The sequence below is a fragment of the Pseudoduganella sp. GW821-FHT11H04 genome (assembly GCF_058807935.1).
Genome location: NZ_JBXARE010000005.1, coordinates 206,492 through 321,834 on the forward strand (window position 1 = coordinate 206,492; position 115,343 = coordinate 321,834).

At 61.1% G+C, this 115,343-nt stretch carries 95 protein-coding genes and 1 tRNA gene (2 of these 96 running past the window's edge); 34 read left to right on the forward strand and 62 right to left on the reverse strand.

The features are described 5' to 3' along the window. From AC1RTP_RS13985 to typA, 7 genes are all read right to left on the reverse strand, one after another. Positions 1–67: the beginning of an energy transducer TonB gene (locus AC1RTP_RS13985; protein ID WP_498608376.1), read on the reverse strand. It extends 266 nt beyond the left edge of the window; 67 of the gene's 333 nt are visible here — the first part of the coding sequence; its start codon is at positions 65–67; its stop codon lies beyond the left edge, outside the window. Between the two features lie 36 nt (positions 68–103). Beyond that, on the reverse strand, positions 104–436 hold the full coding sequence (locus AC1RTP_RS13990; RefSeq protein WP_498608232.1) for an energy transducer TonB: 333 nt from the start codon (positions 434–436) through the stop codon (positions 104–106). A gap of 39 nt (positions 437–475) precedes the next feature. After that, entirely contained in the window at positions 476–2,215 is a 1,740-nt protein-coding gene (locus tag AC1RTP_RS13995; protein WP_498608233.1) for a methyl-accepting chemotaxis protein, read from the reverse strand. A 338-nt stretch (positions 2,216–2,553) separates the two neighbouring features. After that, positions 2,554–3,549, reverse strand: a complete 996-nt coding sequence (dusA, locus tag AC1RTP_RS14000; protein ID WP_498608234.1) for a tRNA dihydrouridine(20/20a) synthase DusA — start codon at positions 3,547–3,549, stop codon at positions 2,554–2,556. Positions 3,550–3,677: 128 nt separating this feature from the next. Next, entirely contained in the window at positions 3,678–5,825 is a 2,148-nt protein-coding gene (locus AC1RTP_RS14005) for a DUF3141 domain-containing protein (RefSeq protein WP_498608235.1), read from the reverse strand. Between the two features lie 67 nt (positions 5,826–5,892). Beyond that, the gene (locus AC1RTP_RS14010) at positions 5,893–6,486 is read right to left on the reverse strand and encodes a 3-keto-disaccharide hydrolase (RefSeq protein WP_498608236.1); all 594 of its coding nucleotides are present in this window, start codon (positions 6,484–6,486) and stop codon (positions 5,893–5,895) included. Between the two features lie 48 nt (positions 6,487–6,534). Beyond that, positions 6,535–8,370 (reverse strand): translational GTPase TypA, encoded by a 1,836-nt coding sequence (typA, locus tag AC1RTP_RS14015; protein WP_498608237.1) that lies wholly within the window; start codon positions 8,368–8,370, stop codon positions 6,535–6,537. A gap of 148 nt (positions 8,371–8,518) precedes the next feature. Here typA and AC1RTP_RS14020 point away from each other — a divergent pair, with 148 nt between their 5' ends. Together AC1RTP_RS14020 and AC1RTP_RS14025 are read left to right on the forward strand one after the other, a co-directional pair. Further along, a complete protein-coding gene (locus AC1RTP_RS14020; protein ID WP_498608238.1) occupies positions 8,519–10,108 on the forward strand; it encodes a polysaccharide deacetylase family protein in 1,590 nt (529 codons plus the stop codon). Between the two features lie 116 nt (positions 10,109–10,224). Beyond that, complete coding sequence (locus AC1RTP_RS14025; RefSeq protein ID WP_498608239.1) at positions 10,225–10,740, forward strand: DUF6622 family protein; 516 nt, start codon at positions 10,225–10,227, stop codon at positions 10,738–10,740. Here the strand turns inward: AC1RTP_RS14025 and truB are convergent. The 13 genes from truB to AC1RTP_RS14090 form a co-directional block, all read right to left on the reverse strand. Then, positions 10,737–11,669: a tRNA pseudouridine(55) synthase TruB gene (gene truB / locus AC1RTP_RS14030; protein WP_498608240.1), complete on the reverse strand. Its 933-nt coding sequence runs from the start codon at positions 11,667–11,669 to the stop codon at positions 10,737–10,739. The genes AC1RTP_RS14025 and truB overlap by 4 nt on opposite strands. Continuing rightward, positions 11,666–12,067: a 30S ribosome-binding factor RbfA gene (gene rbfA, locus AC1RTP_RS14035; protein ID WP_498608241.1), complete on the reverse strand. Its 402-nt coding sequence runs from the start codon at positions 12,065–12,067 to the stop codon at positions 11,666–11,668. The genes truB and rbfA overlap by 4 nt, the downstream gene beginning before the upstream one ends. A 145-nt stretch (positions 12,068–12,212) precedes the next feature. Beyond that, on the reverse strand, positions 12,213–15,101 hold the full coding sequence (gene infB / locus AC1RTP_RS14040; RefSeq protein WP_498608242.1) for a translation initiation factor IF-2: 2,889 nt from the start codon (positions 15,099–15,101) through the stop codon (positions 12,213–12,215). A 51-nt stretch (positions 15,102–15,152) separates the two neighbouring features. After that, positions 15,153–16,718 carry a transcription termination factor NusA gene (gene nusA / locus AC1RTP_RS14045; RefSeq protein ID WP_498608243.1) on the reverse strand — a complete coding sequence of 522 codons (1,566 nt, stop codon included), beginning with the start codon at positions 16,716–16,718 and terminating at the stop codon, positions 15,153–15,155. After that, positions 16,715–17,203, reverse strand: a complete 489-nt coding sequence (gene rimP, locus AC1RTP_RS14050) for a ribosome maturation factor RimP (RefSeq protein ID WP_498608244.1) — start codon at positions 17,201–17,203, stop codon at positions 16,715–16,717. The genes nusA and rimP overlap by 4 nt, the downstream gene beginning before the upstream one ends. Before the next feature lie 272 nt (positions 17,204–17,475). Continuing rightward, positions 17,476–19,473 carry a 23S rRNA pseudouridine(2605) synthase RluB gene (rluB, locus tag AC1RTP_RS14055; protein WP_498608245.1) on the reverse strand — a complete coding sequence of 666 codons (1,998 nt, stop codon included), beginning with the start codon at positions 19,471–19,473 and terminating at the stop codon, positions 17,476–17,478. Continuing rightward, positions 19,460–20,194, reverse strand: a complete 735-nt coding sequence (gene scpB / locus AC1RTP_RS14060; RefSeq protein ID WP_498608246.1) for an SMC-Scp complex subunit ScpB — start codon at positions 20,192–20,194, stop codon at positions 19,460–19,462. The genes rluB and scpB overlap by 14 nt, the downstream gene beginning before the upstream one ends. A gap of 169 nt (positions 20,195–20,363) precedes the next feature. Then, a complete protein-coding gene (locus AC1RTP_RS14065; RefSeq protein WP_498608247.1) occupies positions 20,364–21,374 on the reverse strand; it encodes a glucokinase in 1,011 nt (336 codons plus the stop codon). A gap of 239 nt (positions 21,375–21,613) precedes the next feature. After that, complete coding sequence (locus AC1RTP_RS14070; protein ID WP_498608248.1) at positions 21,614–22,576, reverse strand: VTT domain-containing protein; 963 nt, start codon at positions 22,574–22,576, stop codon at positions 21,614–21,616. 29 nt (positions 22,577–22,605) lie between these two features. Beyond that, positions 22,606–24,822, reverse strand: a complete 2,217-nt coding sequence (locus AC1RTP_RS14075) for an ATP-binding response regulator (protein WP_498608249.1) — start codon at positions 24,820–24,822, stop codon at positions 22,606–22,608. Between the two features lie 58 nt (positions 24,823–24,880). Further along, on the reverse strand, positions 24,881–26,554 hold the full coding sequence (locus AC1RTP_RS14080; protein WP_498608250.1) for an ABC transporter ATP-binding protein: 1,674 nt from the start codon (positions 26,552–26,554) through the stop codon (positions 24,881–24,883). A 1-nt stretch (position 26,555) separates the two neighbouring features. Next, entirely contained in the window at positions 26,556–27,575 is a 1,020-nt protein-coding gene (locus tag AC1RTP_RS14085; RefSeq protein WP_498608251.1) for an ABC transporter permease, read from the reverse strand. 8 nt (positions 27,576–27,583) lie between these two features. Further along, positions 27,584–28,519, reverse strand: a complete 936-nt coding sequence (locus tag AC1RTP_RS14090) for an ABC transporter permease (RefSeq protein ID WP_498608252.1) — start codon at positions 28,517–28,519, stop codon at positions 27,584–27,586. 246 nt (positions 28,520–28,765) lie between these two features. Between AC1RTP_RS14090 and AC1RTP_RS14095 the strand changes: the two genes are divergently transcribed. From AC1RTP_RS14095 to AC1RTP_RS14105, 3 genes are all read left to right on the forward strand, one after another. After that, complete coding sequence (locus AC1RTP_RS14095; protein WP_498608253.1) at positions 28,766–31,549, forward strand: TonB-dependent receptor; 2,784 nt, start codon at positions 28,766–28,768, stop codon at positions 31,547–31,549. A gap of 354 nt (positions 31,550–31,903) precedes the next feature. Next, positions 31,904–34,798 (forward strand): TonB-dependent receptor, encoded by a 2,895-nt coding sequence (locus AC1RTP_RS14100; protein WP_498608254.1) that lies wholly within the window; start codon positions 31,904–31,906, stop codon positions 34,796–34,798. A 293-nt stretch (positions 34,799–35,091) separates the two neighbouring features. Further along, on the forward strand, positions 35,092–37,866 hold the full coding sequence (locus tag AC1RTP_RS14105; protein ID WP_498608255.1) for a TonB-dependent receptor: 2,775 nt from the start codon (positions 35,092–35,094) through the stop codon (positions 37,864–37,866). A 67-nt stretch (positions 37,867–37,933) separates the two neighbouring features. Here the strand turns inward: AC1RTP_RS14105 and aroG are convergent, their stop codons facing one another. The 5 genes from aroG to AC1RTP_RS14130 all read right to left on the reverse strand — a co-directional run bounded on the left by aroG (position 37,934) and on the right by AC1RTP_RS14130 (position 46,377). After that, complete coding sequence (gene aroG, locus AC1RTP_RS14110; protein ID WP_498608256.1) at positions 37,934–38,992, reverse strand: 3-deoxy-7-phosphoheptulonate synthase AroG; 1,059 nt, start codon at positions 38,990–38,992, stop codon at positions 37,934–37,936. A gap of 247 nt (positions 38,993–39,239) precedes the next feature. Next, positions 39,240–39,875 (reverse strand): uridine kinase, encoded by a 636-nt coding sequence (udk, locus tag AC1RTP_RS14115; protein ID WP_498608257.1) that lies wholly within the window; start codon positions 39,873–39,875, stop codon positions 39,240–39,242. Between the two features lie 61 nt (positions 39,876–39,936). After that, positions 39,937–41,397, reverse strand: coding sequence for a metalloprotease TldD (gene tldD / locus AC1RTP_RS14120; protein ID WP_498608258.1), 1,461 nt, complete (start codon positions 41,395–41,397; stop codon positions 39,937–39,939). A 37-nt stretch (positions 41,398–41,434) separates the two neighbouring features. Then, positions 41,435–42,232, reverse strand: coding sequence for a carbon-nitrogen hydrolase family protein (locus tag AC1RTP_RS14125; protein WP_498608259.1), 798 nt, complete (start codon positions 42,230–42,232; stop codon positions 41,435–41,437). Further along, positions 42,229–46,377 carry a YhdP family protein gene (locus AC1RTP_RS14130; protein ID WP_498608260.1) on the reverse strand — a complete coding sequence of 1,383 codons (4,149 nt, stop codon included), beginning with the start codon at positions 46,375–46,377 and terminating at the stop codon, positions 42,229–42,231. Before AC1RTP_RS14130 ends, AC1RTP_RS14125 begins: the two co-directional genes overlap by 4 nt. Positions 46,378–46,478: 101 nt before the next feature. Between AC1RTP_RS14130 and glnE the strand changes: the two genes are divergently transcribed. Next, complete coding sequence (glnE, locus tag AC1RTP_RS14135; RefSeq protein WP_498608261.1) at positions 46,479–49,205, forward strand: bifunctional [glutamate--ammonia ligase]-adenylyl-L-tyrosine phosphorylase/[glutamate--ammonia-ligase] adenylyltransferase; 2,727 nt, start codon at positions 46,479–46,481, stop codon at positions 49,203–49,205. Positions 49,206–49,297: 92 nt separating this feature from the next. Here glnE and AC1RTP_RS14140 read toward each other — a convergent pair whose 3' ends face one another. Continuing rightward, on the reverse strand, positions 49,298–49,876 hold the full coding sequence (locus tag AC1RTP_RS14140; RefSeq protein ID WP_498608262.1) for a glutathione S-transferase family protein: 579 nt from the start codon (positions 49,874–49,876) through the stop codon (positions 49,298–49,300). Positions 49,877–49,964: 88 nt separating this feature from the next. On the opposite strand from AC1RTP_RS14140, the gene AC1RTP_RS14145 reads away from it, so the two are divergent. Beyond that, positions 49,965–50,933 (forward strand): helix-turn-helix transcriptional regulator, encoded by a 969-nt coding sequence (locus tag AC1RTP_RS14145; protein ID WP_498608263.1) that lies wholly within the window; start codon positions 49,965–49,967, stop codon positions 50,931–50,933. A 9-nt stretch (positions 50,934–50,942) separates the two neighbouring features. Here AC1RTP_RS14145 and AC1RTP_RS14150 read toward each other — a convergent pair whose 3' ends face one another. The 4 genes from AC1RTP_RS14150 to tkt all read right to left on the reverse strand — a co-directional run bounded on the left by AC1RTP_RS14150 (position 50,943) and on the right by tkt (position 54,567). Continuing rightward, positions 50,943–51,134, reverse strand: coding sequence for a hypothetical protein (locus tag AC1RTP_RS14150; RefSeq protein ID WP_498608264.1), 192 nt, complete (start codon positions 51,132–51,134; stop codon positions 50,943–50,945). Between the two features lie 35 nt (positions 51,135–51,169). Then, positions 51,170–51,355: a hypothetical protein gene (locus AC1RTP_RS14155; RefSeq protein ID WP_498608265.1), complete on the reverse strand. Its 186-nt coding sequence runs from the start codon at positions 51,353–51,355 to the stop codon at positions 51,170–51,172. Between the two features lie 185 nt (positions 51,356–51,540). After that, a complete protein-coding gene (gene gap, locus AC1RTP_RS14160) occupies positions 51,541–52,551 on the reverse strand; it encodes a type I glyceraldehyde-3-phosphate dehydrogenase (RefSeq protein WP_057261749.1) in 1,011 nt (336 codons plus the stop codon). A gap of 24 nt (positions 52,552–52,575) precedes the next feature. After that, positions 52,576–54,567, reverse strand: coding sequence for a transketolase (gene tkt / locus AC1RTP_RS14165; protein WP_498608266.1), 1,992 nt, complete (start codon positions 54,565–54,567; stop codon positions 52,576–52,578). A gap of 125 nt (positions 54,568–54,692) precedes the next feature. Between tkt and AC1RTP_RS14170 the strand changes: the two genes are divergently transcribed. Continuing rightward, positions 54,693–55,418 (forward strand): 16S rRNA (uracil(1498)-N(3))-methyltransferase, encoded by a 726-nt coding sequence (locus AC1RTP_RS14170; protein WP_498608267.1) that lies wholly within the window; start codon positions 54,693–54,695, stop codon positions 55,416–55,418. Between the two features lie 57 nt (positions 55,419–55,475). Here AC1RTP_RS14170 and AC1RTP_RS14175 read toward each other — a convergent pair whose 3' ends face one another. Together AC1RTP_RS14175 and AC1RTP_RS14180 are read right to left on the reverse strand one after the other, a co-directional pair. Continuing rightward, entirely contained in the window at positions 55,476–56,264 is a 789-nt protein-coding gene (locus AC1RTP_RS14175) for a tetratricopeptide repeat protein (RefSeq protein ID WP_498608268.1), read from the reverse strand. A 63-nt stretch (positions 56,265–56,327) separates the two neighbouring features. Continuing rightward, entirely contained in the window at positions 56,328–59,510 is a 3,183-nt protein-coding gene (locus AC1RTP_RS14180) for a TonB-dependent receptor (RefSeq protein WP_498608269.1), read from the reverse strand. A 613-nt stretch (positions 59,511–60,123) separates the two neighbouring features. Here AC1RTP_RS14180 and AC1RTP_RS14185 point away from each other — a divergent pair. Then, complete coding sequence (locus AC1RTP_RS14185; RefSeq protein WP_498608270.1) at positions 60,124–61,758, forward strand: NAD(P)/FAD-dependent oxidoreductase; 1,635 nt, start codon at positions 60,124–60,126, stop codon at positions 61,756–61,758. Between the two features lie 47 nt (positions 61,759–61,805). Here the strand turns inward: AC1RTP_RS14185 and AC1RTP_RS14190 are convergent, their stop codons facing one another. The 8 genes from AC1RTP_RS14190 to glnA all read right to left on the reverse strand — a co-directional run bounded on the left by AC1RTP_RS14190 (position 61,806) and on the right by glnA (position 73,630). Then, positions 61,806–64,736: a TonB-dependent receptor gene (locus tag AC1RTP_RS14190; RefSeq protein WP_498608271.1), complete on the reverse strand. Its 2,931-nt coding sequence runs from the start codon at positions 64,734–64,736 to the stop codon at positions 61,806–61,808. Positions 64,737–64,993: 257 nt separating this feature from the next. Next, positions 64,994–66,337, reverse strand: coding sequence for a sensor histidine kinase (locus tag AC1RTP_RS14195; RefSeq protein WP_498608272.1), 1,344 nt, complete (start codon positions 66,335–66,337; stop codon positions 64,994–64,996). 9 nt (positions 66,338–66,346) lie between these two features. Beyond that, complete coding sequence (locus tag AC1RTP_RS14200) at positions 66,347–67,888, reverse strand: HD domain-containing phosphohydrolase (RefSeq protein ID WP_498608273.1); 1,542 nt, start codon at positions 67,886–67,888, stop codon at positions 66,347–66,349. A gap of 42 nt (positions 67,889–67,930) precedes the next feature. Then, complete coding sequence (corA, locus tag AC1RTP_RS14205) at positions 67,931–68,896, reverse strand: magnesium/cobalt transporter CorA (RefSeq protein ID WP_498608274.1); 966 nt, start codon at positions 68,894–68,896, stop codon at positions 67,931–67,933. Between the two features lie 140 nt (positions 68,897–69,036). Next, entirely contained in the window at positions 69,037–70,533 is a 1,497-nt protein-coding gene (gene ntrC / locus AC1RTP_RS14210) for a nitrogen regulation protein NR(I) (RefSeq protein ID WP_498608275.1), read from the reverse strand. Between the two features lie 9 nt (positions 70,534–70,542). Beyond that, complete coding sequence (gene glnL, locus AC1RTP_RS14215) at positions 70,543–71,634, reverse strand: nitrogen regulation protein NR(II) (RefSeq protein WP_498608276.1); 1,092 nt, start codon at positions 71,632–71,634, stop codon at positions 70,543–70,545. After that, complete coding sequence (locus tag AC1RTP_RS14220; RefSeq protein WP_498608277.1) at positions 71,631–72,116, reverse strand: DUF4124 domain-containing protein; 486 nt, start codon at positions 72,114–72,116, stop codon at positions 71,631–71,633. Before AC1RTP_RS14220 ends, glnL begins: the two co-directional genes overlap by 4 nt. A gap of 98 nt (positions 72,117–72,214) precedes the next feature. Then, on the reverse strand, positions 72,215–73,630 hold the full coding sequence (gene glnA, locus AC1RTP_RS14225; protein ID WP_498608278.1) for a type I glutamate--ammonia ligase: 1,416 nt from the start codon (positions 73,628–73,630) through the stop codon (positions 72,215–72,217). Positions 73,631–73,848: 218 nt separating this feature from the next. On the opposite strand from glnA, the gene AC1RTP_RS14230 reads away from it, so the two are divergent. Next, the gene (locus tag AC1RTP_RS14230; protein WP_498608279.1) at positions 73,849–74,310 is read left to right on the forward strand and encodes a rhodanese-like domain-containing protein; all 462 of its coding nucleotides are present in this window, start codon (positions 73,849–73,851) and stop codon (positions 74,308–74,310) included. A 49-nt stretch (positions 74,311–74,359) separates the two neighbouring features. On the opposite strand, the gene AC1RTP_RS14235 is transcribed toward AC1RTP_RS14230, so the two are convergent. The 8 genes from AC1RTP_RS14235 to AC1RTP_RS14270 form a co-directional block, all read right to left on the reverse strand. Further along, a complete protein-coding gene (locus AC1RTP_RS14235; protein WP_498608280.1) occupies positions 74,360–76,831 on the reverse strand; it encodes a TonB-dependent receptor plug domain-containing protein in 2,472 nt (823 codons plus the stop codon). Positions 76,832–76,929: 98 nt separating this feature from the next. Next, positions 76,930–78,225, reverse strand: a complete 1,296-nt coding sequence (locus AC1RTP_RS14240; RefSeq protein WP_498608281.1) for a TAXI family TRAP transporter solute-binding subunit — start codon at positions 78,223–78,225, stop codon at positions 76,930–76,932. A gap of 115 nt (positions 78,226–78,340) precedes the next feature. After that, the gene (locus AC1RTP_RS14245; protein WP_498608282.1) at positions 78,341–81,541 is read right to left on the reverse strand and encodes a transglycosylase domain-containing protein; all 3,201 of its coding nucleotides are present in this window, start codon (positions 81,539–81,541) and stop codon (positions 78,341–78,343) included. 312 nt (positions 81,542–81,853) lie between these two features. Beyond that, on the reverse strand, positions 81,854–82,639 hold the full coding sequence (locus tag AC1RTP_RS14250; RefSeq protein ID WP_498608283.1) for a competence/damage-inducible protein A: 786 nt from the start codon (positions 82,637–82,639) through the stop codon (positions 81,854–81,856). Next, complete coding sequence (locus AC1RTP_RS14255) at positions 82,624–83,451, reverse strand: EI24 domain-containing protein (protein ID WP_498608284.1); 828 nt, start codon at positions 83,449–83,451, stop codon at positions 82,624–82,626. Before AC1RTP_RS14255 ends, AC1RTP_RS14250 begins: the two co-directional genes overlap by 16 nt. Positions 83,452–83,454: 3 nt before the next feature. Then, a complete protein-coding gene (locus AC1RTP_RS14260) occupies positions 83,455–84,420 on the reverse strand; it encodes a sterol desaturase family protein (protein ID WP_498608285.1) in 966 nt (321 codons plus the stop codon). After that, positions 84,417–85,211, reverse strand: coding sequence for a polysaccharide deacetylase family protein (locus AC1RTP_RS14265; RefSeq protein ID WP_498608286.1), 795 nt, complete (start codon positions 85,209–85,211; stop codon positions 84,417–84,419). The genes AC1RTP_RS14260 and AC1RTP_RS14265 overlap by 4 nt, the downstream gene beginning before the upstream one ends. Beyond that, positions 85,211–86,179, reverse strand: a complete 969-nt coding sequence (locus tag AC1RTP_RS14270; protein WP_498608287.1) for a YVTN family beta-propeller repeat protein — start codon at positions 86,177–86,179, stop codon at positions 85,211–85,213. The genes AC1RTP_RS14265 and AC1RTP_RS14270 overlap by 1 nt, the downstream gene beginning before the upstream one ends. 141 nt (positions 86,180–86,320) lie before the next feature. Here AC1RTP_RS14270 and AC1RTP_RS14275 point away from each other — a divergent pair, with 141 nt between their 5' ends. After that, positions 86,321–86,677 carry an FKBP-type peptidyl-prolyl cis-trans isomerase gene (locus AC1RTP_RS14275; protein ID WP_155456440.1) on the forward strand — a complete coding sequence of 119 codons (357 nt, stop codon included), beginning with the start codon at positions 86,321–86,323 and terminating at the stop codon, positions 86,675–86,677. A 20-nt stretch (positions 86,678–86,697) separates the two neighbouring features. Here AC1RTP_RS14275 and AC1RTP_RS14280 read toward each other — a convergent pair whose 3' ends face one another. Beyond that, a complete protein-coding gene (locus tag AC1RTP_RS14280) occupies positions 86,698–87,456 on the reverse strand; it encodes an anti-sigma factor family protein (protein WP_498608288.1) in 759 nt (252 codons plus the stop codon). After that, entirely contained in the window at positions 87,453–87,953 is a 501-nt protein-coding gene (locus tag AC1RTP_RS14285) for an RNA polymerase sigma factor (protein WP_498608289.1), read from the reverse strand. The genes AC1RTP_RS14280 and AC1RTP_RS14285 overlap by 4 nt, the downstream gene beginning before the upstream one ends. A 98-nt stretch (positions 87,954–88,051) precedes the next feature. Between AC1RTP_RS14285 and AC1RTP_RS14290 the strand changes: the two genes are divergently transcribed. From AC1RTP_RS14290 to AC1RTP_RS14335, 10 genes are all read left to right on the forward strand, one after another. After that, complete coding sequence (locus AC1RTP_RS14290) at positions 88,052–89,398, forward strand: S8 family serine peptidase (protein ID WP_498608290.1); 1,347 nt, start codon at positions 88,052–88,054, stop codon at positions 89,396–89,398. 104 nt (positions 89,399–89,502) lie between these two features. Beyond that, positions 89,503–90,762: a hypothetical protein gene (locus tag AC1RTP_RS14295; protein WP_498608291.1), complete on the forward strand. Its 1,260-nt coding sequence runs from the start codon at positions 89,503–89,505 to the stop codon at positions 90,760–90,762. 173 nt (positions 90,763–90,935) lie between these two features. Further along, complete coding sequence (locus AC1RTP_RS14300; RefSeq protein ID WP_028100727.1) at positions 90,936–91,223, forward strand: HU family DNA-binding protein; 288 nt, start codon at positions 90,936–90,938, stop codon at positions 91,221–91,223. 172 nt (positions 91,224–91,395) lie between these two features. After that, complete coding sequence (locus tag AC1RTP_RS14305; protein ID WP_028100729.1) at positions 91,396–91,647, forward strand: acyl-CoA-binding protein; 252 nt, start codon at positions 91,396–91,398, stop codon at positions 91,645–91,647. An 82-nt stretch (positions 91,648–91,729) separates the two neighbouring features. Continuing rightward, complete coding sequence (locus AC1RTP_RS14310) at positions 91,730–92,074, forward strand: hypothetical protein (protein WP_498608292.1); 345 nt, start codon at positions 91,730–91,732, stop codon at positions 92,072–92,074. Beyond that, the gene (locus AC1RTP_RS14315; RefSeq protein WP_498608293.1) at positions 92,053–92,565 is read left to right on the forward strand and encodes a DUF2867 domain-containing protein; all 513 of its coding nucleotides are present in this window, start codon (positions 92,053–92,055) and stop codon (positions 92,563–92,565) included. The genes AC1RTP_RS14310 and AC1RTP_RS14315 overlap by 22 nt, the downstream gene beginning before the upstream one ends. Positions 92,566–92,632: 67 nt before the next feature. Beyond that, complete coding sequence (locus AC1RTP_RS14320) at positions 92,633–93,379, forward strand: CPBP family intramembrane glutamic endopeptidase (RefSeq protein ID WP_498608294.1); 747 nt, start codon at positions 92,633–92,635, stop codon at positions 93,377–93,379. Next, the gene (locus tag AC1RTP_RS14325) at positions 93,376–94,293 is read left to right on the forward strand and encodes a GNAT family N-acetyltransferase (protein ID WP_498608295.1); all 918 of its coding nucleotides are present in this window, start codon (positions 93,376–93,378) and stop codon (positions 94,291–94,293) included. The genes AC1RTP_RS14320 and AC1RTP_RS14325 overlap by 4 nt, the downstream gene beginning before the upstream one ends. Continuing rightward, a complete protein-coding gene (locus tag AC1RTP_RS14330; RefSeq protein ID WP_498608296.1) occupies positions 94,290–94,868 on the forward strand; it encodes a hypothetical protein in 579 nt (192 codons plus the stop codon). The genes AC1RTP_RS14325 and AC1RTP_RS14330 overlap by 4 nt, the downstream gene beginning before the upstream one ends. After that, a complete protein-coding gene (locus tag AC1RTP_RS14335) occupies positions 94,865–95,251 on the forward strand; it encodes a DUF1801 domain-containing protein (protein ID WP_498608297.1) in 387 nt (128 codons plus the stop codon). The genes AC1RTP_RS14330 and AC1RTP_RS14335 overlap by 4 nt, the downstream gene beginning before the upstream one ends. On the opposite strand, the gene AC1RTP_RS14340 is transcribed toward AC1RTP_RS14335, so the two are convergent. After that, a complete protein-coding gene (locus AC1RTP_RS14340; protein ID WP_498608298.1) occupies positions 95,248–95,529 on the reverse strand; it encodes a polyhydroxyalkanoic acid system family protein in 282 nt (93 codons plus the stop codon). The two genes, AC1RTP_RS14335 and AC1RTP_RS14340, sit on opposite strands and share 4 nt — an antisense overlap. 129 nt (positions 95,530–95,658) lie before the next feature. Between AC1RTP_RS14340 and AC1RTP_RS14345 the strand changes: the two genes are divergently transcribed. The 8 genes from AC1RTP_RS14345 to AC1RTP_RS14380 all read left to right on the forward strand — a co-directional run bounded on the left by AC1RTP_RS14345 (position 95,659) and on the right by AC1RTP_RS14380 (position 101,636). After that, positions 95,659–97,068, forward strand: a complete 1,410-nt coding sequence (locus AC1RTP_RS14345; protein ID WP_498608299.1) for a hypothetical protein — start codon at positions 95,659–95,661, stop codon at positions 97,066–97,068. After that, a complete protein-coding gene (locus AC1RTP_RS14350; RefSeq protein WP_498608300.1) occupies positions 97,065–97,343 on the forward strand; it encodes a protealysin inhibitor emfourin in 279 nt (92 codons plus the stop codon). The genes AC1RTP_RS14345 and AC1RTP_RS14350 overlap by 4 nt, the downstream gene beginning before the upstream one ends. 139 nt (positions 97,344–97,482) lie before the next feature. Beyond that, on the forward strand, positions 97,483–97,806 hold the full coding sequence (fdxA, locus tag AC1RTP_RS14355; protein WP_028100735.1) for a ferredoxin FdxA: 324 nt from the start codon (positions 97,483–97,485) through the stop codon (positions 97,804–97,806). A gap of 94 nt (positions 97,807–97,900) precedes the next feature. Beyond that, positions 97,901–98,968, forward strand: coding sequence for an NAD(P)/FAD-dependent oxidoreductase (locus tag AC1RTP_RS14360; protein ID WP_057261782.1), 1,068 nt, complete (start codon positions 97,901–97,903; stop codon positions 98,966–98,968). A gap of 209 nt (positions 98,969–99,177) precedes the next feature. Next, entirely contained in the window at positions 99,178–100,413 is a 1,236-nt protein-coding gene (locus AC1RTP_RS14365) for a polyhydroxyalkanoate depolymerase (RefSeq protein WP_498608301.1), read from the forward strand. A gap of 76 nt (positions 100,414–100,489) precedes the next feature. Then, the gene (locus tag AC1RTP_RS14370; protein ID WP_498608302.1) at positions 100,490–100,795 is read left to right on the forward strand and encodes a metalloregulator ArsR/SmtB family transcription factor; all 306 of its coding nucleotides are present in this window, start codon (positions 100,490–100,492) and stop codon (positions 100,793–100,795) included. A 5-nt stretch (positions 100,796–100,800) separates the two neighbouring features. Beyond that, positions 100,801–101,214: a YeeE/YedE family protein gene (locus AC1RTP_RS14375; RefSeq protein ID WP_498608303.1), complete on the forward strand. Its 414-nt coding sequence runs from the start codon at positions 100,801–100,803 to the stop codon at positions 101,212–101,214. Further along, complete coding sequence (locus AC1RTP_RS14380; protein WP_498608304.1) at positions 101,211–101,636, forward strand: DUF6691 family protein; 426 nt, start codon at positions 101,211–101,213, stop codon at positions 101,634–101,636. Before AC1RTP_RS14375 ends, AC1RTP_RS14380 begins: the two co-directional genes overlap by 4 nt. Here AC1RTP_RS14380 and AC1RTP_RS14385 read toward each other — a convergent pair. Then, positions 101,633–102,409, reverse strand: a complete 777-nt coding sequence (locus tag AC1RTP_RS14385; RefSeq protein ID WP_498608305.1) for a substrate-binding periplasmic protein — start codon at positions 102,407–102,409, stop codon at positions 101,633–101,635. The two genes, AC1RTP_RS14380 and AC1RTP_RS14385, sit on opposite strands and share 4 nt — an antisense overlap. A gap of 115 nt (positions 102,410–102,524) precedes the next feature. Between AC1RTP_RS14385 and rsxB the strand changes: the two genes are divergently transcribed. Both rsxB and nth read left to right on the forward strand, forming a co-directional pair. Then, positions 102,525–103,202, forward strand: a complete 678-nt coding sequence (rsxB, locus tag AC1RTP_RS14390) for an electron transport complex subunit RsxB (RefSeq protein WP_498608306.1) — start codon at positions 102,525–102,527, stop codon at positions 103,200–103,202. Beyond that, complete coding sequence (nth, locus tag AC1RTP_RS14395) at positions 103,199–103,846, forward strand: endonuclease III (RefSeq protein WP_498608307.1); 648 nt, start codon at positions 103,199–103,201, stop codon at positions 103,844–103,846. The genes rsxB and nth overlap by 4 nt, the downstream gene beginning before the upstream one ends. A 108-nt stretch (positions 103,847–103,954) precedes the next feature. On the opposite strand, the gene proB is transcribed toward nth, so the two are convergent. From proB to rplU, 4 genes are all read right to left on the reverse strand, one after another. Then, complete coding sequence (gene proB / locus AC1RTP_RS14400; RefSeq protein WP_498608308.1) at positions 103,955–105,073, reverse strand: glutamate 5-kinase; 1,119 nt, start codon at positions 105,071–105,073, stop codon at positions 103,955–103,957. A 138-nt stretch (positions 105,074–105,211) separates the two neighbouring features. Beyond that, a complete protein-coding gene (gene obgE, locus AC1RTP_RS14405; RefSeq protein ID WP_090437351.1) occupies positions 105,212–106,321 on the reverse strand; it encodes a GTPase ObgE in 1,110 nt (369 codons plus the stop codon). Positions 106,322–106,412: 91 nt separating this feature from the next. Next, positions 106,413–106,673: a 50S ribosomal protein L27 gene (rpmA, locus tag AC1RTP_RS14410; protein ID WP_055933040.1), complete on the reverse strand. Its 261-nt coding sequence runs from the start codon at positions 106,671–106,673 to the stop codon at positions 106,413–106,415. Between the two features lie 43 nt (positions 106,674–106,716). Further along, positions 106,717–107,028, reverse strand: a complete 312-nt coding sequence (gene rplU / locus AC1RTP_RS14415; protein WP_055933037.1) for a 50S ribosomal protein L21 — start codon at positions 107,026–107,028, stop codon at positions 106,717–106,719. A gap of 201 nt (positions 107,029–107,229) precedes the next feature. On the opposite strand from rplU, the gene ispB reads away from it, so the two are divergent. Next, entirely contained in the window at positions 107,230–108,207 is a 978-nt protein-coding gene (ispB, locus tag AC1RTP_RS14420; RefSeq protein WP_498608309.1) for an octaprenyl diphosphate synthase, read from the forward strand. Between the two features lie 39 nt (positions 108,208–108,246). Here ispB and AC1RTP_RS14425 read toward each other — a convergent pair whose 3' ends face one another. Both AC1RTP_RS14425 and arsC read right to left on the reverse strand, forming a co-directional pair. Next, positions 108,247–109,062 carry a hypothetical protein gene (locus AC1RTP_RS14425; protein ID WP_498608310.1) on the reverse strand — a complete coding sequence of 272 codons (816 nt, stop codon included), beginning with the start codon at positions 109,060–109,062 and terminating at the stop codon, positions 108,247–108,249. Next, positions 109,063–109,410, reverse strand: a complete 348-nt coding sequence (arsC, locus tag AC1RTP_RS14430; protein ID WP_498608311.1) for an arsenate reductase (glutaredoxin) — start codon at positions 109,408–109,410, stop codon at positions 109,063–109,065. 94 nt (positions 109,411–109,504) lie between these two features. Here arsC and AC1RTP_RS14435 point away from each other — a divergent pair. Further along, positions 109,505–109,581 (forward strand) — tRNA-Pro (locus tag AC1RTP_RS14435). A gap of 114 nt (positions 109,582–109,695) precedes the next feature. After that, a complete protein-coding gene (locus tag AC1RTP_RS14440; RefSeq protein WP_498608312.1) occupies positions 109,696–109,905 on the forward strand; it encodes a hypothetical protein in 210 nt (69 codons plus the stop codon). Positions 109,906–109,911: 6 nt separating this feature from the next. On the opposite strand, the gene AC1RTP_RS14445 is transcribed toward AC1RTP_RS14440, so the two are convergent. The 4 genes from AC1RTP_RS14445 to AC1RTP_RS14460 form a co-directional block, all read right to left on the reverse strand. Further along, positions 109,912–110,898 (reverse strand): LacI family DNA-binding transcriptional regulator, encoded by a 987-nt coding sequence (locus AC1RTP_RS14445; RefSeq protein WP_498608313.1) that lies wholly within the window; start codon positions 110,896–110,898, stop codon positions 109,912–109,914. Between the two features lie 78 nt (positions 110,899–110,976). After that, positions 110,977–113,610 carry a beta-mannosidase gene (locus tag AC1RTP_RS14450; RefSeq protein ID WP_498608314.1) on the reverse strand — a complete coding sequence of 878 codons (2,634 nt, stop codon included), beginning with the start codon at positions 113,608–113,610 and terminating at the stop codon, positions 110,977–110,979. Then, positions 113,607–115,127, reverse strand: a complete 1,521-nt coding sequence (locus AC1RTP_RS14455; protein WP_498608315.1) for a tryptophan halogenase family protein — start codon at positions 115,125–115,127, stop codon at positions 113,607–113,609. The genes AC1RTP_RS14450 and AC1RTP_RS14455 overlap by 4 nt, the downstream gene beginning before the upstream one ends. Before the next feature lie 82 nt (positions 115,128–115,209). Then, on the reverse strand, positions 115,210–115,343 hold the final stretch of the coding sequence (locus AC1RTP_RS14460; protein WP_498608316.1) for a TonB-dependent receptor. 2,911 nt of this gene lie beyond the right edge of the window; 134 of the gene's 3,045 nt are visible here — the last part of the coding sequence; its start codon lies beyond the right edge, outside the window — the gene reads right to left on this strand; the stop codon is at positions 115,210–115,212.

Below are 115,343 nucleotides of genomic sequence, written 5' to 3' on the forward strand. Positions count from 1 at the left end.
GTACTTCGGCAGCGAATGCCGATGCGCCCATAGTCAGGGCTACTGCCAGAACACTCAACTTCGTCATCATGATTCTTCCCCTACTGAATGAGAATGAAATGGATTACAGCGACCAGACGTAGTCGACTTTGGTCCAGGTTTGGGCTACGGCGCCGTCCTTGGTGCCTGGCTTGAACTTGCAAGCGCTGATAGCTTTGACTGCAGCCTTGTCCAGGTTTTTGAAACCGCTGGACTTATCCACTTTGGAATCCATCACTTCACCGGCAGCCGAGATCAGGAAAGCCATGGAAACAGTGCCCTGCTCTTCGTTCATGAGGGAGGCTTTAGGGTATTCGGCCTTGCAGTTCTTGGCATCGAATACTGCTGGAGACTCGCCCGCGAAAGCCGACACGGAAACGATGGATGCTGCGACAAAACCAATCAAACGCTTGTTCATTTCTATCCCAATCAAATTTTATTAAACAGATCTTTTTACTTAGAATTCTTCCCACTCGTCGCTGCCGGCGGTGGCGGCGACCACTTTCTTAGGCGCTGCGGCGGCGGAAGCCGGCTTCGCTGCCTTGGCGGCTGGACGCTTGGCCGGAGCCTTCGGCACCACGGCAACTGCGGTCTGGGTCACAACTGGCTTCGCAGCGGTGAGGGCATATTCGGTTTCAGCATCCAGCTTGAAGATCGACACCACGCGCGACAATTCGCCAGCCTGGTCTTGCAGCGACTGCGCAGCGGCGGCAGCTTCTTCAACCAGCGCAGCATTCTGCTGGGTCATGGAATCCATCTCGATGATGGATTTGTTCACCTGTTCGATACCGGCGCTCTGTTCCTGCGACGCGCTGGCAATCTCGCTCATGATGTCGGTCACGCGGCGGACGGAGGCAACCACTTCGTCCATCGTCACGCCTGCCTGGCCCACCAGTTTCGAACCACGTTCCACTTTCTCGACGGAGTCGCCGATCAGGGACTTGATTTCTTTCGCGGCACCAGCGGAACGCTGCGCCAGGTTACGCACTTCGGATGCCACCACGGCGAAGCCGCGGCCCTGCTCACCGGCACGCGCTGCTTCAACAGCGGCGTTCAACGCCAGGATGTTGGTTTGGAAGGCGATACCATCGATCACGCCGATAATGTCTACAATCTTGTTGGCCGATTCGTTGATCGAGCTCATGGTGTCAACCACCTGCGAAACAACCTGGCCGCCCTTCAGCGCCACGTCGGAAGCGGATGCTGCCAACTGGTTGGCTTCACGCGCATTGTCGGCGTTCTGCTTAACGGTGGAGGTCAGTTCTTCCATGGCGGAAGCGGTCTTCTCCAGCGAGGAAGCCTGCATTTCGGTACGCGAAGACAGGTCGATGTTACCGGCCGCGATCTCGCGGGAAGCGGTGCCGATGGTCTCGGTACCCTGGCGCACCTGGCCAACGATTTCCACCAGGCTGTCGCGCATTTCCTTGATTTCGACCAGCAGCGAATCCTTGTCGTTGGACGAGGTGTCGATGCTTACCGACAGGTCGCCGTTGGCGATGGCGCCAGCGATCGAAGCGGTGTAGTCAGGCTCGCCACCCAGCTGCTTCAGCAGGCCGCGGGTGATTACCCATGCCGCGAAGATCGACACGACCACAGCGGCCAGGCCGGCAATGATCATGAACAGGCGCGCGGAGGAGAAGCCTTCAGCAGCTTCCACCTTCATCGAATCATTCAGCTTATCTTCCAGCGCAGCCAGTTGGGTCAGCGCTTCCATCCACTTCTTCTGCGCCGGCTTGATTTCTTTCAGGTAGGTCTTGGTTGCGGCCAGGGCATCGTTAGCCAGCCACAGTTCGGAGGCTTTCTTCACGGCCGGCAGCACTACGGATTCTTGCGCCTTCACTTGCTGCAGCAGCGCTTTTTCTTCAGCGGTGGCGTCGTTGACGTACAAGGCGCTCAGCTTGGCGTCGGCAGCTTCATAGTCTTTCAGCTGCTTGTTGATGCGCGCGAGTTCCGGCTCCATGTCCGCAGGTTCGGACATCAGGGTCAGGATTTTCAGGTCGCTGACGTTTTCAACGTTATTGCGCATGTCGATCACCAGGCGGGTGGCAACCGAATTCACACTTACCACATGATCCAGGCGGTCCTGAATCTGAGCCATACGCCAGATGCCGACGATGGTGATAATGACGAGGAACGCCAGTACCAGTGCGAAACCGAGGCCAAGACGTGCCCCTACCTTCATTTTGCTCAAATTCATTTCGGCTCTTATTTAGAAAGATGTTCGATTGCCTGAAGGATGCCGTAAATAAATATTTACCTCATCCACTGACCCTTGCTGCTACGCAAGTATCGACAGTAGCAAACTATGACTGCGAATGCAAAGACCGTTATCGCCGCGGGATGAAACCTGTCGTATTTCATCCCTAAAAACACATGCGGATGTCTCCGATTGCATGTGTGTATCAGGAAAATTATAGCCCTGTAGTTTCCACACAGCAAGCAAATTTTGCCCAAAATGTGGGCAAACGAACTTTCTATGGGGAAACAGCTCAGCTACGGCGGGAAACGGAAGTGAATGCGGAGGATAAGTTTTGTTTACGCGGTATGGCTGTATGCTTCAAGCAAAACGCGTGGATCGCCGGCTGCCAGCTTCTTGGCATCGGATAAAGTCTGGCGATATTGGCGGGCGCCCTTCAGGCCCTGGGCCAGGCCCAGCATGTGGCGGGTGATGGTGTTGATCTTCAAGCCACGGCCGCCCTCTTTCGCCAGCTGCTCTTCAATATAAGGCATCATCGCCTCCAGCACTTGCTCGCGGGTGCGCGGCTGCTCGCTGGCGCCGTAGTAGCGCTGGTCGAAGGCGGCCATCAGGTAAGGGTTGTGATATGCCTCGCGTCCCAGCATGACGCCGTCCACGTGCGCCAGGTGCAGGTCGATCTCTTCCAGCGTTTTGATACCGCCGTTGATCAGGATCTCGTATTGCGGGAAGTCCTTCTTCAGCTGGTAGGCGTACTCGTACTTCAGCGGTGGGATTTCGCGGTTTTCCTTCGGCGACAGGCCCTTCAGGATAGCGTTACGGGCATGCACCACGAAGGTCGTGCAGCCGGCTTCCGCCACGGCGCCGACGAAATCGCGCACGAAGTCGTAGCTCTCCTCATAGTCGATGCCGATACGGTGCTTGACCGTGACCTCGACCTGGACCGCATCCTTCATCGCCTTCACGCAATCGCGCACCAGTTCAGGCTCGGTCATCAGGCAGGCACCGAATGCGCCCTTCTGCACGCGCGGCGACGGGCAGCCGCAATTGAGGTTGATCTCATCGTAGCCCCACTTCTCGCCGAGCTTGGCCGCGATGGCCAAGTCCTTCGGATCGGAGCCGCCCAGCTGCAGCGCGACCGGATGCTCCTCCTCATTGAAGCGCAGGTGGCGCTCCACATCGCCATACACCAGAGCACCAGTCGTCACCATCTCCGTGTACAGCCAGGTGTACTGCGAGATCAGGCGATGGAAATGGCGGCAATGGCGGTCGGTCCAATCCATCATCGGCGCCACGGAAAGGCGGCGGGAAGGCTTGGGGGCGATCGAGGTGGTCATAGTGCAAACATCTACAAAAGGGCTGCACATTATACAGGCAGAAATGTCCACCTTGGGGTCAGGAAGAAAAGTGGACAGAGCACTACCCTGTCCACTTTTCTTCCTGACCCCAAGGTGGACATTTCTGCTCAGCCGTTGAAGAGTTCCTCGACACGGGACATGCGGCGGGCGGCTTCGCCGGTTAGCGCGCCGGAGGCGGTCATGATCTGGCGCACGCCTTCCAGCGCGCGCTTGCGGTCTTCGGTTTCCGTCAGCAGCTTAGGCAGGGCCGACATGGCGCGTTCTTCGTCCAGTTGCAGGATCATGTTCTGCTCCTGAACCACTTCCTTGAAGCGGGCCAGCGATACGCGTTCCTTGGCCGGCAAATGCGTGCGCAGTTCGCGCAGGACGCCAAACGCTCGTTCGTCGGCTACCCGCATTTCGGGGCTGCGGGCGATGTAGAGGATTGAGCGTATCACCGCTTCGCGCTCTCCTCCGCTGGCCAGGCGCTTGGCAGCTTCGGTGCGGCGAGCGGCGACCACCGACTCACGGGCGATATCGCGTCCGATCCGGCGCCGGATATTGGCCGAATCGGCGCGCAGTCCCACCAGCGTCTGCAACAGCGGCTGGCCATAGGTGGAGAGGAAGAACTGCTCCACCGCCTGGTCGCGCAGCAGCTGGTACTGGTCCAGCGCTGCTTCGATCTGTTCGGAAGCCGCTTCCTGCATCTTGAGGAAAGGGTTGTCCGGCGACGCTGGCCGGCGCTGCTCGCGCACCTGCTCGGCCAGGGTGCTGATCCCTTTCAGGAAGGGATTCATGTCGGAGAACAGTTCGTAGCGCATGCGGTAAGGGTGCATATTCCGCATCCATTCCGCCGACTGTTCGCTGGTCATCGCCCGCACATAGGGACTGACGAAGGTGCGGTACAAGCCCTGGTTGATTTCCGACAGCCGCGCCACGGTGGCGAAACGTCGTTCGTCTTCATCGTCATTGCCGCCCAGCGCGCGCAGTTCGTTCAGGTCGCGCCGTTCGAAGCGAACCACGTAATTGCCGTCGGCCAGCTCAGGGCTATGCACGCCCTCCCCTGCTTTGTCGATGAAAACTGCTTCGTACAGGCCTGGCGGCAGCACGTCGATCAGATCCATCGAGCGCGTAAATTCGTCGTGCTCTTTGTTGGCGACCGAGGCGGACACGAAGATGCCCAGGTGCCCGATCGATTCGTGCAGCGTGTAGACCACGGTCTGCCCGCCCGCTACCAGCGCGGCATCGTTCTCATACAGGTCGAGCAGCCAGCCCAGCGCCTGTTGCGGCGGCGTAATGTCATCGCCCCACGAACAGAACACCACGATCGGCGAGCGGATATTGCGCAAGTCGATGCGGCGGCCGTCCGTGTCGTGAATCGTGCCGTTGCTCAGGCGATTGCCGACGAACAGGTTATCGGTGATGAACTGGATTTCTTCGGCGTTCAGCAGCACCGGGTTGCCCCACCAGCGTTCGAATTCGAGAAAGCGTTTTTCTTCGGTGTCGACGTTGGCGTACACGTGGTAACCCTTCTTCCAATATGTATTAGAAGGATTCATGTTTTCGAAGTTGCTGACCAGGTGGGCGCCGTCGAATTTGCCGTTGCCAAGGTCGCCCGCCAGGGACGTCATCCAGGTGCCGCCGGTCAGGCCGCCCAGGTAGCGCAAGGGGTTCTTGCCGCGCACACCCGCCCAGTACGATAGCGGCGCTCCCGCCAGCACCAGCGGGCCGGCCAGCTCGGGATGCAGTGCTGCCGTCATCATGATCTGCCAGCCGGCCTGGCAATTGCCGATCAGGGCCGGCTTGCCTTCCGCCTCCGGGTGCAGGTAAGCCACTTGTTCGATGAACTGCGCTTCGGCGTGGCAAACGTCTTCGATGGTCTGGCCAGGCACCGGCGTTGGCAGGAAGCTGATGAAGTAGCAGGGATTGCCGGCATTGAGGACCACGCCGATTTCGCTGTCTTGCTTCATGCCGCCGATGCCGGGGCCGTGGCCGGCGCGCGGATCTACCACGATGAAGGGGCGCTTGCTTTCATCGATCTCGACGCCGTCCGGCGGGATGATGCGCATCAGCGAATAATTCACCGGCCGCGCAAGCGTGCGGCCGTCGATGATTGTTTCGGATTCGAAGTTGAGGACGTGGGGCGCGGTCTCGCGTTCGCGCGCATTGCGCTCGGTGCCGCGGCGGTACAGCACGTCCATGAAGAGGATCGAGCGCTGCCAGGCGTCGGTCCAATATTCCACGGCCTGGGCGGCCAGGTTGCTAGTTTCGGCCATGCTGGTTCTCCTCGTCGTTGCCGGCTTGGGCATACAGGTTACCACGGCGCTGCGGTGCGCGCCGCCGTCACTCCAGCGGCGTCAGCTCCACCTGCCGCAGTTCGTACGGCGTGCCTTCGAGCTGGAAGCCGATGCGTCCCTCGCTCGGCGTGGCAGCCGTGACGCGGTTTTGCAGCACGCCGTTCACCGTCACTTCGACCGCACCATCGCGCGCTACGATATCGGCGCTGTTCCACTCGCCGGCCGCGCGTTCGGAGTCGGCGGCGATGTGCGCCTTGACCGCAGGCTTATCGCCGGTCAGCGGCTCGGCAAACTTCGCACCCGCCATCGGCAACAGGTCGCCCACGTTGCCAAACTTGGTCTGCACTTGTACGCTCAAGGGCCAGACGCGGTCCATCGGTCCTTCGCTGATATGCAGCAGCACGCCGCCGTTGCCCGCCTTGCCCGGCCAGCGCCACTCGACGTGCAACCGGTAATTGCGGTAGCTCGCCGTGGTCGCCACGAAGCCCGATGGCACGCCGGCCACCGCAACTACGCCGTCCGCACGCACGGTGAGCGCACCGGGGTCCGCCGCAGTGTTCAATTCCTTGAGCAAGTCCACCGCCGATGCGCTGCCTGCCGCCGCAAGACAGGCCGCCGCGAGGAGAATATGTTTGATCATGAAAATTCCGGATAAAAAAAACCCGCCTCGCGGCGGGTTCTGCGTGAATTACGCGTTTTCTTTGCTGGCACGCTTACGCTCGTGCTCTTTCAGGTGGCGCTTGCGCAGGCGGATCGATTTCGGGGTGACTTCCACCAGTTCGTCGTCATCGATGAATTCCACTGCGTATTCCAGCGACATCTGGATCGGCGGCACCAGGCGCACCGCTTCGTCGGTACCGGACGAACGCACGTTAGTCAGCTGCTTGCCCTTGATCGGGTTCACAACCAGGTCATTGTCGCGCGAGTGGATACCGATGATCATGCCTTCGTACACCGGGTCGTTGTGGACCACGAACATACGGCCGCGATCCTGCAGCTTCCAGATCGCGTAGGCTACGGCGGCGCCGTCGTCCTGCGAGATCAGCACGCCGTTACGACGGCCACCCAGTTCGCCCTTGGAGCTGTCGACCGGAGCGTAAGCGTCGAACACGTGCGACATCAGGCCGGTACCGCGGGTCAGGGTCATGAATTCGCCCTGGAAGCCGATCAGGCCACGCGCTGGAATACGGTACTCCAGGCGCACGCGGCCCTTGCCGTCCGATTCCATGTTCTGCAGGTCGCCACGGCGGCGGCCCAGTTCTTCCATCACGCCACCCTGGTTGGCTTCTTCCACGTCAACCGACAGGTTTTCGTATGGCTCATGGCGCACGCCGTCAACCATCTTGAACACCACGCGTGGGCGGGACACGGCCATTTCGAAACCTTCGCGGCGCATGTTTTCGATCAGGATGGTCAGGTGCAGCTCGCCGCGGCCCGATACTTCGAAGACGGTGTCGTCGTCGGTCGGAGCAACGCGCAGCGCAACGTTGGCCTTCAGTTCCTTATCCAGGCGATCGCGCAGCTGGCGCGAAGTCACGAACTTGCCTTCGCGGCCGGCCAGTGGCGAGTTGTTGACCATGAAGTTCATGGTCAGGGTTGGTTCGTCGACGGTCAGCATTGGCAGCGCGTCCGGGGTGTCCGGTGCGCACACGGTGGAGCCGATGCCGATTTCTTCGATACCGTTGATCAGGATAATGTCGCCGGCAACTGCTTCGTCCACCAGCACGCGCTCCAGGCCTTTGAAGTTCAGCACCTGGTTGATGCGGCCCTTGACCGGGGTCGAATCAGGACCGTTCAGGACGATCACGTCCTGGCCGGTCTTGACGCGGCCACGGGAAACACGGCCGATACCGATCTTGCCGACGTAGGACGAGTAGTCCAGCGAGGTGATTTGCATCTGCAGCGGGCCGTCCGGATTGTCGTCACGCACCGGCACGTATTTCAGGATGGCTTCGAACAGCGGCTTCATGTCGCCGTCACGCACGGATTCGTCCAGGCCGGCGTAGCCGTTCAGGCCCGAGGCGTACACAATCGGGAAGTCCAACTGTTCATCGGTTGCGCCCAACTTGTCGAACAGTTCGAAAGTCTGGTTGATCGCCCAGTCAGCGCGCGCGCCCGGACGGTCGATCTTGTTCACCACCACGATCGGCTTCAGGCCCAGGGCCAGTGCCTTACGGGTCACGAAACGGGTCTGCGGCATCGGGCCTTCTTGCGCATCGATCAGCAGCAGCACGGAGTCGACCATCGACAGCACGCGCTCCACTTCGCCGCCGAAGTCGGCGTGGCCTGGGGTGTCGACGATGTTGATGTGGGTGCCTTCGTACTCAACGGCGCAGTTCTTCGACAGAATGGTAATGCCGCGTTCTTTCTCCAGGTCGTTGGAGTCCATGACGCGGGTATCAACCTGCTGGTTCTCGCGGAAGGTGCCAGACTGGCGCAGCAGCTGGTCCACGAGGGTGGTTTTGCCATGGTCAACGTGGGCGATGATGGCGATGTTGCGAATTGCGCGTTTAGTATTAGACATGATTTGTGTATGGACAGGAATTCTGCAAGTGCGGGAGCACTGAACCCACTAGTATAGCATGTTGCGGCGCAACGAACCAACCGCTCGCCACCAGTTCGACTTTAAGTTATGATTTTTGTAATTAACTATAAGTCACTGGGGAATCCTGATGGCAAGTATGCGGATTGCGGTATTCACCGGGAATTTGGCATTCTCGGTCCGGAAAGGCATTGCGGAGATCGACAAAACCATACCCGGCCTGCAATGGCTGGTGGTCGAGCATTCGCCACCGCGCCGCCCGGCGCAGTTGCTGAAGAACCAGTGGCGCAATTTCAAGCGCAATGGCTGGCGATGGATTCCCTACCAGGCCGGCGATATCTTGCAGCGCCTGGCGCCCGGGTCCAAAGAATTTGTACCCGCCACGCCACGGCCGGGCGCGGAGTTTGGCAGCGCAGCCCTGCGTTCCCGTCCTAATTTCACCTTCTTGCGGGTCGGCGACATCCACGCCGAATCCACGCTGGAAGCGGTGCGCAAGTTTGTTCCCGACCTTGGCCTGTCGCTGGCCGCGCCTATCCTGCGTCCCTCGCTATTCGAGCTGCCGCGCCACGGCACGCTGAACCTGCATAAGGGCAGCGTGCCCGACTACCGCGGCATGCCGCCGGCGTTCTGGGAATTGTGGAACGGCGAGGACAGCGTCGGCTGCACCGTGCATTGGGTGGCCGAAAAACTCGACGCGGGCGATGTCGCCGGCGAGGCCGTTATACAGCGTGCGCCTTACTCCACCTTGCGCGGCCTGCAGCTGAAACTCGATGAAACCGGCGTCGACCTGATGCGCGAAGCTGTGCAGCAGGTCGTGGCGCAGCAGCGCCCCGCACGTCCCCAGCCAGCTGGAGGCGCCACTTACCGCAAGCCGACGCTGTCGCAGGTAGCGCAGTTGGAGCGCAAGATGCGCGATCGCCAGCCGCCACCGCCGCCGCTGACCAAACGCCTCGCCAAGACCGCCATCACCGCCGGCGGCTTCCGGGCATGGCAACTGGGCATGTCGCAAATGCTGGCGCCGCGCATCACGGTGCTGCTGTACCACCGGGTCACCGACGATGTCCGCGATAACCTGAGCGTTGGCATCGAACAGTTCGACCGCCAGTTGGCCCTCTTGTCGCGCCACTGCCAAATGCTGACCATCGATGAAGTCCTTGATTCCAGCAAGGTGAAGGCCAGCGGCAAGCCGCAGGTCTGCATCACCTTCGACGACGGCTATCTGGATAATTACACCCATGCCGCGCAGATCCTGCTGCGGCACCAGTTGCCGGCCGCTTTCTTCGTCGCCACTGGCATGATCGGCAGCGAGCAGCGCTTCCCGCACGATACGCGGCGGGGCAACGACTTCATTCCCCTGATGGATTGGGACCAGGTGCGCCGCATGCACGACTATGGCTTCACCATCGGCTCGCACACGGTCAGCCATATCGATTGCGCCGGCGAGCCGGAAGACGTGGTGCTGCGCGAACTGGCGGAGTCGCGCGACACGCTGCGGGAGCGCCTGGATCTGCGCGACCCGATCCTGGCCTACCCTTATGGAAAACGCAGCAATATGACGCCGCAGCGGCTGGAGATGGTCAAGCAGGCGGGCTATCGCGGCTGCCTGTCGGCGTATGGCGGCGCCAATATTGGCGGCGTTGACCGTTTCAACGTCCTGCGCCGGGGCATCCACTGGGAATTCTCTGACGAGGCCTTCCTGTTTGCAGCGCTGGGGCTTTGATCCCGCCTGGGCAGGTTTGGCGCCTGCCCGCCCCTGTTTCGTCGCAAAGTGATTTCGGCGCAGCGAGTACGGGCGCAAAGTGTGTCCATCGAAACCCACTTTGCGAGGAAATCCAAATGCTGCAGCAAATCCTTAGCCACACTCCAACCTACGTCTGGGGCATCCTGGGCTTTCTCGTGTATCGCGGCGTGGCCGCTTCGCGCGATCGTTGCCTGACTACGCGTCAGGTCTTCATCCTGCCAGCCGTCATGTTGGTCCTGGGCTTGCAAAGCACGGCGAATGGATTTGGCCTGGCGTCGCCAGCAGGCACTGCTTGGCTGTTTGGCCTGGCCTCTGGCATTGCGATGATGTGGCGTAGCGCTGGCCAAGGCATGGTGCTCGACCGCGCCGCTGGCAAGGTGCAGCTGCGCGGCAGCTGGTTGCCGATGGCGCTCATGATGGCGATCTTTGTCGGGAAATTTGCGATGGCCGTAGCGCTGGCGTCTGCACCGGCCCTGCGGGGCAACCTGGCCTTCGCCCTGCCTGCTTGCGCCGCATTTGGCGCGCTCTCAGGCGCCTTCATGGCCCGCCCATTGCGCGTAGCGGCTGCGCTGCGCACCACGCCCGCCGCAGCAGGCGTGGCAGCAGCTTAAGCCTGGGCTGCTGCGATCAGGCGCTCAGGCGCCAGGATCGAATACTCGCCAAAGATGCCGGTGCCCAGCAGGCGGCCGGCTTCATCGTAGATGCGCACGCGGCCTTCATATGGCGTTGGCACGGCAATCGAAGGCTCCTTGCCGAGCGGCAGGCGCTGGCCGTGCAGGAAGCGCTTCGCCAGGTCGGCGTTCAGCACGATGCGCGGGAAAGACGACAGCAGCGCGTCCACTGGCGCCAGCAGGTCGCGCGGAGCCGTGTGCGCCGCCAATTCTTCCAGCGTGATCATCTTATCCGTCGTGAGCGCGCCAACCTGCGTGCGGCGCAGGGCGTTCAGATGGGCGCCGCAACCGAGCGCTGCGCCGATGTCTTCGCCCAGCACGCGGATGTAGGTGCCTTTGCTGCAGGTGACTTCAATCTTCAGGAAAGGCGCTTCCCACGACACCAGTTCCAGCTTGTGGATCACCACGTCGCGCGCTTCGCGTTCCAGGGTGATGCCTTCGCGGGCGTATTCGTACAGCGGCTTGCCGTCGCGCTTCAATGCGGAGTACATCGGCGGCACTTGCTTGATCGGGCCGCGGAAACGGGCCATCACGGCCTCGATTTCGGCTTGCGTGCAGGTGACGTCGCGCGTTTCCAGCACCTGGCCTTCGGTGTCGCCTGTATCTGTACGCTGGCCCATGTGCACGGTCGCGAGGTAGGTCTTGTCGGCTTCCAGCAGATCTTGCGAGAACTTGGTCGCTTCGCCGAAGCACAGCGGCAGCAGGCCGGTGGCGAATGGGTCGAGCGTGCCGGTGTGGCCGGCTTTTTTCGCGTTCATGAAGCGCTTTGCCTTGATCAGGGCGTCGTTGCTGGACAGGCCAACCGGCTTGTCCAGCAACAGCACTCCGTCAACGGCATCGCGCACGCGCTTTACACGTGCTTCGGTCATTCTTCGTCTGCATTCTCGTCGAAATCGGCGGCGCGAGTGGCGTTGGCCTTGTCGATCAAGGCCGACATCGCCATGCCGCGCGAGGCGGACATGTCGTGCAGGAAGTGCAGCTGCGGCAGTGTGTGGATATGCAGGCGCTTGCCCAGCTGGTTGCGCAGGTAGCCGGCGGCGGCGGCGAGGCCGGCCAGGGTGTTCTTGATCGACTCCGGGTCGTCCTTCAGGGTGGTGAAGAAGACCTTGGCGTGCGCGTAGTCCGGGGTCAGCTGCACTTCGGACAGGGTGATCATGCCGACGCGCGGATCCTTCACTTCGAAGGCGATCAGCTCGGACAGGTCTTTCTGGATTTGATCCGCCACGCGCAGGCCGCGCTGGGGGATCGATTTGCTGTGTTTTGCCATTTTCTTTCCTTTAAAACCGGTACCCCGGTGTCTGACCCGCAGGGTCAGACACCGGTTTGCCGGTTTTCATAAAACTAAAAGGCGGGTGCCCTGCCCCGCTCTCGCGAGGCGGGATGCACCCGCCGTGTATCGCGCCGTCCTGCTATTACAGGGTACGGGCGATCTCCTGCACTTCGAACACTTCGAGGACGTCGCCCACGACGATGTCGTTGTAGCCCTTCAGGTTCAGACCGCACTCCAGGCCGGCGCGAACTTCCTTCGCATCGTCCTTGAAGCGCTTGAGCGAGTCGATCTCGCCAGTCCACACCACGATGTTGTTGCGCAGCAGGCGGACGGAAGACGAACGCTTGACCACGCCGTCGGTAACCAGACAGCCCGCAATCGCGCCGACCTTGGAGACCAGGATAACCTGGCGAATCTCGACCTGGCCGGTAACGTGTTCGCGCTTCTCCGGAGCCAGCATGCCCGACAACGCCGCTTTGACCTCTTCGATCGCATCGTAAATGATGTTGTAGTAGCGGATGTCGACGCCGTTGGTTTCCGCCAGCTTGCGCGCCTGTGCATCGGCACGGGCGTTGAAGCCGATGATGACTGCCTTGGAAGCGGTCGCCAGGTTGACGTCCGATTCTGTGATGCCGCCCACCGCTGCGTGCACGATCTGTACCCGCACTTCGGAGGTCGACAGCTTCTGCAGCGAGCCAACCAGCGCTTCCTGCGAACCCTGCACGTCGGTCTTGACGATCAGCGGCAGGTTCTTCACTTCGCCTTCGGCCATCTGGTCGAACATGTTCTCCAGCTTGGCCGCCTGCTGCTTGGCCAGCTTCACATCGCGGAACTTACCTTGGCGGAACAGGCCGATCTCACGGGCTTTACGCTCGTCAGCCATGACCATTGCTTCTTCACCAGCGGCCGGCACTTCGGTCAGGCCCTGGATCTCTACCGGGATCGAAGGACCGGCTTCGGCGATCGACTTGCCGTTTTCGTCCAGCATCGCACGGACGCGGCCGAAGGACGAACCTGCCAGCACCACGTCGCCGCGACGCAGGGTACCGGATTGCACCAGGATCGTTGCCACAGGACCGCGGCCCTTGTCCAGGCGGGCTTCCACCACCAGGCCGCGCGCAGGCGCTTCGACCGGGGCTTTCAGTTCCAGCACTTCGGCTTGCAGCAGCACTTGCTCCAGCAGGTCGTCGATGCCCTGGCCGGTCTTCGCCGACACCGGCACGAATGGCGAATCGCCACCGTATTCTTCCGGCACCACTTGTTCTGCCACCAGCTCCTGGGTCACGCGGTCGACGTTGCCGCCTGGTTTGTCGATCTTGTTGATCGCCACGACCAGCGGTACGCCTGCAGCTTTCGCGTGGGCGATCGCTTCCTTCGTCTGCGGCATCACGCCGTCGTCGGCCGCCACCACCAGGATGACGATGTCGGTTGCTTTCGCACCGCGGGCACGCATTGCCGTGAAGGCCTCGTGACCCGGGGTATCCAGGAAGGTGATGATGCCGCGCGGGGTATCCACGTGGTACGCACCGATGTGCTGGGTAATGCCGCCGGCTTCGCCCGACGCGACTTTGGCGCGGCGGATGTAGTCCAGCAGGGAGGTTTTACCGTGGTCGACGTGGCCCATCACGGTCACCACTGGTGCACGCGGGGTTGCTTCGTACTCGGCGTGCTCGCCTTGGTCGGCCAGCAGTGCTTCCGGATCATCGACGGCGGCAGCGAAGGCTTTGTGGCCCATCTCTTCCACCACGATCATCGCGGTTTCCTGGTCCAGCACCTGGTTGATGGTGCACATCTGGCCCAGCTTCATCAGCTGCTTGATGACTTCCGATGCTTTAACGGCCATCTTGTGCGCCAGTTCGGCCACGGTGATGGTTTCCGGTACGTGCACTTCATGCACGATCGCTTCGGTCGGCTGCTGGAAGTTGGTTTCACGGTCGTCATGGTGACCGCCGCGGCGACCACCCTTGCCGCCTGCGCGCCAGCCGTCACGGCCGCCGCCAGCGTTGGAGCCAGCACCACCACGGCCTTTGCCCGCGCCAGCGCCACCGCCAGGTGCGCCACGGCGCTTTTCATCCTGCCAGGTCGAGGCCACGTTGGCCGACTTGATCGATTTTTTGTCGCCCGGCTTCGCGTCTTTCTTGTCGCCGGCAGGAGCGGCTGCGGTCGTCGCAGGCTTCTTGTCGGCTGGCTTGTGCAGGGTGCCTTCCGCGACTTTCGGCTTGACGGCGGCAGGTGCCGGCTCAGGAGCCTTCATCACGCGGCGCGGCTGGCTCATCATCAGCTTGATCTGGGCCACTTCGTCTGCAACGGCTTTACGGGCACGTTCGGTCGCTTCGGCACGCTCGGCGGCTTCCTTGGCGGCGACTTCGTGCTTGCGTTTGGATTCTTCGGCGTCAGCCAAGCGCTTCTTTTCTTCTTCTTCGGCGGCGGCTTTCTGCGCGACGCCGGCAGCGGCGGCGGATGCTGCCTTTTCAGCGGCGGCCTTGTCGGCGGCGGCTTTCTTGGCTTGCTCTTCCGCTACGCGCTTGGCTTCCTCTTCGGCGGCTTTAGCTTGGGCAGCCTTTTCCTCGTCCAGCTTGGCCAGGCGTTCCTGCTTTTCTTTCAGCTCCGCTTCCTGGCGAGCGATCAGCTCGGCCTGGCGGCGTACTTCTTCTTCACGGCGCGCCTGCTCGGCAGCGTCGATCACCGGCGCAGCCGGCTTGGCGGCGGCGGTGGTCACCACGTCGTCGCGCTGGACGAAGGTGCGCTTCTTGCGCACTTCGACCTGGATGGTGCGGGCTTTGCCGGAGGCGTCAGCCTGCTTGATCTCCGTGGTCTCTTTACGAGTCAGGGTGATCTTTTTCTTTTCGCCCGGCTCGGAGCCTGCACCGTGGGTACGGCGCAGGTGCTCCAGCAGCTTGTCCTTATCATCTTTTGACAATGGATCTGACGCCGAACTCTTGTCGACGCCAGCAGAACGCAGCTGCGACAGCAGCAAATCTGCAGGCATCTTCAGTTCGGTGGCAAATTGGGCTACGTTGTTACTCGCCATTCAGTCCTCTTTTCTATGTGTCTCGATGATAATTAAAGCTGCTTCTACTTCTTAGGCCTTGGCGGCTTCGGACGATGCCCAAGCCTTGGCTTGCAGGGCCTTGGCGCGATCATCGTACTTACCGTCGACCAGCTTCATTTCATCGTCGGTCACATTCTCAAACTCATTCGAAATCAATTCACGTGCGCGCTCCGACGACAGGGCCAGGATGGCGCCGAACTCGTCGTAGGCCAGACCGGCAAATGCTGCCAGGGTCTTGATGCCTGCGAGGCCCAGCTTGCCCGCGGTGACGCGGTCCATGCCTTCCAGGCCAACCAGCTGTTCTTCCATGCCTTCCAGGCCCTCTTCCGAAGCGATTGCCTCGGTTACCAGGGCGTCGCGGGCGCGGGTACGCAGCTCGTTGACGGTGTCTTCGTCGAACGCTTCGATGTCCAGCATCTCGGAGATCGGCACGTAAGCGATTTCTTCCAGGCTGCTGAAGCCTTCTTCCACGAGGATGTCGGCCACTTCCTGGTCCACATCCAGTTTTTCCATGAACAGTGCGCGCACGGAGGCGGTTTCGGCGGCCAGCTTGTCGGCCGATTCTTCCGCGGTCATGATGTTGATCTTCCAGCCGGTCAGCTCGGAAGCCAGGCGCACGTTCTGGCCGGAGCGACCGATGGCGATTGCCAGGTTTTCTTCGTCAACCACCACGTCCATGGCGTGCTTGTCTTCGTCAACCATGATCGAGGACACGTTGGCAGGGGCCAGCGCGCCGATCACGAATTGCGCAGGATCTTCCGACCACAGCACGATGTCCACGCGCTCGCCGCCCAGTTCACCGGTCACGGCCTGCACGCGCGAACCGCGCATGCCGACGCAGGTACCGATCGGGTCGATGCGCTTGTCGTTGGTGTGCACAGCGATCTTGGCGCGCACGCCGGCGTCACGTGCAGCGGATTTAATCTCCAGCATGCCTTGTTCGATTTCCGGCACTTCCAGTTCGAACAGCTTCATGATGAATTCCGGCGCGGTGCGCGACAGGATCACTTGCGGGCCGCGCATATTGCGGTCAACGCGCAGGATGTAAGCACGTACGCGGTCGCCGATACGCAGGTTCTCTTTCGGGATCATCTGGTCGCGTGGCAGGCGGGCTTCGATCTTGCCGGATTCGACGATCGCATCGCCGCGTTCCATACGCTTGATGGTGCCGGTAACCAGCGCGTCGCCGCGTTCCAGGAAGTCTTGCAGGATCTGCTCGCGTTCTGCATCGCGCACGCGCTGCAGGACCACTTGCTTGGTGTCCTGGGCGAAGCGGCGGCCGAATTCAACGGATTCGATCGGCTCTTCGATGTATTCATCGACTTCGATATCAGGGATCTGTTCTTTCGCTTCGAACAGCAGCACTTCCTGGTCAGGCAGCTGCAGGCCGGCTTCGTCAGGCACCACGTGCCAACGGCGGAAGGACTCGAACTCGCCGCTTTCACGGTCGATCGAAACGCGAATATCCACTTCGCCTTCATAGCGCTTCTTCGTGGCTTGCGCCAGTGCGAATTCAAGCGCACCGAACACGACTTCCTTGTCGACGTTCTTTTCGCGCGCCAGCGCATCAACCAATAACAATACTTCGCGACTCATGCTTTGCGGCTCCCAAAATTCACCTGCGGCACCAAGCGTGCCTTATCAATGTCCGCGAGCGTGAAATTCAGCACCGCCGGACCTTCTTTACCTTCAAATTCAATACCCAGTTGCTCGCCCTCAGGCTCCGTCAGGATGCCCTGGTAGGACTTGCGGTTCGCAGTGCCAGGAATGGCCATGCGCAGCTTGACGATGGCTTCGCAGCCGGCAAAGCGGACGAAGTCGGCAAACTTGCGCAGCGGACGGTCCAGGCCAGGCGACGAAATTTCGAGACGTTCGTAAGGAATATTCTCGACCGTCAGCAAGTGCGACAGCTGATGGCTCACCGTGGCGCAGTCTTCAACCGTGATCGGGCCTTTTTCTTCTGCATCTTCCGCCGTGAAGTCGATATAAACACGCAGCAGTCCGCGTTCGGCCCGTTCGAAATCGACCAGGTCGTAGCCGAGGCCAGCGACGGTTTTTTCAATCAATTCAGGCAGTTGCAAAGAAAATCTCCAGATACTTAAAACGATTCAACCAAAAAAAAATGGGCAACTGCCCATCTTTCGTTACTGCAGCCAGATGAAAGCACTCTCAGCAAAATAAACTGCGAAGGACTTTAACTAGGCCGCTCATTATAGCGTGATATTGGTATCGCTGCAATGCCGCATACCACATCAGACTGGGGCGTAACAATAGCAAGGTGCTTAAAATCCAACACCTTAAACCCGGCAATGGGAGGGTCAGACCCTCGGGTCTGACCCAGGTTTACCGGGTTTTAGCCCTTACGGCGGCGCGGCATGCCGTGATCGGACGCCCCGCCGCGCGGCTGGTGGCCGCCGCGGCGCTGCTGCCCCTGGCCGTGGCCATGCCCCTGGCCAGCGAAGCCAAAAGTGGTCATCAGCGGATCCGGCTGGCGAGGAGCACCCTTGCCCTGCCCCTGCCCCTGTCCCTGCCCCTTCCCCTGGCCGGCGCCCTTACCCTTACCCTTGCCGCCGGCAGCGCCACGGCCATAGCCGCCCGGCTGCTGATCACCAAAGCCGGCGCCGCCATGACGCGGTGCACCAAAGAACCCGCCCTGGCCTTGCCCACGGCCGCCGCGCGGCGCCTGCGGGAACGGGTCCGCGTTCTTGTTGCTCACATCCATGCGATTGCCATTCGGCTCGCGCTCACGTTCGCGCTTACCCTGGCCACCCTGAGGCTTGGCACCGTCACCAGCGCCAGCGCCACCTTCTTTCTTGAAGCCCACCGCCGTCAGCAAATCGCGCACAGTGTTCTCTTCCATCTCTTCCCAACGGCCGCGCTTCAGGTTCGGAGGCAGGGTCAGCGCACCGTAACGGGTACGGATCAGACGCGACACGGTCAGGCCGATCGCCTCGAACATACGACGCACCTCACGGTTACGGCCTTCGCCGATCACCACGCGGTACCACTTGTTGACGCCTTCGCCGCCGCCATCAGCGATCTTGGTGAACTGCGCCATGCCGTCTTCCAGCTCAACACCGGCCAGCAGCTTCTGGCGCATGCCTTCTTCCAGCTCGCCCAGCGTACGCACCGCGTATTCGCGATCAATGTTGTAACGCGGGTGCATCAGTCGATTAGCCAGGTCACCGGATGTGGTGAACAGCAGCAGGCCTTCGGTATTGAAGTCCAGGCGGCCAACGGCCAGCCATTTACCGGTCTTCATGGTCGGCAGGCGGTCGAACACCGATGGACGGCCATCCGGGTCGTCGTGCGACACGATTTCGCCGGCCGGCTTGTGGTAGACCAGCACGCGCGGCGGCTTCTTGGAAACCTTGCGCTGCACCAGCTTGCCGTTGATGCGAACCGCATCGGTTGGCAGGATGCGCTGGCCGATGTGGGCCGGCTCGCCATTCACCGACACGCGGCCGGCGATGATCAGCTCTTCCATATCGCGGCGCGAGCCCATGCCCGCTTCCGCCAGCACCTTGTGCAGCTTCGGTGCATCGTCTTCCGCCGTCAGGTCGCGGCGCGCCTTCAAAGGCTTGCCGGAACCGCCCTCGTCGCGGTCAAACGCGTCGGAGGTCACAAAGGAGAACACCGCATCAGCTTCGGACGACTTGTCCTTGGCCTTCATCTTGTTGCCGAAGGCGCCGTGTACGCGCGGCTTCTGGCCCTGGCCAGCTTCGCCGGCTTGCGCGCCCTGGCTCTCGCCATGCGCAGGCTTGCCATGCTTGCCTTTCTTGCCTTTATGCTTGCCGTGCTTGTCGTGGCGCTTTTCAGCCGGGACAGCGGCTGGCCAAGGGCTCGCGCCCTCGCCACCCTCGGCGCCCGCAGCAGCCGAACTTTCAGCTGGCTCACCAGCCGATTCGGCAGTGGTAGCCGCCACCACTGCTGCTTTTTCAGCCTGGCGCTGCGCGCGCTGTTCGCGCATCTGGCGCGGACCGCGCGGCGCACGGCCGCGATCCTTACCCTCAACACCTTCGCCGCCCTGCTCAGCTTCCGCAGGAGCAGGCCGAGCTACGGCGGCAACCGGCGCAGCTTCCATTGCCGGTGCAGATTCCGCCGCGACAACCTTCTTGGCGCGCGGCTTCTTCACTGGAGCGGCTTCCGCGCTTGCAGCAGGCTGCTCGCCCGCCACTGCCTCGGCTGCGACAGCAGCTTTGGTTCGGCGCTTAGGCTTTGGAGTCTCGCCGGCTGCCAGTGCGGCAGCATTATCGGCCTCAATCTGGGCCTTGGTACGGCGTTTTGGCTTCGCAGCGGTAGCGTCAGCCAGCGGAGCGCCGGTCTCGGTGGTGTTATCAGGCTTGTTCATTATTCGTTTCTGCTAAGGGCTCGACGTTTTCGGGCGCCGGGTCGTCTATTACCGACGGCGCCTCGTCCGGCGTCGCCTCTTTCTCTTCTTCTGCTGCTTGTGCTTCGTGTGCCGCCTTCTCGAAGTTCTCTGTCAGGCGAGCTTCCAGCACTTCCAGCGGATTTTCATTCTGCGGATCGCTGATTTCCTGCAGTGGCGGCAGTTGCGACAGCGATTCCAGTCCCAGGTCGTCCAGGAACTGCTTGGTCGTGCCCAGCAAAGCCGGGCGGCCCAGTACATCGCGGTAGCCGACAGTGTCGACCCAGCCGCGGTCTTCCAGCATCTTGATCGTCTGCGAATTCACCGCGACGCCGCGGATTTCCTCGATATCGCCACGGGTTACCGGCTGGCGGTACGCGATGATCGCCAGCGTTTCCAGCGTAGCGCGCGAATACTTCTGCGGTTTTTCCGGATTCAGGCGATCCAGGTACATCTTCATATCAGGCCGGCTCTGGAAGCGCCAGCCGCTCGACAGGCTGACCACCTCAATGCCGCGCCCCTGCCAATCCTGGCGCAACTCTTCCAACAATTCCTTGATCGTATCGCCGCCAACGCCGACACCGAGCGAATTGCCCTGGTCGTCGGTTTCGACGTACAGCTTTTTCAGGCTGTGGATCGATAAGGGTTCACGGGCGCATAGCAGCGCAGCTTCGAGGACTTTCTTAGCCTCTGCATTATCCATACACTACATTTGGTTGTGAAACTATGTAAGAAGGCGCCGGACCGCTACGCGCCGGGGCGAGAGTCTCAGTGGAGTGCGTTTTCAGGGCGAAAACAAGGCGGGCGACAGGCGCCGCTTCATCCAACTATGGCAATTGTACCTGATAAAACCGGCTAGAAGTGTTTTTTACTTATGCAGCCAGGCGCTCGGCCAGGATTGCCGAAACACCAACAAAGGCCGGGTACTCGGCCGTGATCACATAGGTCGGGATCGCCGCCAGGTAGTTATGGAAGCGTCCTTTTTCCTCAAAACGGGCACGGAAACCGGAACGATCGAAGCGCTCACCCAAGCGCGGCACGATGCCACCGCCAATATAAATACCGCCCGTCGCACCCAAGGTCACACCCAGGTTGCCGGCGATGGTTCCAAGCATGGTGCAGAAGTGTTCGATCACATCGTCGCACAGTGGGCACTCACCGGCCAGGGCACGGCGCGCGATTTCCGGCGCCGCCAGCACCGGCTCCTCATGACCACGCTGGGCCACCAGGGCGCGATAAATCAATTCAATGCCCACGCCGGACAGCAGGCGCTCGGCCGACACGTGCGGAAACTCGGTCCACGCATATTGCAGGATAGCCACTTCATCCGGATTCATCGGCGGGAAGCTGACGTGCCCGCCCTCGCTCAGCAGCGCAGTCCAACCCGAAGCAGAAGGAATCAGCCCCGACACGCCCAGGCCGGTACCAGCGCCAATCAAGCCCAGCGGCGCACCGGCTTGCGGCACACCGCCGCCAACCTGGTGCTTCTGGTCAGCCGCCAGCAAAGGCAGGGAACGCGCCAGCGCAGTGAAATCATTCGCCACCACCAGCACCTCGAAGCCGACTGCCAGGCGCAGCGCCTCGATCGAAAACTCCCAATGATGGTTAGTCATTTTCACGAAATCGCCATTGACCGGATTCGCAATCGCAATTGCACCGTGACGGATACCCAGGCCAGCAGCAGCCACCACATCCGGCAGCGCCAGGTAAGCCTGCAGCGCATCAGCCAGCGTCGCATACGCAGCCCCGGCCAGCACATGGATGCACTCAATCCGGCCAGGCGCCAGCTCCAGCGCAAACCGCGCATTAGTACCACCCACATCCGCCAGCAGGCGCGGGCTCGAATAGGCGGCGATCGATGCGGAGTGAGTCTGAGCAGTCATGGGCACTAACGGTTAAGTTGAGCCCTAATGCTAAGGGATATGTTAGCCGAGACGCAAGGATTTCTTTGTAGTTTGAGTACAAGAACCGCAAAAATTAGCTTCAAATACTACATTGCGGGATATCTCGGCAGTAGTATGACTACTCATGCTTGCGCAAAAAAAGTCGGGGTCAGCTCCGGCAATCGGACATGCGCGAAGCGCAAAGCTCCCCGATAAGCCGGAGCTGACCCCGACTTTAATTAGTGATGGGACTCGACGACGATCGTGGTGGCGGTGGATTCGCTTTCGCTGCGGAATGCGGTGTTCCAGGCGTCCAGGCCGCCGTGCAGGGGCTTGGCGCGTTTGTAGCCGTGGGAGTGCAGTTGCTTGGCGACCTTGGCGGCGGTGACGTCGTTCGGGCAGCTGCAGTAGACGATGATGTGGCGGTCTTTCGGCAGCGATTTGATCACCGACACGGGATCGCTGGAGCCAACCAGCAATGCGCCCGGCACCGGCGGGTCGAGCAGCTGGGCGGTGGCGCTGCGGGCGTCGATCATGACCGGGTCGTGGCCGCCATCGAGCAGTTCTTTCAGCTCATCAATGCTGATGCGCTCGGTTTGCATGGCTTTCTGGAAGCGGCGACGTTCGATGAACTTGGCCAGCACGAACAAGCCCAGCAAAATCGCCAGCACAGTCAGCGCGGTCGAGCCCATGGTCGACAGCACGTCGAGGACTTTATCGACATCCGAATGGAAATAGGCGCCAATCGCCAGGCCGGTGGCGCTCCACAGCAGGCCGCCGAGCAGGCTGAAGCCGAGGAAAACCGGCACCGTGGTACCCAGCGCGCCGGCCATTGGCGGCGCAATCGTGTTGAAACCGGGGATGAACTTGGCCACCACCATCGATTTCGGTCCCCATTTGCGGAAATTGTCTTCCGTCTGGCTGACGCAGTAGTCCGGCGACAGGGAAATCTTGCACAGCAGCTTGAGGATGCGCTTGCCGAAGTGGCGTCCGGCGCGGAACCAGAAATAATCGCTGATCAGGCAGGCCAGCATGGCGATGCCCAGCACCACCGGGAAGGGCGTGCCGCCATCAACCGCCAGCGCGCCGGCGACAATCAGGATCGGATAGGCAGGAATTGGCAACCCCATCTGTTCGACCAGCACCACGGCAAAGACGATCAGGACACCATACTGCTGCAACAAGGTAATTAGGTTAGCCATAGTTCGTCTATGGTAGCGCAAAACGACGCCTAAGGCAGGACCCCTTCCACGTATTGCAGCCCCAGTTGCTGTTGCAGCAGGTGGAACAGCTTGCACTGCTCCACCGGCTTGCCGAGGACGTCGTCGGCGCCGGCGGCCAGCGCTTGCTGGCGTTCGTCGCCGAAAGCGGGCGATGCCATCAAGATGACCCGCGGCTGTGGCAGGCTGGAGTCAGCCCGCAGGCGGCGCGTCGTTTCCAAGCCGTCGACACCCGCCGTGCGCCAGTCCAGCAGCACGAGCTCGGGCTGCAGCTGGGCGATAGAGTCAAGCGCTGCCGCGCCATCGGAAGCTTCGTGTACCTCGAATCCAGCGGGCACCAGCATGCTGCGCAGCAGGTGCCGGCTATCGACGCCGTCATCCACTACCAGCAGGCACCGTCCCTGGTCGCGCGGCGCCAGGCGCGGCAGGCTGGCCGGCACTTCGCCCGCTTCGGCCTCCGCCGCTTCGATCGTGAAGTGGAATTGGGTGCCGCGGCCGGGCATGGCTTCCACTTCCAGTTCGCCGCCCATGATGCGCACGTATTGGCGCGAAATCGCCAGTCCCAGGCCTTGGGTTTCGGCCGCGCTGTCCGGCGCCATGCGCACCGCAAACGCCAGGACATGGCGGCCGCCCGGCAAGGGCGTGCTGCGCAGCGCCAGCGTGACGCTGCCCACGCGTTCGGTCTTCAGGGCGTTGGCAGCGAGGTTGAGCAGCACCTGGCGCAGCTTGGCGCCGTCGAGCATCATGGCGCGCGGCGGTGCAAAGCATTCGAGCTTGATGGCAACGCCGGCCTTGGCGGCGCGTCCGTCGACCATGTCGCCGACATCGCGCAGCAACTGCGCCGCGTCGACTGCCTCTCGGTGCAGGGCGACTTCGCCGGCTTCGATCCGGGACAGCTCGAGGATGTCGTTGATCAGGGTAAGCAGCTGCTGGCCGGAGCCGTGGATGATGGCCATATTGCGCCGCTCATCCTGCGTCATGGTGGCGGAATGGGCCATCAAGCGCGAGAAGCCGATCACGGAATTGAGCGGTGCGTGCAGCTCGTGGCTCATGGCGGACAGGAAGACGCTCTTGGCGCGGCTGGCCGATTGCGCTTCGGCCACGGCCACCGACAGCGCCTCGGTGCGCTCGGCCACCAGTTCTTCCAGGTGGCTGCGGTGGCGCCGCAATTCCTGCTCGGTCTCGGTGGCTTCGGTCACGTCGATGCTGACGCCAACCATGCGCACGACCTTGCCCTGTTCGTCGCGGAAGGAGCGCGCCATCGAACGCAGGTGCCGCACCGCGCCATCCCGCCGGCGTATGCAGAATTGCAGCGAGAAGTCGCGCTCTCCCTTGAGCGCCGCCGCGACTTCGGCGCGCGCCCGTTCGCGGTCCGCGGGTACCACGTGCTCCAGCCAGGCCTTGTAGTTGCCGCCGCCCAGCCGGGTTTTCAGGCCGTACTGGCGCATGATTTCATCGTCCTGCGCCAGTTCATCATGCTGTACGTCCCAGTCCCAGATGCCGATGCTGGCGGCGCGCGTGGCCACGCTCAGGCGCTCTTCGCTTTCGCGCATGGCGCGGTAGCGGCTATCGAGCAGCGCCCACATTTTGTGGATCGATTCCTTGAGGGTGCGCAGCTCGCCGAAGAACCAGGCCCTTTGCGGCGTGTCGCCGGTGACGTACTGGCCCACGGCCTTCAGCGGACGCAGGATCAGGAACCACAGCAAACCATACACGCTGGCCACCAGAACCACCGCCAGCAGCAGGATGGCCAGCATGTCGTCGCGGCGCTGCTCGCGCAGCTCCTGCTGGAGATAGGCCGGCGTAACGAATACCTTGATGGTGCCGATGCTCGTGCCGTCGATCGTGATCGGTCGCTGGGCGACCAGCATATCGGGCGCGGTTTCCAGGGGGCGGCCAGTTTCCAGCTTGTCGCCGGCGCCGCGCTGCACCACGTAGGCGCGTTTGCTGCCGCTGGCGTACATCACAATGGCGTGCAGGTCGCGCTGGTTCATGCTGGCCCGCATGATGGACAGCACCTGGTTTTCATCCAGGTTCCAGGCGGGCAGCGCCACGCCCAGCGCCAACTGGTCGGCGCTGATATTCAGCACGCGCTGCAGCTCCTGCCAGCGCTTGTCGCTCTCGGTGGAATAAGAATAGGCGGCGAATACCATCAGCACGGCGCTGACGATGGCCGTCAGCGCCACGCTTACGAGTAATGCGATGGAGGCAACCTTGTTTGAACGCAAAGACCTGCTCCAGTCGGAGAGCCGCGGTATGCGGCGTTGGGAACTCAGTTTGCCACGATCACGCGGCCTTGGGAATGGCCGCCAGCAGCGAGCGGGTATAGGGGTGTTGCGGATTGCGGTAAAGCGCGTCCGAATCGGCCATTTCCACCACTTCGCCCTTGTGCATGACCATCACCTGGTCGGAGATGTACTTCACCACCGACAGGTCGTGCGAAATGAAGATATAGGACAGGCCGAATTCATCCTGCAGGTCCTGCAGCAGATTCAGTACCTGCGCCTGCACCGAGACGTCCAGCGCCGACACCGATTCGTCGCACACCAGGATTTCAGGCTTCATGGTCAGGCAGCGGGCGATGGCGATGCGTTGCCGCTGGCCGCCGGAAAATTCATGCGGGTAGCGATGATAGGCCTGCTGCGGCAGCCCTACCCGCTCCAGCAGCGCCAGCGCCAGCTCCATGCGCTCAGCGTCATTGGCGCCGATACGGTGCAGGCGCATGGGTTCCAGCAGGATCTGGCCGACCGTGAAGCGCGGATTCAGCGAGGCATAAGGATTCTGGAAAATGATCTGGATGCGGCGCTTGAAGGGCTGGAATTCCTTCGCGCTCATGGCCAGCAGGTCGCGTCCTTCGAACAGGGCGCTGCCGCCGCTGGCCTGGTGCAGACGCAGCAAAGTCAGGCCGACAGTGGACTTGCCGCTGCCCGATTCGCCCACCACGCCCAGCGTTTTGCCGCGCGCCAGTTTGAAGGAGACGCCTTTGACAGCCTGGAACTCGCGCTTGCCGAACAGGCCCTCGCGCAGCCAGAAACTTTTTTTCAGGCCCTGCACGTCGAGCACGATCTCGTCGCCGGGCGCGGTGCCGCGTGTACGCTGCGGCAGCTGTTCACCGCCGCCGAAGCGCCCTTCCATATAGTCCTTGATCACCGGCAGGCGCACCGGCCGCGCTTCGAGCGATGGCCGGCAGTGCAACAGCGCGCGGGTGTACAGGTCTTTCGGCTCTGCGAACACGGTGCGGGCGTCGCCGGCCTCGCGCACTTCACCGTGGCGCATGACGATCACTTCGTCGGCGATTTCCGCCACCAGCCCCAGGTCGTGGGTGATGAACAGCACCGACATGCGGTGCTTCTTCTGGAGGCTGGCGATCAGCTCCATGATCTGCTTCTGGATCGTGACGTCCAGCGCGGTGGTCGGCTCATCCGCGATCAGGAGCTTGGGCTTGCAGGCAATCGCCATGGCGATCATCACGCGTTGCTGCTGACCGCCCGACATCTGGCTCGGGTAGGCGTCGATTTTCGCTGCCGGATCGGGAATGCCGACTTCTTCCAGCAGTTCGAGCGTGCGCGCTCGTGCAGCACGCGCGTCCATGCCCATATGCTGGCGCAGCACTTCGCCGATCTGGAAACCGACCGTGAACACGGGGTTCAGCGAAGACATGGGTTCCTGGAAAATCATCGCGATATCCTTGCCGCACATGGCGCGCCGCCGGGCGCTGGACTGGCGCAGCACTTCCCTGCCCTCGAACAGCACGCTGCTTTGCGGGTCGATGATCGTGCTCTGCTGCGGCAGCAGGCCCATGACCGCCAGCGAGCTGACGGACTTGCCGCTGCCCGACTCGCCGACCAGGGCCACCGTGCGCTCTTGCGGGATGTCGAAAGAAATGCCTTTCACCGCTTCGAAGGTGTTCTTCTTGTCGGTGCGGAAGCTGATGCGCAAATTGCGGACCTGGAGCAGCATGTCATTTCACCTTAGGGTCGAGCGCGTCGCGCAATGCGTCGGCAAAGAGAGAGAAGGCGGTCACCAGCAAGGCCATAGCGCTGGCGGCGGCGGTCAGCTGCCACCATTTGCCCAGGATCAGTTCATTCTGGGCTTCGTTCAGCATCGAGCCCCAGCTCAGCACGCCGACCGGCACGCCGAAGCCGAGGAAGGACAGGATCACTTCGGCCTTGATGAAACCGACTACCAGGATCGAAACCTGCACCAGCGCCACGTGGCTCACATTGGGGAAGATATGCTTGAACATCTTGCTCCAGGCGGAGGCGCCGATAGCGTCGGCCGCCATCACGTATTCACGCGCCTTGTGCTTGATGTATTCGGCGCGGATCAGGCGATAGGGGCCGGTCCAGCCGGTCAGGCCGAGGATCAGGACAATGGTCGACACGCCCTTCTGCTGCAGCACGGCGGCTACCGTCAGGATCATCAGGATCGAGGGGATCGAGGTAAAGACGTTGTAGAACCAGTTGAAGAAGTCGTCCACCAGGCCGCCGTGGAAGCCGGAGACGGCGCCGAACAGCGTGCCCAGGCCGACAGCCAGCGCAGCAGCAGCCAGTCCAACCACGATCGAGGTCTCGCCGCCTTTGATGGTTTTCTTGATGACGTCGTGGCCCCATTTGTCGGCGCCAAACAACAAGCTTGGCGCCCGCACGGCCGTCGGCTCGGCAACGGCCTTGCCCAGCGTCGCGCGCAGCTCGCGCAAATCGCCCGCCAGCGGGTCGAACTCGTTGGCCGGGGGCGTCCCGGCGCTGACTGCCTCCGGCGCACTCGCCGCGCTGGGCACGGCAGTCGCGGCGAAAGCCGGCGGCGCATAGTTCGCGGCAACCTCCTCTTCCCAGTCGGCGGCAACGAGGCCGCTGGCCGATGCGGCAAGCAGCAGCAGGAATGCGCCCACCACAGCCAGCGCCGCCATCGCGACACGGTCAGCCTTCAGCCGGCGCCAGGCCAGCGTCCACAAGCCGGCCGAATCATGAATTGCGTGCATGCGCTTCCTTATTTGAGCTGTACGCGCGGATCGACAGCCTGGTACAGCAAATCGGTCAGCAGGTTAAACACCATGGTGGCCACGGCAACGTAGACGGTGATTGCCTTGATGACAGGGAAATCGGAACGCTCCACCGCCAGGATCACCTCGCGCCCAATACCCGGAATGCCAAAAAAGCGTTCGAGCAGGAAAGCGCCGATCAGCATCGCCGGCAAATTCGCCATCACATAAGTAATGATCGGGATCGCGGCATTGCGCAGCACATGCACCCACATCACACGGCGCTCCGGCAAGCCCTTGGCGCGCGCCGTGCGCACATAGTCCTGCCCCACCTCATCGAGCACAAAGCTGCGGAACAGCCGCAAAGTCGGCGCCAGCGAAACAGCAAGGCCGATCAGGATAGGCAGCGCGGCAAAGCGCAAATTCTCCAGCAAGCCCGAGCCCCAACCCTGGACCGGGAACCAGCCCGCCTTATAGGCCAGCCAATACTGGAACACGATGATGTAGACCAGGATCGAAATCGACATGCCCACCGTGCACACCACCATCAACATGCGGTCCGTCGGCGAGCCGCGCACAAAGGCCACGGCCAGCGCCAGCGCAATGCCCAGCACCGTTTCCAGCACGGTCAACGGCAGCAGCACGGTGAGTGAAGGCCCCAGGCGTGTCTTGATGATGTCCGACACGGCTTCGCCGGTGGCCCAGCTCTGGCCGAAATCAAAAGTAGCGATCTGCTTCAAAAAGATGCCAAGTTGCACAAACCAAGGCTGATCCACGCCCAACTGACGGCGAATGTTCTCGATGCTGGCTGCGTCCGACATCTTGCCGGCCAAGATAAAAGCCGGATCGCCGCCAACCCAATTAAACAGCACAAATACCAGCGCAACGACGCCCAGCATCGTCGGCAGCATTTGTACTACGCGGCGCAACATGTATAAAACCATCGTTCACCTTTTAACAACTACATTTGACATCAAATAATAAGCGATTCACTTAAATTTGTTTCGTAAATGAGACGGATCTTCCTAATTTTGTATCGAATACCAATTTTTATTTGACGCAATCTTAGCCCGAATGATCTCATCTTTGCCGGAAGGAATCATAGGGAAATGGTTCCTCTATTGGGAGCACCAAGAAGCAGTATTAATAGCTGTCGCTCGTTTTTTATTCCAACTTTTGGAGATAGCAACATGATGGAAAAAGTCATGGCCCGTTCCGTTCGCATCATCTGCGCTAGCGGTATGGTCGCCACCCTGGCCGCACCAGCGTTCGCGCAAGAAGCACAACAACCAATGCAGCGCGTGGAAGTTACCGGTTCGAGCATCAAGCGCGCAACCCAGGAAACCGCATCGCCAATCCAGGTCATCAGCAAAGAAGACCTGATGAAGTCCGGCAAAGCAACCGTTGCTGAATACCTGCAAACCCTGACCGTCGACGGCGCTGGCTCTCTGCCAACCGGCTTCGGTAACGGCTTCGCCGCCGGCTCAACCGCCATTTCGCTGCGCGGCCTGGGCGCCACCTCCACCCTGGTGCTGCTGAACGGCCGCCGCATGGCGCCATTCGCCCGTGCTGACGACGGCCAGAAGAGCTTCACCGACCTGTCCACCGTACCGATGCAAATCGTTGAACGCATCGAAATCCTGAAAGACGGCGCATCCTCCACCTACGGTGCAGACGCTATCGCAGGCGTGGTCAACATCATCCTGCGCAAGGACTTCGAAGGCCTGCAAGTCAAGGGCGATACCGGCTGGTCCAAATACGACGACGGCAAGCAAAACAAAGCTTCCATCACCTACGGCGTAGGCAACCTGGACGAAGACAAGTTCAACTGGGTGATCAATGCCGAGTTCATGGACTCCGACCGTATCAAGAACAAGGATCGTGCTGACCGCGGCCACATCGGCCATGGCGACCTGCGTCCGTACGGCTTCCCAGTAGGCACCCAGTTCGCAGGCGGTTACATCGCCGGCAACAACAACGCTTCGGCCGGCCCAGCTGGCGCGATCCGTAACCCAACCACCCTGGATTACGTCGGCCTGCCAGGCTGCTCGACCCTGTCCACCACCAAGGACCAGACCGGCGCGAACGGCGGCTGCCTGTGGCACCAGGACCAGTTCCGCGACATGCAGCCGGACATCACGTCCAAGAACCTGTACACCCGCGGTACCTGGCAAGTCAACGGCGACACCCAGGTGTACGCTGAAGCCGGCTACTCCCAGCGTGACACTTCGTTCACCCTGACCCCACCGTCGGTGACCCCAACCGTGGCCTTCCCACCGAACGCCACCAACCCACTGGGCTTCGTGAACTACGGCGCGCTGGCTCTGATGGGCGCAACCCACCCGCAGAACCCGTTCGGCAAAGCGACCCGCATCCGCTACACCGCGTTTGACGTGGGCCCGAGCACCCGTTCGGCCAACAACGAGTTCACCCGCTTCGTCGTGGGCGTCAAGGGCTCGCTGGCAGGCTGGGATTACGATGGCGGCCTGACCCACTCCAAGTCCAAGCTGCACCTGGACTACAGCAATATGCTGCGTTTGAACGTGCTGAAGGCAGCACTGGGCGATCCAACTTCCCAGTACTTCCCATACTACATCGGCGCAGAAGCTTCCAAGAACCCGGCTTCCCTGTACGCTGCCATGGTCACCAACGCGACCTCGGATTCGACCACCAAGCTGGACGTGATCGACTTCCACGCTTCGCGTGAACTGATGGCCCTGCCAGGCGGCAACCTGGGTCTGGCAATTGGCGCGGAACACCGCCGCGAAAAGCTGTCCAACCCATCGCTGTCTGGCTCTGAAGACGGTTCGATCAACTCCTCCTACGTGGCTGCCTTCGGCGACACCAAGGTATCGGCAGTCTTCGCCGAATTGATCGCTCCAGTGTTGAAAGGCGTGGAATTGAGCGCTGCCGTACGTTACGACAAGTACGACAACTTCAAGTCCACCACCCCGAAAGCCGGCTTCAAGTGGACCCCGATCAAGTCCTTCGCTTTCCGTGGTACTTACACCGAAGGCTTCCGTGCTCCAGGCCCAGCTGAAGGTTCGCCACTGTCGCAGTCGACCGGCACCTCCACCGTGCGTGACCCAATCCGTTGCCCAGGCGGCACTCCTGCAGCCGGCGGCGCGACTTCTACCGACTGCGCGATCCCTGTTGCAGCTGTGAAGGTCGGCAGCGCTTCCCTGCGCCCAGAAACCTCCAAGGGCTCGACCCTGGGTATCGTTTGGGATCCGTTCGATGGCACCAGCATGGCGCTGGATGCATGGAAGATCAAGCGTAGCGATGAGATCAACCCACTGCCATACAACGAAGCGGCTGCCCTGCCAACCGCAATCCGTAACGACAACAACCTGGTCGTGGGCGGTGTAGTTGTTCCTAACTCCGGCACCCTGATCCTGACCCAGGCTCCATACCGCAACTCCAGCTTCACCGAAGTCAGCGGCATCGACCTGGACGTTAAGCAGCGCGTACGCCTGGGCGACTACGGCCGCCTGAACCTGGGCATGGTGTGGACCCACACCGCGTCCTGGAAGCGTCACGAGTCCGCAACCACCGTGTACCAATTCAACGGTACCCACGGCAACTGCGACACTTCGAACTGCGCTGGTACGCCTAAGAACAAGATCAACGTGAACGCGTCTTGGGACTACGGCAACTGGAACGTTGCGGGCATGGTCAACTACCGCAGCAAGATGGACAACGTGCTGTTCGCAGGCGACCTGTGCGCTTCCAAGCTGGCTAACGGCCAGCCTGGCACCACCGATTGCAAGATCGCATCGTTCACCACCACCGACCTGTCTACCCGTTACAACTGGAGCAAGCAGCTGACCCTGTTCGCTTCGATCAACAACGTGTTCGACAAAGTCGCACCGCTGGATCCGCTGACCTACGGTGGCATGAGCTACAACCCGATGGACGCTTCCGGCGCGATCGGCCGCTACTTCAAACTGGGCGCTTCTTACAAGTTCTTCTGATCTCGTAAGTTAATTCCCTAAAAAACGGCACTTCGGTGCCGTTTTTTTTCGTCCCGACTCAGCCGCTTGTCTACACAAACCAACAGATGCAAACAGCCACAAGCGAAAGATACATTGCCGAATATCTTTCGCTTTATCGCTCATCCGACACGCTACCGCATGCAAACTTCTCGCAAAATGCAGGCATCTTGCAGCATTTCGCTTTACGTTCATTTTTGAAGTTTTGTAAGAATTTGTGACTTGTTATTTCTAGTGTATTGCGTGCTAGCCACTCTTGCCAGACAGTACCTACAACCTGATGCCAAGGTTTTACCAGATTGAATGCTGTCATTTTTCGGGAGAGATAACAGGATCATGATGAAAGAAAACACCTTATCCAGCGCAGTTCGCTTACTTTGCGCAAGTGGCCTGCTGGCAGCCGGCGTCGTAGCGCCGGCCTTCGCCCAGCAAGCCGATCAAGCCATCCAGCGCGTTGAAATTACCGGTTCCTCCATCAAGCGAATCGCCCAGGAAGGCTCGCTGCCAATCCAGACCCTGAGCCACAAAGACATCGAACAGACCGGCGTGCAAAACGTGGCCGACTTGGTGGCCTTGCTGCCTTCGATGCAGGGCATGATCACCTCATCCGCCTCGATCAACGGCGGCGGCGGCGGCGTGCAGAGCGCATCAGTGCACTCGATCGGCACCTCGTACACCCTGGTACTGTTGAACGGCAAGCGCATGGCGCCCTACGGCACCGGCAGCGCGGTCAACCTGGCGTCGATTCCACTGGCAGCGGTCGACCGCGTCGAAATCCTGACTGACGGCGCCTCCACCCTGTACGGTTCGGACGCTATCGCCGGCGTGGTCAACTTCATCCTGAAAAAGAACCAGACCGACCTGAGCATCGACGCCACCTACAACCGTCCGCAGCACAAGGGCGGGCAGAGCGCCAACGTGTCGATCACCAAGGGCTTCGGCAATCTGGACACAGACGGTTTCAACGTGATGGTGTCCTACAGCCATGACCAGAGCAAGTCGCTGAACGCGGACCAGCGCGAGTTCGCGAACTCCGGCGTGCGCAAGTTCACCCTGAACGGCAAACAATTCGCTACCTGGCAGAACTCCATCAATTCGATCCCAGCCAATGCCGAAGTGGTCGACACCGCCGGCAACGACGTCGCCTTCTCGCCTGATCTGGTCAACAACGGCAAGTGCAGCGGCCCGAACACCTTCGCGCGCGGCGGCGTCTGCCGCTACGACTATGCCGCCACCGTAGAACTGCTGCCGGAGCTCAAGCGCGACAGCCTGTTCACCACCGGCCAGCTGAAGATCAACGAGACGACCCGCCTGACCGGCGAGTTCGTCTACTCCAAGTTCACCAGCACCGCGCGCTACGCGGCGCCGGCACAGCCGCTCACCACCATGAGCACCGATCCGGAAACCGGCGTGAAGACCGTCAGCCCGGTCTACATCGTGCCGTACAAGGCATCGGTTGAACCGCTGCTGGCTGGCCAAGGCATCGACCCGACCCAGGTCACCGATGCCTGGCTGTACTACCGCGCTCTCGATGCAGGGGGCCGCGCCGACGACTGGGGCACCAAGGCCCTGCACTTCTCGGTTGGACTGGACACCGAAGTCGCCGACTGGTCGCTGAACGCAACCTATACCCACTCCGAAAACAAGCAGACCGACAAGGCCGTCAGCGGCTACATGAGCGGCGACAAGTTCGAGTCCCTGGTACAGGCCGGCACCTACAACCCTTACATCATCAACCCGAATGCCGCCTCTATCCTGGCGCCGGCCGTGCTGCATGAAAACCTGGAAACCATCAAGTCGAAGATCGACGTGATGAGCGCCCACGCGTCGCGCGAGCTGTGGGCCATGGGTGGCGGCAATGCTGCACTGGGCTTGGGCGCCGACTACACCATCCAGCACTACAAGGACGACCCAAGCAAGATCCTGATGGGCCCTGGCCCAGGCAACCCAGGCTGGACCGACACCGTGATCGGCGGCGGCACCGGCTCGCAGCCACTGGATGCGAAGCGCAATAACTGGGGCGCCTTCGCCGAACTGGAAATGCCTGTCATCAAAAACCTGTCGGTGACCGCATCGACCCGTTACGATAGCTACCAGGCAGTCGACAAGAGCAACACCAGCTACGACGTGAATGGCAATGCTTCGCCGGCCGGCAAGCAAGGCACCGATGTGTCCAAGGCAACCTACAAGTTGTCCGCCCGCTGGCAGCCGTCGAAAGAAGTGATGGTGCGCGCTTCCTATGGCACCGGCTTCAAGGCGCCGACCATGAACAACATCTCCGACCCGCTGAAGAACGCCGGCTCGTCCAACTTCTTCGACTGCCCGATCAAGGTTGCGACCGACCCACGCTTCCCTTACTGCCGTGGGGTACAGGAGTACGGCCTGCTGACCGTGGGTAACCCAAGCACCGGCGCCGACGCGCTGAAGCCGGAAACCTCGAAGCAGGGTTCGGTAGGTATCCGCCTGGAGCCGATGGATTCGCTGTCCCTGGGGGTGGACGTCTGGGACGTGAAGCTGAAGAACCAGATCCAGAACCTGTCGCAGGACATGCTCTTCCGCACCGAAGCGTTGGCAATGAAGTACGCCACCATCTACTTCGACCCGATCCAGAAGTCGAAAGTGCTGGTGATGACCCAGTCGCCGCTCAACCTGGCCAGCTCGCGCTACCGCGGCGTCGACATGGACGCCACCTTCCGCACCACCACCCCGATCGGCAAGCTGACCACCAACTGGTCTGCAACCTATATGCTGAAAGCGGAGAAGACTGTGCCGGACGCCGACCATCCCGGCAGCAACAAGACCGAGAGCAGCATCGGCCGCTTCGACTCTTATGACGACGTGACCTTCCGTTGGATCCAGCGCCTGGTGTTCTCGCTGAAATCGAGCGAGCAGTGGGCTAACTCGCTGACCGTGAACTACAAATCCGGCTACGCCGACAAAGAGTACGTGGAGGACGACGGCCGCATCCGCGTGGTCAACGCCGACGGCACCCTGGGCGGCTACACGGACCTGAAGGGCCGCAAGGTGAAGTCCTACTCGACACTCGACTGGCAGTCCAAGTACATCTTCAACAAGAACTGGTCGATCACTGGCGGCATCCGCAACCTGCTGGACAAGGATCCGCCACTGTCGATCCGCGACACCGGTGGCGGCAACCAGGTTGGCTATGACGGCCGCTACACCGATCCGCTGGGCCGCACCTTCTACCTGACCGGCAGCTATAAGTTCTAAAAGCCCTCCCTGTCAATCCCTGCCTGCGCAAGCTGGCGGGGATTTCTTTTTTATGTAGCGCGATCACAACAAGTCACACTTGGTAACAAATTTCATAAAAGTAAAGTTCATGACTGAATATATGAATGGTTGTGTATTTTTGCCGTAAAAATCAGAGAACATAAGCCAACAGCATACAATTTCGATAATTTAAGTTAGAAGATCGTTAAATTGACATGCTTCTACCGAGAATGATTCCATGTGCGCCGGGCCAAAAGCCCAACATTGAATGATTATCTCGGGAGTAACAAAATATGTTGAAGGAAACCATCCTGTCGCGCTCGGTCCGTGTGATCTGCGCCGGCGGCCTGGCACTGGGCATGACTGTCGCATCCGCGCAGGATATCCAACGCGTGGAAATCACAGGTTCTTCGCTGAAGCGCGTGGATTCTGAAACCGCCCTGCCAGTCCAGGTGCTGAGCAAAGCGGAAATCAGCCGCACCGGTGCCACCAGCACCCAGGAACTGTTGAACAGCGTAACCGCCCTGTCCTCTATGGGCGGCACCAGTAACGCCACCGGCGCCGGCAATTCCACTTACGGCCGCTCGTCCGTTTCGCTGCGCGGCCTGGGCGAAGAACGTACACTGGTGCTGGTCAACGGTCGCCGTCTGGCGGCCTTTGCTGGCGGCGGCGGTGCGTCCGTCAACGTCAATGTGATCCCGCTGGCCGCGATCGAACGCGTGGAAGTGCTGAAAGACGGCGCATCCGGCGTGTACGGTTCGGACGCAGTAGCAGGCGTGGTCAACTTCATCCTGAGCAAGAACTTCGAAGGCCTGGAACTGAGCGCCGGCTACGGCACCCCGACGCGCGACGGCGGCGGCCAGAACAACAAGTTCTCGCTGACGACAGGCTTTGGCAATATGGCTGAGCAAGGCTACTCCGCCGTGGTGTCCCTGTCGCTTGAAAAAGAACGCGCGCTGTACGGTTCCGAGCGCGATTTCGCCAGCAACGGCGTGCGTCCACCATTCTTCATCAATGGTGCCAACGGCCAGGGCAATATCGAAGGCGCCATCGACCTGAGCAAGCCATACCCGCAAGATAATCGCGTTCCAGGCTTCGGCGGCAACCAGACTGCCGGCTACGGCAATCCGCTGGCTGCGCTCGATAAATGCGCCGACATCAAGATGTTCAAGGATCCGGGCACGACCTCCCACGGCGCGCCATTCTGCTCCTTCGACAGCGCCTCCTTCGTCGGCCTGATTCCCAAGCGCGAACTGCATAACCTGACCGGCAACTTCGCCTACAAGCTCAACGACGATCACCAGCTGTTCGCCGACATGCTGTACTCGGAAAGCGAAGTGACCCAGCGCTTCCAGGGCAGCCCGATGCGCCGCAGCTTCCTGACCTCCGACGCTGAATTCGCCAAGCAAGGTGTCGAACCGGAACTGCTGCTGTACCCAAGCAACCCTGCCTACCAGGCCATCGCCGTTCCTTACCTGACCAGCCAGGGCTTCAACAGCCTGATCGGCCAGCCGCTGGCGATTACCGGCCGCGTCTTCGATTTCGGGCCACGCACCAGCGTGGACAAGGCGCGCCAGTCGCGCATCGTGATCGGCGCCAAGGGTACCGTGGTCGGCCAGGACTACGAAGTGGCCCTGACCCGCAACCAGTCCAAGCTGCATGGCACCGTACCGGACGGCTACTTCTCGCAAGTGGAATACGCCAAGATCATCAACGATCCGTCCAATAACTGGAATCCATGGGCGACTGGCGGCGTGCAGACCGGCGCACTCGCGACCAAGCTGCAGCAAGCCAAATACACCGGCGACACGCTGAATGCGAAGTCCACCTCGACTCTCTTCGATGGCAAGCTGAGCGGCGACCTGCCAAGCCTGGCCGGCATCGTCGGCCAGTACGCCGTGGGTACCCAGTACCGCGACGAAAAATACCAGACCACACCAAGCGCAGCGCTGGAATCCGGCGACATCGCCGGCCTGGGTGGCGGAGTGCCTCCGGTCGACCGTTCGCGCAAGATCAAGTCGGTGTTCGGCGAAACCAACTTCCCGTTGCTGCAGACCCTCGACGTTGGCGCCGCCGTGCGTTACGACGACTACAACGACGTCGGCAGCAGCACCAACTACAAGGCCAACCTGCGCTGGCAACCGGTGAAGCCGGTGCTGGTACGCGCCTCCCTGGGTTCGGGCTTCCGCGCACCTACCCTGACCGACCTGTGGACCCCGCAGTCCATCGGCACTTCGGCATCGTTCATCGACAAGACCACAAGCACTTCGTCGCAACAGGTTAATGCGCTGTCCGGCGGCAATCCAAACCTGAAGCCGGAAAAATCGAAGCAGCAGTCGATCGGCCTGGTGCTGTCGCCGATGAACAACCTGACCGTCGGCGTCGACTGGTTCCACGTCAAGATCAACGACATCCTGGCCACCCCGTCGGCACAGGAAGTGGTGTCCGGCTTCCGCGCAGGCAATCCAGCCTACCAGAACCTGGTGACTCTGGACGGCAACCAGGTTGACAGCATTATCACCACCCTGGCCAACACCGGCAACGCCGACGTGAAGGGCGTGGACGTTTTCGCCCAATACCGCCAAAACACGTCGTTCGGCCGCTTCGACGTGTCGCTGAACGGCACCTACATGGACAAGTTCGACCAGACCAGCCCTGGCGGCGTCGTGTCGCACAAGGTGGGCACCATTGTCGACAAAGACGGCAACCCAGTACTGGGCGCCGACAACGGCGGCGTCGTGCTGCGTTGGAAGCATGCCCTGTCCGCGACCTGGACCCAGGGTCCGTGGGCGGTCACCGTGACCCAGAACTTCACCCAGCGTTACGAAGCGGGCCACGATATGGACGACAACCGTACCTTCGTTCCGTCCTATGCTCTGTATGACCTGAACGTGAACTGGAAGGCCTGGAAGTCGCTGGTACTGAACGCTGGCGTGCGCAACCTGTTCAACAAGGATCCGGCGCTGTTCGTGCCGGTGTCCAACCAGTTCCAGAACGGTTACGACGTGACCCAGTACGACCCACGCGGCCGCGTTGTGTACGTGTCTGCGAACTACAGCTTCAAGTAATCCGTCCTGGATAAAAAAAACCCGCCTGCACAGAGCACGGCGGGTTTTTTTATGTCTTGCGTACTGTTTACTCGCCTTGCAGGCGGCGCTGGCGCACTGCCGCCGCCAGGTTCTCCAGCACCTGCACGCTGGTATCCCAATCGATGCAGCCGTCGGTGATCGACTGGCCGTAGGTCAGTTCCTTGCCAGGCACCAGGTCCTGGCGGCCTGCCACCAGGTGCGACTCCACCATCACGCCCACGATACGGGTATCGCCGCCCGCGATTTGCGCGGCGATGTCCGCGCACACCGGCACCTGGTTCTCAGGCTTCTTCGACGAGTTGGCGTGCGAGGCGTCGATCATCAAGCGCGCTGCCAGGCCGAGGCCCGAAATGGCTTTGCAGGCATCTTCCACGCTGGCCGCATCATAGTTAGGGGTCTTGCCGCCGCGCAGGATGATGTGGCAATCCTCGTTACCGTTGGTCGACACGATGGCCGAGTGGCCGCCCTTGGTCACCGACAGGAAGTGATGCGGCTGCGAGGCGGCCTTGATCGCTTCCACTGCGATCTTGGTATTGCCGTCGGTGCCGTTCTTGAAGCCCACCGGGCAGGACAGGCCGGACGCCAGCTCGCGGTGCACCTGCGATTCGGTGGTGCGGGCGCCAATTGCGCCCCAGGAGATCAGGTCGGCAATGTACTGCGGGCTGATCACGTCCAGGAATTCGGTACCGGCCGGCAGGCCCATCTCATTGATGGCGCGCAGCAGCTCGCGCGCCATGCGCAGGCCGTCGTTGATGCGGAAGCTGTTGTCCATATAAGGATCGTTGATCAGGCCCTTCCAGCCCACGGTGGTGCGCGGCTTTTCGAAATACACGCGCATGACGATTTCCAGGTCGCCCTTCAGGCGCTCGCGCAGCGGCGCCAGGCGGGCAGCATATTCCATTGCCGCCTTGGTATCGTGGATCGAGCACGGGCCGATCACTACCATCAGCCGGTCATCCTGGCCGTGCAGGATGCGATGCAGGGCGACGCGCGCTGCGGATGCCGTGTTGGAGGCTGCTTCCGTGCATGGAAATTCGCGAATCAGGTGCGACGGGGGCGTCAGCTCCTTCATTTCACGAATGCGCAGGTCGTCGGTACGTTGCATGATGGCTCTCCTGGAACTTAAAAAATATTAAGAAAATAAGAAGTAAAAAAAAACCGCCATTTCTGGCGGTTTGTCTTGGTATCTGCTGGGATCTCGTTCTTGCTGCTACGTGAACCGGCCGCTACTCCACCGCCTTTGGGTTGGAATTGCTAAAGTAAAAAAAGCCGGTAAAAAAGTGCAGGTACATGGTGAGTTCCGTGAATTTCAATTCACTATAACAACAGTTAACGACGAATGCAAGCGGCCTTTAGGCGCCGCCCTTGATCAGGCTCGCCACCTTGGTGGTGATGATGTCGACCGCCGGCCCATTCGCCCCGTGCGGCAGGATCACGTGGGCGTGGCGCTTGGTCGGCTCGATGAACTGCTTGTACATCGGGCGCACAGTCTCCAGGTATTGGTTGATCACGCTCTCGGTGCTGCGGCCGCGCTCCGCGATATCGCGCTGCAGGCGGCGGATAAAGCGCACATCCGCCGCTGTATCGACGAAGATCTTGAGCGACATCTGCTTGCGCAGGTCGGCGTCATACAAGGCGAACAAGCCCTCGATGACAATCACCGGCGCTGGTTTCACGGTGATGGTCTTGGTGGTGCGGTTATCGATGGAGAAATCGTAGACCGGCATCTCGATCGCCTCGCCGGCGCGCAGCTTCTGCACGTGCTCGATCATCAGCGGCCAGTCGAAGGCTTCCGGGTGGTCGTAATTGACCTTGCGCCTCTCTTCCGGCGCCATATGGGTCTGGTCGAGGTAGTAATCGTCTTGCAGCACGACCGATACGACTTCCGAGCCGAAGGAGGACAGAACCTCTCGCGTGACAGTCGATTTGCCGCTGCCGCTGCCGCCTGCGACGCCAATCACAAAGGGTTTGTTATTCGAATTATTCATGTGAGGTCCATCCCAGGCGAAAAAAAACCGGGTATTTTACCCGGTCTTTTGTGGAGGCAGCTTAAGCCGTGCCACCGACGGTGACGCCATCCAGGCGCAGGGTTGGCTGACCAACGCCCACCGGCACGCTCTGGCCTTCCTTGCCGCATACGCCCACGCCAGGGTCGAGCTTCATATCGTTGCCGATCATGGTGATGCGGTTCATCACGTCAGGACCGTTGCCGATCAGGGTTGCGCCCTTGACCGGGTAGGTCACCTTGCCGTCTTCGATCATGTATGCTTCGGAGGCCGAGAACACGAACTTGCCGTTGGTGATGTCGACCTGGCCGCCGCCGAAGTTGACCGCGTAGATGCCGTTCTTCACCGACGCCAGGATCTCCTCCGGATCCTTGTCGCCGCCCAGCATATAGGTGTTGGTCATGCGCGGCATCGGCAGGTGCGCGAACGATTCGCGGCGTGCATTGCCGGTGACGTTCATCTTCATCAGGCGCGCATTCATGGTGTCCTGGATATAGCCCTTCAACACGCCATCCTCGATCAGTGTGGTGCACTGGGTCGGGTTGCCTTCGTCGTCGATGTTCAGCGAGCCGCGGCGATTCGCCAGCGTGCCGTCGTCGACCACGGTGACGCCCTTGGCTGCTACGCGCTCGCCGATGCGGCCGGAGAAGGTGGACGAACCCTTGCGGTTAAAGTCGCCTTCCAGGCCGTGGCCGATCGCTTCGTGCAGCAGGATGCCAGGCCAGCCCGGGCCCAGCACCACGGTCATCGGGCCAGCAGGCGCGGGGCGCGCCTCAAGGTTGACCAGGGCCGACTTCACCGCATCGGTCGCATACTGGTCCAGCAGCGCATCGGTGAAGTAGCCGTATTCATAGCGCCCGCCGCCGCCGGAAGAACCGACTTCGCGGCGGCCATTCTGTTCCACGATCACGGTCACGGAGACGCGTACCAGCGGACGGATATCGGCTGCCAGCACGCCGTCGCTGCGCACCACCAGCACTACATCGTATTCGCCGGCCAGGCCAGCCATCACCTGCACCACGCGTGGATCTTTGGCGCGCGCCATCTTCTCCACGCGCTCCAGCAGCTTGACCTTGGACGCGGCATCCAGCGACACCAGCGGGTCATGCGGCATATACAGGGAACGGCCGCCGACCTGCGTCATCTTGCCTGCCACCTTGACCTTGCCGGCGCCGGCGCGCGCAATGGTGCGCGTCGCGGCAGCTGCATCCAGCAGCGCCGCTTCGGAAATCTCGTCGGAATAGGAGAAAGCCGTCTTGTCGCCGGACACGGCGCGCACGCCGACGCCCTGGTCGATCGAGAAGGAACCGGTCTTGACGATGCCTTCTTCCAGGCTCCAGCCCTCGTTCTTGGTGAACTGGAAGTACAGGTCGGCGTAGTCGACCTTATGGGTGAACATGCTGCCCAGTGCTTTCAGCAGCTTGCTTTCGTCCAGGCCGAATGGCGTCAGCAGGATGTCTTTCGCTGCGGCCATGGCGGACATATTAGGGTCGAATGGTTTCATATCGGAATTTTTGTTAACTCGTATTGTTATCCGGATTTTAGAGGATTCGGTGCTTCAGTGCTGGCAGGCTTTCACGCACGCCGTGCACAAAGGCCGGGTCCAGCTCACCAGTAATGACGCCCTCGCCTTCCGCCAGCACAGATTTGACCTCGCCCCAAGGGTCGATCAGCATCGAATGGCCCCAGGTACGGCGGCCATTGACGTGGCTGCCGCCCTGCGCCGCAGCCAGCACATAGCACTGGTTTTCAATGGCGCGCGCGCGCAGCAGGATTTCCCAGTGCGCCTTGCCAGTGGTGTAGGTAAAGGCTGCCGGCACCACGATCAGGTCCAACGGGCCCATGGCGCGGTACAGCTCGGGGAAGCGCAAGTCGTAGCAGACCGACATGCCGACCTTGCCCACCGCCGTCTCAACCGTACCGACGGTCTTACCCGGCACAATGGTGCGCGCCTCGTCGTAGGACTCGGCCCCCTTGGTAAAACCGAACAGGTGAATCTTGTCGTAACGGCCAACATGCTTGCCCTGCGGATCGTAGACCAGCGTGGTATTGATGACACGCTGAGGATCGTCGGAAGCCAGCGGCAACGTGCCGCCCAGCAGCCAGATGCCATGTTCGCGCGCCATGGCGGACATGAAGTCCTGGATCGGGCCCTTGCCCAGCGGCTCGGCCTTGCCCACCTTGTCGCTATCGCTCATGCCCATGATGGCCCAGTATTCCGGCAACAGCACCAGCTTGCCCCCCTTGTCGGCAGCCTCGCCGATCAGACGCGTGGCGGTGGCGATATTCTCTTCCACGACAGGCGTGGAAACCATCTGGATTGCTGCGACTTTAGTCATGGTGCCGGCTCCTTGGGGCTCTCTATCTTGGTGATGACCGGCGCCTTCCATGGGCCCGTCACCTGCATCTGGTAAGTCAGCGCCTTCATCACTGGCGCGCTGAGGAAGAGCTGCGCCAGGTAGCTGCCCAGGCCGATCACCGGGTTGACCGCCAGCGCATACACCAGCGGCGCCGTACCTAGGTTGACCTGCGGGATCACCACCACGCGCAGATTGGTCGATTCGTTGGCGATGTCGGCCGTGCCGTCCATCAACACCGTCGCCTGCACACCGTGCATTTTCAGGTTGTCTGTCTTGACCACGCCGCGGTTGATGGTAGCGTTGGCGGTGATGCCGTCGAACTGCAAGCCTTCCGAGAACACGTCGCCAAAATCCAGCTTCAGCAAGCGGGGCAGGGCTTGCAGGCTCAGCACGCCGAGCAGTTTGGCTGCGCCCGGGTCTTGTTTGAGGAACTGGCCCTTCTCCACATTCAGCGCCAGCGTGCCGGACAGGCTCGGCAAGTCCAGGCGATAAGGCAGGCCCTTCCACGCGATATCGCCGCTCAGCTTGCCCTTGCCGTTGCGCAGCGTATCGGCGAAACCGAAGCGCTCCAACAGCTTGCCGGCGTTGTTGATGTCCATATTGAAGTTCAGCGCCGTGTTGTGCTGGCCGTCTTTGGTTTGCCAGCGGCCGGTACCGTTCAGCTCGCCATCGGCATTGACCAGCGAGAGCTTGCTGATGCGCCATTCGCGTGCCGACGTAATCAGCGCGTTATAAGCATGCAGCTCCAGCGCGCCCAACGGGCGGTTGAACCATTCCAGGCGTTGCACTTCGATATCAAGCGCCGGGATAGTAGGCGCGCTGGTCGAGCTTTCCAACAGATCCTTCACGGCGGCTGCCTGCGATTCCGGGATGACCAGCGACGACAGGCGCGCCGTCACTTTGCCCACGCCCTTGCCGGTCGCCGACTCGTTCCACGTCACATAACCAACAGCCTGCTGCGAATCGATGCTGGCTTGCCATACGCCCTTGCTGTGCGTGGTGCCAACCACCACGTTATCGAGCTTGCGTTCGCCGACGATCAGTTCCGCGGTTCGCGCCGCCATGGTTTCCGGCACGACGAATTGCGAAACATCGAAGGCTTCGTTGTCGCCCGCCGCTGCCGGCTTGCTTTCATTACCCGCGATCTCGCTGGCCAGGTCGATCCAGTCGTCCACATTGAGCGATTTCAGGCTGACGTTGATCATCAAGCCGCTGTCCGGTTCCGGCGCCGGCACGTTGACGCCGATGCCGCCGTTGACCAGCTTCCACGGCCCCTTGTTCACGCGCTGGCGGTGGTAGCGCGCCGCATAGGCGTTGCCCAGCGTGACGCGGATATCATCGCGCACCACACCCTGCTCATTGGCACTGCCGCCGTTCATCTGGAAGTGCAGCGGCATCGCGTCAGCCGCGGCCTTCTTCAGCGGCGCAGGGAAATCGAAGCTGGCGCCCTGCATGGTCGAATCGACGGCCACCTCGAACTTATGATCGCGCGCCGTGATCAGGCCAGCGTATTTGGCGCCGCCGCCAAGGTGCGTCGCCACACGCTGCATCGTCGCCGTCGGATACTGCTTGCGCAAGCCATCCACGGTCATATTGCCGCCGATGCGCACCTGGATGCTGCCATCCTTCTGGCTGCCGCCGGTGACCGCCAGCGGGCCGCCCAGCAAAGTGCCGGCCAGGTTATTCAGGTTGACGCCTTTTTCGTTGAACTCGATCTTGCCGGTGGCGCCGGACACGGTCGGCATGTCATGCCACAGCACGACGTCGTTGCCTTGCAACTGCAGGCTTCCCTGCACCTTCGACTCAATCAGTTGTGCCAGCGGCAGCTGCAATTTCAGCGCCAGCTTGGCATTGCCGGTAGCGGTCGTTTCGTCGGTGAAGTGGCTGATCCACTCCAGCACCGGGCTTACCGTCACGTACTTGAGGAAGTCCTGCATGGCGCCGGCCGCGTTGCCATCGATTTCCAGGAGGCTCCCATGCACGGTCAGGTCCGGGATCACCGCTTTCACATTGCTCAAGGCGACACCCAGGGTGCGCGCGGTGTCGGCCTTGATTTCCATGCGTGCGCGGTCGAACACGATGGTGCCGCGAATCTTCTCGGCCTGCGGCCACAGGGGCGACTTGCCATCCTTGCCAAAGACACCCGGGTCGTAATTGAGTTTGCCGTCCAGGATGTGGCCGGCCACGCGGAACTCGCCTTTCGCCTTGTCCGGTGAACCCTCTTTAAACGGGAAGTGCGACAGCTCGCCGCGCAGGCGAACGGTGGTGTCGTGCAGTGTGCCTTCTTCCAGCGCGCCGGTCAGCCAGTGGTGCAGGTGCTCCGGGGTCTGCTTCGGCAGGTAACGTCCGATGTGGTTGATGGTGAAGCTGTCGATACTGCCGCTCAAATCCGACTGGCCCAGGCCTTTGGCGCCAGGCCCGCGCGGCATGACATGGCTGCCGGACAGCTTGAGCTTCATGCCGTCCTGCACCAGGTCCAGCTGGTCCAGCTTAACCGCCAGCAGTTTCGGTTCCGCCAGCGACCAGCTGCCATTCAGTTTGAGCTGCTCGAACGCCATCGGCTCGTCGTCGAACCAGGCCGGCATTGCCAGCTTAAAGCCAGGTGAGTCAATGGCGACGCTGCCGCCCTGCTGACCCGCTTCCACATGGCCGCTCAGGTTTTCAAAGCCGGGGATGTTTGGCAGTGCCGGCATCGGCAAGGCCTTGGCCGAGCGTGGCACGGCGGGACGTGCCTCCAGCGGCTCCATGCCCAGGGCTTCCAGATCGGCCTTCAGTTTGTAATCCTTGGCGGTGGAGAGCGGGCCGCGCCACTCGGCCACCAGCTTGGTCACGCGACCGCGCGGCGCCGCTTCCTCCAGCAGGTCGCGCTGCGCCGTCGGCAGCGGCAGGCGGGTCGCCAGTTCGGACAGGATCTTCAAATCGAGCGCGCTGGCCTTGACCTCGGTCCAAGTGGGCTGGTTGGCAGCCGCCACGTGGCGCGCCGAAGCCGTGGTTGGCGCCAGCTCGACGCCATCGCGCGTGCGCAGCGAGACGTCCTTCAATTCCAGCGTGCGGGTAATGGCCGGCGGTGTGCCGGGTGTCGCCACTAGGGTCGCCGAACGCTCTTCGCTGGCGGCCACGCGGCCGCGCAAGGCCGCCACGTCCAGCTGCGGCAAGTCGTTGCCAAGTGTGGCGACCACATTATCCAGCGCCACATCGGCCGTAATGCCCGACGGCCGCGCGTGGTCGATGTTCAACCAGGCACGTACGCCGCCGCTGGCCGATTTCACATCGAGGTTGCCCGGCAAGTAAGGCTTCCATGCGGCCAGGTCAGCCTTGCGCAATTCGGCATATAGCTCGCCCTTCCACTGTTTGAGGTCGGAAATCTGGGAGAAAGCCTGGTGGCTGAAATCGGCGCGCACATCAAGCGGCGCTGCCAGCGTGGCCGGCGGAGTGGCCTTGAAGGCGAACTGATGGCGGCGCCACTTGTTCAGCATCAGGGCTGTGACATTTTCCAGCTGCAGGGGCGCACTGCCGCGCTGCATATCGGTCCAGGTGATGCGGCCTTCGCGCACCACCACTTCGCGTTGCGACAGCAGCCAGTCGGCGGTCTTGCCGTCGCTCTTCTTGTCGAGGTCAAGGTAGATGCCGGCCGCATACAGCTTGCCGTCCACCTCGCGCCGCACATCGACTTCGGGGCGGTTGAATTCCAGCGATTCGAAGCGCAGGCCGCCGGCCGGCACGCTCCACCACGACAGCGTAGCCGAGACATTGGGCAGGTGCAGCGCCTGCTCGCCGCGGGCGTCGCGCATGACCACGTCGCCCAGGATCAGTTGCGGGCGCAGCCCCTTCCACGAGGCGTAAATACGGTCAATCACCACCGGCTGGCCGACGGCCTGGGTGGCGAGTTGTTCGATGTCGTGCTTGTAATGGTCGATATTCGGCAGCACCACCCAGCGCAGGGCCAGGAACATGATGGTGAAGGCGAAATACAGCAGCAGCACCAGTTTGATGGTGAAGCCGAGGACGTGGTGGGTGGCCAGGTTCCAGAAGCGATAGGCGGCCTGCAGGCGATGCCAACGCTCCTTGAGCGGGGCCTCGACTGCCTCGATCTGCTCTACCAGGTTGTCCTTCAATACGCTCAAGCCGGGCCCTTATCAATACAGCATTTTACCGCACCGTCCCCTTAAACTATGTTCCAATAGGCACGGTTTTGCTGGCTTTTTACACTCTCTCACACCTGTCAATGAGCACTTCTGCCCTCGTTTCCGCATCCCGCTTCTACCAGCGCTGGCTGGCCGCCGATCCATCCCGTCAGGCTAAAGTTGATGCTCTAGCGCAATTATCGCTTGCCTCGCTCAATTTTGCTGATGTTTTGGCAAGCGAGCAGGGAGAATTGCCGCTGGCACGCGGCATGCGGCGCCTGCGCAACCTGGTGCTGGCGACCCTGATCCGGCGCGACCTGGAGGGCAAGGCCGACTTGGACGAAGTGGTGACCACGATGACGCGGCTGGCCGACTTCGTCATCCAGACCCACTTGGCGGACCTGGACGCGGCCATGCGCCAGGCCCATGGCGCGCCGATCGGCGCCGATTCCGGTGTGGAGCAGCAGTTGATGGTGCTCTCGATGGGCAAAGGCGGCGGCGGCGAGCTCAATGTGTCCTCCGACATCGACCTGATCTTCGTCTACCCGGAAGACGGCGAAACGGCGGCAGGCCCCGGCCAGCGCCAGCTCTCCAACCATGAATACTTTGTACGGCTTGGCAAGCAATTAATTGCCGCCATTGCTGAAATCACGGAAGACGGCTTCACCTTCCGCGTCGACATGGCGCTGCGCCCGAACGGCGCCTCCGGCCCGCTGGCCGCCAGCCTGGGCATGGTGGAGAACTACCTGATCGTGCAAGGCCGCGAATGGGAGCGCTACGCCTGGGTCAAGGCGCGTGCGGTGACCGGCCGCGCCGAAGACATCACGGCCCTGGACGCCATCGTGCGCCCCTTCTGTTTCCGCCGCTACCTCGACTTCGGCGTAATCGACGCGATTCGTTCCATGCACGCCCAGATCCGCGCCGAAGTGGCGCGTCAGGAGCGCCTGCATCCCGAGCGCAGCCACAACGTCAAACTGGGACGCGGCGGCATCCGCGAAATTGAATTCCTGGCGCAAGTGTTCCAGCTGATCCGCGGCGGGCGCGACCCGCAATTGCGCGGCCGCTCCACGCGCGGCACCCTGCGCCTGCTGCCGGAAAAAGGCTTGCTCAGCGTCGACGTCGTAGCGCGCCTGATGGACGCCTACACCTTCCTGCGCAACCTCGAACACCGCCTGCAATATATCGACGACGCCCAGACCCACACCCTGCCGCCGAAAGACGAAGACCGCCTGGCCGTGGCGCAGATGATGGGCTTGCCCGACGTAGCCACCCTGCTGGCCGAGATGGACGCCCATCGACAGTACGTGGCCGAACAGTTCGACGCCATCTTCGCCGACAAGAGCGGCAGCAAAAACGGAAATGGCGACGATGTCGATCCCGCCACCAGCAACGAATGCGCCGATCCCGACAACCGCGAAGCAATCGAAGCGCGCTTCACCAGCCTCGGTTACGAAGACCCGGCCGCCGCCGCCCAGCGCCTGATCGCCACCTGGCAAGCGCCCAAGCTGGCCAGCCTGCCCGACGCCAGCCGCCAGCGCCTGGTCGCCCTGGTCAACGCCGCCCTGCCCCAGATCGCCCGCGCCGCCGAACGCAACAGCGCCGGCACCAAGCTTGGCACGCTGGGCCGCCTGCTCGACTTCCTGGAAGCGATCTCGCGCCGCTCCTCCTACCTGTCGCTGCTGACCGAATACCCGCACACGCTGGAGCGCGTGATCACGATGATGCACGCCAGCGGCTGGGCCGCCAAATTCCTGACCCAGCACCCGATCCTGCTCGACGAGCTGCTGGACGACCGCATCCTCAACGCGAGCTTCGATCCGCTCGCCGCCGCCGCCGAACTGGAACGCCAATTAGCCACGGCCCCGGACGACACCGAACGCCAGCTCGACGTCCTGCGCGAAGTGCACCACGTCCAATTGTTCCACCTGCTGGCGCAAGACCTGGCCGGCTCGCTGACAGTCGAAAAACTGGCCGACCACCTGAGCGCACTAGCCGACGTGATCGTCGCCGCCGTCATCAAGGCCGCCTGGCAAACCGTCGCCAAGCGCCATGTGGAAGTACCGAAGTTCGCCGTCATCGCCTACGGAAAATTGGGCGGCAAGGAGCTGGGTTACGTCTCCGACCTCGACGTGATTTTCCTCTTCGACGATGAAGACCAAGACGCGCCCGGCCTGTACGCCAAGCTGGCGCAGCGCTTCATCACCTGGATGACATCGCACACCTCGGCCGGCATCCTGTTCGACATCGACATCGCACTGCGGCCGGACGGCGCCAGCGGCATGCTCGTCTCCAGCGTCGGCTCGTTCGAAAAATACCAGCACACCTCCGCCTGGCTGTGGGAACACCAGGCCCTGACGCGCGCCCGCTTCTGCGCCGGCGACGCCGCGATCGGCCAGCGCTTCGAACAAATCCGCTGCCAGGTGCTGCGCAAGGAACGCCCCGATGTCGCCGCACTAAAACAGGAAGTGCTGGCCATGCGACAGAAGATGCGCGACGCCCGCCCCAACCGTAGCGAGCTGTTCGACCTCAAGCAAGACGAAGGCGGCATGATCGACATTGAATTCATCGTGCAATACCTGGTGCTGCAGCACGCCGCGCAGTACAGCGAACTGACCGGCAACATCGGCAACATCGCCCTGCTGCACCTGGCCGGCCAGCTCGGCCTGATCGACGCCCCCCTCGCCGGCGCCGTGGCCGACGCCTACCGCGACATGCGCAAATGGCAGCACCAACTGCGCCTGCAAGGCCAGGACCAATCCCGCGTCCCGATGGAAAAAGCCGCCACCCACGCCGCCAACGTCCGCCAGCTCTGGGACGGCATCTTTTAATCTAAAAGTCGGGGTCAGGTCGAGCAAACGGACACGGGCTCAAGCGCTGCGCGCTTGAGCCCGTGTCCGTTTGCTCGACCTGACCCCGACTTTTAAGCGGCTAGGGGCATTGCGTCTGGAGTGAGATGGCCTCTGAAACGGCCGCTGCTGACGGCTGGGCGCTGGGTTTCGATTGCGTCGGCGAAGTAGACTGCGGGGTCGCCTTGCAGCGCGCGGACATGGCGTTCGAGGTGGAGGAATGGGGCGAGCTGCAAGCCGGCGTGGGCGACCGCCCAGCGGATGATCGCCACCAGGCTGGCGTCGGCCACCGTGCGCTTGCGGCCATCGAGCCATTCGCTTTCCGCCAGCACCTTATCCAGGCGGGCGCATGCCAGCACCATGCGCGCTTCGCCGGATTGGAATTCCTCATGCAGGTAATCGAGCAGCTTTTCCAGTTGCTCCGCCTCGGCCGTGCCGGCGCGGTAGCCCAGCAGGTGGCGACGTTGCGTGGCCAAGTGGCGCAAGATGGCGCGGCAGTCGTTCAGCAGCTTGCCGCCGACCTGCAGCATCGGCCCCGGTTGGGCGAAAAATTCCTGGCGCAGCAGGCGGTACGGCCGGCACAGCCATTCCAGGGCGACGATAGTGCCGAAGGCGCAGCCTTGTGGGGCGCCGTGATGCAGGATGGTTTCCATGTTTGCCTCTTCTTATTGGTGGGGAACGCAGGCATTGTGCGGCTTAAATAGGACATTATTAGCCCTGATTAAGTGCGAAAATGTCCAGATGTCAAAACCAGCCATCAAAGCCCTGACCATCCTCGAGATGCTGCAAAGCCAGCGCCAGATTTCCGGCGCCGATATGGCCGAGCGCATCGGCGTCGACCGCCGCACATTGCGCCGCTATATCGCCATGCTGGAGGAATTGGGTATTCCGATTACCGCCGAACGTGGACGCCATGGCGGCTATATGCTGGTGCCCGGCTTCAAGCTGCCGCCTTTGATGTTCACCAATGAGGAAGCGTCGGCCGTGGCGTTGGGCTTGCTGGCCGTGCGTTCGCTGCAACTGGCCGACACGGCGCCTGCCGTGGCCAGCGCCCAGGCTAAGCTTGAACGCGTGATGCCGCCCGCGCTGCAGGCGAGTACGCAGGCGCTGCGCGAAACGGCAACGCTCGAAACGCCGGGTCAACGGTGGACCATGTCCCAGGCGGCGCGTCCCTCGCTGACCGGCGAGTTGACTGCGCTAGCCCTGGCGGCGCAGTGCCAGCATCGCGTGCTGTTCCGCTACACGCCGCAGGATGGCACGCCGATGCAGCGCTCCTTCGATCCTTATGGCCTGGTCTTCAGCCACACGCGCTGGTATGCGGTGGGCATGTGCCGCCTGCGCATGGCGATCCGTTCGTTCCGGCTGGACCGCATTGCGAACGTGGTGGAAACAGGCGAGATATTCGACAAACCGGACAGCTTTGATGCTGCGGCCCAGTTGCAGCATGCGATGGCGACCCTGCCTCGCCCCTTGCCGGTGCAAGTGCTGCTACACACCGATCGTGCCAACGCCGAACGTGAGGTGGGTAAATATATCGGCCCGCTGGTGGACGCCGAAGGCGGGGTGCGCCTGGTCACCAGCACCACCAGCTATACCTGGTTCGCGCGGATGCTGGCGTCTTTGAATTGCGACTTTACTGTGGAAGGCCCGCAAGAGCTTCGTGAGGCGGTTCGCGAAGAGGCGCGCCGCCTGGCGCGCCTGGCTAGCTAAAATCAAAACTTAGAACGGATAGTGGTAGCGGTTGCAGCCCATAAGGACGAAGGTGTCGCAGGCTTCCTCATCGCCATTCATCACACAGGCTTCGCGATAGCTGTAGCAGGTGTTGTAATCCGGAATAGCAAAGGCGGTAGCGGATGCGCCAATACCGATACCAAACAGTGCGACGGCAATTGCCTTCTTAATTTTCAGCATATTAATTTCCTTTCAAATTAATATTATCGAGGAAATTAACCGAAGTCCCACCACGAGCAACCCAAGCGGTCGAAGTCATAACAGGCTTTCTGGTCGCCTCCGTTGCATTGCTCAAGCCATGCTTTGCAGGTTTCGTAGCCAGGACGGGCCAGTGCGGTCGCCGAGGCGCCCAGTCCCAGGCCAAACAGTGCTACTGCAATCGCTTTCTTATACTTCAGCATTTCACGTTCCTTTCAAATTAATATTATCTAGGATATGTCCCCGCGATTTTCATCGCAGCAACATTCTCGTGAAAATATATTATTTAGTCAATATTAATTGAATGTGAACATTCGTGACTTTCATTATTGAATAAAAATAAAAAAAGGGCGCCCGCAGGCGCCCTCTTCCATCAGCGAAATACTGATTACTTGGCGTTCATCAGTGCCACGGTGGTGTCCAGCATACGGTTGCTGAAGCCCCACTCGTTGTCGTACCAGGACGAAACCTTGACCAGCTTGCCCGACACTTTGGTCAGGGTGGCGTCGAAGTTCGACGAAGCTGGGTTGTGGTTGAAGTCGACGGAGACCAGAGGCTCGGTCTGGTAGGTCAGCACGCCTTTCAGTGCGCCTTCCGAAGCTTCCTTCATGATCTTGTTGATTTCTTCAACGGTGGTGTCGCGCTTGGCGATGAAGGACAGGTCGACGATCGACACGTTGATGGTCGGAACGCGGATGGCGTAGCCGTCCAGCTTGCCGTTCAGTTCTGGCAGCACCAGGCCAACAGCGGCAGCAGCGCCGGTCTTGGTCGGGATCATGGACTGGGTAGCGGAACGTGCGCGGCGCAGGTCTTCGTGCATCACGTCGGTCAGCACCTGGTCGTTGGTGTAAGCGTGCACGGTGGTCATCAGGCCGGTTTCCAGGCCGATGGCGTCGTTCAGTGGCTTTACCAGCGGTGCCAGGCAGTTGGTGGTGCAGGATGCGTTCGAGATCACAGTGTCCGACGCTTTCAGCACGCCGTGGTTCACGCCGTACACGACGGTCGCGTCAACGTCTTTGCCGCCTGGAGCGGAGATGATCACTTTCTTGGCGCCGCCTTTCAGGTGGGCCGAAGCTTTTTCCTTGGTGGTGAAGAAGCCGGTGCACTCCAGCACCACGTCCACGCCCAGCTCGCCCCATGGGATTTCAGCTGGGTTGCGCTGTGCGAACACGCGGATCGGGTCGCCGTTCACGATCATGTTGTCGCCTTCCACCGTGACGGTGCCAGGGAACTTGCCGTGGGCGGTATCGTAGCGGGTCAGGTGGGCGTTCGACTCGGCATTGCCCAGGTCGTTAATTGCCACGATCTGGATGTCTTGCTTTTTGCCGCCTTCGTAGAAAGCGCGCAGGACATTGCGGCCGATACGGCCATAACCGTTAATTGCTACTTTGATCGTCATGCTGTTTACTCCTGATGATAGAAATTAGATGACTGCTTTGACTTTTGCCACGACGTTGTCGACGGTGAAGCCGAAGTGCTTGAACAGCACGCCAGCCGGCGCCGATTCGCCGAAGGTGTCGATGCCAACAACCGCGCCTTCCAGGCCAACATACTTGTGCCAGAAGGCGGTAACGCCTGCTTCAATCGCTACGCGTGGCATGCCCTTGGTCAGCACGGATGCCTTGTAGGCTGCGTCCTGGCGGTCGTACACGTCGGTCGACGGCATGGAGACCACGCGTACCGGGGTGCCGGCGGCCTTCAGTTCGGCGGCCGCTTTCATGGCCAGTTCCACTTCGGAACCGGTGGCGATGATGATGGCCTTGGCATCGGCTTCGTCGGACAGCACATAGCCGCCCTTGGCGATGTTGGCGATCTTGTCGGTCGAACGCTCGATGAACGGCAGGTTCTGGCGCGAGAAGATCAGGGTCGACGGGCCGTCGGCGCGCTTGATGGATTCGCCCCATGCAACCATCGATTCAACGGTGTCGGCAGGACGCCAGTTGTCCAGGTTAGGGATCAGGCGCAGCGAGGAAACGTGTTCCACGGACTGGTGGGTCGGGCCGTCTTCGCCCAGGCCGATCGAGTCGTGGGTGAACACGAACAGGGTACGCTGCTTCATCAGCGCGGCCATGCGCAATGCGTTGCGGCTGTAGTCGGCAAAGGTCAGGAAGGTCGCGCCGAACGGGATGTAGCCGCCGTGCAGGGCGACGCCGTTCATGATGGCGGACATGCCGAACTCGCGCACGCCGTAGTTGATGTGGTTGCCCGGCACGCCGGAACGAACGGCGATGCATTCCTTCCAGTTGGTCAGGTTGGAGCCGGTCAGGTCGGCCGAACCGCCCAGGAATTCAGGCAGGATCGGCGCCAGTGCCTGGATCGCGTTCTGCGATGCCTTGCGGGTGGCGATGGTTTCCTTCTTCTCGACGACGGCAGCGATAGCGCCTTGCAGGGCAGCGTCGAAGTTGCCTGGCAGTTCGCCTTTCATGCGACGGGTCAGTTCAGCAGCTTCGGTCGGGTACTGTGCGGAGTACTTGGCGAACATCTCGTTCCAGCTGGCTTCGAATTGCGCGCCCTGCTGTTTGAAGTCCCAAGCTTCTTTCACATCGTGAGGAATGTCGAACGGCTCGGCGCCCCAGGAGATGTACTCGCGCACTGCGGCGATTTCCTTGTCGCCCAGCGGCGCACCGTGCACCTTGTCGCCGCCTTGCAGGTTTGGCGAACCCTTGCCGATGATGGTCTTGCAGCAGACCAGGGTTGGCTTGTCGGACTTCTTGGCTTGTTCGATCGCGGTCGACAGTGCGGCGACGTCGTGACCGTCCACATTCTTGATTACGTTCCAGCCGTAGGACTCGAAGCGCTGTGGAGTGTCGTCGGTGAACCAGCCTTCGACCTTGCCGTCGATGGAAATGCCGTTGTCGTCGTACAGGGCGATCAGTTTTTTCAGGCCCAGGGTGCCGGCCAGCGAGCACACCTCGTGCGAGATGCCTTCCATCAGGCAGCCGTCGCCGATGAATGCGTAGGTGTAGTGGTCAACGACGTCGAAGCCAGGCTTGTTGAATTCGGAAGCAAGCAGCCACTCAGCCAGCGCCATGCCGACCGCGTTGGCGATGCCCTGGCCCAGCGGGCCGGTGGTGGTTTCCACGCCTGGGGTGTAGCCCACTTCAGGGTGGCCCGGGGTCTTGGAGTGCAGCTGGCGGAAGTTCTTGATCTCTTCCATCGGCAGGTCGTAACCCGACAGGTGCAGCAGCGCGTAGTGCAACATCGAGCCGTGGCCGTTGGACAGCAGGAAGCGGTCGCGGTTGACCCACGCTGGATTAGTCGGATTGTGGCGGTGATGACCGCTCCACAGTGCTACGGCAATCTCAGCCATGCCCATTGGCATGCCTGGGTGGCCGGAATTGGCCTTCTGCACAGCGTCCATTGCCAGCGCACGGATTGCGTTGGCCATTTTGGTGAAGGGGAGCGAAGTTTTCATCGTATATCGAGGAAGGTTGAGTATTTGGTGCACTGCGGCAGGCGCCGCCTTAGGAACCCGATATTTTACCAGAGCGTGACAGCAACGCTTAAAATTGGTGCATTTCAACCTTTCGAATTTACCAAATGCCCCGTTTCCACGTGCCACAGGCACTTGCTGCAGGCCAGCAACTGGAGCTGCCCGCCGATGTCGCCCACCATATCAATGTGGTGCGCATGGTACCGGGCGACACGCTGATCCTGTTCAACGGCGATGGCGGCGAGTATACGGCGGTGTTGACGGAAGTGCAAAAGAAAAAAGCCTGGGCGGAAGTGAAAGTCTTCGATCCGCGCGAAGCAGAGCTGCCCTTTGCCGTGACCCTGGCCCAGGCCCTGCCCGAGGGCACCAAGATGGACTGGATCATCGAAAAAGCGATCGAACTGGGCGTGGCGGGCATCCAGCCGCTGGCGGCGCGGCGCTGTGTGGTGCGCCTGTCGGCCGAGCGGGCCGAGAAAAAGCTGGAACACTGGAATGGCATCGTGGTCTCGGCCTCCGAGCAATGCGGGCGCAACCGCCTGGCTGCCGTGGCGGCACCGCTGGAATTCCGCGACTGGATTGCGCAGCAGGATTTGCACAAACGCGTGATCCTGACGCCGCGCGCCACCGAATCGCTGGCCGACTGGGCGCGCCATCAGCCGGCGCAGGCCTTGAGCATCATGGTGGGGCCGGAGGGCGGCTTCTCCGATGAGGAGGAGGCGGAAGCCTTGAAGAGGGGCGCCCTGCCCTTGTCGATCGGGCCGCGCGTGCTGCGCACGGAGACTGCGGCGCTGGCGGCGGTGTCGATCCTTTCCGCCGCCTGGGGCGGCATATAAAAAAACAGGGTCCGGCCACTGGCACGAACCCTGTGCGGTCTCACAAGCTGGGGCTGCTTACTTCCCGCCCATCACCTTCCCCAGCGGTGCATTCCGTTGCTGGTTCTCGTTGGCCTTCCTTAGCTGCTCGGCCGCCAATTCGCCTTCCAGTTTGGTTTGGGCATTCTTGGCGGTGACGAACTTCTCAGTCTCCTTGCGCCAATTCTGGTAGCTGGCCATGATCGCCGCAGACGATTCGCCGCCCTGCTTCGACAGCCCGCGGTAAATCTTGTCCATATTGGCGATCGACTGGTCGTATTCAACCTGGTTCATCAAGCGCGCGATATCCTGCGGAATGCGCTTGCCAGGTGGCAGCGCATCGCCCAGGTTTTGCACAAAGCCGTTGTAGCACTTCTGCCAGGCGGCATAGTCGTGGTCGACTTTCTTGATTTCATCGTTGCTGCGCGAGGCAGCGGGAATGACAGGGCGGGCGCAATTAAAGGCGCCGCTCGTCATGTCCTTGCCGTCGTAGCCGCTGACCCAGTAGTCGATATCCTTGCGGCGCGTTTCGCGCTGCGCCATGGTATCCAGCGCGGTAGCGGCTTCCTTGTTGCCGCCGGCGGCAGACTTGGTGAACCAGTTGCGCGCCTGGGCCAGGTCAATACTGCCAGCCTCGCCGTACCAGTACATTTCGCCGAGGTGGAATTGCGCCTCCGCATTGCCGGCATTGGCAAGCTTGGTGAACGCGGCCAACGCTTGCGGATAGGCCTTGTTCTCCAGCAGCTTGTTGGCGTCGGCCAGATCATCGGCCAGCGCCGGGACACCCAGCATCATCGCAAGGCACAGCACAGTCAGTTTAACTTTCATTTTGCTTGTCCCCCTTAAATGAAAAAACCGCGGCCGAAGCCGCGGTCTTTTGAGTCAGTCCGATTAGAACTTGTGGTTGTATTCCACAGTGAACTTGATCGAACGTTCGGTCTGGAACGAACGTGGCTCGCCGTAGTTCGGCAGGATGCCAGCGCCGGAGCCGTCGTCGTAAGTTTCGTTACGAGCGGTAGGCTGCTGCGAGTTGAACACGTTGAACACGTCCATCTTCATCGCCAGGCCCTTAACAGCTTGTGGCGTGTAGGTGAAGTTCAGGTCCAGACGCTTCTCCATCGGCATGCGGCCCAGGGAGCCACGTGGGGATGGTTTGCCATCGCACCAGAAGTACTCGGCGCCGTAGCCAGGACCACCGTAGGTGGTCGACAGCGGTGGGAAGCCTTCGCCATCGGAGTCGGAAGCCACGTTGGTGCCCAGGCAGACCTTCGGACGACCGGATTGAACCAGAACGTTACCGCCGACCGAGAACTCAGGCATCACCTGGTAGTAACCGAACGCCTTCAGCTGGTGCTTACGGTCGTTAGGCAGCAGGCCGTTGGTGTATGGAGCGAACTCTGGGTAGTCCCAACCAGCGGACACGCCAACGTCGGTCTGACCGGTATCGGAACGGGTCTGGCCTTCCATATTACCCTTGCTGCGCGACAGGGTGTAGTTCACGCGGCCGTACCAGCCGTTGCGCAGTGGGTGCTCCAGGAACATGTCCAGAGCAGCGTACTTACGCTCAGCTTTCGGGTTGCCAACTTCAGCTGCGGTGAAGTGAGCCCACTGGCCCTTGCCGCTGACGATTGGGTTGCCGTTCACGTCGTGGCCGTCGATCCAGATGGTGACGTCTTTACCTGGGTTGAAGATGTAGCAGTTCATGTAGTCTTTGGAGACCACAGGAATGCCGTTCTTCAATGCGAAGTCGTACAGCAGACGGGTGTCGCAGTTGTCGTCGATACCAGCGCCCAGCTTACGGTAGGTAGCCTTCACGCCGAAGTTCAGGTCTGGGCTGTAGGCTTTTTCGAAGCCCAGGGTCAGCTCGTCCTGGTAGTTAGGCTTCAGGTCACGTGCAACAACCGAAGCAGCAACTTTGCGGGAACCGGTTTCGCCGTCAGGAGACTGAGCAGCGTTGATTGGGTTCAGGCCCAGCGGTGCGCCGGTGGTTGCGTCGATGCCGGTGTAGGTGAAATCCTGACGGGTCAGGGTCGAGCGGGATGCCGCACGGGCAGCCACTTGGCCTGGCAACTGCAGGTAGTAGCGGCCTGCGCTACCGTACACCTTCAGGGATGCATCGCCGTTCACGTCCCACGAAGCGGACAGGCGTGGAGCAACCTGGTGCTTCATGTCGATGAACTTGTCGCCGTCGCCGGTGGTGTTGCTGTAGGCTTCGTTACGGATACCGCCGGTAACCAGCAGGTTTTTGGTAACTTGCCAACGATCTTCGATGTACTGAGCAGTTTGATCTGCTTTGGCATCGGTGATCGAGCTGAAGATGCTTGCGCGAGCGTAGTAACCGCCGGTGCCGAAGCCGCCGAAGTTACAGACGTTGCCAGGACGGCCGTTCGACAGAACTGCGTCGTAGCAACGGGTGCCGCCGCTAGCCGCTACACGGCGGTAGGTCCAAGCCACGCCACCGGAAGTTGCCAGACCGGCGCTGGTGATGTCCATCTTGTTGGAATCCAGACCGCCACGCAGGGTGTGGTCGCCCAGTTTGTATTCCAGGTCCAGACGGAAGGACTTGACCTTGTCTTCACCCGGCTTGCTCAGGCTGCCCGAGAATGGGTTGAAGTTGCGGTACAGGCCTTGTGCGTCCAGTGCTGGTACACGAGCAGACACGGCAGGAATGGTCACCGATGGAGGAGCAGTGGTGCCCAGCGATGGAACTTCGTAGTTCACGCCGCGCTCGGACTTCAGCTGACCGTACATTGCGGTCAGGGTCAGGTCGTCGGTCAGGTTGCCGATGTAGCGCAGCATGTTGACTTTCGCGCCTGGGTTACCAGGGTTGATGCCCAGGGAACCTGGGTTTTTGGTCGACAGCTGGGTGTACAGGTTGCCGTTGACAGCGCCGCTCAGGGATGCCAGGGAAGCAGCTTTTTCTGCTGCGGTGGTGCCATCCAGGGTGTAGCCGTAACGCTGTACGCGCTGACGCCAGTCATCGCCAGCCGAGGTGAACTCGAAGCGGTGGTTGTCGGTCAGGTTGAAGTCGATCTTACCAACCCAGCGGTTTTCCAGGCTGCGGGTGGCTTGCCAACCCTGCTGTTCCATGGTGGTCACGGTGGAGTCGGAACCCAGTGCCAGCTGGTTGAACTTGTTGATGGTCTGGTCCATCGCGAAGAACATGAACAGCTTGTCCTTGATGATCGGGCCGCCAACGTAGGTGCCGTACTGGAAGATGTTGGACTGGGCCAGGTCACGACGGAAGTGCAGCTTGCCATCGGTGCCAGCATTGTCTTCGAAGCCGGTGTTCTGGTAGTAGCGGTTGCGACGCTTGGTACGCAGGCTGTTTGGCTCAACGCTGTAGGTCGCGCCAGCTTCCCAGTTGTTGGTACCGGACTTGGTGGTCACGTTCATCACGCCACCGATCGAACGGCCGAATTCAGCACCGAAGCCGCCGGTCATCACGGATGCCTGCTGGATCGCGCCGAATGGCAGTTCCATCGAACCCAGCTGGGTCAGCGGGTTGGTGATTGCGAAGCCGTTCAGGTAGAACGCGTTTTCCGAAGCGCCGCCGCCACCGAACGATGCGCCGCCGTAGGCGTTGTCAGCACGGGTGGTGTTAGGAGCCAGCAGAACGATCGAGTTCAGGTTTGGCTGAACTGGCAGCTTGGCCAGTTCTTTGGCGCTGAACACGGCGCCGTTGTTGGTGTTCGAAACGTCGATACGGGAACGACGGCCGGTCACCTGCACCGCTGCTACGGTACCGAAGGAAGCGTTGGCGCCTTGGCCGGCCAGGACTTCCACTTCGGAGGTGCTAGCAACGGCGTTGTTGCGCATCAGCTCAACCTTGTAGCGGCCTGGTGGCAGCGCGGTTGCCTGGTAACGGCCGTTGGATGGCACGTCGACCGAGCGCTTCAGGCCGGTTTCCAGGTTGGTCAGGTTGACTACGGTGCCGGACGGCGATTCCACCGTACCAAAGACGCTACCCGCGGCATTCGACTGAGCCATTGCTGGCTCGATCATTGCCACGCCCAGGGCGCCGGTGGCAAATGCCAGTGCCAAAGCACGTGCAATTACGTTTTTTCTCAACATATCAGTTCCTAAAGTAAGCAGCTTCCAGCAAGTTGAAGGTGGATCTCACCAGCCGCCAGCTAGCTGTTGTCAGCATTGATTTTCTTGTCCCGACTACGTCTTCACTAACCTCGCAAATGTAGCGAGCGCCGGAATCATTTACAGGTGAATTGATTTCAGCAGCGCTATGAAATCACGCCGCGTACAAATTAGTCAATAAATAATCGACCAGTATTATTAAAACACAACACTTTGTCTCACTCCTGATACGGTCTGTTCGACGAAGATGTCGGCAAGTAGCTGTTTTTACTGGGGATTGCTGAGCCAGGTCGGCAAGAGGAATAAGGCGAGCGAGATTATTTCCAATAATCACTTCCAAGTTAATTCGCATTAATTTATGCAAAAACCTGAATTAAGTTTCCCGAGCGGGAGAATTATTCAAAAAATAATCTGAATAACACTTTGTCACCGTGCTATTGAGCAACTATTGCATCTTTGGGACTGAAAGTACAGGAATAGTACTTTTTAAAGGCCTGGAGCGGCGCACTTCTGTTGCGTTTATACAACCGAAGAAAGCAGGTAGAATGTCGCCTTTGGGCCCGTTGCGCGCCCCATCCTGCTGAGAAAGGCCATCATGTTGCGACTAAACGAAATCAAACTCCCACTCAACCACGCGGAACCGGAACTGGCGCAGGCCATCCTGGCCCGCCTGAAGATTTCTGCGGAACAGATGCTGGGCTTTACCGTCTACAAACGCAGCTATGATGCGCGAAAAAAGAGCAACATCTCCCTAATTTACTCGATCGACGTGGAAACCACGGACGATGGGGGAATCCTGTCCCGCCTCGGCAACGACAAGCACCTGATGCCGGCCCCCGACATGACTTACCAATTCGTGGCCCATGACGTGAACGCCGACGGCAAGCAGCCACGCCCGGTAGTCATCGGCATGGGTCCTTGCGGGCTGTTCGCCGCCCTCATCCTGGCCCAGATGCGCCTGAAGCCGATCGTCCTGGAGCGCGGCAAGACTGTGCGTGAGCGGACCAAGGACACTTTCGGTTTCTGGCGCAAGCGCGTGTTGAACCCAGAGTCGAACGTACAGTTCGGCGAAGGCGGCGCCGGCACCTTCTCGGACGGCAAACTGTACAGCCAGATCAGCGACCCGAAGCACTACGGCCGCAAAGTGCTGACCGAATTTGTTAAATCGGGCGCCCCCGAAGAAATCATTTACGTGAGCAAGCCGCACATCGGCACCTTCCGCCTGGTGAAGATGGTGGAAAACATGCGCGAGGAAATCACGGCCCTGGGCGGCGAGATACGCTTCGAGCAGCGCGTGACCGATTTCGACATCCGCGAGGAAAACGGCGTGCGCCAGATGCGCGGCCTGCACCTGGCCTGCGGCGCATACCTGGAAACCAACCATGTGGTGCTGGCCATCGGCCATAGCGCGCGCGACACTTTCGAGACCTTGTACCAGCGTGGCGTGTACGTGGAAGCCAAGCCCTTCTCGATCGGTTTCCGCGTGGAGCACCCGCAATCGCTGATCGACCAGTGCCGTTTCGGCCCGAACGCCGGCCACCCTATCCTGGGCGCCGCCGACTACAAGCTGGTGCACCACGCCAGTAACGGCCGTGCCGTGTACAGCTTCTGCATGTGCCCTGGCGGCACCGTGGTGGCGGCAGCGTCGGAGCCGGGCCGCGTGGTCACCAACGGCATGTCGCAATACTCGCGCGCCGAGCGCAATGCCAACAGCGCCATCGTGGTCTCGATCAGCCCGGAAGTCGACTACCCGGGCCACCCGCTGGCCGGCATCGAGCTGCAGCGCCGCCTGGAAGAGAAAGCCTATGTCCTGGGCGGTTCCAACTACAACGCGCCGGGCCAGTTGATGGGCGACTTCGTGGCGGGCCGCGCGTCGAGCGACGTTGGCGCCGTGACGCCTTCTTTCAAGCCGGGCATCACCTGGACCGACTTGGCGACCATCCTGCCGGAATACGCCGTGGTGGCCCTGCGCGAAGCCTTCCCGGCCTTCGACAAGCAGGTGAAGGGCTACTTCAAGCACGACGCCGTTCTGACCGGCCTGGAAACCCGTACCTCCTCGCCGATTCGCATCAAGCGCAATAACGACGACCTGCAAAGCCTGAACACGCGCGGCCTGTTCCCGGCCGGTGAAGGCGCAGGCTATGCCGGCGGCATCCTCTCGGCCGGCGTGGACGGCATCAAGGTCGCTGAAGCGGTTGCGCTTTCGATGCAAGCCGCAGACAAGTCCTGAAAAAGAAAGCCTGCCCCTCAGGGCAGGCTTTCTTACATCACACCTTCTTAGAACTCGTACTTCGCGGTGAAGCGGAAGCGGCGTGCGTTCTGCAGGCCAACCGGCTGCATGTACGACGGCGAAGGCGAACCGACGCCGGTTTCGCCGGCTTCTTCGATCGATTGCACGGTGCGCTCGTTGAAAATGTTCAGCACTTCAGCCTGGAAACTCAAGCCCTTCTGCCACTTCGGCGAGTAGTTCACCTGTCCGCTCACGTCCTTGGTCCATGCCAGGCGGCCCAGCGTGCCGCGTGGATTCAACTGGCCGTTGCACCAGAAGGAAGCCGAACCGTATTCGATCGACACGCCGTCCAGCTTACCGTCGTAGTAGCCCAGGCAGTTGACCGGACGGCCGGACTGCACCAGCAGGTTCGCGCCCACGCGCCACTCGTCGGACACCTGGTAGGCGCCAAAGGCCTTGAAGGTGTGGCGGCGGTCGTTAGGCAGGTAGCCGTTTGCGCCTTCCATCAGGCCAGGGTAGTCCCAGTCCTGCGAGATGCCGGCGTCGTCCTGGCCGATGTCGGACTTGACGTAGCCTTCGGTGTTTCCGCGGCTATAGGCCAGCACGTAGGAGCCGCCCAGGCTCCACTTGCCATCCCAAGCACGTTCGAAGCTGAACTCCAGCGCGTTGTAGGTACGCTTTGGTTTTTCAGGGAAGCCCATGTCCTTGGCTGGAATGGTCACGCTGGTCAGGCCGTTGCCGTCGCCGAAATCGACGTTGGCAGTCAGGTCGCCGCCCGGGTTGTACAGGAAGCAGTGGCCGATCGCGCTGGCCAGCACGTTCGCCTTGGCATCCGTGTAGCCGTTGGCCTTGGCCCAGTTGAACGCGCCCTCATTGTTGCAGACGTCGTCCATCACCTTCTTCAGCCTGCGGTTGGTGTACTTGATGCCCACTTTCCAGCGGTCGGTCAGGGCCTGCTCCAGGCCGATGATGAATTCATCCTGGAACATCGGCTTGATGTTCGGGTCAACCACGGAGCGTGGATCGCCGGCCTTGCCATCCGACGTGGTGACGCGCGAACCAAGTTGCGCGCCCTGCCCCGGCAGCTGGAACTTATCCGCGCCGAAGCTGCCGTTGAAGACGTAGAAGTCGCGGTAATCCAGTTCGGCACCGGAGAGGCGCACGTTGGTGTTCGACATCACAGGGATGTAGTAGCGGCCCGCGTTGGCGAAGGCCTTGGTCTGCGCCTTGCCGCCCACGTCCCACGCCACGCCCAGGCGAGGAGCAATGGTGTTGCTCACCTTGATGAAGGTTTTGCCTTCGGCATTCAGGTTCTCGAACGATTCGCTACGTACGCCCAGCGACAGCATCACGTCCTTATGGACTTGCCAGTTGTCTTCCAGGTAGTAAGCCGAGTTCTTGGTGGTGAACTGGCCGCCGTTCTTGAATGTGCGCGCATCGATGTAGTCCATGTCCGCGCCGCTGTTGTTGACGTAGCCGTTGGACAGCCTGCCGCCGTTTGCCAGGGTGCGCACAACGTAGCGCACGCTGCCAGGATACTCGGTGCCGTCGACCACTTCATACTTCTCGTTGTCGGCGCCGAAACGCAGGCCGTGGCTACCCAGGTTCCATTCGGCATCCAGGCGCCACGCGGTGCGCTTGTCGTTCGCATTCGGATCGGTGATCGAGGTCGCGGTGGCGCAGCCCATCGGCACTGCCGTGGTCGGACGCGAGTCCTGCACGTATGGGCAGGCTGCCGATGCCACGTTGGATTTGCGGTTGTACTTGCCAACGCCGTACAGGGCCGACACGGTCAGGTCGTCGGTGAGCCAGGTGGTGTACTTACCGATCAGGTTTTCGCCGCCGGTGGTGTATTCGTCGACGCCTTTGTCGTTACCCTTGGCGGTGCCGTACGGTACCGGCGAATCCCAGTTGTACTGCTTATCCTTGGTCTTATCGCTGAATGCGGTGAATTCCAGCAAGTTCTTGTCGGTGATATTCCAGTCGAACTTGGTCAGGAAGCGCGGAGTGCTGGACTTCATCGTGTTCTGGGTGCTCACGCCGTAGGTCGAGCGCTCGATGTCGGCGCCCTGCACCAGGCCGAAGAAGTACAGCTTGTCTTCGATCAGCGGGCCGCCCACCCACAGGTTGGCTTGCAGGTCGTCGGTGCCGCCAGGGCGCTTGACCAGGTTCCATTTGCCGGTGGTCGGACTCTTCTCGGCGTACAGCGAGGAACCTTCCATCGATTCCGGCGACCAGATCACGTTGGCGCCGCCCTTCCATTCATTGGTACCGCGCTTGGTGGTTACCGACAGCACGCCGCCCAGCGAACGGCCGTACTCAGGGCCGTAGCCGCCGGTCTTGACCTGCTGCTGCGAGATGCCTTCGAACGGCACCTGGTTGAACGCCACGCCGTTCAGCGAGTTGGTGACGTTGAAGCCGTTGATGTAGTAGACGTTTTCCGCAGGCGAAGCACCGCCAAGGGAAGGCACGTTACCGGCGCGCAGGGCGGTCTGGCCGATGCGGGTATCGCCCTTGGTTGCGCCAGGGGCCAGCAGGGCCACGGCCGTTACGTCGCGCGAGATCGGCAGGCGGTCGATGGCAGCCTTGCTCAGCACCATGCTGGATTCAGGGGATTTGGTGTCGATACGGCTCACGCGGCCAGTCACCACCACACGGGCGGAATCTTCAAAGTGCGCCACCGAGCCTTCACCGGCTTGCACCTCGACTGCACGCTCTTCGCTCTGGCCATTCGGCAACTTGACCTTCAGGGTGTAGTGGCCAGGCGGCAGTTGCGGAACCGAGTAGGTGCCGGCCTTGTCCACGGTGATGGTGCGGCTCAGGCCAATTTCCTTGTTTTCCAGCGTGATGACGGTGCCGACCGCAGCGCGGCCGCCCACCGAACCGGCGGAGTTAGATGCCGCGTAGGCATTCCCGCCGATCACTAACGTAGCGCTAAACGCAACAGTCAGCGCATGCGCAAGTACAGTTTTTTTCATTTGCAAATTCCATCAAGAAATACAGCATTTTTTAAATGTCCCGACAACTCGATTCAACGCCGGCCAACTTGCGCCGCCCACGCCGAATCTATCAATGGGACCATGCCGCATTCGCAATGGTCAATTATGCAAATGTACAGTAATGTACATTAAAGTTGCAATGTTGATGTGTTGATACACGGGCACAAAATGCCTGTAACTTCGGCTAAGTAAGCGAAGCAGTTAGTATGTCGATCGTTGCGGAAAAACAACGAATACTAGGCGGAGGGCGGGGATGATTTGACTTCGAAGGGCATATGCAAGTGGAAACGGCAGCCTTCGCCAGGGTTGCTGTGCACTTCCACCGTTCCGCCCATCTGCTGCATGATGGTGTAGACGATGTGCATGCCCAAGCCCGATCCGCCCTGCCCGCGCTTGGTGGTGAAGAACGGCTCGTAAATCCGGTCGCGCACCCCTGGCGCCAGGCCTACGCCGTGGTCGACGAAATCCATGTCCAGCCAACCGTCGGCAGCACACGCGCGCACGATGACGGTGCCGCCCTTCCCGTCCGGGTAGGCGTGGCGCGCTGCGTTCATCAACAGGTTGGACAGCACTTGGGAGAACTTCCCGGGCGGCAGGCGCGGACGCAGCAGGTGGTCCATTTCCACCTCCACCTTGATGCCTGCCTTGCGCAATTCGGGGCTATGCGCCGACACCACGCCCTGCACATAATCCTTCAGCGCCAGCGCGCTCACATGCTCGGTGCCCTGGTCCACCGCCAGCTGCTTGAAGTTGCCGATCAAACCGGCGGCGCGGTGCAGGTTCTGCTCAATCAGGGCCGCAGCGTCGTTCAGGCGCGCAGCCAGGTTGACCAGGTCGGAGCGGCTCACCTTGGGCGCCTCCAGCGCCTGCACCAGTTGCGCAGTGTAGCTGCTCATGGCCGATGCCGCTGTCAGCGCCACACCCACCGGCGTGTTCACCTCATGCGCCACGCCGGCCACCAGCGAGCCCAAAGCCGCCAGCTTTTCCTGCTCCACCAGGCTGGCCTGGGCAGCCCGCAGTGCTTCCGTGCGGCGCATGACTTTTTCTTCCAGCAGGTGCTCGCGCTCCTGGTGCTGCAGTTCAGCCGCCGATCGCGCCGTGAAGATCGACAGCAGGGACAGCGCCAGCAAACGCTTGTTCTCGTCGATAGGCTTGGTGTCGATCGCTGACAGGATGCCCAGCGTCTTGCCCTCGGTATCGATCATGGGCATGCCGACATAGCTTTCCGCCTTCATGTCGACCAGCAGTGCATCGAGCGGATAATCCTGCTGGATGCCGCAACCGTGGAAGCACATGGTCTGGTCGGTCACGTTGTGGCAAGGCGTGTGCTCAAGGCTGTATTCCATATTCGGCAGGAAATCACCGCCGCCCCAGACAGCCAGCGTGCGTATGCCTTCCTGCCCGTCCGGCATGTGAATCACGCGGCCGGCAATGACGTAGGTGACATCCAGCGAGGCCGCGAGGTCGCGCACCAGCACGCGGAAGAATTCCTCGCCGCGAGCGCGGGCGGTGGAATCAGTGATCGCGCGTAACGCCGCCTCGGCAAGAGTACGCGCGTCATTGGCGTCGAATAATTCCATGGCGGGCTCCTAATGAGGCGGATGGCGCCTGTACAGGTCCTGTAAATAATCCTGATGCTGCAACAGCAGGTTGGCCAGTGCAGGATCGAAGCGGCTGCCGCTGCCCTCTCGCACTTCATCCAGTGCATGCTGCAAGGTGTGGGCCGGGCGGTAGCTGCGCGGGCTCACCATCGCATCGACAAAATCGGCCAGCGAAGTAATGCGCGCGGCCAGGCTGATATCGGCGCCGTGCAAGCCTTGCGGATAGCCGGCGCCGTCCCAGCGCTCGTGATGTTCGTGGGCGATACGCGCCGCCAGCCGCAGTACCGGCTGCGTCGATGAAGACAGCATATGCCAGCCGATGTCGCTATGCCCCTGCATGCGCGCACGCTGCTGCGCATCGAGCGGGCCTGGCAGGTTCAGGATCTCGTCGGGGATGCCGGCATGTCCGATATCGTGCAGCGGAGCGGCCTGGCGCAGCTGGCGCACGGCGCCGGCCGGCATATCGACCGCTTCGCCCAGCATGGCGGCGATTTCGCCGACACGCTCGACATGGCCGCCGGCTTCCGCCGAACGGCTCTCCAGCGCCTCGCCCAGGATGTGGATGATGGCGTCTTGCGTCGCTTCCAGTTCTTCGCGTGCCAGCAGGTTTTCGTAGGTGATGGCGACGTTGGCCGCGAACAGGCCAAGCAGCTCGCGCTCTTCGTCCTGCAGCGCTTCGCTGAAAGACATATAGAGCAGGCTCTCGTTGCCGTCGCGCGTACGGTAATAGCAGGCGTAATACAGCGGGCCATAGTGGTCGGTCTGTTCCGCCATGCAGCGCACGAAGGCGTCGCGCACCGGCGCCGGCAAATGATCCAGAGTTTCCTCCGGCGCCAGACCGGCGTAGGCACTGGTAACGGCCAGCACTTGCAAGCGTCCAGGCTGCCGGGCAGCCGCGTAGGCGTTCATGCGGCTGGCGCATACGCCTTCCGCCTGGCGGCCAAGCAATGCCGATGCGTTCTCCAGTACTGCTGAGCAGAAATGGCGCAGGTTGTCCGAGTCGCAGACGTGGGTGATGGCGTCGATCGATCGGCGCAGGCCAAGGCGGGCGCGCTCAAGGCGCATCAAGTCCCGATAGGCGCGCAGGCCGGAATAGAACACTGCACTGAGCTTGGCGTGCGTGAGCTCGGTCTTTTCGCGGTAATCGTTGATGTCGTAGGTTTTCAGCACCATGGCCTGTGGCGCCTGGCCTGGCTGGCCGGTGCGCAGCACAATGCGCACATTAAGGTCGCCCAGCTCTTCCCGGATGTAGCGCACCAGTTCCAGGCCGGCGTGTTCGGATTCCATCACGACGTCCAGCAAGATCAGGGCGAACTGGCCGGGACGTGCCAGCAATTTGCGCGCTTCTGCGCCGGAATAGCAATGGGAAAAATGAAGGCGGCGGCCGTCGAACTCAAAGTCCGCCATCACCAGCTCAGTGACCTGGTGTACTGCTTGCTCATCGTCAACGACGAGGATCTCCCAGGGTGGGAGTAGCTCAGCAGGGGCTGGCGTTTCATCATCGTCGAACAACATTGCGTCATCCACCATGCCCAGCCCCACTGGAGGTTGTTTCTTGTAAATTATATACCTCTAGAGCCACCCTACCTTCTTAAAGCGGCGATATAGGGAAAAGCAAACAACAGCCATTAGCGACAGGGCGGCGGGATAGCCGAAGCGCCAATCCAGCTCCGGCATATGCTTGAAATTCATGCCCCAGATGCCGGCAAAGGCGGTCAGCACGGCGAAAATCGCGGCCCACGCCGCCAACCGCTTGTTCACCTCACCCTCTTCCAGCGCCACCATCGACAGGTTGACCTGGATCGCGGTGCCGATCGTGTCACGCATGGTATCCAGCGCGCTGTTGATGCGCAGCAGGTGATCGTGGACGTCGCGGAAGTATTCCTGGGTGTTGCTGCACACCGCCGGCACGCGGCCGCCATGCAGCTTGCCGATGGCGTCAAGGAGCGGCGCCACGGTGTGGCGCATGGTCATCACCTTGCGTTTGAGGTCGTAGAGGCGTTCGATATTGTCACGCTGCGAGCCGCGAATAAAGATACGTTCCTCGATCTTCTCAAGCTCGATTTCCAGCGCATCAATGATGGGGAAGTAGCGATCGACCACGGCATCCATCAGGGCATACAGCACGAAACCGGAGCCCTGCTGCAGCAAGTGCGGCTCGCGTTCGGCACGTGCGCGCACGCCGAGGAAATCCTGGGTGGAGTTGGAGCGGTTGGAAAGCACATAGTTAGGGCCGACGAAGATATCGACTTCACCCACGTGCATTTCATCCTCGCGCATTTCGAGCATTTTCACGACGACGAACAGGGAGTCGCCGTATTCCTCGATTTTGGGACGTTGCTGGCCGCGGCCGGCGTCTTCCACCGCCAGTTCGTGCAGGCCGAATTCTTCCTGCATAACGGCCAGTTCGTCGCGCGTGGCGTCGCGCAGGGCGACCCAGACGAAGGCGTCTTGTCGCGCCACGTATTCGCTGATATCCGCAACCGGGATATCAGCCAGCTTGCGCCCATCCTGGTAGGCGACGCAGTTGATCAGCATGCAGGCTCCTTTTTTGCTAAGCCCGCAGCATAACTTAAAACCGGTAAACCAGTGTCAGACCCGCAGGGTCTGACACTTATACGCGACGGTCGCGGGCCGAGGTGTCTGACCCTGCGGGTCAGACAACGGTTTACCGGTTCTCAGTCGTCTTTGGCGCCGTCGATGCCGAGCTCGGCGATCTTGCGGGTGATGGTATTGCGGCCGATACCGAGGCGGATGGCGGCATCGTTCTTGCGCCCGTGCGTGTACTTCAGCGCCGTGCGGATCAGGGCGGACTCGAACTGCCGCCCCAGCACATCCATCACATCCTGCTGCCCGCTACTGAGCATTCCCGCAGCCTGCAGCTCCAGTAGGCTAAGCCAGCCTTCCGGCGACGCAGCCAGGGCCGGCGGGGCCAAGGGCTGCACGGTACCGTGATGCTGTGGCATCGCGGCCTCGGCGGCGGCGACCGGCGCGGCAACCGGCGCCGCACTCGTCCCCTCCTGTCCCTGCGTCAGCTCCAGCGGCAAATCCTTCACCTCCACGGTCTGCCCAGGCGCCATCACCGTAATCCAGTTGCACAGGTTTTCCAGCTGGCGCACATTGCCCGGCAACTCAAGCTGCTGCAAAAATACCAGCGTCGAATCGCTCATGCGCTTCGCTTCCACGCCAAGCTGGCGTGCGCTCTGCACCAGGAAGTGGCGCACCAGAATAGGGATATCCTCGCGCCGCTCCCTCAAACTGGGCAGGCGCAGGCGGATCACGTTCAGGCGGTGGTACAAGTCCTCGCGGAACAAACCGTCGCGCACACGTTGTTCAAGGTTCTGGTGCGTCGCTGTAATCACGCGCACATTCGCCTTCAGCGGCGAGTGGCCGCCGACACGGTAGAAGTGCCCATCCGACAGCACGCGCAGCAAGCGCGTTTGCAGGTCGAACGGCATATCGCCGATTTCGTCCATGAACAGCGTGCCGCCTTCGGCCTGTTCAAAACGGCCGCGGCGCGTGGTCTGCGCGCCGGTAAAGGCGCCGCGCTCATGGCCGAACAGTTCGGATTCCAGCAAATCCTTTGGAATCGCAGCGGTATTGATCGCGATGAAGGGCTGATCCGCGCGCGGGCTGTGCTTATGCAGCGCGCGCGCCACCAGCTCTTTGCCGGTACCGGATTCGCCGGTGATCAGCACGGTCACATTCGATTGCGACAGGCGGCCGATGGCGCGGAACACTTCCTGCATTGCCGGCGCCTGCCCCAGGATTTCCGGCGTATCGGCAGGCCCGGATTCGATGCTCGATTCGCGCAGGCTCTCGTCCAGCGCGCGGCGGATCAACTCCACCGCTTTGTCGATATCGAATGGTTTGGCCAGGTATTCAAAGGCCCCGCCCTGGAAGGCCGCAACGGCGGAGTCCAGGTCGGAGAAGGCGGTAATGATGATGACCGGCAGGCCGGGATGGCGCTGCTTCACCAGCTGCAGCAAGTCGAGGCCGGAGTCGCCCGGCATGCGGATGTCCGACACCAGCACTTGCGGCGTCTCATGTTCCAGCGCGGCGACCGCATCGCGCGCATTGGCAAAGCTGCGCGTTGCGAGGTTCTCCCGCGCCAGGGCTTTTTCAAGCACCCAGCGGATCGATTCGTCGTCGTCAACAATCCAGATTGGTTTCATGTATTCCGATCAAGGCAAAGGCAATAAGATTCTGAAGTCCGTTTGACCAGGCCTGCTTTCGCATTCAATCACCCCCATGTGCTGCTGCACGAAGGTTTGCGCCAGCGTCAGTCCCAGGCCGCTGCCGCCATCCCTGCCCGACACCAGCGGATAGAAGATACGGTCGCGGATCTGGGGCGGGATGCCCGGTCCGTTATCGATGATATGCAAATCTAATGCCAGCTGATAACGCACCTTCGCCAGCGTCATCTGGCGCGCCACGCGCGTGCGGAAAATGATCTCTGCGTCGCCCTGCTCAATGCGCGATGCCAGCGCTTGCGCGGCATTGTGCGCGATGTTCAGCACCGTCTGGATCAGCTGCTCCTTGTCGCCGCGGAATTCAGGCAAGGAGGCATCGTAATCGCGACGAATGGTGAGTCCGACCGGGAATTCAGCCAGGATCAGGCTGCGCACACGCTCCAGCACTTCGTGGATATTGACGTCGCCCACGATATGCGGACGGCGGTGCGGCGCCAGCAGGCGGTCCACCAGCGTTTGCAGGCGGTCCGCTTCCTTGATGATGACCTGGGTGTATTCGCGCAGCTGCGTCAGGTGCAGCGGCGGCAGCTCCATTTCCAGCAGCTGTGCGGCGCCGCGGATGCCGCCCAGGGGGTTCTTGATTTCATGCGCCAGGTTGCGGATCAGCTCCTTGTTGACCTGGCTTTGGTCCATCAGGCGTTCTTCGCGGTCCTGCTTCATCTGCTGCACGATTTCGCGCAGCTCGATGATCACGGTGCCATCCGGCTCGTCCAGCGCGCTGGCGATGATGTGCACGTGCAGCGCTTCGCGGCCGGCGCGCTCCAGCACCAGCTCTTGCCGCACATCGGAGAATTTGTGTTCGCGCGCCTGCGCGATGATGTTTTCCAGTTCCAGCGGCGCCGCGAACAGGCCGCCCAGTGGCTGGCGCGCCAGAGCCTTCAGCGAGGATTCCAGCAGGTTTTCGCCGGCCGCATTGACGTACACGATATGGTCGCCGCCATCGACAAGGACGACGGCCGATGCCAGCAGGTCCAGCCCTGCCAGTTCAGCGGGCCGGATACTGCCAGGGCTGTCTGGTGTCATTTTATGTTGGCAAGCTCGCGCTTCAGCGTTTCCACATTGTTTTCCGCACGCGTGATGCTGTCCTTCAGGCCAGCTACGCGCTCCTGATATTTGGCGGCATTGCGCTCGTCAGCACGGCGTTCAGGCTCGCCGTTGTTGAATTCCTTGCGCAGTTCCGCCAGCTTACGGCTTTCGGTGTTGAGTTCGTCGGTCAGGATGGCGCGGCGGTCCGCATCGCGGGCCTTCTGCTCCGTTGAATCCACGCGTGGGAAGTTGGCCGGCGCCACCGCTGGAGCGGTAGGAGCCGTGCCGCGGCGTGCGCTGCTTGGCGCGGGAATGGCGGCGCCTGGCAGGTCCAGCGGCTTGCAATTCTTCCCCTTGCGGGAATCGGTCAGTTCCTTGCGGCCTTCGGCATCCACGCAGAGAAAGATTTGCTGCGCCTGCGCTGCGCCACTCAAGGCCAGCAGCGCCAGCCCTTGAAATACGAGAGTGCGAGTGTTCATGCCCCGACTATACAACATCCGAAAAAAAACGCGAGGAAAGCATCCTGCTGACCTCGCGCTTCTGTTGACTGCCAGTTAATCCCGGCAATCGGCCCTGATTACAGGGAGTAGTACATGTCGAACTCGACCGGGTGAGTGGTCTGGCGCATGCGGGTAACTTCGGTCATCTTCAGGTCGATGTAGGCATCGATCATCGAATCGGTGAATACGCCGCCGCGGGTCAGGAACTCACGGTCTTTGTTCAGGTGATCCAGGGCTTCTTCCAGGGATGCGCAGACGGTTGGGATCAGTGCATCTTCTTCTGGCGGCAGGTGGTACAGGTCTTTGGACGCTGCTTCGCCTGGGTGGATCTTGTTCTGCACGCCGTCCAGGCCGGCCATCATCAGTGCAGCGAAGCACAGGTATGGGTTAGCCAGTGGGTCTGGGAAGCGGGTTTCGATACGGCGGCCTTTTGGATTGGCCACGTGTGGAATACGGATCGAAGCAGAACGGTTACGTGCGGAGTAAGCCAGTTTCACTGGAGCTTCGTAGCCTGGAACCAGACGCTTGTACGAGTTGGTGCCTGGGTTGGTGATCGCGTTCAGTGCTTTAGCGTGCTTGATGATGCCGCCGATGTAGTACAGGGCGAAATCGGACAGTCCGGCATAGCCGTCGCCAGCGAACAGGTTCTTGCCGTCTTTCCAGATCGACTGGTGCACGTGCATGCCGGAACCGTTGTCGCCAACGACTGGCTTAGGCATGAAGGTAGCGGTTTTGCCGTAGGAGTGAGCTACGTTCCAGACGATGTACTTCAGGTTCTGGGTCCAGTCGGCACGCTCAACCAGGGTCGAGAACTTGGTGCCGATTTCGTTCTGGCCAGCGCCAGCCACTTCGTGGTGGTGCACTTCAACCGGGATGCCCATCGATTCCAGGATCAGGCACATTTCGGAACGCATGTCCTGGAAGGAGTCGACTGGAGGCACTGGGAAGTAGCCGCCTTTAACGGTTGGACGGTGGCCGGAGTTGCCGCCGTCGATGTCTTTGTCGGTCGACCAGGAAGCTTCGTCGGAGTCGATCTTGACCATGGCGCCGGACATGTCGATCTTCCACTTCACGGAGTCGAAGATGAAGAATTCTGGCTCTGGGCCGAAGTAGGCGGTGTCGCCTAGGCCGGAGGATTTCAGGTAGGCTTCAGCGCGCTTGGCGATGGAGCGTGGGTCGCGGTCGTAACCCTTGCCGTCCGACGGTTCGATCACGTCGCACTGCATGAACAGGGTGGTTTCTTCGAAGAATGGGTCGATATTGGCGGTCGATGGGTCCGGCAGCAGGATCATGTCCGAAGCTTCAATGCCTTTCCAGCCAGCGATCGAGGAACCGTCGAAGGCGTGGCCCGATTCGAATTTGTCGATGTCGAAATGGGACACAGGCACGGTTACGTGCTGTTCCTTACCACGGGTATCGGCGAAACGGAAGTCCACGAATTTAACTTCGTGCTCTTGTACCATCTTCAGAACGTCTGCGGCGGTCAGTGCCATTACATAATCTCCTAAGTGAAAAAACTGCCGCGACCACTTGGGTGCGGCGAACGCTGATGGTACATTAAGCAGATATCATGCCAGCCAAAACACGAGTCCCTACACGTAAAAGCCGCACCATGCGGGTGCGTTTACCAATTATCGCACCGTTGTGGTGCATTTTTGCACCAGGGCATGCAAATGCATCGTTGTGGTGCAGTGATGATAAAGGAAAAACTATGGGTAACAACGCCGAAATCCTCGACCGTGCACGCAAACGCGACACTTCGCTGCCCTATGCGGGTGCAGTGACCCCTTTGGAGGCATTTGAGCTGCTGAAAAACGATCCGCATGTGCGGCTGGTGGATGTGCGGACTAACGCCGAGCGTGACTGGGTGGGCCGCGTATCGATTGCGGCTGAGCAGCATCATGCGGCGCAGTGGAATGTGTATCCGGGCGGGACGCCGAATCCTGACTTCCTGGGACAACTGGCGGCGGCCGTGCCGGGCAAGGACACCGTGATCGTGTTCCTGTGCCGTTCGGGCGTACGTTCGCGCCACGCAGCCAAAGCGGCTACGGAGGCGGGCTATACCCAGTGCTACGACATCCTGGAAGGGTTTGAAGGGGACAAGGACGTCAACGGCCACCGCAAGAACGTCGGCGGCTGGTGCAAGGCAGGCCTGCCGTGGGCCGGCGCTTGACCCGGTAATGCCGGGTCAGACCCAAGGGTCTGACCCGGGTTTATAGGGGTTAAAGCGCGTAATTCAAGCGCGCATAAACAAACCGCCCACTCCGCCCGAACGGCGAATAGTTGGAGAACGGCGCATTCCCCGTCGAATTCAACGCAGCCGGATAGGGATCCGGATACTGGTCGAACAAGTTTTCCGCTCCGAGAGCCGCCGTCAAGCGCTGCGTGATCTTGTAGCGCCCTTCCAGATCCACCAGCGTCTTCGGCGTCATCCAATGGTCGTTGGCCGCCGTGGTACCGGGCTGCAGCACCTTGCCGTAACGCGTCGCACGCAGCGTGCCGCTCCAGGCTCCCAGCGTATGGTTCATGCTGGCCGTGAATTTGGTCTGCGGCGTGCCGTGCTCGAAGGTAAGCACATTGATGCGGTCAAACAGTGGCGGCGCTGGGTTCAAGGCCGCTAGCTGCGCCGTCACCGGCACTTTGGTCACTTCGGTCTTGGTGTAGTTACCCGCCAGCGTGAAATCGAAGCGGCCCGCCATCGGCGAATTCCACGGATAGCTTGCCACCACGTCGACCCCGCGCGTAGTCGTGTCCACGCCGTTGATGAAGAAGCGTCCACCGCCCACGCCAACGAAGCCCAGCGAAGTCAGGTAGTTGCGCACATTCGGCTGGGTCAGGTTCTCCGACAGCACAATGCGGTCGCGGATCTTGATCTGGAACCCGTCCACCGTGAAGGAAGCCTTGCCAACCTTGGCCACTGCGCCCAACGACAAGTTGGTCGACTTCTCCGCATCCAGTGGCTTGGCGCCTAGCGCAATGGCGGCCGGGTCGCTCGGCTTGAAGGTGGTGATATCGAACGGCACGCCGTTGATGAAATTGGTCGCAGTCGAGGTGAAGTTTTGCTGCTGTGGCGACGGTGCGCGGAAGCCGTTCTGCACCGATCCGCGCAGGGCAAAGTTCGGCGTGAAGTTGTAGCGGCCGGCCAGCTTGCCCGACCAGTTATTGCCGAAGTCCGAGTAATGCTCACCGCGCACGGCAACCGATCCCAGGAAGTTTTCGCTCAGGTTTGCTTCCAGGTCGGCATACACTGAGTAAGCCTTGCGGCTGGTATCCGATTCATCGCTCGGACGGAAGCCCGGGAACACTTGGGAGCCGGAGGCAGTCGGCGATCCATTGGGCAGCAGTATGCCGCCGTTGCGCCAGGAATCCGGCTCGCCGGCGTGCAGCGCATAGCCTTCGCGGCGCGCCTCGGCACCTACCGCCACGTTCAATGGCGACGCCAGGCCGACTTCATACTGCTTCACGCCGGACAGGTTGAAGGTGAGCTGGTCGTACTTGAAACCGCCGGCGTCGAACACGGTCTTGGAGCTCGCGCCCAGCGAGCGGTTGAGCGTATTCTGGATGCTGTAGTCCATCCGGTTTTCGCCGTAGCTGACGGACGCGTCGAGATCCCAGGCGCCGGCAGTCCAGGTCGCGCCGAAGGCGGCGCTGAAGTCGGACACCGAAGGCGCAATGATCGGCAGGAATCCATCTGGATAAATCGCGAGCACGTTCTGGTCTTGCAGCGGACGGCGGAAGAAACCACCGGAACGCGCATCGCGGTCCTGGTAGCTGGTCCAGCCGTACAGCTTGACGCCACCTGCCAGGTTATAGCCGGCATTGGCGAAGAAAGTATTCTGCTTCATCTCAGGCTCGCCATACCAGGCGTCGAAGCGGTTGAACGTCGCTTCGCGCGGATCGAAAGCGCCGCTCACCAGAGGATATTGCTGGCGCGTGTCCCAGCCCCCGCGCTCGGTGTGGTCTTGCCGCTTGCGCTCCAATGCCAGGGTCAGGAAGCCGTCCTCACCCAGCTCCATACCCTTCCACAGGCTCAGGGTAAGGGTATTGCCATCCTTGCGGTCGCGCGAATCGACGGCGCTGTTCCAGGTGGCCCCAGCCGGCGGCGGCACCGGATTGAAACTGTATTCCGTATCGCGGCGTCCGTAGCTGACGGTCGCCTCGCCGCCCGTGCGGTCGTTGCGCAGGCGCACGTTGACCACGCCGGCGATCGCATCGGAGCCGTATTGCGCGGAAGCGCCATCACGCAGCACTTCGATGCTCTTTACGATGCCGGACGGGATGGTGTTCATGTCCACCGCCGACGATCCGCGGCCGATGGTGCCGTTCAGGTTAACCAGCGAGGAAGAATGGCGGCGCTTGGAATTGACCAGCACCAGGGACTGGTCCGGCGCCAGTCCGCGCAAGGTGGCGGGACGGATCGTGTCCGTGCCGTCAGCCAGGCCGGGGCGCGGGAAGTTCAGGGAAGGCAGGGCTACCGAAAGGGCCTGCGTAATTTCCGGCACGCCGCTGTTCTTGATGGCGTCTGCGCTGATGACATCCACCGGAGCGGTGGTGTCGAGCACGGTGCGGTTCGAAACCCGCGTGCCCGTCACGACGACGGTGGCAGTTTCACCGGCGGGCACTTCCTGCGCCCAGGCGGCATTGGTGAAAAGAGATGCGACTGCAATTGCGAGAACGTGTTTTCTTGGTGCCATAGTTGCCCCTTATCGATTAAACCAGTTTCACTCCCTTGGTTTATCTTTGGGGCAATTATGAGTAACTGTCAATTAGGGGTCTCGCGAACACAACACTTTTACGTGTTTGTACGTAGTTTATTGCGCACAAATTCGATGTGATTGCGCAGACCGTAGAACTCATCCGCAAACGAAAGAGGGACGGTAAGGCGATTTACGCGCTCTTCGATCTGGTCGAGGCGGTGCAGCAGTTCTTCGCGCGGTTTGCCTTCGTCGACGCCCTGCTCTACTGCGCGCAGTTGGCCGTACCAGCGATAAACGCGGGAGCGAATGCGCCAGACATACAGCGGCGGCACGACTTTCGACAGCGGCAGGATCAGCGCGCCGGTGGCCAGCACCACCACCCACAAGCGGTCGAACAGGTTGGCGAGCCAAAAGGGCATATAGCGTTGCAGGAATGGTGGGCCGTCTTTGTAGAACTTGGCCGCTTCGTGTGCAACGGGGATTTCGGTATAGCGAGGCGATGGGAATTGGCCTTGCTGCTGGAACCAGCCTGCGCCGCTGTGGATATTGCTGGCCGCTTGCACGAACAGGTCCATCAGCGCTGGATGCAGATCGTCGCGCGCTACCAGGGTGGCGGTCGGGGCGATCAGGTGGTAGTCGTGGGACGGCATGTCGCGGCCCAGATCGACGATACCGCGCGGCAGCGTGACGTGGGTCAGGAATGGCAGGCGGCGCGTGTAGGCTTCGGCTTGGGTGAAGTTGAACAGCTTGATCCCGGGCGTCATCAGCAGCATCTGGATCAGGGGATCATCAGGCGCGGCGGCGAAGACCAGGGCGTCGATGCGGCCTTCCAGCAGTTCCACCGTGGCGGGGGTGTTTTCCAGGTCGCTGGCTTTGATGTCCTTCGCTTCGATGCCGTTGATTTGCAGGACCTGGCGGAACAGGCGCGGTACGCCGCTGCCTTCTGGACCGAGGTTGATCTTCTTGCCTTTGAGGTGGGTCAGGCTGGTGACGGCTTTCTTTTCCCGCATGAATAGCCACAGCGGTTCGGTGAACAGGCTACCCAGGGAAACAAGGCCTTTGCGTTCCGCTTCGGCTTCGTTGGTGGAGCCGCTTTGGACGAAGGCGAAATCAGTTTCGCCTTTGTTCAGGCGTTGCAGGTTGTCTTGCGAGCCCTGGCTTCCCTGCAGGGTGACTTTGATGCCGGATCTGGCCATCACCTGGGCGTAGCGCTTGCCGATGTTTTCGTAGGCGCTGTTTTCCTGGCCGGTGGAGAGCTTGACTACGCGCGGTGGGGTTGGGTCGATGATCCAGTAGGCCAGCGCGCAGGCGCCGGCGATCAAGAGGACGGTGGGGGTGAAGGAGACCAGCAGGTCGCGCAGGCTGAATTGGGTGAACTTGATGAGTTTCATTTACGCATTTTAAACCGGTAGTGCAGTGTCTGACCCGCAGGGTCAGACACTTGGCCTGCGAACGCCGCGTGACGAGGTGCCTGACCCTGCGGGTCAGGCATCGGTTTACCGGTTTTCAGCGGGCGCCGCAGGCGCGCAGCGGTGCGGCGGGAACGGCTGCCGCGGTGGCTGCTGCCAGTGCCGCGGTGGTGACGGACTGGATGCCGATCGGGGAGCCGGCAGCCATGGCCGTGACCACTGGCGCCGCCCTCTGCTGATTCGGCTCGATCAACGGCATCAGCGAAGGCGCCAGCACCGTCAGCAACTGCACCGGCAGCGCGGAGGTGAAGTCGTAATTCTTCGATTCCGGCCCATGCACATATGCCGTCATCGAACCAAAGAACCGCTCGCCGATATTGAACACAAAGGTCGCCGACCGGTTCACGTAGCGCGATTCGATCAAGCGCCCGCCGGCTGCAAACACGTCGAAGCGCTGGTCGCCGGTGCCGGTCTTGCCGCCCACAGGAATGATCTTGCCATCAGCGCCAACAAAGGCCGCCTTGACGCGCCGCGCCGTACCATCCGACACCACTTCACGAATCGCATCGGCCACTGCGCGCGCGACTTCCGGCGTCAGCACCTGCTCATTGGTGGTCGACTTATTGCGCGCCACCGAGGTTTCGTAAGGCGTGCCAGCCGCGAAATGCAGCGACTCGATACGCTGCGTAGTCTTGCGCACGCCGCCGTTGATGATAATGCCCATCATCTCCGCCAGCGCCGCGGGACGGTCAGCCGAAGCGCCCAGCGTGGTCGCATAAGAAGGCACCAGCGAGTCGAACGGATACCCCATCTTCTTCCACTGGCGATGGATGCCCATGAAGGACTCCATCTCCAGCAAGCCTGCAATGCGTTTGTCCTGTGCGTGCTTGCGGTGGGTCTTGAACAGCCACTGGTAGACTTCCTGGCGCTCTTTCTCGGAAGCCGCCACGACGTCCGCCAGCGATGCGCCTTCGTTCTGGTGCAGGTAGGCCACCATCCACAATTCAAGCGGATGCACAGTTGCGAGGTAGCCGCGGTCAGCCAGGCTCCATTGATCGATCGCGTACTGCTCGTACATCTTGGCCAGGCGGTCGTCCGGCACGTCGTTCTGCACCTTCAGGTTGTCGTTCACGAATTTGCTGAACTGCGCCAGCGTCGCGTTCGGATACACGCTGCGGTGGATATTCGCCAGGCGCACCGGCGTCGGGCGAATCGTATCGAGCAGGATGCCGTCCAGTTCCGAGGCTTTCTTGCCTTTGTACTTGGCATAGAAGCGGTATAGGAACTCCTTGCCTTCCTTGTCGGCGAAGCGCGCCAGGTAAGCGGCGCGGCGCGGATCGTCGGCGTCGGTCAGCAGGGTCTGCGAAGAACCAGGCATCTGGAAGGAGTAGTACTTGACCACATCGCGCATCAGGCGCACGAACACCAGGTTGGTGGAGCGGCGCAGCGCTTCGCGCACGGTCATGATCTTGAAGTCGTCATCCTTGCTGAAGTTGCCGAAGTAATGCAGGCCGCCGCCGGTGAAGAAGCCCTCGCCCGGATTGGCCGAATACTTGCGCTCCAGCGCCGCCTGCAGCATTGCAGGCAAGTCGCGCTTGTCCTTCGGCGTGGCGATCAGGTATTCGAGACCCCAGACAGTCAGGCGGTCGCGCTGGTCGACGCTCACCTTCTTCAGGTCCGCCACTTCCATCTCGGCGTACTTCTTGTGCAGCTGGTCGACGATGTCCATATAAGTGACCAGGGTGCGCAGCTTGGCGGTGGAACCCAGGTCCAGCTTGGCGCCTTCGTTGATATCGAGCGGCTGGTCGTAGTTATCGGTCTGCACCCGCAGGTAGTTGGCGTGCTCGCCGCGTTCCAGCAGCGTGAAGCTGTACACCACATTGGCCGGGTCGCCGTTGCCCAGCATGCCCCTGCCTGTCAGGCCAGCCTGCACGGCGGTCTCCGGTTCGCGCAGCTGACGCAGCATGGCGGTGACGGTCTTCTGGGTTTGCGCATCGAGCGTGGTGTTCACCGACAGGTCCAGGCGGTCCAGGTTGTACATGCGGTTGTCGCCCAGCAGGTTGGCCAGGTGCACGCGCACCGCGTTGGACGCTTTCTTGGTCACATAAGTCATCGGCGGCGCGGCCTGCAAGCCATTGCCTTTGGCCGGGTGCAGCTTCTCTTTCAGGGCAGCGTCGCGGAATTGCGGTGTGATGATGCCGGCGCTGGCGAGCAGGCGCAGGTGGCTATTGGCCAGCACTTCCAGGTCCTGGTCGCCCTCGCCCAGATAGTAGCTTGGGCGGCGCTGCGCGATCAGCAGCGACAGCGCTTCCTTGAAGGCCAGTGCGCTGCCAGGCTGGTCCATCTTGCCGCCCAGGAGGCGGCGTACTTCATCGAAGTCGCGGCCGTACCAGACCCACATGCCGTCGCCGATACCATTCACCTCGCCATAGCCCGGTTTGGCCGACAGCGGCACGGTATTGAGGTAATCGACCACGATCTGGTGGCGCACCTTGGTGGTGTCCTCGCCCTGCTGGTAAGCGCGCAGCGAAGCGGAAATCATCTGCTGCAGCTTGTCCTTCATCGAACCGGTGCGGCCTTCCGGCGAGTGACGGTATTTCTCGATCTGCGTGGCCAGCGTGGAACCGCCGGCGGCACGGTGTCCGCCACCGCCCACGGCGCTCATGGATTTTTCGAAAATCGCTTTCGAAAGGCGATCCCATTCCACCGCCGGATTGCGTTTCGGGTATTTGTTATCGAGCAACTCGCGGTTTTCAATGAACAGCAGGCTATGCACCAGGGCTTGCGGCGTTTGCTGGAAGCTGCCGTAAATGCGCTCCGGATAGCTCGCGGTGAACAGCGGCTCCTGGCGGCAGTCGAAAATCGACAGGCCGGTGCGGGTCTTTTCGCGATAGGTCGCGAAGATGCCCATATCGCTCAACTCCACCATCTTCGGCGAGAAACGCGCCTGCGAAGTGACTTCGTAGTCGCGGGCTTTCAGCTTGTCCAGGTAATCGGGCAAGTTGGCGTAGCCGAGACGTTCGTCGTAAGGACTGTCGTGCGGGAAGCGGATCGACTTGCTGGGGCCCGGCTCCACTTTAAAGGTCAGCTTACCGACCAGGTCCGTGAAGACGCGCGCCTGCATCGTCGAGGTGCGGATTTCGTGGTAGCCCCAGAAACCAGCCACCGTCAGCAACACCAGTATCAGCACGATGAGTGCATTCCGCGATCGCTTACCCTTCTTGGGTTCGGAAGGCGGTGGTGGTGCGGGCTCGGTAGGTTCGAAAGAGCTTGATTCGTGATCTTGTTGGGAAGGCATAGGTACCGAGCGCAAACGCCGCCTGCTGCCGCCATATCCAATCGCTGCCGCACCAGCGCGCATTTTGCGCACCGCACGTACGACAACACGGGGCCGGCGAAAACGACGATTGCTTAACATAGTGTTCAAACCGGACAATACACGCAGAGTATTTCTGCATGATTACCATTGCACCACAACGGCGTGCGGTGCACGGGGCAACTCGCAAAATATTTAAACTTCGCGTATCAGTTTCGCAAAAAAACAACGGCGCATCATACCGAAAATGAGCGCCGTTGCAAGAGCTGTTAATACCCTTTTCACACTGTGGATTCAGGGCTTCACGTACTCCACATTCAAGGAATCGAGTTCGCGGCACATATGGGCAAAGGCTGCTTCGCATTGGGCCGGATCGCCTTTCACGCCAAGCTCGATGTGGCGCCGGTTATTGGCGTCGCCCACGCTTGGCAGGCTGAAGACTTTGATGCGCGGCCAGGCTGCTTCCAGCGCCAGCATCAACGGCGTCAATGCGGCTTCCGCTGATTCGTACACTAGCACCGATTGCTCAGCGCGCGGCTCACGGTTGAACAGGTCCGCATAGTGCGTATCGAGCACCCATTCGATCATCGGCCATGCCATCACCGGGAAGCCGGGCACGAAGTAATGCGTGCCGTGCGCGAATCCGGCGACGCCGTTATACGGATTTGGAATAAGCGCCGAGCCTTGCGGGAATTCGGCCATCTGCAGGCGCTGCAAGTGTTCCGCGGAAGTGAGGTTGGGCGCCTCGCCTTTTTCTTCGGCCAACTGGCGTACGCGCTGCTGGATGCTTTCCTTGGCGCCTTCATGCATCGCCAGTGGCAAGCCCAGCGCGGCCGCCGCGGCCTGGCGGGTGTGGTCGTCGGGCGTGGCGCCAATGCCGCCGCAGGAGAACACAATATCGCCGCTGGCAAAGGTGCGCTTCAGCGTGGCGGTGATGCGTTCACGGTCGTCGCCCAGGAATTCCGCCCAGCCCAGTTGCAGGCCGCGTGCGGACAGCAACTGCACCACTTTGGGGAAATGCTGGTCGACGCGTTTGCCGGACAGGATTTCGTCGCCGATGATGATCAATCCGATTGGCATAGGCTTTCCTCGAATGGAGCGTGGCGCAACTGCGCCAGCGCTTGCAGGCAATAGTATTCAAACCACAAACCGGTGAAGATGAATATTACGATATACACCCAGATCGAGGCGGCCAGCAGAATCGGGAAGAAGGCGATGGCGGCAGCCGCTCCGCCCACCCAGACCAGGGCCGGCAGCGAGCCGGCCAGGCCGGAAACAACGCCGATCGACATCAGCGGCCAGCGATGTTGGCGCTGCAGCGTATCCAGTTCTTCGGCGCTGGCGTAATCGGCCAGCGCGTCGTAGCTCATCACGCGGCTGGTCAGCCAGCCCCACAGCAGCACCGTCGCCAGCCCGGCCAGCGGCGGGAAGATATACATCGGCAGGATGAAGAACCAGGCCACCACGAAGATGCCGAAAGCGCCCAGGGCCTTGATCACGCTGCCAAATATGGAGCCGCCCTTCTTCTTTTCCAGCTGCGGGAAATGCCTTCCGCCGACGTGGCGCACGACGAAGGGCATGGCGGCCACGCCGATGAAGATCATGGCGGTCACGATCATCAACGGCAACAGCAGGAGCAGCGCAAACAGCGGCACCACGATTGAACGCAAACCGCCCAAGCCGAGCGATGCCAGCCAGTCGGAGGTGACGCGGTACATCTCGAATTCGACGAAGTGGCCATGCAGCCAGTCCAGCAGTGGCTGCAGGCCAAAGCCCAGCAGCAGCGCCCACAGAGCGACTGACAAAATGAAAGGAACAATACTCAGCAATAAAATCTTGCCGTGGAACTGGGACAGCAGGGCCCTGCCGTATGCATTGATAACTGCGCGCATTAATTAACTCGGTTTCTTTTTCATGTATTCAAACATCCGCTTCACACCCAGCCATTGCTGAGCCCAGAAGCCGCGGCCATAGTCGCGGCCTTCCAGCTGGTCGCGCACGCCGGTCGTTTCGAAGCGCGGCGTGAAATTCGCGGTGCGGAAGATAATGTCCCAAATTGGGAACAGTACGGCGAAATTGCAACCACCCAGCGTGCCCTTCCCTTTCGATTCATGGCCGACGCCAATGGCATGGTGCATGCGGTGGTAGCGGGGCGACACCAGCAATCGCTCGCCGATGGCGCCGAAGTGTATACGAACATTGGCGTGCTGCAGGCTTTGCACAATACGCGAAAGCGATACGAGCAGCACGTACTGGCCTGGCGGCACGCCGATGGCCAGCGCCAGCACCGCCATCACGATATCGCGCAGCAGGTCGTCCAGCAGGTGGTTGCGGTCGTCGCTCCACAAGTTCATGTTCTGCTGGCTGTGGTGCAGGCTGTGCAGGCCCCACCACCAGTTGAACTTGTGCTGGGCGCGGTGGAACCAGTAATCGGCAAAGTCCAGTACCAGCAGGTAGATGGCGAAGCTGGCCAGCGGGTGCATATCCGTGACCAGGTTTTCCAGGTTGAAGGGCCGCACGCCTTCCATGCGCAGGGCGCCGGCAATGGCGTCCATCACCGGGTCGAGCGTGAAGAACAGCGCCAGCGGGATCAGGCCCAGGCGCTGGATCACGGTGTAGGTAAAGTCATTCCAGCGGGCGCGCTTGTCGGTGAACTGGTGCACAGGGATGGCGGCTTCCAGCGGGCGCAGGACCAGGAAGATCAGCAGCAGCTCGGCCAGGCCGATCAGCAGCCATTCCGTGCCTTCGAAAGCTTCTTCGGTAATGTCGCCCATGCCGGTGTAATAAATGACCGGCTGGATGGCGTTCTCGAATAGCCAGCCCTGGGCCTGGCCCAGCAGGTCGAGGAAAAATTGAATCATTTGCGGTAGTCCGGGTGTTCTCTCAGGGTGGCGAAGCAGAGGCCTTTCTGCTTGAGGCCTTCAATCAGCGGTTCCAGGTTGGCCGGCGCCCAAGGGTCCTTGCGCGACCAGATGCCCATGTGGGCCATGAAGATGTCGCCGTCGCGCAGGCCGTCCAGCGCGCCTTTCAGCAATACGGCGTTGGAGGCGCGTTCGACCGGCAGTTCGTCGCCGGAGAAACCGGCTGGCTTGGCCCAGGCTGCGTGCTGGTAGCCGCAGGCTTTGCCAGCAGCCAGCGTACGCGGGCTGGTTTTGCCGCCGGGAGCGCGCCAGAACGGGTCAAGCGGCTTGCCGGTCAATTCCTTGAAGCGGGAATCCACGCGGCGTAGTTCGTCGCAATACTGCTGCGGCGTCCAGTCCTGGGTCTTGCCGGCATGGGAGCCGAATTGCGGCTTGACCGTGATCTTGCCGTTCGCCGCGTCGCGCACCAGGTAAGTATGGTCGAAGGTGTGGGTGCCGAAGGCATGGCCCTCGGCGACGCGGGCGCGCCAGTAGCCAGCCCAAGCCGGGTCGAGCGAATAATCGCCTTTGACGGTTTTTTCGTTGGCCAGGAAGAAGGTGGCTTTGACGTTTTGCCGTGCCAGGACGGACGCGATCAGCTCCGCCTGCGACTGGCTGCCGGTGTCGAAGGTGAGGTAGATCGTGCCGTGGCACTGCGGTGCGGACGCCCCGGCCGCCAGGGGCAGGAGCGCAGCCAGCGCCAGCACGCGGGCGGCGAGCGGCGCGGTGCGGGCGGGCGCTGCGGTGTTCATTACATTCGCGCCGACGAGTTGGCGAAGAAAACGCCGTGCGGCGAACGGCCGACCGGAATCATCTTGACGACCTTTTTCTGCTGCAGGTCGATCACTGCCACTTTCTTAATCCAGCGCAGGGTCGCCCACATATACTTCTTGTCGGCCGTGATTTCCATGCAGTCCGGACCGCCCGGCACGTCGATGGTGCCGACGTTTTCCAGCGTTTTCTGGTCGATGATGTTGATCGTGTTCGAAACACGGTTCGACACATAGGTGTAGCGGCCATCGCCCAGCGCGCGGAAATTGTGGGTGCCGGCGCCGGCCTTGATGCGCTTGACGGTCTTCTGGCTGCGCCAGTCGATCACCTCGACGTAATCGCTGCCCATGATGCCGACCAGCAGGTATTTATCATCCGGCGTCATGGCGATACCCGCCGGCAGCTTGCCGACCGGGATAGTCCACAGCACGTTCTGGGTCTTCAGGTCGATGGCGCTGACCTGGTCGCTGCCCTGCTGGGTAACGAAGACCGTGGTGCTCTTGGCATCAAAGGCCACGTGGCTTGGCAGCTTCGGCAGCGGCACGCGCTTGGCCAGGGTCAGGTCCTTGCCGTTGTAAGAATAGATATCCAGACGGTGCAGGCGCAGCGAAGTCGCGACGAACCATTTCTGGTCCGGCGAAAAACCGATCTGGTAGGGATCGAGGATATCCTTGACGTGGCGCTGCACCTGGCCGGAGACCGGATCCAGGAATACCAGTTCATTGCCCACGGCGCTGGCTACAATCAGCGACTTGTTATCGGGAGTGGCCATCAGGTGGTGGGGCTCTTTGCCCACCGGGAAGGTCTGCAGGCTCTTGTAGCTGCCCTGGTCCAGCAACTGGACCGTGGCGTCGCGTGAATTGAGCACGACGACAACGTTTGCCTGGGCGGACTGAACACCGGCCAGCAAACCAAATAAAACTACTGCGCTACGGATACTGCGGAACATGAAAACTCGCTTATTGGTTAAGCCAGCCCCTATTTTACGGTCAAACTTCATCTAGTTAGTTATTGCCGACAACATTTAGGGGATATCCGGCTCGAATGCACTACAATCGCGGCCTAAGTCCCACATTTCTAAGGAATCCAAATGACTATCATCACTACCGCATCCGGCCTGCAATACGACGACATCAAGGTTGGCGACGGCGCCGAAGCCAAAGCTGGCCAGAACGTCACCGTTCACTACACCGGCTGGCTGCGTAACGACGACGGCAGCAAGGGCCCGAAATTCGATTCTTCCAAAGATCGCAACGACCCGTTCGAATTCGCCCTGGGCGCCGGCATGGTGATCCGCGGCTGGGACGAAGGCGTGCAAGGCATGAAAATCGGCGGCACCCGCCAACTGATCATCCCGGCTGAGCTGGGCTACGGCTCGCGCGGCGCCGGCGGCGTGATCCCTCCGAACGCCACCCTGATCTTCGACGTGGAACTGCTGGGCGTTTAATCAGCCCTTGCGGGAGGAGGCTAGCGCTGCCACTTGCGCTGCACAGCCTCCTGCTCCGCTTTCGCATCGAACGGTTGGCCGGCGATACGCTGGTCGATCGCGTCCAATACCGGCGCCGGCATCTCCGACCCGGCCTGCCTGAAATCCCCCTGCTGCGACTTGCCCTGGCCCTGCACCGCCAGCTGCACCTTCCATGCGCCGCCCTGCTTGCAGGCCAGGCCCGACATGTCCTGCGCCGTGGTGAAGCTGCGGCAGTAGCTATTGTCCTGTGCCAGGAAGCTGGTGCCGATGCGTACCGGGCCGCCGTTGCCGCCCAGTTGCTGGTCAAGTGCGGACGCCAGGCGACCCTGCGCCACCAGCATGCCATCGCGGCTGGCCACGGTTTCGCCGTTTTCAACCGGTAGCATGCCCAGGCCGTAATGGCCCGCCATCACGCCCACCATCAGCATGGCGGCCAAAGCACCCCACTCCGGCCACGACCAGTGACGGCTGCGGCTGGCCTTGCGGGCTGCCTGCTGCTCCGCCTCGCGCCGGGCGCGCACGGAATCCAGGCTGACCACCGTGGCCTGGCGCAGCGGCTGCGCCAGCCTTGGCGGCACCGCCTCTTCCGCCACCGGGGCAAAAGCGGCAAATACATCGTTGCGCATGGCCTTGTGCTGGGCGACCCGGCGCGCCAAGGCAGCATCCTTATGCATGGCTTCCTCCACCGCACGGCGGGTTGCCTCGTCCAGTTCGCCGTCGGCATAAGCCATCAGGGTTTCGTCGGAAAAACTCTTCATACCGTCCTCGCTTGTTCCGATAACAGTTCTTGCAACGCGGTGCGGGCGCGCGCCAGCCGGCTGGTCAGGGTGCCGACTGGGATCTCCAGCACCTCGGCCGCATCTTTATAAGGCAAGCCTTCTACCAGTACCAGGCCGACTACCAAGCGGTGCTCTTCGCTCAACAGGCTGACGGCTTTTTGCACCGCCATTCTTTGCTGGTGGGCTTCGGCAAAATCGTCGCCCACGTGTTGCCCCTCTTCCTCCGGCGCAAACAGCTCGCTACGGCGGGTGCGGGAGCGCAATTCGTCGATCCAGGCATTCTTAATGATGCGGAACAACCAGCTGTCCAGCCGGGTACCGGCCTGGTAAGAGCTGCTGTGCAATATCGCGCGCTCCACCGACAGTTGGACCAGGTCGTCCGCATCTTCGCGGTGCCAGGCCAAAGTGCGGGCAAAACGCCGCAGTCGCGGCAGCAGTGTGGCGATTTCCTCGTGCAGGGCGTTATCGTTGTCCATTATTCATATGGGGATAACGTACGGGGATGGGATTTTCTTCCCACTTTCCATCGTTAATACAGAATAGATACCTTGATAGCCTATATTATCATCCGACCATGCCAACCTTGCGCCCGACTTCTTCCCTGTTGCGTACTTGCCGCTGCCTGTTGACCGCCCTTGGCCTGCTGGCGATTGCGGGGCCGGCGGCGGCACAAATTAGCTTGCCGGGATTGCCACAGCTGCCAGGAGGCGGTTTGTCCCGCTTCGGCGATACTGGCTTGCGCGACCGCCTGCGCGAGCGGCTGCTGGATACCGCCGAACTGCCAAAGAAAGTGGCGCTCGACCAGTTGCGGGTGCTGACTGCGAACGATTTGCTGCAACGGCATCCAGCGCAACTGGAGCGCGATCCTTTGGGCTTTCCCATCGTGCGGAGGGAGATTCTGGCGTGGTCGCCCTCCGCCGCGGGGCTTTCGGCGGCCGCCAGGGCGGGTCTTGTCGTCGCCAGCCGGCAGGAGATGCCCGAGGTCGGGCAAACGCTGGTGACCTTCCGTGTGCCGGATGGCGTGTCCACGGCGGATGCGCTGTCCGCCCTGCGCGTGGCCGATCCGGACGGGGCCTACGACTTCGACCACATTTATATAGGCGCTGATTCCGCGACCGCCGATGCTACGTCGAGCGCGCCCGCCGCGCGAACTCCGACTCCCGCACCGGCAGGCGGCGACATGCGCGTCGGCCTGGTCGACAGCGGCGTCGATACCCGCCACGAGGTATTCGAAAACGCCCGCATCGTGCGCTGGGGCTGCGGCGACGTGGCCCATCCCGCCCCGCACGGAACTGCGGTAGGCGCGCTCATGATCGGCAAGTCAGAACGCTTCAGCGGCGCCACCCCGGGGGCGAAACTGTACGCCGCAGATATTTATTGCGACGAGCCGACCGGCGGATCTGCCAGCCAGATCGTGCAGGCCCTCGCCTGGTTGGCCAAGGAGCAGGTCGGCGTCATCAATATCAGCCTGGTCGGCCCGCCCAACCAGATGCTGGGCCGCGTTGTGCAGGCCATGGTGGCGCGCGGCCATTTGCTGGTGGCGGCTGTCGGCAACGACGGCCCGAACGCACCTCCTTTATATCCCGCCAGTTATCCCGGCGTGATAGGCGTGACCGGCGTCGACCCGAAACGCAAGCCGCTGCCGGAAGCCGCGCGCGGGCCGCAAGTAATGTTCGCAGCACCGGGCAGCCAGATGGCAGCTGCGGCCATCGGTACGCCACCATATAAGCTTGTGCGCGGAACGAGTTTCGCTTCGCCACTCGTTGCGGCGCTGCTGGCGCCAAAACTGGCCTCCCCCTCTCCTTCGCTGGCAACGGAAGCCGTTTCCGCCCTGGCAGCCAGCGCCGCTTCCGCCGGCGACGGCACCGGCCGTGGCGTGGTCGGCGAAAACCTCCGCATCCCCCCTTCCGCCTTCCACTGAAAAAAATTAAATATTTTTTCGGATGGATGGAAGAAATCCTGCTTCCGGCTCGTTCTCTGTATGAAAGCGGCGGATTTCCCGCGGCATGTACAAGGAGAACTGATATGAAAACCAAGATCGCAACCATCATCCGCGCCGCCTTTATCGTTGCTGCCAGCGCCGCATCCATCGCCCAAGCCGGCCCATTGGGCGGCGCCCTGGGTGGCAATATCGGTGGCGGCATCGGCGGTGCATTCGGCGGCGGCATGGGCGGTATGCGCGGCGGCATGGGCGGTGATATCGCCGGCAGCGCAATGCGCGGCACCCGCGCCGGGGCGGATGTCGCTGGCAACGCGGCTGGCAATGCGTCTGCTACCGCATCCCGTACAGCCGCTGCGGATTCGGCTGCCAACAACGCTACCCAGCGCGGACTGGATGCCAGCGGCGCAGCAAGCGGTGCGGCCAACCTGACTGGTAACTTGTCGCGCAACGCTGGCGGGAATGCCGACGGCGCCGGCAACGCTGCGGCAAACGGTATGGCCGGCAATCTGGCCGGTGATGCAGCCGGTGCTTCCAGCCTTGGCGCACAACTCACTCGCGGCGCTGGTGCCGCGGGCGGCAATGCTGATGGCGCAGCAAATGGTGCTGCAAACGGTGCGGCAAACGGCACGCAAGGCGGCTTAGCTAATGGCGTCGCCGGCGCTTCTACCCTCGGCGGCAAGGTCGCTCGCAATGCCGGCACGGCCGGCGGCAGCGTAGACGGCGCAGCGAATGGCGCGGCTAATGGCGCGGCAAACTCCGCTTCGAACGGCGCTGCAAATGGTGCAGGAAACGGCGCGGCTAACGGTGCTGGCAACGGCTCGACATCCGGCCTGGCAGGCGTCTCCGGCCTTGGTTCGCAGCTGAAGCGCGGCGCCGGCACGGCCAGCGGCAACGCGGATGGCGCTGCGAACGGCGCGGCAAACAGCAGCAAAGGCAGCGAGAAGTCCGGTTCCGCGTCCGGCAATTCGAACGGTTCCTCCGGCCTGGGCGCCAGCCTGGCACGCGGTGCAAACTCGGTCGGCGCCGGTGCCGATGGCAGCTCGAACGGCAATGCGAATGCGAATGCAAGCCGTTCCGGCGCCAGCGGCTCGGCCAACGGCAGCGGCAATGGCGCGGCCCACGCAAACGCCAACCATGGCGCTAAACGCAACGCCAACGCCACCGCAAATGGTTCGGCAAACGGCGCGGCAAACGGTTCCGCCAGCGGCAGCAAGACCGCCCAAAGCAGCAGCCAGGCCGCACCGCAGCATTCGGCGAAAAGCGCCAACGCCAACGCCAATGTGAACGCCGGTTTTAACGCCCAAGCAGGCAAAAACACCGCCGTTGAAGGCTCCGCACAGTGATGCACCAGGCTGGGGCGATGCGGTGGAAAAGCTTAAACTATCCAACTTTTCCACCCATTTTTCGCCCCAGTTTCGTAGCGAGCCAGTCACTATATGGTCTTCTTCAAAAAAGGGTACACACTTTTTTCAATTAATGTGCTAATCTGCGCGCTCCATTAACCAAGGAGGTAGTAATGAAAAAAGGCGAACTGATTGCAGAATTTGCGAAGCGTACCGAAATGTCCGGCGCGGCCGCTAACGAAGCAATTAACACCCTGATCGCGATTGTTACCGAGCGTCTGAAAAAGGGCGACACCGTCGGCATCACCGGTTTCGGCACCTTCTCCGTCGCCAAGCGCGCCGCTCGTAAAGGCCGCAATCCAGCAACCGGCGAAGCGATCAAAATCGCTGCATCCAAGACCCCTAAGTTCTCGGCTGGCGCGACCCTGAAAGCCGCTGTGAACCCAACCAAGAAGAAGTAATTCTTCCGGCAGACCGCCAGAACGGCGGTTCAAGACTGGCCAAACCGGCTTGTCTTGAACCGCCGTTTTTTATTGTGCGCCGCACCGAGGATTGGAGCCTATCCTCTAAGCTTGACGGGCTTTCTTTTGTATGATGGCGCCATCACACACCACCTATACAAAGGTATATATCATGAGCCTGCAAGAACAATTTGACCAAGCGATGGCCGATTCCAAGAACCTGCCGGAACGCCCAGACAATATGACCCTGCTGAAGATCTACGCCCTGTTCAAGCAAGGCTCCGCAGGCGACGCAACCGGCGAGCGTCCAGGCATGACCGATTTCGTCAACCGAGCCAAGTTCGACGCCTGGGCGGCACTGGCCGGCACCAGCCAGGACGACGCCAAACAGCAGTACATCGACCTGATCGAAAGCCTGAAGTAATCCCTCCTGGGGCCGCGCGATCCGCGGCCCTTGCCAAACTCCCCGCCTCGCTGCACACTAGTGTTTTTGCAAAAACACTAACATGCAAATCCAGGACAATCACTGCAAGATCGCCGCGATCCTCCACATCATCATGGGAGGTTTCCTCCTGTTGTCGCTGCTCTTCTTCACGCTTTTCTTTACCGGCCTGGTTTTCCTGCAGCAGTTCGAGGTTCCCTTCCTCGGCCCGATCGCCGGCCTTGGCCTGTTCATCGTCGGGATCTTTGTGGTGTACGGCGCAGCGCAAATCGCGTCCGCCGTGGCATACCTGAACGGCTCGCAGGTTGGCCGCACCTTCCTGATCATCTTCAGCGTGATCTCGCTGTTTAACTTCCCTATCGGTACCGCAGCTGGCGGCTATTCGCTGTGGGCACTGCTGCGCAAGTAATCGAATCCACCCCGCCGGAAGGCAGCCAGGCGAGCTTGCGCCTGCCGGGTGCGTACTTCCACGATTGCTACCAGATTACAGCGCCCGACGCCGGTGCTTCCGCACTGGAGACCTATTTGCACGTTGTGCATCAAACGCCGGGCTGGGTGAATCGGCTTATGGCGATGCGCAATTGGATGGTCGGCCTGGTCGGCCTGAAAAACCTGGGCCACCTTGGCGCGCTTGGCGCCGGCAAGCAGGCGTCTGAATATCGCGTCGGCGACCGCGTTGGAATCTTTTCCCTGCTTTACCTGTCGCCCGACGAAGTGCTGCTTGGCGACTCCGACAAGCACCTCGACGTGGTGCTATCCATCTGCAAAGCGCCGCAAGGCACGGTAAGTGTCGCCACGGTGGTCCATGTGCATAACTGGCTTGGGCGCCTTTATATGCTGCCGGTTGCGCCGCTGCACAAGATCATCGTCAGAACGATGCTGAAGAGGATAGCGACTTAGGGCCGCACGCGTTTCTGAAACAACTATGCTAGAGTTGCGTTTTTTATAAGCCACCACCAGCATCTACATGAGCAATCAGGTAGCAGCCATTCCGGGTTCCACCATCTCAAATTCCTTGCTGCAGCGGGCCGTCCTTCTTGGCCTTGCGTTCACTGTGCTGCGCGCCGCTTCCATGTATGGCCCAGTGGCCTGGAGGCCGCTGTTCTTTATTCATTGCCTGTTCATGATTGCCACGCCGTGGCTGCTGCTGACGCGTGAAGGACGGCAGGCAGCCGGCATTCGACGCGGCGGGTCGCTGGCGATGTATGCAGGTGTGCTGGCGTTTGGCGTGGCGGCGGCCAGCGTATGCCACCTGGTCGGCTATGGCTTGTTCGGCGCAGGCGCGGATAACTGGTACGTCAGCGTGGCGAACAGCTTCCGCGCGCAACCGACGCCGGGGCTGGAAACGTGGCAGCTCTATTTGATTTTCACCATCCCCGGCATTTTGTTCAGTCCCTTTGGCGAAGAGATCTTCTTCCGTGGCGTGCTGCAGCGGGCACTTGAGACGCGTTTCAGCGCTCGGACTTCTACGTTGATTGAAGCCGGATGGTTCGGCGCGGCACACCTGATCCATCACGGCTTGCTGGTGACTGCGGCTGGCATGACTTTGCTCTGGAGGTCGGCGCCGATGTGGCTCCTGCTGATGGTCGGCCTGTCGATCGGCTTCGCCTGGCTACGCAAGAAAGCTGGCGCGGTGTGGCCGGCAGTCGCGGCGCACGCAGCCTTTAACGCCACCATGAACGCGTATATTTTTGCCTTTATCTGGAACGCATGACTCTTGATTTCCGCCGCGCGACGGCTGCCGATATTCCCGCGATGAGCAAGATCCGCCTGGAGGTACGCGAAAACGCCCTGTCCAATCCAGCGCGCATCACGCAGCAGATGTACGAGGATTACCTTGAATGCAGTGGCCGGGGTTGGGTGTGCGAGCGCGAAGGCGTTGTGATTGGCTTTTCGTACGCCGCGAGCGAAGACAATTCGATCTGGGCCTTGTTCGTCGAACCGGGCCATGAAGGGCTCGGCGCAGGCAAGCGTTTGCTGCGGCTTGCCACCGACTGGCTGTTCGCGCAAGGCGCACCGGCGATCAAACTATCAACCGCCGCCAACACGCGTGCCGACCGCTTCTACCGCGCCCAGGGCTGGCAGCGCGAGGAGAAGGCGAACAGCGTCGATGCTTATTTCCGCCTGGAGCGCAGCACGACCCGTATCCGCCGCGCCGAACACTGCGACCTCGATGCGATGTGGGCTGCTTTCCAGCCCCTGCTAGTCGGCGGCGACGCCTTCCCATTTGGGCAAGGATTTGAGAAGTCCACGTTCCAACTGCACTGGTTCAGCAACCATCCGGCTTACGTGGCAGAAAGCGGAGGCGAGCTGGTCGGCATGTATAAAATGGGCTCCAACTACCCCGACCACGGCGCCCATGTCGCCAGCGCGACCTATGCAGTAGCAACGCGAGCACAAGGCAAAGGAATTGGGCGCGCGCTGGTCGAACATAGCTTGGCGCAGGCGCGACAAGAAGGTTTCCTGGCGATGCAGTTCAACTATGTGGTCAGCACCAATGCGCCTGCAATAGCGCTTTACCGCAAGCTGGGCTTCAATATCGCCGGCACCTTGCCGCAAGCTTTCCGCCACCGCGAACTTGGGCTGGTGGATGCCTACGTCCTGCACCGCTTCCTGGAGGAAAAATGAAAAGACTCATCATCCTGCTACTGTGCTTAGCTTTGCCGACGGCTTGGGCAGGTCCGGTGGACTGGGCTAAAGACCTGGAGAAGTGTCCGGCCGACCTGTTTGCGCCCACCGGCGCGCAACAGTACACCAGCGGAGTACGCGCGCAATGCGAAGCGCCAGCCGGCAAGCGTGCGTGCGTGGCTGCTTGTGCGAGCGGTAAAGGCGAATATTGCTATTGGGCGGCAATAGCGCTCCAGGCGACGGTGGCGGAAACCGATAAGGAACCGGAAATCCTGTTCCAGCGTGCCTGTAAGCTCGGTATTGCATCGGGCTGCACCAATCGCGCCGCGGGAATGATGCCGAAACCGCCTGCGACGGTGAGCACGCAAAGCTGCCAGGCACGCACGTTCGCGCGCACCTGCGCCGAAAACGATGCATGGGGATGCGCAATGTATGGCCTTATTTTGAGCAAGGATAAAAGCGATCCACTCAATAGAGACCGTGCCGTGGAGGCGCTTAAAAAGGCATGCAGGTTTGACGAAGAAGATCCAGCCTGCGAATCCGCTACTTCGCTGATGAAGGAGCTGCAGAATTGAAGAAGACAATTCCAGCGTCAAGTCCGGATGCATATGTCGCGGCGCTGGCCGGCTGGCAGCGCGAGTTCGTTGCGGCACTGCGCGAAGCGGTGAAGGAAGCGGCGCCCAAACTGGAGGAGCGCATCAAGTGGACGCACCTGGTCTACTTTTCGAAGGGCCCCGTCTTGCTGATCCGGGCAGAGGAAGAACGCGTGCTGTTCGGATTCTGGCGCGGCAAGCGCCTGCTGCACATCGAGCCGCGCATGACAGGCGGCGGCAAATACGAGTTACGTACGCTGGAACTGCGGCAAGGTACGCCACTCGACCGCGCGACCGTGCTGGAGCTGGTGCGCGCGGCGGTGGCGTTGAATGAGACGGTGGGCGATCCCACCAAAGCTGCTTAAGCGGCGGCGAATACCGAGCGCATCTTCTCAGCGACCTTGCCCTCAATCGCGCTCTTAAAGGCGCCCATCAGGAAGCCAAGCTTGATATTCATATGGGCCGCGCTCTCGGCCAGGGTCAGCGTGCCTTCCACGCCGCTGCGGCCGAATTTCAGGGTGTCGCCATGCCATTGACAGGCGAGATCGAATTCCTTGGCGATTCGTTGGGCTACTTGTTCTGCTGCGGCGCGTGCTTGCGCCGGTTCCAGGTTGTGGGCCTGGGTGATGTTAATGTCGGCCATGCCTTCCCTACTCTGCTTTCAAAATAAACAAAGGGTGCTATTTTAACGCACGCTTGTTTGTGCTGGATCAAAGGGCGATGCCGCCGACAGGGTAACCATGATTATTCAACCGCCCTTGGGAGAGTGAACATGGATGAGAATATGTGCATGACTTTGCCTGTCAGCTTTGTGCCGACGCCATCCGCCCCGTACCGTGCGCATCGCAAGTCGGTACAGCTGCTGCAGCAGCCAAGCCTGCCACGCCTGAAAGAAACCGCTTTGCCGACGCGCGCCGCCGCGGCGCCGCCCGCCGGCGCCCGCGTGCTGATCTGGAAGCAGGATCCTTCCGTCAACGAGATCGGCGCCCGCAAGATTTTTCTGCCCGGCGTGATCCTGGCAGGGCCCCGCGATGCCCGCATCGCCTCCGGCCAGCCCGGCATTGCGCCGGTGAGCCCGAATGCCTTCGGCGACTTCATCATGTCGCCAAATACCGACCAATTCGATGCGGTGCACGCCTTCGCCGTGGTGCGCATGACGCTGACCATGTACCAGCGCGTGCTCTCGCGCGCCGACCATGGCGCGCCCCTGCCCTGGGCCTGGAACGGCAGCAGCAACACCGATCCGCTGCAGGTATTCCCGCATGGCCTGCCGAATGTGATGAACGCTTATTACAGCCGCAGCGACCGGGCGCTGAAGTTTGGCGACTTCGTGGCGAACGGATCGGTGGACCGCATCTTCACCTGCCGCTCCTTCGATATCGTGTCGCATGAAACAGGACACGCCGTGCTGGATGGCCTGAAGCCGAAGTGGATCCAGAACAACGCGCCGCCGCAGACCGGCGGCCTGCATGAATCCTTCGGCGACCTGACCGCGATCTTTGTCGCCCTGTCCCAGCTGGACCAGGTGGAAGCGGTGATCGCGCAAACCAAGGCCGACCTGCACGACAAGACCTTCCTGGCCGATATGGCGGAACAATTCGGCCTGGCGCTGGGTCGGCCGAACGGCCTGCGCAATGCCGACAACGACCTCAAGCTGTCCGAAACCGGCAACGAGGTACACGCGATTTCACAGGTATTCACTGGCGCCATCTATGACATCCTGGCCGACCTCTTCGCCTTCGAACGCGCACCTGGCCTGCGCGACGATGCCGCCGTGTTGCACAGCGTGGGCGGCTACCTGTGCAGCCTGGTGCTGCGCGCGCTGGTTGCCGCACCGGACGCAAACGCCAAGTTCGCCGACGTGGTGAACCAGATGCTGCGCATCGCCCAGGAAGATGGCAAGCCAGTCGATTACGCCAACTTCATCCGCAACCGCTTCGCGCTGCGCGAGGTGGTGGTATCACCGGTGCCGCTGACCGACGACCAGCCGCAAAACCTGGAACTGCCACCGATGGTCGAAGATGCGCCCGGCGCCCGCCAGGACCGGCGCGGCTGCTGTGGCACCATGAACCACGCCGAATACTTCGATATGGAGGGCGTGCTCGATGCCGAGCGCCAGGCACTGGCGGCCTGGTGCAAAAATTACAGCACACGTCATGGGGAGCTTATTGTCGAAAAATGAAGATCACCGCGACCGGCGGGGGCGGCTTTGCCGGCCTGAGCCAGCACTTTGAAGTTGACACGCAGATAAGCCCAGCCGGTCCGGCGCTGGAGGCGGCCCTCGCCTCCAGTGGTTTTTTCGCATCCAGCGAAGGCCCAGCCACGCAAATCGGCGCCGATTTGGGCCATTGGACTATCACAGCCGATGACGGCCGGCGACGACATAGCTTAAGCTTTGTCGAGACGGGAGCCCCGCCCTGGCAAAATCTGCTCGATTTGATCCGCTCAGCCGCCTAAAAGCAAGATTGTTAGAGGCGCGCCACGAATTTGCTTATTTAGATTGTGTCTAAGTCCGAATTGTGAGAAATAGCGGATTGCCTTAAAATACAGTGCTTTGCTGAGCTTTTCCCAGCGCTCCAATATAGATAGGACTGTTATGACCCACGTTGTCACCGAATCCTGCATCGCCTGCCGCTATACCGACTGCGTCGATGTTTGCCCGGTAGATTGCTTCCGCGAAGGCCCGAATTTCCTGGCCATTGACCCAGACGAGTGCATCGACTGCGCCGTGTGCGTTGCCGAATGCCCGGTCAACGCTATTTTCGCCGAGGAAGACGTGCCGTCCGACCAGCAGCAATACATCAAGATCAATGCTGACTTGTCGCGCAACTGGCCTTCTATCACCAAGACCAAGCCTGCCCTGCCGGAAGCCGAGCAGTTCAAGGACGTCAAGGAAAAGGCCCACTTGCTGAAGCGCTAAGCCACAGCTTAGTCCGCTTCGAGCAGCCTGTTATTTAACGTGCAACACCGCGCCTGACGCGGTGTTCGCTTATTCAGATGGAATGAGAATCATTATGAACGTCGTCAGCACCCCACCAGGCGGTCTCCACGAGACCGATGCAGTGATCATCGGCGCCGGCCCAGTTGGCCTGTTCCAGGTCTTCGAACTCGGCCTGCTGGAGATCAAAGCCCACGTGATCGACTCCCTGAGCGCCGTCGGCGGCCAGTGCGTGGAACTGTACCCGGACAAGCCGATCTACGACATTCCAGCCATTCCATCGTGCACCGGCCAGGAACTGACCGACGGCCTGCTGAAGCAGATCGAACCGTTCGGCGCGACCTACCACCTGGGCCAGGAAGTGACCGTCGTACAAAAGCGCGAAGACGGCCGTTTCGACGTCGAAACGTCGCTGGGCACCAAGTTCATCACCAAGACCATCTTCATCGCTGCCGGCGTGGGTTCGTTCCAGCCGCGCACCATGAAGGTTGACGGCATCGAAGCCTTCGAAGGCTCGCAGCTGTTCTACCGCGTGAAGAACCCGGCTCAGTTCGAAGGCAAGAACCTGGTTATCTGCGGCGGCGGCGACTCCGCTCTGGACTGGGCACTGAACTTCGTCGGCAAGGCCGAATCCGTGGTGCTGCTGCACCGCCGTGAAGACTTCCGCGCTGCGCCAGCCTCCGTCGCCAAGATGAAGCAGCTGTGCGACGAATACGAAATGCAGCTGATCGTCGGCCAGGTGTCGGGTATCGAAACCAAGGACGACAAGCTGTCCGAACTGCGCGTGACCGGCGCCGACGGCGTAACCCGCCGCGTGCCTCTGGACATGCTGCTGGTGTTCTACGGCCTGTCGCCAAAGCTGGGCCCAATCGCCGAGTGGGGCCTGGATATCGAGCGTAAACAGCTGAAAGTTGTGTCGACCGAGAAGTTCGAAACCAATGTGCCGGGCATCTTCGCCGTGGGCGACATCAACACTTACCCAGGTAAGAAAAAGCTGATCCTGTCGGGCTTCCACGAAGCCGCTCTGGCCGCTTTCGGCGCTGCACCATATATCTTCCCTGACAAGAAGATCCACATGCAATACACCACCACGTCGCCAAAACTCCACAAGGTTCTGGGCGTGGAAACCCCGGTGTTCGACTGATCCGACCGATTCTTCGGACCGATCCTACAAAAAAGCAGCGGAAACGCTGCTTTTTTTGTTTTCGTGCACGTATTATGTTGGAATCATGACGGCTTAGCCGATGTTTATGTACTTTCTGAGAGGTACTGCGGAATGCTGTAGGTCATGTATAAATGGCCTATAATTGAACCAACTTTTGCGCATTGCCACAATTTTCAGCGGGACATACTATGCTTTACCAATTGCACGAAATGCAACGCTCGCTCCTGCATCCACTCATGCAGTGGGCCGAAGCCTCGTCCAAGCTGTTTACCAATCCGGTATCCCCGCTGGCACATACCCCGTTCTCGCAGCGTATCGCAGCGGGCTACGAATTGATGTACCGACTCGGCAAGGAGTATGAGAAGCCGGAGTTCGACATCAAGCATGCGACTGTCAACGGCAAGACTGTCCACATCATCGAACGCGTCGTCGAGAACAAACCTTTCTGCAAACTGCTTCACTTCCGCAAGGATATGAGCGAGAAGGAGTTCAAGGCGCTGAAGCAGCCGACCGTGCTGCTGGTGGCGCCGCTGTCCGGCCACCATGCGACCCTGCTGCGCGACACCGTGCAAGCCCTGTTGTCTGAACACGATGTGTACATCACCGATTGGATCGATGCCCGTCTCGTGCCGCAGTCTGAAGGCCCGTTCCACCTGAACGACTACGTGAAGTATGTGCAGGAATTCATCCGCGCCCTCGGCCCGGACCTGCATGTGATTTCCGTCTGCCAGCCGACTGTGCCGGTGATGGCCGCCATTTCGCTGATGGCCACTGCCAAGGATCCAAAGCTGCCGAAGACCATGACCATGATGGGCGGCCCGATCGATCCGCGCAGATCGCCAACCCAGGTGAACAACCTGGCCGTGGAGAAGAAGTTCTCCTGGTTCGAAAACACCGTGATCTACGCAGTGCCGCCTAACTATCCAGGCTTTGGCCGCCAGGTATATCCAGGCTTCCTGCAGCACGCTGGCTTTATCGCCATGAACCCGGGCCGCCACGCACAATCGCACCGTGAGTTCTACATGCACCTGGTGCGCGGCGACGATGAACCGGCGGAATCGCATCGCAAGTTCTACGACGAGTACAACGCAGTGCTGGACATGCCGGCCGAGTATTACCTCGACACGATCAAGACCGTGTTCCAGGAATTCCGCCTGCCGCAAGGCACTTGGGAAGTGGATGGCGTCTTCGTGCGTCCGCAGGACATCACGAACGTGGCGCTGATGACGGTGGAAGGCGAATTGGATGACATCTCCGGCGCCGGCCAGACCCAGGCTGCGCACGACCTGTGCTCCGGCATTCCGGCCGATATGCAGGAAGACTTCGTGGTGCCGGGCGCCGGCCACTACGGCATCTTCTCCGGCCGCCGCTGGCGCGAGACCGTATGCCCACGCATCGCAGCCTTCATTAAAAAACACGGCTAAGGGCCACTGCCCTGTTGCCGGCCGGGTCTTAGTGCCCGGCTTTTATTTCGGCACACAATATACTTTTTTATATATTATGAAGATTGATCCCGTTGCTTTGCAGGCTGCCGCAGGCCGCGCATCCGGGCTACTGAAAACGCTGTCCAACCAGGACCGCCTGCTGCTGCTTTGCCAGCTGGTGCAGGGCGAACATTCGGTGGGCGAGCTGGAGGCCGCAACTGGCGTTGGGCAGCCAACGCTGTCGCAGCAGCTGACCGTGCTGCGCAACGGTGAGCTGGTCGCGACACGGCGCGAGGGGAAGCAGATTTTTTACAGCATTGCCAGCGCCGAGGCGATGGCGGTGCTGCAGGTGTTGTACAAACTTTACTGTCCAAAGGAGTGAGGAAAATGAGCGCTTACTACGCGCCGCTGGCAGGCGGCATCTTGATCGGCGTGGCGACGGCGATGCTGTTGCTGCTTAGTGGACGCATTGCCGGCATCAGCGGCATCCTTGGCGGCTTGCTGACACGCCGCGACGGTGGCGACAGCGCCTGGCGACTGGCCTTCCTGGGCGGTCTGATTGCAGCGCCGTTGGTGTATAGCCTCTTTACCGCCTTGCCTACGGTGCAGGTGGATGCCGGCACCGGCACATTGATTGGCGCAGGCTTGCTGGTCGGCGTTGGCACCCGATATGGGTCCGGCTGCACGAGCGGCCACGGCGTGTGCGGCTTGTCGCGCCTGTCGCCACGTTCATTGGTAGCGACCCTGTGCTTCATGGCAGCTGGCGTTGTGACGGTCGCCATCGCAAGGAGCCTGGCATGAACGCCCTCGCCTCCCTGCTCGCCGGACTGCTGTTCGGCCTTGGCCTGGTCATCTCCGGCATGACCAACCCCGCCAAAATTATCGGCTTCCTCGACGTGACCGGAAAATGGGATCCATCGCTGGGCTTTGTGATGGCAGGCGCCTTACTGGTCGGCACCATCGCCTTCCGCTTCGCCAACAAGCGCCAACGCGCGATGCTGGGCAACCCGATGAACATCCCCACCAAACGCGACATCGACCGCCGCCTGGTGCTGGGCAACCTCACCTTCGGCATCGGCTGGGGACTCGCGGGCTACTGCCCCGGCCCCGCAGTCGCCTCGCTCGCCAGCGGCGGCGCCAAGCCGTGGCTGTTCTTCATCGCGATGCTGGCCGGGATGGCCGTCTTCGAGCTAATGGAAAAACGCAGAGTCGCGAAAGCTTAATCGACCGTGGGGCGGTCGGTGTCGAGGTGGCGCAGGTAGTCGCGTTCGAATCGCGGGAGGTCGATGTCGCGGGCGGCTTCGTTGAAGGCGCGTTGTTGCGCCTGGCCGGCGGGCGTGCGCTGGAAACAGATGTGGACAGTACGTTCGTGGAAGAGGTTTTCGGCGAAGGCGATGCGATCGCGTTCAGCGCGCGTGAAGCGGCGGCTGGAAAGCAGGTGGCGCAGCACGCGCTTCTCGATCACCATTGCGTCGAAGCGTTTGCTTAGCAGCTTGCGCAGGTTGGTTTCGTCGTTGACGCCTTCCTGCACGTGCAGCACGCCGCGTCGCACCAGGCCATCGAATTCTTCGCCATTTGAATACCCGGCCACCGTGCCGATCTGCGCATCACGCAGCTCGCGCATGCCGGAAGCAATCACAGGCGCTTCCTTGAGGTAGGCCAGCACCGTCATGGTGGCGCCGATCGGCGAAGAAAAATAGCACTGCGCTTCACGCTGCGGCGTGCGCCAGACCGCCAGCAATCCCGAATAGCGCGGATCATTCATGCCCACTTCGAGAGTACGCTTCCAAGGGAAGTAATCGATCTTCGTCCCACTGCCAAGCCGCGAGAAAACTGCAGACGCATAAGCGCCGGACATCCCGTTGTCGGGCAAGGCTGCCGACACATAAGGCGGCCATTCATCCGATGCGAGGTGGGCGGCGGGAGCGGCGACGGCGACGCCTTGCCGCACGAACAGCAAGCAAAGTACGCAAGCAATCACCGTCAAAACGCGCATGGATCCCCATCCAGGACAAGAATCCGATATGTTCCCATAGAAGTTGCCATAAGGCAATCTCCGCACAGGCTGCGCAGATATTGGATAATAGCGCTTTACCGTTTCGCCTCTTACCGTGACTGAACCGAAGACCCTGGCCGACCGCATCGAGGACGTGCTGCCGCAAACCCAATGCACGAAGTGCGGCTATAAAGGCTGCCGCCCGTACGCGGAAGCGATTGCGTCCGGTGAAGCGAACATCAACCAATGCCCACCGGGCGGCGCAGAAGGCATCCGCCGGTTATCCAGCGTTACCGGGCGCCCCGTCATCCCCCTGAATCCCGTCAACGGCTTCGAACGCCCGCGCGCGGTGGCCTTCATCGACGAATCGCTGTGCATCGGCTGCACGCTCTGCATCCAGGCATGCCCGGTCGACGCCATCCTTGGCGCGGCCAAGCAGATGCACACCATCGTGCCCGAACAGTGCACCGGCTGCGACCTGTGCGTGCCAGCCTGCCCCGTCGACTGCATCGTGATGTACCCGGTGACGGAAACCACCGGCTGGGACGCGTGGACGCAGGCGCAGGCCGATGAAGCGCGCGACCGCCACGACTTCCGCCTCGTGCACCTGATCCGCGAACGCGAAGAGAACGATGCGCGCCTGGCCGCCAAGGCGCACGCCAAGGCCGCCGCCGTTGAACGACTCTCGCCGGAGAACGATGCCGAAGCAGCAGAGAAAGAACGCAAACGCCAGATCATCGCCGCCGCCATGGAACGCGCCCGCAAACGTGGCGAAGGCAGCCAAGACAAATGAATCCTGCAAAACGACTAGAGATTTTCACGCGCCTTCGCGAAGCCAACCCGAACCCTGAAACCGAACTCGCATACACGACGCCATTCGAGCTGCTGATCGCTGTGCTGCTGTCGGCGCAAGCAACCGACGTGGGTGTGAACAAGGCCACGCGCAAGCTATACCCGGTGGCGAATACCCCGCAAGCGATCCTGGATTTGGGTCTCGACGAGCTGACTGAATACATCCGCACGATTGGCTTGTACAAGACCAAGGCGAAGAATGTGATCGCGACCTGTCAGATCCTCGTGGACCAGTACGGCGGCGAAGTACCGGAAACCCGCGAGGAACTGGAGCAGTTGCCAGGCGTAGGCCGCAAGACCGCAAACGTAGTGTTGAATACCGCCTTCCGGCAGATTGCAATGGCTGTCGATACGCACATCTTCCGCGTCTCCAACCGAACCGGCATCGCACCAGGCAAGAACGTCGACATCGTCGAGCAAAAGCTGATGAAGTTCGTACCGAAGGAATTCCTGATGGACGCCCACCACTGGCTGATCCTGCACGGCCGCTACACCTGCATAGCGCGCAAGCCCAAGTGCTGGAACTGCATCATCGCCGACCTCTGCGAATTCAAAGGCAAGACCCCCGCCCCCGCCGACGCCTGAGCCCGTGTCCCACCTTGGGGTCACACCGGTTTCGGGACACGACCTCTTCCATATACCGGACCAGCTCGTGTCTCATTTCGGGTGTGACCCCATGGTGGGACACGAGTTCTACAGTAGGACCATATTGTCGCGGTGGATCAGTTCGTGGCCTTCGACGTAGCCGAGGATGGCTTCGATTTCGGCGGAAGGCTTGCGCTTGATGCGGCGGGTTTCGGCGCTGGTGTAGTTGCTGATGCCGCGGGCAATGGCGTGGCCGTCTTCGCCGACGCAGGTGATGACGGCGCCGCGGCCGAATTCTCCGTGCACTTCAATCACGCCAATCGGCAGCAGGGACTTGCCTTCTTTCACCAGCTTCTGCACCGCGCCCGCGTCCAGCACAACCTGGCCTGCGGTGTGCAGGTGATCGGCCATCCATTGCTTACGCGCGGTCAGGTGGCCGGTTTGTGCGGCCAGTTCGGTGCCGATGCTTTCGCCACCCGCCAGGCGGGTCAGCACGTCGGCTTCGCGGCCGAAGGCGATTACCGTGTGCGCGCCTGATTTGGCGGCGCGTTTGGCGGCGAGGATCTTGGTCAGCATGCCGCCGCGACCGAGCGAGGAGCCGGCGCCGCCAGCCATGGCTTCCAGCGTTGGATCGCCGGCGCGGCCGTGGGTGATCAGGTAGGCCGCTGGGTCCTTGCGCGGGTCGGCGCTGAACAGGCCGCGCTGGTCGGTCAAGATGATCAGCGCGTCGGCTTCGATCAGGTTGGCTACCAGCGCGCCCAGCGTGTCGTTGTCGCCGAACTTGATTTCGTCGGTGACGACGGTGTCGTTCTCGTTGATGATCGGGACTACGCCCAGCGCCAGCAAGGTAGTCAGCGTCGAGCGCGCGTTCAGATAGCGTTCGCGGTCGGCCAAGTCGGCGTGGGTCAACAGCACCTGCGCGGTGCCGATGCCGTGCGCGCGGAAGCTGGTTTCATAAATCTGTGCAAGGCCCATCTGGCCCACTGCGGCGCATGCTTGAAGTTCGTGGATGTCCGTCGGTCGCTTGTCGAAGCCCAGTCGCAGCATGCCTTCGGCTACGGCGCCGGAGCTGACCAGCACAACTTCCTTGCCCAGCGCACGCAGGGCGGAAATCTGCGAGGCCCAACGGGCGATAGCGGCATGATCGAGCCCGCGGCCGTCATTGGTGACGAGCGAAGAGCCCACTTTGATGATAATGCGGGAGGAGTTCTGGATAAGCGAATTCATAGGACGGCAAAAGTCTGATCAAACAAAAGGTAAGCGAAACTTCTGGTGATGCGCCGGGCAGGATGTTGCCGGCTTGCCGCAGACAGTGCGCGCCCCCGCGGTTGGCAGGGGCGGCAAAGATAAGAGGTATCCTCGATTTTAATCGAGAACTTTGAAACGTGGGTCGTCCGGGTCGATGGAGGAGATACCGCGTGCTTCTTCCGTCATCTGCACTTCTTCCGAGCGCTGCTCGGAGTAGCGCTGCTGCTCCAGGTGCAGGTAGATGGCGTTGACCAGTTCCTGCGTGCCTTCGTGGGACAGTGCGGAGATTTCGAATACCGGGCCCTTGAAGCCGAACTTCTTCACGAAGTCCTTGACCTTCTTGGCGCGCTCTTCTTCCGGCACTACGTCCAGCTTGTTCAGCACCAGCCAGCGCGGCTTGTCGCCCAGCGCAGGATCGTACTTTTGCAGTTCCTTGACCAGTGCCTTGGCTTCCTTCACCGGATCGACAGTCGCCTCGAACGGCGCCAGGTCGACGATGTGCAGCAGCAGGCCGGTGCGCGACAGGTGGCGCAGGAACTGGTGGCCCAGGCCCGCACCTTCAGATGCGCCTTCGATCAGGCCAGGAATGTCCGCGATCACGAACGACTTTTCGTGCGACACACGCACGACGCCCAGGTTCGGGTGCAGGGTGGTGAACGGGTAGTCGGCGATCTTCGGACGGGCATTCGACACGGCGGTGATGAAGGTCGATTTGCCGGCATTCGGCATGCCCAGCAGGCCAACGTCGGCCAGCACTTTCAGCTCCAGGCGCAGCTCGCGGCGTTCGCCGTCTTTGCCGTCGGTCTTCTGGCGCGGTGCGCGGTTGGTCGAGGTCTTGAAGTGGATGTTGCCCCAGCCGCCCTCGCCGCCCTTTGCCAGCAGTTCCATCTGGCCGTGTTCGGTCATGTCGGCGATGATTTCGCCCGACACTTCATCGATCACCAGTGTGCCGACCGGCATGCGCAGGAAGATGTCGTCTGCGCCCTTGCCGTAGCAATCGGAGCCGCGGCCGGATTCGCCGTTGCCGGCGCGGTGCATCTTGGAATAGCGATAGTCCACCAGCGTATTGACGTTACGGTCGGCTACCGCCCAGATGCTGCCGCCTTTGCCGCCGTCGCCGCCGTCAGGGCCGCCGAATGGACGGAATTTTTCACGGCAAAAAGAGGCGCAGCCATTGCCGCCGCTGCCGGCGATGACTTCGATGCGTGCTTCGTCAATAAACTTCATGAGACCACCTTTAAAACTAAAAAGGCCCTACCACTGGCAGAGCCTTTTGGAGAGAAGGCTTTCGCCTTACTGTACCAGTATTCGTCGCTGATTAAGCAGCAGCGATGACGGTAACGTACTTCTTGCTGTCCGGACCCTTGGTCACGAACTTCACAACGCCGTCCACCAGTGCGAACAGGGTGTGGTCCTTACCGGTGCCTACGCCTTCGCCAGCGGACACTGGGGTGCCGCGTTGACGGATGATGATGCCACCAGCATTGATGGTCTGGCCGCCGTACACTTTAACGCCAAGGCGTTTTGATTCAGAGTCGCGACCGTTGCGGGTAGTACCGCCGCCTTTTTTGTGTGCCATTTAGTTACTCCTTGATAGCTCGGTGAGTCTTGATGAACAGCGATTAGCCGTTGATCGAAACGATTTGGATTTCGGTGAAGTTTTGGCGATGGCCTTGACGCTTCTGGTAGTGCTTACGACGGCGCATCTTGAAGATACGGACCTTGTCGTGACGACCTTGTGCGACTACTTTCACCAGAACCGATGCACCTGCAACCAGTGGAGCACCAAACTTGATGCTGTCGCCCGCGCCTACGGCGAGAACCTGGTCGATAGTGATTTCGGAACCAATGTCAGCCGGCAACTGTTCTACTTTAATTTTTTCGCCAGCAGCAACTTTGTATTGTTTGCCGCCGGTTTTTATGACCGCGTACATGATTGGAAACCTCTTGAATTGTTAATAAGTCTCCCTTGCTCAACACCCAAAAACAACAAGGCGAAAGCCGGGGAACCGCCGATTATACATAGATTCGGGAAATCGGTCAAAAGGTATTGTCGGCGGACGGCCCACGTGGTATGTGGGCAACGAGTAACGTATAATCGCGGCACTCTTACCAACGTTACTAGCAGGTTTGCCTTGTCGAACAACGCCCAGAACACTATCACCAGCACCATTGCCGCCGATATGGACGCGGTCAACTCGGTGATTCGCCAGCGCCTCCACTCGGAAGTGGCCCTGGTCAACCAGATTGCTGAATATATCATCAGCGCGGGCGGCAAGCGTATCCGACCAGTGCTGGTCCTGCTGGTGGCGAATGCCTACGGTTACAAAGGCGTCGCTCACCACGAGCTGGCCGCCGTCGTGGAATTCATCCACACCGCTACCCTGCTGCATGATGACGTTGTTGACGAATCGTCAATGCGCCGCGGCCGCCAGACTGCCAATGCGCTCTTCGGCAATGCTGCCTCCGTGCTGGTGGGCGACTTCCTCTACTCCCGCGCCTTCCAGATGATGGTGTCGCTGGATTCCATGCGCGTGATGCAGATCCTGTCCGATGCGACCAACGTCATCGCCGAGGGCGAAGTGCTGCAGCTGCTGAACATGCACGACCCGGACGTGTCCGAGGAAAGCTACCTGCAGGTGATCCGCTCCAAGACCGCCAAGCTGTTCGAGGCTGCCGCGGAACTGGGCGCGTTGGTTGCCGGTGCTTCGGATGAACACATCGCCGCCGCCGGCGAATACGGCCGTTCCCTGGGCACCGCCTTCCAGCTGATCGACGACGTGCTGGATTATGCCGGCGACGCTGAGGAAATCGGCAAGAACGTAGGCGACGACCTGCGCGAAGGCAAACCTACCCTGCCGCTGATCTGGCTGATGATGAACGGCACCGAGGAGCAGCGCGCCCTGGTGCGCTCCTGCATCGAGAACGGCGACGAGCAGCACTTCGACACCATCCTGGCCGCCATCACCACCAGCGGCGCCCTGGACTACACCCGCCACGCCGCCCAAGTGGCAGCACAGCGCGCAATCGACGCCATCGCCGGAATGCCGGACAGCGAATACAAGCAATCCTTGCTGCAGCTGGCCCGCTTCTCAGTGGACCGCAGCCACTAAATACTAAGGCGCCGAATCGGCGCCTTTTTTTGGCCTTTTTTATTTTACCGCTGCGATGCGCCGCTTAGCAAAATACGCCCGCCAAGCATGCGGTGCCACCGACGGGTAGCGCAGCTTCCCAAGCACAATCCAGGCATCGCGATAGGCCAGCCAGATCCGCTGTCTTTCAGGCACGATTTTCATCAGGCCCATTTCCCTCTCCGCGCTAGCCGCATCTTCCAGCGTGAACGACGGCAGCTTGCCAGACTCGAACTCCTGCAAGGCAATGAACACCTCTTCAAGCTGCGCCGAATCAGCAACCTGGTTCCGCAACTGCTGCAGCGCAGCTTTGTCCGAATCCCTCCAGCGGGCAGAGATAGTGTCGATGCGCGCATTGCGATCCTGGTCGACCAGGCCCAATTTAATTACCTCGCAGCGCGCGCCAAGATGGCTACTGGCCGCGTCATCGCAAATATCAATCTTTGGCGACGGGCCTTCCTTCCCGGTTTGCATACGGGTCAGGCGCGCCAGGCGAGCATCAGTTTCAGGCGGCAGCGCGTCGGCACGGCAGGCCGCCATCTTCGCCACAGCATAGTTACGAGGCACGCCAAGGCCATTCGCGTACAACATCATCAGGACGTCCTGATTATCCTTGGCAAATGCACAGTGCCGCGCCTTCACATAATCGAAATGCACGCCAATGCCGTAATACAGCTTGTCCGCATCGCAGTCCTTCAGGGCTGCGACCTGTTCCGCCGTCGGACGATGCGAGAAGGGATAGGTAGCCAGCATGTCGATCTCGCATTCCGCGGTATCGGCATGTGCACTTGCCGCCAGCGAGGCAGCCATGACAGCGAGGGCGAAGGCTTTGCGCACTTACAGGATCTCTTTAACCGTTTCCGGTGGACGGCACAGGCGCACGCCCTTGTCGGTCACCACGAAAGGACGGTTGATCAGTTCGGGATGCGCCATCATGGCATCAATCAGTTTGGACTCCGGCAGCGACTCATCGCCCAGGCCAAGCTGGTCATACAGCTCGCCCTTGTCGCGCATGGCACCGCGTGCAGTCAGGCCTGCGCGCGCGATCAAGTCGATCAGCACTTCACGCGATGGCGGCGCCTTCAGGTATTCAACGATTTCCGGCTCAATGCCTGCCTCGCGGATCAGCGCCAGCGCGCCGCGCGAATTGCTGCATGCATTGTTGTGATAAATGGTAATTCCCATAGTGCAAATCAAGTTATACAAAGACCCCACTATATCACTCAGCAATGGAGTTGATAATTGCACAAAATTATGGGTAGAATGATTTCACACCAGTCGGGGTGTAGCTTAGCCCGGTAGAGCGCTACGTTCGGGACGTAGAGGCCGGAGGTTCGAATCCTCTCACCCCGACCATTAAATTCTAAGTTATATTCTTTGTGAATATGCCGTATTAAAACAAAGAATTAGAATTATATGTTGCAGCGCATCATAATGTTCTCGCCCGGACAACATTTCACGGAGAACAGTATGAACCTTAGCAAAAACATGGAATTTATCTTTGTAGGCGCACTGGCACTGATCGGTGTTTCCGCAGCGGCGGTAGCTGCCGTGCCTAAACTGCTGGCCGCACGCGCGCCAGTCGCTCACGTGGCGACCGCCGCAAACGTTGCACCTCCAGTAGTAGTGGTTTCGGCCAAGCGCCTGACCGCTGAAGAAAAGGCTGCGCTGGCAGAATAATCCAGCTTAATCGTCGCAACTGCTTTCGCGTACGACCATTTCCACCGGCATGGTGATCTGGGCTGGATTTTCGTCCGGGTCCTGCAGCAGTAATTCAACACCGGCGCGCCCCAGGGCCTCCTTATCCACGTGAATCGTGCTGAGGGGAGGAATGGCGGCGGCGGCGCTGCTGATGTCGTCGAAGCCTACGATTGCGATATCGTGCGGGATCTTCATCCCTTCGTTCAGGCAGTACTTCATGGCCGCCAGCGCCGTAATATCGTTGTAGCAGAACAGCGCGTCGGGCCGCTTGGGCAGGGCTAGCAGGCTGCGCATGGCTTGCGTTACGCCGTCTTCTCCATCGCCCATGCTGGGCACAATCACTTCCAGATCGGGGTCGGCATGGACCTTGGCGTCGAACAGCGCCTTGCGGAAGCCATGGTTGCGCTGCTGGATACTGTAGTGGGCCAATGAACCGGACAGCATGGCGACCCGCTTGCGGCCAGTGCGCAGCAGGTGCTGGGTGGCCAGGTAGCCGCCGCGCGCATTGTCAGGGTTGACCGAGGTGAAGCCTATGCGGTGCATGTCCACCAGTACCATTGGCTTCCCGACCTGATGCAAGGCGGCCAGCACTTCCGGTTCGAAGAAGCCCGCGCACAAGATGGCGTCAGGCTGGTGCAGGCGGATCTGGGCCAGCACAGGATCGGCAGGACCTACTGCGATAAAGGACAGCGCGATTCCTTCACGCCGGCAGGCTTCTTCCGCGCCTTGCAGCACCGGCGAAAAAAACGGGCTCGATGCCAGCGTATTGTGCTGGCTATGCAGCAGGAAGGCGATGCGTCGGATGCGCCCTTTCTTGAGCTGCGCGAAGTCATAGCCAAGCTTGAGGGCGGCCTTGCGCACTTTGTCGCGTGTGGCTTCGGTCATGCCGGCCTGATTCTTCAGCGCGCGCGATACGGTGCCGATAGAAAGCCCGGTGGCTTCCGCGATATCGCGCAGTGTGACCTGGCTCACAAAAAGTCTCCCTTTTCCGGTTTATTAAACGCTTCTGGCTGCGTTATATCAGCCGCTTATGGGGGCGTCAACCGGCAACTACCCCGCTACCGAAAGCAGGCGCAGCGATTTACGCAGCGCGGTCAGTCCGGCTTTTGATGAAATGCGCAAGGAGACGCTTTCTCCCGGAAGCAGGGTCAAAGCGTTGTCGGAGACTTCGGCATCGGCCTCGCCAAAGTCGATCCAGACTGCGCGGGCAAGATTCGCGGCCTTCAATTCGAGCCGGTAGCCTGCGCCATCGCGCCGCAACTCGGCATGCAAACCGGGAGCGGGCCAGCGCATGTCCTTCGCTGCCTTGAAATACACCAGGCCGCGCGACGTAGGTTCGCCTTCTGCCTGCAGGTCGAATACCGCGACGGTACTTGCGGGGTCGGCGCTGCCGAGCAAATCCTTATCCTCGTATTCGGGCAAGCTTGCGGCAGACAATGGCGTCAGTTCGAGCGGCTTGCGCTCGTCGCGCAGAACTTTACCGTCCAAGGTCATCACCCGCAGGCGCAACTCGCCTTGGACAGCGTGCGTGCGGTCGTTGAGCAGGCTGACCCTAGTGCGGCCTTCAGGGCTGCGCAAGGCAGCGACGGCGATCGGAGCGTAGAAGCGGCGTGCGTGGAACTGCAAGGCTTTCCAGCGCCCGAACCAGTCCACGCTGGACCACGAGGCGCCGGGCCACACGTCATTAAGCTGCCAGTACAGAGAACCCATGGTGTAGGGGCGGCTGGCGCGGTGGTGCAGCGCTGCCAGTTCGATGCCTTCTGCTTGCGCGGCCTGGCTAAGGTAGACGAAGTGGGCGAAGTCTTTTGGCTCGCCAAATTCGTAGTTCACGTACTTCATCAGGCGCTCATTGCCTTTACCAGCAAGGAATTTCTGGTGCGCTTCAATGACTGGTGTGGCGATGCCCTGGTCGGCGCGTTTGGCAAAGGCGTCAATCGTGCGCTGCACCGGCCATGCCTGCAGGCCGTATTCGGACATGAAGCGCGGCGTGATCTCCAGGTATTTCGATGGCGGATGCGCGGGATTGCCCCACACTTCCCAATAGTGCATGTCGCCGCTGGCAGGGGTGTTGGCTACTTCGGCCAGGTCGTCACTGGGCGAGCTGGCCCAGTAGGCGATGCCGCCGCCCTCTTCCGCCACTACCCTGCGCAGATCGGTGCCGAACAGCTGCTGGTAGCCGTTCCAGACTTTAGCGGCGAAGGCTGGATCGGCCGCCGTCATTTCTTTGCCAGGGCCCCAGTATTTCCAGGCGATTTCTTCTTCGTTGTTGCCGCACCATAGGGCAAGGCTTGGGTGGTTTCGTAAACGCCGTACATTGTCGCGCGCTTCGGCGACGACGTTGGCGCGGAAGGCGTCGTCGTAAGCAGGCGGCATACCGCCGCCGAACATGAAGTCTTGCCAGACCAACAGGCCAAGTTCGTCGGCCAGGTCGAAGAACTCGTCGCTCTCGTAATAGCCGCCGCCCCAGCTGCGCAGGAAATTCATGTTAGCGTCGCGCGCGGATTGCAGTACGCGGCGCAACTGCGCGTTGCTCACGCGCGGCTGGAACATATCGAATGGAATACTGTTCGCGCCTTTGGCGAAGACAGGAATGCCGTTGACAGCGAAGTAGAAGCTCTTGCCCTTGTCGTCTGGCTCGCGGCGCAATTCGATACTGCGTAAGCCGGTACGGGCGATGGACTTGGCGATGATGCTCTTGCCATCGGCAATTTCCAGCTCATAGCGATACAGCGGCTGCGCGCCGTAGCCATTCGGGAACCAGCGTTGCGGGCGTTCGATGTGAAGCGGGAGCTCAATGCGATTGTCGCCTGCATGTAGCTCAATGCGGCGTTGCGCCGCCAGCGACCGCTTGTCGCCAGGTGCGGTTTGCCACAGGCGGAGATCGAAAGCGCCATCGCGCACGGCGTCGAGCGAAGCGATTGCCCTGATGTCGGCGCGGGCTTCGTCCACGTGGTCCTGGCGCAGTTGCAGGTTGTCGATGCGCGCTGCGTCCCAGCTTTCCAGAACGACCGGCTTCCAGATGCCTGTGGTGACGTAGCGCGGCCCCCAATCCCAGCCATAGTGGTAGCCGGGCTTGCGGGAAAAATTGCCGATCATCGCGTCTTTTGGTTCATCGCTGTAAGGCGATGGGTAATTTCCGGCCAGCTTGAGCGGCATGGCCTGCACTTGCGGCAGCAGCTTTGCGATCGGCGAACGCAAAACGACGCGCAGCTCGTTGCCTTTGTTGCGCAGCTTGCCCTGCACCGGCACGCGCCACGTGCGGAAGGCGTTGTCGGCATCAAGCAACTTTTCGCCATTCAGCCAAATCTCGGCGAAAGTGTCGAGGCCCTCGAAGACAAGGTCAGTGCGTGCAGTCTGGCGCGGTGCGTCGAAGCTGGTACTGTATTCCCAGTCCGCCAGGCCAATCCATTGCAGGCCGGCTTCCGGCGCGCCGACGTAGGGATCGGGAATCAGCTTGTTTGCGAACAGATCGGTGTGTACCGTGCCCGGGACCTTCGCCGAATGCCACGGTGCAGCCTCGGGGTGCGCTGCCAGCTGCGCGTTGCCCGTCGCCAGGCGGAAGGTCCAGGCTTTGCCTACAACGACCCGCTCCGGCGTTGCCGCAGTGGCGACAGCTGCAACTGCCGTCAGGCACAGGCCGAGCAGCAGGATCACCAGGGAGCGCCAGTACAGTTGCGTACTCATGGTGCGCTCGCCTTCCAGTGACGCTCAATCCACTCCTGATGGCTCGGCATTCTGGCAACGGCATTTGCCAAATTGACCCGCATGCTTTCAACAACATCAAGCAGCTTTTCCTCCGGCATGTCGTCGACGATCGGATGGTAGCTTTGCGGAATGATGCGCTGCCCGAGCATCACCTGCACCCAGCTTGGCAGGGCGAAGAAGTCTTCGCCATGGCGGAAGTAGCGGCCATCGCAGCGGAACAGTTCAACCGCCTCGCGCAGGCTGTCCGGGATGGACATGGTGCGGCAGTAGTCCCAGAACGGCGAGTCGTTTCGTTCGGTGGCGTTGTAGTGCAGGATCAGGAAATCCCGCACACGCTCATATTCAAATGCGGATTCGCGGTTGAAGCGCTCTTCAAGCTGCGGGTGGAAATCACGTTTAGGAAACAGCGCCAGCAGACGCGTAATGCCCGCTTGCGCCAGGTAGATGCTGGTGGATTCCAGCGGTTCGAGGAAGCCGCTGGCCAAGCCCAGTGCAACCACGTTCTTGTTCCAGAATTTCTTGCGCATGCCGGTGGTGAAACGCAGAGCGCGCGGCTCGGCCAGCGCCTTGCCATCCAGGTTGGCCAGCAGGGTCGCGGCGGCTTCATCGTCGCTGATATGCTTGCTCGAGTATACATAGCCATTGCCGGTGCGGTGCTGCAGCGGAATGCGCCATTGCCAGCCCGCTGTGCGCGCAGTGGAGCGCGTGTAAGGCGTGATCGGGGCCACGCTTTCGCAAGGCACGGCCATGGCGCGGTCGCATGGCAGCCAGTGCGTCCAGTCCACATAACCGGTCTTCAGCGTCTGTTCGATCAGCAGCCCACGGAAGCCGGAACAATCGATAAATAGTTCGCCGTCGACCACCTGGCCGCTTTCCAGCGTCACTGATTCGATAAACCCGTCATCGGCGCGCTGGTTCACGCCGACGATCTTGCCTTCAATACGCTGCACGCCGCGCTGTTCGCCCAGCTCGCGCAGGAAGCGCGCGTACAAGCTGGCGTCGAAGTGATAGGCGTAAGCGATATCGGCCAACGGCGAGCCCGGTGGCGCATTGCGGTCGCCAGGCGCGAATTTTCCTTGCGGCGCCATGACGGTTTGCGGTGAGTATTCGCCAATCGGTGCAGCGCGCCCGGATTGGAACAGTTTGAGCCAGAACTGGTGGAACGGCAGCGGCCCGACCGAGCGGCCGATAGTGCCGAAACCGTGGATGTAACTGTCGCCGATGCGGCTCCAGTCATTGAATTCGATGCCGAGCTTGATCGTGCCCTGCGTACGCTTGATGAACTCAGTCTCGTCGATGCCGAGCATTTGTCCATTGAACATCCTGATATGCGGGACGCTTGCCTCCCCCACGCCGACGATGCCGATTTCTTCGGACTCGATCAATCGTACCGAAGCGCCCTTGCCAAGATAAGTGGCCAGCGCCGCAGCGGCCATCCAGCCCGCGCTTCCTCCACCAACGATTGTGATCTTGCTGATTCGGTCGTGCAGGTTCATTGCGGCACCCCAAACAGGAAAAAACCTCCTCGCGGCCACCCCGCGCTACGCGCGGGTCACGCGAGGAGGAAGGAGGGAAGGCTTAGAACTTGTAGTTCAGGCCAAAGTAGGCAACGCGGCCGGCATAACCGTTCGAGTAGAAGCGGTCCTTGGTGTCGTCACCCAGATGGGAGCGCGTTTCCTGCTTGGTCAGGTTCAGCACCGAGGCGGTGAAGC

Excerpts from the sequence above, each read along its gene's own strand:
- AC1RTP_RS14100 (WP_498608254.1), top strand. The coding sequence starts at position 31,904 with ATGATGAAAGAAAACACCTTATCCAGCGCAGTTCGCTTACTTTGCGCA.
- dusA (WP_498608234.1), bottom strand. The coding sequence starts at position 3,549 with ATGACCACCTCGATCGCCCCCAAGCCTTCCCGCCGCCTTTCCGTGGCG.
- tkt (WP_498608266.1), bottom strand. The coding sequence starts at position 54,567 with ATGAAAACTTCGCTCCCCTTCACCAAAATGGCCAACGCAATCCGTGCG.
- aroG (WP_498608256.1), bottom strand. The coding sequence starts at position 38,992 with ATGCAACGTACCGACGACCTGCGCATTCGTGAAATGAAGGAGCTGACG.
- scpB (WP_498608246.1), bottom strand. The coding sequence starts at position 20,194 with ATGGATAATGCAGAGGCTAAGAAAGTCCTCGAAGCTGCGCTGCTATGC.
- nusA (WP_498608243.1), bottom strand. The coding sequence starts at position 16,718 with ATGAGTCGCGAAGTATTGTTATTGGTTGATGCGCTGGCGCGCGAAAAG.
- AC1RTP_RS14025 (WP_498608239.1), top strand. The coding sequence starts at position 10,225 with ATGCTGCAGCAAATCCTTAGCCACACTCCAACCTACGTCTGGGGCATC.
- AC1RTP_RS14190 (WP_498608271.1), bottom strand. The coding sequence starts at position 64,736 with ATGAAAAAAACTGTACTTGCGCATGCGCTGACTGTTGCGTTTAGCGCT.
- AC1RTP_RS14200 (WP_498608273.1), bottom strand. The coding sequence starts at position 67,888 with ATGGTGGATGACGCAATGTTGTTCGACGATGATGAAACGCCAGCCCCT.
- AC1RTP_RS14235 (WP_498608280.1), bottom strand. The coding sequence starts at position 76,831 with ATGGCACCAAGAAAACACGTTCTCGCAATTGCAGTCGCATCTCTTTTC.
- udk (WP_498608257.1), bottom strand. The coding sequence starts at position 39,875 with ATGAATAATTCGAATAACAAACCCTTTGTGATTGGCGTCGCAGGCGGC.
- AC1RTP_RS14080 (WP_498608250.1), bottom strand. The coding sequence starts at position 26,554 with ATGCTGCTCCAGGTCCGCAATTTGCGCATCAGCTTCCGCACCGACAAG.
- AC1RTP_RS14070 (WP_498608248.1), bottom strand. The coding sequence starts at position 22,576 with ATGGCTAACCTAATTACCTTGTTGCAGCAGTATGGTGTCCTGATCGTC.
- AC1RTP_RS14005 (WP_498608235.1), bottom strand. The coding sequence starts at position 5,825 with ATGGCCGAAACTAGCAACCTGGCCGCCCAGGCCGTGGAATATTGGACC.
- AC1RTP_RS14220 (WP_498608277.1), bottom strand. The coding sequence starts at position 72,116 with ATGAACACTCGCACTCTCGTATTTCAAGGGCTGGCGCTGCTGGCCTTG.
- rluB (WP_498608245.1), bottom strand. The coding sequence starts at position 19,473 with ATGAACAAGCCTGATAACACCACCGAGACCGGCGCTCCGCTGGCTGAC.
- rbfA (WP_498608241.1), bottom strand. The coding sequence starts at position 12,067 with ATGGCAAAACACAGCAAATCGATCCCCCAGCGCGGCCTGCGCGTGGCG.
- AC1RTP_RS14385 (WP_498608305.1), bottom strand. The coding sequence starts at position 102,409 with ATGCGCGTTTTGACGGTGATTGCTTGCGTACTTTGCTTGCTGTTCGTG.
- AC1RTP_RS14155 (WP_498608265.1), bottom strand. The coding sequence starts at position 51,355 with ATGCTGAAGTATAAGAAAGCGATTGCAGTAGCACTGTTTGGCCTGGGA.
- typA (WP_498608237.1), bottom strand. The coding sequence starts at position 8,370 with ATGTCTAATACTAAACGCGCAATTCGCAACATCGCCATCATCGCCCAC.
- AC1RTP_RS13990 (WP_498608232.1), bottom strand. The coding sequence starts at position 436 with ATGAACAAGCGTTTGATTGGTTTTGTCGCAGCATCCATCGTTTCCGTG.
- glnE (WP_498608261.1), top strand. The coding sequence starts at position 46,479 with ATGAGCACTTCTGCCCTCGTTTCCGCATCCCGCTTCTACCAGCGCTGG.
- AC1RTP_RS14010 (WP_498608236.1), bottom strand. The coding sequence starts at position 6,486 with ATGATCAAACATATTCTCCTCGCGGCGGCCTGTCTTGCGGCGGCAGGC.
- AC1RTP_RS14290 (WP_498608290.1), top strand. The coding sequence starts at position 88,052 with ATGCCAACCTTGCGCCCGACTTCTTCCCTGTTGCGTACTTGCCGCTGC.
- AC1RTP_RS14370 (WP_498608302.1), top strand. The coding sequence starts at position 100,490 with ATGAAGATTGATCCCGTTGCTTTGCAGGCTGCCGCAGGCCGCGCATCC.
- glnL (WP_498608276.1), bottom strand. The coding sequence starts at position 71,634 with ATGACACCAGACAGCCCTGGCAGTATCCGGCCCGCTGAACTGGCAGGG.
- AC1RTP_RS14230 (WP_498608279.1), top strand. The coding sequence starts at position 73,849 with ATGGGTAACAACGCCGAAATCCTCGACCGTGCACGCAAACGCGACACT.
- AC1RTP_RS14285 (WP_498608289.1), bottom strand. The coding sequence starts at position 87,953 with ATGGACAACGATAACGCCCTGCACGAGGAAATCGCCACACTGCTGCCG.
- AC1RTP_RS14170 (WP_498608267.1), top strand. The coding sequence starts at position 54,693 with ATGCCCCGTTTCCACGTGCCACAGGCACTTGCTGCAGGCCAGCAACTG.
- AC1RTP_RS14345 (WP_498608299.1), top strand. The coding sequence starts at position 95,659 with ATGGATGAGAATATGTGCATGACTTTGCCTGTCAGCTTTGTGCCGACG.
- AC1RTP_RS14240 (WP_498608281.1), bottom strand. The coding sequence starts at position 78,225 with ATGAAACTCATCAAGTTCACCCAATTCAGCCTGCGCGACCTGCTGGTC.
- AC1RTP_RS14090 (WP_498608252.1), bottom strand. The coding sequence starts at position 28,519 with ATGGTTTTATACATGTTGCGCCGCGTAGTACAAATGCTGCCGACGATG.
- AC1RTP_RS14085 (WP_498608251.1), bottom strand. The coding sequence starts at position 27,575 with ATGCACGCAATTCATGATTCGGCCGGCTTGTGGACGCTGGCCTGGCGC.
- AC1RTP_RS14295 (WP_498608291.1), top strand. The coding sequence starts at position 89,503 with ATGAAAACCAAGATCGCAACCATCATCCGCGCCGCCTTTATCGTTGCT.
- AC1RTP_RS14065 (WP_498608247.1), bottom strand. The coding sequence starts at position 21,374 with ATGACTGCTCAGACTCACTCCGCATCGATCGCCGCCTATTCGAGCCCG.
- AC1RTP_RS14185 (WP_498608270.1), top strand. The coding sequence starts at position 60,124 with ATGTTGCGACTAAACGAAATCAAACTCCCACTCAACCACGCGGAACCG.
- AC1RTP_RS14275 (WP_155456440.1), top strand. The coding sequence starts at position 86,321 with ATGACTATCATCACTACCGCATCCGGCCTGCAATACGACGACATCAAG.
- AC1RTP_RS14265 (WP_498608286.1), bottom strand. The coding sequence starts at position 85,211 with ATGAACACCGCAGCGCCCGCCCGCACCGCGCCGCTCGCCGCCCGCGTG.
- AC1RTP_RS14350 (WP_498608300.1), top strand. The coding sequence starts at position 97,065 with ATGAAGATCACCGCGACCGGCGGGGGCGGCTTTGCCGGCCTGAGCCAG.
- AC1RTP_RS14365 (WP_498608301.1), top strand. The coding sequence starts at position 99,178 with ATGCTTTACCAATTGCACGAAATGCAACGCTCGCTCCTGCATCCACTC.
- AC1RTP_RS14020 (WP_498608238.1), top strand. The coding sequence starts at position 8,519 with ATGGCAAGTATGCGGATTGCGGTATTCACCGGGAATTTGGCATTCTCG.
- AC1RTP_RS14150 (WP_498608264.1), bottom strand. The coding sequence starts at position 51,134 with ATGCTGAAAATTAAGAAGGCAATTGCCGTCGCACTGTTTGGTATCGGT.
- proB (WP_498608308.1), bottom strand. The coding sequence starts at position 105,073 with ATGAATTCGCTTATCCAGAACTCCTCCCGCATTATCATCAAAGTGGGC.
- infB (WP_498608242.1), bottom strand. The coding sequence starts at position 15,101 with ATGGCGAGTAACAACGTAGCCCAATTTGCCACCGAACTGAAGATGCCT.
- AC1RTP_RS14250 (WP_498608283.1), bottom strand. The coding sequence starts at position 82,639 with ATGCCAATCGGATTGATCATCATCGGCGACGAAATCCTGTCCGGCAAA.
- obgE (WP_090437351.1), bottom strand. The coding sequence starts at position 106,321 with ATGAAGTTTATTGACGAAGCACGCATCGAAGTCATCGCCGGCAGCGGC.
- AC1RTP_RS14310 (WP_498608292.1), top strand. The coding sequence starts at position 91,730 with ATGCAAATCCAGGACAATCACTGCAAGATCGCCGCGATCCTCCACATC.
- AC1RTP_RS14305 (WP_028100729.1), top strand. The coding sequence starts at position 91,396 with ATGAGCCTGCAAGAACAATTTGACCAAGCGATGGCCGATTCCAAGAAC.
- AC1RTP_RS13995 (WP_498608233.1), bottom strand. The coding sequence starts at position 2,215 with ATGAATTTGAGCAAAATGAAGGTAGGGGCACGTCTTGGCCTCGGTTTC.
- AC1RTP_RS14105 (WP_498608255.1), top strand. The coding sequence starts at position 35,092 with ATGTTGAAGGAAACCATCCTGTCGCGCTCGGTCCGTGTGATCTGCGCC.
- AC1RTP_RS14175 (WP_498608268.1), bottom strand. The coding sequence starts at position 56,264 with ATGAAAGTTAAACTGACTGTGCTGTGCCTTGCGATGATGCTGGGTGTC.
- AC1RTP_RS14245 (WP_498608282.1), bottom strand. The coding sequence starts at position 81,541 with ATGCCTTCCCAACAAGATCACGAATCAAGCTCTTTCGAACCTACCGAG.
- nth (WP_498608307.1), top strand. The coding sequence starts at position 103,199 with ATGAATCCTGCAAAACGACTAGAGATTTTCACGCGCCTTCGCGAAGCC.
- AC1RTP_RS14450 (WP_498608314.1), bottom strand. The coding sequence starts at position 113,610 with ATGAGTACGCAACTGTACTGGCGCTCCCTGGTGATCCTGCTGCTCGGC.
- AC1RTP_RS14440 (WP_498608312.1), top strand. The coding sequence starts at position 109,696 with ATGAACCTTAGCAAAAACATGGAATTTATCTTTGTAGGCGCACTGGCA.
- AC1RTP_RS14195 (WP_498608272.1), bottom strand. The coding sequence starts at position 66,337 with ATGGAATTATTCGACGCCAATGACGCGCGTACTCTTGCCGAGGCGGCG.
- AC1RTP_RS14330 (WP_498608296.1), top strand. The coding sequence starts at position 94,290 with ATGAAAAGACTCATCATCCTGCTACTGTGCTTAGCTTTGCCGACGGCT.
- AC1RTP_RS14340 (WP_498608298.1), bottom strand. The coding sequence starts at position 95,529 with ATGGCCGACATTAACATCACCCAGGCCCACAACCTGGAACCGGCGCAA.
- fdxA (WP_028100735.1), top strand. The coding sequence starts at position 97,483 with ATGACCCACGTTGTCACCGAATCCTGCATCGCCTGCCGCTATACCGAC.
- AC1RTP_RS14140 (WP_498608262.1), bottom strand. The coding sequence starts at position 49,876 with ATGGAAACCATCCTGCATCACGGCGCCCCACAAGGCTGCGCCTTCGGC.
- rplU (WP_055933037.1), bottom strand. The coding sequence starts at position 107,028 with ATGTACGCGGTCATAAAAACCGGCGGCAAACAATACAAAGTTGCTGCT.
- AC1RTP_RS14125 (WP_498608259.1), bottom strand. The coding sequence starts at position 42,232 with ATGACTAAAGTCGCAGCAATCCAGATGGTTTCCACGCCTGTCGTGGAA.
- AC1RTP_RS14300 (WP_028100727.1), top strand. The coding sequence starts at position 90,936 with ATGAAAAAAGGCGAACTGATTGCAGAATTTGCGAAGCGTACCGAAATG.
- tldD (WP_498608258.1), bottom strand. The coding sequence starts at position 41,397 with ATGAAACCATTCGACCCTAATATGTCCGCCATGGCCGCAGCGAAAGAC.
- glnA (WP_498608278.1), bottom strand. The coding sequence starts at position 73,630 with ATGGCACTGACCGCCGCAGACGTTCTGAAGATGGTACAAGAGCACGAA.
- truB (WP_498608240.1), bottom strand. The coding sequence starts at position 11,669 with ATGACCGAAGCACGTGTAAAGCGCGTGCGCGATGCCGTTGACGGAGTG.
- corA (WP_498608274.1), bottom strand. The coding sequence starts at position 68,896 with ATGCTGATCAACTGCGTCGCCTACCAGGATGGGCGCAAGCTGGCTGAT.
- AC1RTP_RS14360 (WP_057261782.1), top strand. The coding sequence starts at position 97,901 with ATGAACGTCGTCAGCACCCCACCAGGCGGTCTCCACGAGACCGATGCA.
- AC1RTP_RS14325 (WP_498608295.1), top strand. The coding sequence starts at position 93,376 with ATGACTCTTGATTTCCGCCGCGCGACGGCTGCCGATATTCCCGCGATG.
- AC1RTP_RS14280 (WP_498608288.1), bottom strand. The coding sequence starts at position 87,456 with ATGAAGAGTTTTTCCGACGAAACCCTGATGGCTTATGCCGACGGCGAA.
- rpmA (WP_055933040.1), bottom strand. The coding sequence starts at position 106,673 with ATGGCACACAAAAAAGGCGGCGGTACTACCCGCAACGGTCGCGACTCT.
- AC1RTP_RS14375 (WP_498608303.1), top strand. The coding sequence starts at position 100,801 with ATGAGCGCTTACTACGCGCCGCTGGCAGGCGGCATCTTGATCGGCGTG.
- ntrC (WP_498608275.1), bottom strand. The coding sequence starts at position 70,533 with ATGAAACCAATCTGGATTGTTGACGACGACGAATCGATCCGCTGGGTG.
- AC1RTP_RS14095 (WP_498608253.1), top strand. The coding sequence starts at position 28,766 with ATGATGGAAAAAGTCATGGCCCGTTCCGTTCGCATCATCTGCGCTAGC.
- AC1RTP_RS14255 (WP_498608284.1), bottom strand. The coding sequence starts at position 83,451 with ATGCGCGCAGTTATCAATGCATACGGCAGGGCCCTGCTGTCCCAGTTC.
- gap (WP_057261749.1), bottom strand. The coding sequence starts at position 52,551 with ATGACGATCAAAGTAGCAATTAACGGTTATGGCCGTATCGGCCGCAAT.
- AC1RTP_RS14145 (WP_498608263.1), top strand. The coding sequence starts at position 49,965 with ATGTCAAAACCAGCCATCAAAGCCCTGACCATCCTCGAGATGCTGCAA.
- AC1RTP_RS14455 (WP_498608315.1), bottom strand. The coding sequence starts at position 115,127 with ATGAACCTGCACGACCGAATCAGCAAGATCACAATCGTTGGTGGAGGA.
- AC1RTP_RS14180 (WP_498608269.1), bottom strand. The coding sequence starts at position 59,510 with ATGTTGAGAAAAAACGTAATTGCACGTGCTTTGGCACTGGCATTTGCC.
- arsC (WP_498608311.1), bottom strand. The coding sequence starts at position 109,410 with ATGGGAATTACCATTTATCACAACAATGCATGCAGCAATTCGCGCGGC.
- AC1RTP_RS14320 (WP_498608294.1), top strand. The coding sequence starts at position 92,633 with ATGAGCAATCAGGTAGCAGCCATTCCGGGTTCCACCATCTCAAATTCC.
- AC1RTP_RS14260 (WP_498608285.1), bottom strand. The coding sequence starts at position 84,420 with ATGATTCAATTTTTCCTCGACCTGCTGGGCCAGGCCCAGGGCTGGCTA.
- AC1RTP_RS14270 (WP_498608287.1), bottom strand. The coding sequence starts at position 86,179 with ATGTTCCGCAGTATCCGTAGCGCAGTAGTTTTATTTGGTTTGCTGGCC.
- AC1RTP_RS14380 (WP_498608304.1), top strand. The coding sequence starts at position 101,211 with ATGAACGCCCTCGCCTCCCTGCTCGCCGGACTGCTGTTCGGCCTTGGC.